Below are 115343 nucleotides of genomic sequence, written 5' to 3'. Positions count from 1 at the left end.
TGGCGGAAATCAAGGATGTAAAAGGTTTCCATACTATTTATCAAGATTTACTTGTTAAACGGGATAAGCTGACAAGAAGAGATATTACGATTGCTTTGTTCGGTGCTTTCAGTGCGGGAAAATCTTCATTTGCGAATGTACTGATGGGGGAACGTGTTTTGCCTGTTTCACCGAATCCGACCACGGCAGCAATCAACAAAATTTGCCCGCCAACGGATGAATTTCCCCATGGGAGTGTAAGGGTCAAATGTAAAAGTGAGTTGGAAATCTTTCATGAATTAACGGTCATCCTGGATGAAACAAACGGAAGGATTCCAAAGTTTTACGAATTGTCGGAGATTATTGATTGGCTACAGCAAAACGATGGAGCCAATCTACATGGCTTAAAAGAAATGCACCAGTCATTTTTAACTGCCGTGATGGAAGGCTACAGTAAATTAAAACAGCAGTTAGGAAGAGTACAGGTCGTATCGCTGACGGAGTTTCCTTCATTTGTCTCAGACGAATCCCTTGCTTGTTATGTAGAATGGATGGAGTTATTCTATGATTGCCCACTAACACGTCAGGGTATCACGTTGGTCGATACACCTGGAGCGGATTCTATCAATTCAAGGCATTCTGATGTTGCGTTTCAATACATTAAACAAGCAGATGCCATCTTGTTTGTGACGTATTATAACCATCCCTTTTCTAAGGCTGATCGAGACTTTTTAATTCAACTCGGCAGAGTGAAGGATGCTTTCAGTCTTGATAAAATGTTTTTTCTCGTGAATGCGGCAGACTTGGCAGCCAATCAACAGGAATTGCAACTTGTAACCAACTATGTTACCGATCAACTGCTCAGTTTGGGGATTAGAAATCCGCGGCTCTTTCCAGTGTCCAGCCACCTCGGCATGAGAGAAAAGGAAGGACAGGAAAAACAATCGGGTAATTCAGGGATAGATGAGTTTGAAACGGCATTTTTTCAATTTCTTAAAGAAGAGATGATGCAGCTGATGATCCATTCGTCGGTACATGATATTCAACGGACGGAAAATCAACTGGCTGCCTATATTAAATCAGCGAATTTAGACCAACAGGAAAAACAACAGAAAAAACAACTTTATCAAAAAAACAGAGATGAAATGAAAAAAGTCGTGGAAACGTTGGACTCTGAGCTTGTGAAAAAAGAAATTGACCAAAAACTGGAAAAACAACTGTATTACGTGCACGAACGAATGTCGATTCAATTCACCGATCGATTCAAAGAATCGTTCAACCCGGCAACGATATCGGGGGATGGCAAAGAGGCAGAGCGTGATTTGCAGCATGCACTGGACACGTTGCTAAAAGATATCGGCTTTGAACTTGCTCAGGAACTTCGGGCGGTTTCACTGCGGATGGAGCTTTTCATGAATCAAAAAGCCGGGGAGTGGAGCATGCAGCTGCAGCGTGCTTGTTCCAATATCCAGTCCGATGTCATTTTTTCAGAAATAACAGAATACCCATTTGAGACACCTGCTTTTTCACAAGCCTTGGAGGAGGTAGACATACAACGGTTTAAGCCTGCAATTGCCATGTACAAATCTGCCAGGCACTTTTTTGAGAAAAACGGGAAAGAAAAGGTGAAGCAGCGTCTCCATGAAGAGCTTGATCCGATGGTGGAGCATTACCTATTGGACAACAAGCAAGAAATCCTCGATTGGTACAGCGAACAATGGAAAAACTGCTTAGCGAAGATAAAAGCAGAATACATGGAGTCGATATCGGAATATTTCGAGGGTTTGCTTTATAGTTTAGCGGATGAGGTAGACGTCGATGAATTGGATACAAAGAAACAAAGAATTGCAGCATTGCTGACTTGAGATGGTTATTCCTTTCCTGCGAAAAGGTTTAAAGTCCGGTAAGAACGTAAATGTACTAAGTAGGAAAGATAATTTCATCAAGGAGGCACAAACCATGGCTGACAAAGATAAAGTAACAAACGACCAAAGCAAAGAACTTTCTGAAAAAAATTACCAAGGAGAAAAATCCAAAGATACCGACGTGGAGAAAGGCTTGGATAAGACACATAAACAAGTGGAAAGTGGTCTTACGGACGGTACGATAGATCGAAATGAAGAAAAGGATAAGCAGGGAAAAACCAAATAAATGTTTAAAAGTGCAGTACTCTTGGTGGAGAGTGCTGCACTTTTCTTATGATAAAATAGAAGAAAATCCTTGTCCACTTCGGTGTAAAGAATCATGTGGGAAAACACTGAAAAAGCATGTTCAGTTAGCTAAATACCTTGAGGTAAAGCATATTGAAGATCAGGCAAGTTTCCAAAGCCCCGAGCAATTTGAGCTGCTTGATGACTATCGGAGCCTGGGACAAGCGGTATCCCTAATTCATAAGCTTGTCGAATAAACCTTTCCGGAGGATAAATGGATTGACAGTATTCTTTATACAAACCCGCTGTATTGATGTCTAATTCCATTCCGTTTTCGGCCATTAGGGAAAGAATTTCTAAGATTTCCTGTTCGAATATTCGAGCGGGCGGAAATGTCTTTTTGAATTTTTCCACGAGGGTGATATGGCCAAGCCGCTTCGGTTTAAAACGCCCCAAGTCACTCGTTATAGCGTGTAGAAGAGTACGATAGTAAGCTTGATAAACGGCATCGACGGAACCAAATAGGGAAACGATGGCTGCAAATTCTTCGGCACTGTAATCCAGACAAACAAATTTGCCTACAGGACTGCGGAGCATGTGTACCGAAAGAATGGCATCGTCAATCAGTGGTCCCCATTTTTCCAATAGCCTACAAGTTTCCTTCTCGAATCCAGCTATATAGTCAACTTCCAATCCAACTTGGATAACTAATTTATCATGATATTTCTTTTTCAGATGCCGCGCTTTTTCTAAATAGGTTTTAACAGACTCTGCCGGCATACTGCTGTCTTTTGAAGGAGCAGGATCGGAAAAATCAGCAGGAAGCGGTGCGTGCTCGGTAAAGGTTAAATGAGTAAGTCCGGACTCTATCGCCTGTTTTACATATGCTTCCATCCTATCTGAGGTGCCATGCGGGCAAAACTGGCTATGGACGTGAAAATCGCCGCTTATGTTCATGTACTACCGCCTCTCATAGTCTTAATTCTAGTTTTATATAAAGATACCAAAGCGATTGAGTATTTTGAAGCTACATGTATGCCGTGTTGACGCTGATAAAGAAGTGTGCTAAATTCATAATAACAAGTTGCTTTACTCAAGTAAAGTGGTAGAGTGGTAAAAAGATAAAGGATTTAAACGGAAAGTGGTGTTAATATGTTTTTGCCAGCAGGAAGCCAGGACGAAGTCGGACAACAAATAAACAAGCGATTTCGGGCATTTGAAATTTTTACTAAAATTACCGAAAAGCGAAATTATCAACCGATTTCAACGCCGGTCGTCGAATATGCTCGAACCTTTACCAATTCATACGCAGGGATGGCCTTACAGCCGATGTTAAAATGGTTTAATCATGAGGGAGAAATCGAGGTGCTTCGGCCCGACTGGACGACAGCCATAGCACGGGCATTAGTGAATCAGCCACCTTCAGAACATAAATGGTGCTACCAAGGGTCTGTATTTCGCAGTGACAAACATGGAATGGAAAGCAGGCAGGCCGGTATTGAAATCGTACATGCGCCATCATTCCTGGGTGAAAGCGAATCCTTGCTTACCGCGGTTGATTATTTAAATGAATTAGAGGTCGAGGACTACTTAATCGAACTGGGGCATTCTGAAATATTCGAAGAACTGACAGCGCCTTTAAAACTCGATCTTTTTCAGTCGGAGAAACTGAGGCAAGCAATGCATGATAAACGGAAAGATGAAGTTTTCCATCTGGCGAACCATGCAGGTTCACAGACAATCGCTGAAGAATTGACAAAACTGGTAGATGCATACGGGACTGCAGAATTGCTGGAAGAATATGAAAAGCACTGGAAAAATAATCAGCGCCTTCTCGAAATCGTCCGGCATTTAAAAAGCCTGGTACAGTTATTGAGTGACTGTGGCATAAATGAAACTTTGGTCGATTTAGGAAGGGTGAAGAATCTTCCTTACTATTGTGGAACGATGTTCAGGGGCTACCTCCGGGAGAATGGCTCCACTTGTTTTTCCGGAGGCAGGTATGACACATTATATGAGCAATTTGACGAACGCCATTCAGCTGTAGGACTTGCATTTGACATAGATATATTATCAGGACAAATCAGTTCTGCGCAGAACCGAGAGAAAGTTTGTCTGTTGGCCTCACCAGAAAGCCACGCATATGCTGAAAGGATCCGTTCAGATTTTCCTGATATGATTGTAGACATTCGTTATGACTTACCGGACAAAGAGTCAACGCATTATGATCGTATAATGGAGGTTATGGAAAAAGCGAATTGTTGGAAGGTGGTGGAACGATGAAGCCTTGTATTGCTTTAACCAAAGGGCGTTTGGAAAAACAGTTTCTTGAATTTTTTCAATCATTGGAATATGATATCTCGCCGTTGTTGAACAAGGGAAGAAAGCTAAGGGTCGAGACGGAAGATTTCCAGTTCGTGTTTGCAAAAGGGGTGGATGTCACAACGTATGTAGAACACGGAATCGCTGACTTGGGAATAGTCGGGGAAGACATCCTTGCTGAATTTCAGCCTAATGTCTATAATTTGCTGCCGCTTCCATTCGGCAAATGCCGGATGGCACTCGCAGCTGAAGCAGGAATCGATTGGCCCGAACGCAAACGCACAATTGCAAGTAAATATCCAAACATTACCAAAGAATTTTTCAGGCGAAAAGGAGAATCGGTTGATGTCGTAAAATTAGAAGGATCAGTTGAGCTCGCTCCGATTCTCGGATTGGCCGATGGGATTGTCGATATCGTGGAAACTGGTACGACTTTAAAAGAAAATGGGCTGGTCATCAAAGAGGAGTTCCATCAGTACAGTGCGCGATGCATCGCAAACCGTTCCTCTCTAATATTAAAAAAGGATCTCCTGGCCCCTGTCGTGGAAGCATTGCAGAAAGGAGTGCCTATCCAATGATCACCATTTATTCGGCAGAAAAATATACCGAGCTGTTCTTGACAAGGAAAATGGACAGTCGGCTGGATAGCGATATTTTACAAACCGCGAAACAAGTGATTGATGATATCCGGACAGACGGTGACGAAGCATTAAAACGTTATGTAAAAAAGTTTGATGGGGAAATACCTGTCGCTTGGCGGGTTGAGGAGAAAGAACGGAAGCAGGCGTGGGAGGCAGTATCTGCTGAGGTTATCGATTCATTAAGAGCATCAGCTGACAACATTAAATCGTTCCACAAAAAACAGCTGCAAAACACACGATTTATGGAGATGACAGAGGATATTATCTCCGGCCAATTATACCGGCCAATTGAACGGGTGGGAATCTATGTTCCAGGCGGTACAGCCAGCTACCCATCAACTGTATTAATGAATACGATACCTGCTGTTCTTGCCGGCGTCAAACAAGTGATCATGGTGACACCAGCAAGAAACGGAGAAAACATCTCTCCGGTATTGTCGGTTGCAGCAGACATTGCCGGGGTCGATTCTATTTACAAAATCGGCGGAATACAGGCTATAGCTGCACTTGCTTATGGAACGGAATCCATTCCAGCAGTAGATAAAATTGTTGGTCCGGGCAATGCGTATGTAGCTGCTGCCAAGTCATTGGTTTTTGGGGATGTAGGCATCGACATGATTGCCGGACCTTCTGAAGTATGCATAATTGCTGATGAAACAGCTGATCCGGCATTTGTAGCAGCAGACATGATAGCCCAGGCAGAGCATGATAAAGCTGCCAGGGCTGTACTGTTCACTACTTCTCAAAGACTAGCCGAAACTACAAGCACACAGATAGAACAGCAATGCACCAGTCTGCCAAGACGGGAAATTGCGGAAGCATCTTTAACAGAAAATGGAGCAATTGTTCTCGTTGATGACTTAGATGAGGCATTTATACTGGCAAACCGGCTTGCCCCTGAGCATTTGGAGATTCAGACAGCTGCACCACTTCAACTGCTGGGAAAAGTCCAAAACGCCGGTTCTGTTTTCCTCGGCAGCTATACGCCGGAAGCATTGGGTGATTACTATGCAGGACCTAACCATGTATTGCCAACAGCTGGTACAGCAAGATTCTCTTCCGGCTTGTCTGTAGACGATTTTATAAAAAAGACCACCTTTCTTTATTATTCGGAAAAGGCTTTGCAGACAGCCTCCACGCATGTGCGCAATATAGCAGAGACTGAAGAGCTTGAAGGGCATTCACGAGCGGTGAAACAAAGAGCAGCAATGGAAGAAGGGGATGAAAAAAATGAGAGCAGCGAGTAAACAGAGAAAAACCACTGAAACGGAGGTCAATGTCGATTGCAATCTTGATGACTCATCAGTTGTGTCAGTCACAACGGGAGTGGGTTTTTTTGATCATATGCTAGAATTGTTTGCTCGTCACGGAAGAATTGGACTCCGAGTAGAAGCAGAAGGTGACTTACATATTGATAGTCATCATACTGTAGAAGACGTGGGCATTGTTTTGGGGCAAACCATACGGTCTGCTCTCGGGAATAAACAAAAAATCAACCGGTATGGCCACGCCTATGTACCAATGGACGAGTCCCTTGGATTTGTGGCGATCGATATTAGCGGAAGGCCGTTTCTCGTTTTTGATGCAGCGTTTACTACTCCGAGCATAGGAAACTTCGATACAGAATTGGTAAGGGAGTTTCTGCAGGCATTTGCCTTTCAAGCAGGCATAACCTTGCATGCAAAGGTCATTCATGGTTCGAATAACCATCATAAGATAGAAGCGATCTTTAAAGCTCTCGGAAGAGCCTTTGCTGAAGCAATTACCATCAACCCGGAAATCGATGGAGTCAATTCAACAAAGGGGATTATCGAATGATCGCAATTATTGATTATGGCATGGGGAATGTAGCAAGCGTGTCGACAGCTTTGTATAAGCTCGGATATGAAGTGACGATCACCGATGACAGGGAAGTATTGCAGGAGGCCACCCACATTGTCCTTCCGGGGGTGGGTTCTTTTCAAGCAGCCATGGAAGAAATAGAGAAAAGAGGGTTAAAGAACCTTTTGCGTGAAATGGCAGAGGAAAAACCTTTTTTAGGTATCTGTCTGGGAATGCAACTTTTATTTGACAAAGGTTTTGAAGGCGGAGAAACAGAAGGACTTTCTATTCTACCGGGGACTATTGAAAAAATGGAAACTAAACATATTCTTCCTCATATTGGATGGAATGCTTTGGAAGCCGAAGGAGAGGGTAATCCATTCTCGCAATACACGGGTAAACACGTTTACTTTGTCCATAGCTTCGCAGTACAAACAAATGAAGCTTATATTGCGGCAACAGCAGAATACGGAATGACTGTACCGGCTATTGTGAAAAAGGGTAAAGTCTATGGTATTCAATTTCATCCAGAAAAAAGCGGTGAAGTTGGCGTCGATATCTTAAAGACATTTCTACAGGAGGCAGCAAGATGAAAATTATCCCAGCAATAGATTTAATCGATGGAAAATGCGTTCGTTTATATCAGGGTGATTTTTCCCGCTCCACCCAGGTGGGTATGGATCCGGAGGCGCAGTTGGCTGCATTCATCCGAGATGGGGCTGATATGATTCATATTGTTGATTTGGACGGTGCGAGGAGCGGCAAAGGCAGCCAGCTGGAGCTTATCACTCGCCTGTGTCGTTTATCAACTGTCCCGATCGAAGTTGGTGGGGGGATCAGGACGATGGATACGGTCGAGCGTTTACTTAAAGCAGGTGCTTCCAGATTGGTTCTCGGAACCTCTGCTCTTGAAGATGATGCTTTTTTGAAAGCTGTCCTGAAAACATACCCTGAACATGTTGTCATTGGGATCGATGCTAAAGATGGTAAAGTCGCAGTAAGAGGATGGGAAACGGTTTTGGAAATTGATTTTATCGATTTTGCCAGAGAAATGGAAGGACTGGGGGTTAAAACAATCGTTTTCACCGATATTTCCAAAGATGGTACGTTGAGTGGTCCTAATTTGCAAGCCTTACAGCAAATTTCCCAAGCGGTGGACTGTAACATTGTCGCTTCCGGAGGAATTAAAGATATGGACGATCTTCGCAAATTGGAAAAAATCGGAATTAAGGAAGCGATTGTCGGCAAAGCGATTTATGATGGACGAGTCTCACTAAAGGGGGCTTTCGATTGATCGTCAAACGAATTATTCCATGTTTGGATGTCAAAGAAGGAAAAGTAGTGAAAGGGACCAACTTTGTGTCGCTTAGGGAAATGGGAGATCCAGTTGAAATGGCTTCTGCTTATTCCCAGGCAGGTGCAGACGAAATTATATTCTTGGATATTTCAGCTACCAATGAAGGTAGGCAGACGATGTTGAATATTGTCAAAAAGACTGCAGAGACGGTATTTGTTCCCTTTACTGTAGGGGGAGGGGTAAAGTCGATCGAAGATGTAACAAGGCTTCTACAAGCTGGCGCGGATAAAGTAGCAATAAACTCAGCAGCTGTTGCGAATCCTGCTTTGATTCGGGAAGCTGCAAGTCGTTTTGGCTCGCAATGTGTGGTAGTAGCCGTGGATGCAAAATATATGGAAAATAGTTGGCATGTCATGACTCACGGTGGCAGCAAGGATAGTGGAATAGACGCTTTGGATTGGGTAAGAGAAGCAGAACTGCAAGGTGCGGGAGAGATATTACTGACTAGTGTCGACACGGATGGAGTAAAGGACGGTTTTGATCTGGAATTGACCAGGATTGTTGTTGAATCTGTCCGCATCCCAGTCATAGCTTCCGGCGGTTGCGGCAAGCCCGAGCACTTCAGCGAAGTGTTCCGGGAAACCGATGTTTCCGCTGCTTTGGCTGCATCCATCTTTCATGAAGGAACTTTTTCGATTGAACAAGTAAAACAAAGCTGTGCGGCACAAGGAGTGGATATACGTGAAGCCGGACTTTTCTAAAGGATTACTGCCTGCAGTCATTGTAGATGATTTGACAGGAGACGTACTGATGGTAGCTTATATGAATGAAACAGCTTATCAAAAAACAATGGAAACGGGGCAAACATGGTTTTATTCCCGTTCCCGCCAGGAATTATGGCATAAAGGGGCTACTTCTGGAAATTATCAATCCGTCCAATCGGTTTTTCTGGATTGCGACGGAGATACCATACTGGTACGGGTGAATCCAAAAGGACCTGCTTGTCATACCGGGAAACGAAGCTGTTTTTTCTATAAAGAGACTGGGGAAGGAAAAAAAGAGGAACAGAAAGAAAACGGGATAGAAGACATTTTCGACCAAGTAATAACCGAAATCCAGAATCGGAAGGCATTCCGTGTTGAAAACTCTTATACAAATTACCTTTTTGATAAGGGCATCGATAAAATTGGTAAAAAAGTGATCGAAGAAGCCGGTGAGGTCGTCATAGCAGCAAAAAATAACAATAAGCAGGAAGTGGTAAACGAAGTAAGTGACTTACTGTACCACAGCCTTGTACTGCTCGCAGAACAGGGTGTTTCTCTTGATGCTGTAAAAGAAGAACTGGACAGAAGAACGAACAAAAAGGGAAACAGTAAAGGAGACCGACCCGAAATTGAAAATTGGTGAGTAACGAAAAGCACGTTGGCCCATAGTGGCCGACGTGCTTTTTGATGAATAATGAAGGCGGCTGGTTAGCCCATTTGGAATAGTGATAGTAAAATAGAACTTAACAAAAAATAAGTAAGAATGAGGGATGAAACAGTGGAGATTAAAAACGGGGAACACACTGTATTTTGTCGTACATATGAATCGGATGATTTTGATCAAATCCAGAACATGAACGAAAGGGAAGGATGGAATAACCTAGTCGTCAATTGGGAAACGACAAAACGGGCATGGGAGCAATCACAAATTGCTTACGTTTTAGAAGACAGAGGAAAAGTGGTCGGATATATCAGAGGTTTAACGGATTCGGCAATCACATTGTATATTTGTGAACTGTTAATTGCAAAGCAGTACCGCGGGTTGGGTCTTGGCAAAAAGTTACTCGCCTATGTCTATCATTTGTATCCGGAGACAAGAATGGAAATGCTGGCAACAAGTGGCTCAAAGGAATTTTATGAAAAGAATGGCTTCCGCCCGTTTTATGGCTTTAGAAAAATGATAAAGGAATAATACGACAAACCACCAAGAAAAAGGAAGGTGACAGCAATGAGGTTAAGCATACTGGATCAATCACCTGTTTCACGGGGAGAATCCCCGGAACAAGCATTACAACATACAATCAAACTTGCCCAGGAAACAGAAAGACTGGGTTTTACCAGATACTGGGTTGCCGAGCACCATAGTACCAGCGGGCTGGCTAGTACTTCACCGGAGGTTTTAATCGGTCAAATCGCTGCACGTACCGAAACAATCAAGGTAGGCTCTGGAGGCGTCCTCTTGCCCCAATACAGCCCGCTTCATGTAGCCGAAAACTTTAAAATGTTAGAAGCCTTTTATCCTGGCAGAATCGACTTGGGACTGGGAAGGTCACCAGGAGGCAATCAGACAACAAGAATGGCACTGACCGATGGACAGAAAAAAAGTCTTAGTTCCTTTCCGCGTCAGGTTGCGGATTTGCAAGGTTTTCTACATAATACGCTGCCTACAGATCATCCGTTTAAAACAGTGAAAGCAGGTCCGCGCATCGATACTGCGCCGGATATGTGGATATTGGGTTTGTCAGAGCGGGGGGCTGAGAATGCCGCCAACCTTGGGGTGGGCTTCACATACGGACATTTTATCAATCCGGAGAATGGAAAGGCTGCCATCGAAGCGTACAGGGAACGCTTTAAGCCATCAACTTTTCAAACCGATCCAAAAGTAAATGTTTGTGTGTTTGTAGTTTGCGCAGATACAGAAAAACAAGCGGAAGCATTAGCGATCAGCCAGGATGCATGGTTGTTGAATGTTGGAAAAGGAAGAGACACAAAGGTTCCTTCTATTGAAGAAGTGAAAAAAAGGTCCTTTTCGAGAGAAGATCAAGAAACAATAGCAAAAAATCGGAAACGTGCGGTTATCGGGAATCAAGAGCAGGTAAAGCGGCAACTAGAGAAACTGGCTGAGGAATGCCAAACCGATGAACTGATGATCATTACCAATATCTATGATTTCCAAGCAAAGCTTCATTCTTATCGACTATTGGCAGAGGCCTTCTCTTTATCTGATTAGGAAAAGGATATCATAATTTTATTATGTAAACTATAGGTTGAAGGTTAATCAAAAAGAAAATATAGATCATCCCTGGAAGGTGAAGATATATCTTAAACTATTTTATGTTTGTGAGAAGGTGAGAGAATGGATGGCTGATAATTTAACGGGTACGATCAGGGGGCGATTTATATTAATAGAGTAAAAGAGAAGGTTCCACCAATAAAATGAAGCGAAACGGTGTCGCCTTCTCATTATCCAGATTGTATGATTGCAGCTTTGTACGAATTTTCTTTGGCCAATCTCTGAAATAAGCACTGGTTACAATAAATAAGCTGCAAGAAGACCTGGATGATTCAAGACCAATGGTTTTCGATGAATTCATCTCTTCCGGATTTAGCCCTGTCTTCCTGATAGTATTTTTTATTTTTTTTATAAAAGTCCTGGTGGTGCGTCTCTGCACGATAAAAGGTACTTGCAGGAAGAATTTCTGTAACGATAGGCTGTTGAAATCGACCACTGTCTATGATGGATTGTTTCGACTGTTCTGCCAATTGCTTTTGTTCTTCATCGTGGTAGAAGATGGCGGCACGGTACTGGCTGCCCCTGTCATGGAATTGCCCTCCATCGTCAGTAGGATCAACCTGTGGCCAGTAGATGTCCAGCAGCTGCTGATAAGAGAATACACTCGGATCATAGCTGATTTGTACCACTTCAAAATGGCCGGTTTCACCTGTTTTTACTTGTTCGTAAGTGGGATCTGCAACATGCCCCCCCATATATCCTGAAACCACTTGATGAATGCCCTCGAATTGGTCGAACGGTTTAACCATGCACCAAAAGCAACCACCTGCAAATGTAGCCAAAGCGGTTTGTTTACTCATGTTCTTCCACCTTCTGTTCTTCTGAATTGTAAAATTAACTATATCATAGAGAAAAGAAATCTATCAATTTAATTGTTTTTTGTCAACCTTTCTATGTAAGGTGGTTTGTGTGTTAAAATATAAATTGGTATGATTTATTTCACTGTAAATAAGGGAGAAAATAATATGGATAAACAACATAATGTTTTATTAGTCGATGGAATGGCGTTGTTATTTAGGGGGTTTTATGCCACTTCCTTCACAGGAAATTTCATGGTTAACAGTAAAGGCATACCGACAAACGGTATTTTTGGTTTTTTAAAATATTTTTTGGATGCTGTCGCTACATTTCAGCCTAGCCATGTCATCTGCTGCTGGGACATGGGAAGTAAAACCTTCCGCAATGAGCTTTATGCACCATATAAAGCTAATCGAGGAGAGCCGCCGGTCGAGCTGATACCTCAATTCGATTTGATAAAAGAAGTAATGGAAGCTTTTGATGTTCCGAATGTCGGTACGAAAGGTTTTGAGGCCGATGATTGCATCGGAACACTCGCGCGACAGTACGGTAATGAACATCAAGTAGTCATTTTGACCGGAGATCAGGATATCCTTCAATTGGTGGATGATCAAGTTTCCGTGGCAATCATGAAAAAGGGACAAGGGAATTACGCAGTATATAGAAAGGATACATTTCATGAAACGAAGGGAATCTCTCCTTATCAAGTAATAGAGATGAAAGCGTTGATGGGAGACACATCAGACAATTATCCGGGTGTGAAAGGGATAGGTGAAAAAACAGCTTTGAAGTTGTTGGTGGAATTTGGTTCTATTGAGGAGATTCTTGCTAATCTGGAGAAACTTTCCAATGGCATCCGAAAAAAAATAGAAGAAAATCTGGATATGCTTCATTTATCCAGAAAGCTGGCAGAAATTCATTGTGAGGTACCAATTGAGTGTGCACTAGAAGATGCTATTTGGAAAGTGAACACGGAAATGATTCAACATAAATTTGCTGAGTTGGAACTCCGAGGTTTCTCTAAAATGCTTAATCAGGTCGGATAAATCAAGGTTTCCACCCGCCTTTTGTTGTGGATAGGAGGAGAAAAAGTGTTAATCGGTAATCATGAGGTACACGGCAAAGTGATCGATCATGCAACCAGGTGTGAACACTACCATTCGGAATTAGATATCATTGCGATCAAATTTGCCTGTTGCCATGCGTATTATCCTTGCTATCGCTGTCATCAGGAAGCAGCCGGACATGCCGCAAAGGTGTGGCCGAAATCCGCTGGAAAGATGAAAGCCATATTATGTGGGAATTGTCACAGGGAACTAACCATTGAAACGTATAAAGGAACAAATACCTGTCCTTACTGTCATGCTGCTTTTAATCCGGATTGCAACTTGCACTATCATTATTATTTTGGATAAAACGGCAACAATTCTGCCATGCTATGGTTGGAGGTGTTCCGGTAATGGCTGGAGAAAAAAAGCGTGACAGAGGACAGACAGCACCTAGTGTAAACCCACAAGGGCTTACAGAAGATACTGCAGATCAAAGGCCGCATTCTGATTTAGAAGCAAAGGCGAAAAAAAGCAATACCAAAAGGTGAAAGCTGTTTGATCCTTTTGCCATTTGGACGCGCTGGTTTTCTTAATAAAGAGGAACAGCGATGGGAACAAAAACATAGTAGACAAAGCAAAAACCGAACGTTAAGGCAAAACTCGTTCGGTTTTTGTAATACTATATCCATTTTGTCAGTTATCTCTTTATATTTTAAGTTGATATTATTGAAATTGTTCCAACACGGAAAAGAAGTCCTGAACAAACTGGTAAAAAACTTTTTCCGAAGGAGCGAGATTTCTGGTTGCCGGCTTAATGATGCCCACAGTCCGTCTTAAATGCGGCGTATCGATTGTTATTTTTTTCGTGAATCTGGGAGTGGACTCGGAAAAAACACTTTCAGGAAGCAGGGTGACGCCGATACCGGCAGATACAAGTCCTTTAATCGCATCCAAATCTTCTCCCTCTGAAGAGATCCTAGGCGTGAATCCAGCCTGTCGGCATCCGTCCATGGCAATTTTGCGCAAAATAAATCCTTCCGGAAACAGGACAAACTCTTCATTTCTCATATCTCTTAAATGCAAGCTTTGTCTTTCAGCTAACCGATGGGATGCCGGTACAAGGGCTGAAATATCTTCAGAAAAAAGAATCCGTCCATCTATTTCCGGGTCGTTCGTCAATACTGGCCCCAAAAAGGCTAAATCCAATTCCCGTTTCTTCACAGCATCAACCAAATAATTATAAGAACCTTGCCTCAATTGGAAAGCGATATTCGGATACTTTTTCTTGAATTCCGAGATGACTGCAGGCAGCAAATGGCTGGCCAAACTCGTCGGAAACCCGATTTTAATCGTTCCCCGCTCCGGGTCCAGGTGTTCATCGATTTGTTTTTTTGCATGATCGATTGCCTTCATCGCTGTTTTGGCATGGGTCAAGAATATTTTTCCTATTTGGGTCAATTTTACATTGCGGCCTTCCCGTTCAAATAAAGCAACTCCCAATTCTGCTTCCAGATTGGCGATCTGACGGCTGATGGCCGACTGTGCCACATGCAGATGCACTGCTGCTTCTGATACGTGTTCCCTCTCTGCAACTTCCATAAAATACCGTAATTGTCGTAATTCCATAGGCTCACCTTCCCCATTCATCTCGAAATGAGATAGTTTTAATCTATATTATATATTGTTTGGATGAATAAGAAAACCTACAATAGAAATAAGACACCTTAATTGGAATAGAGTGAACGGGGGCGTATATTATGACGTTTAATCAGATGCCTGAAGCACAAGGCCTATACAATCCTGAATTTGAACGTGACGCATGTGGTATTGGATTATATGCTCATATCAAGGGATTAGCGACACATGATATAGTGAAAAAAGGATTGCAGATGCTATGCCAGCTTGACCATCGAGGCGGTCAGGGAAGCGACCCGTTGACTGGCGACGGTGCCGGATTGATGGTTCAAGTACCGGATGCTTATTTCCGTAAGGTATGTGCGGATATGCAGTTGCCGGAGTCAGGTAAATACGGAGTAGGCATGGTGTTTTTTTCTAAAGATGAAAACGAACAAAAGCAAGTAGAAGGCTATGTGAACCATATTATTGAGCAGGAAGGGCAGAAACTGCTCGGCTGGCGTGATGTGCCTGTAAATGTCAGAAATATCGGAATAAAGGCGCAAGAGACTTGTCCAGTAATCCGGCAGGTATTCATCGGGGCTTCAGATGATTTGATCGATAACTTGGCATTTGAACGCAAACTGTATGTCATTCGGAAGCAAGCGGAAAACTGGGCGCGTGAACAGGAATATCGCTTCTATTTTGCCAGCTTATCAAGCAGGACTATTGTCTACAAAGGTTTATTAACGCCCGAACAAGTAGATGAGTTTTACTTGGATTTACAAGACGAATCGTTTGTATCGGCATTCTCTTTGGTACATTCACGGTTCAGTACAAATACTTTTCCGACCTGGGAAAGGGCGCATCCTAACAGATATTTGATTCATAACGGTGAAATCAATACGATGCGCGGAAACACGAATTGGATGAAAGCCAGAGAGAAGCAATTCGCATCCGAAGCATTTGGTGAAGATTTACAGAAGGTTCTGCCGATTCTCAATGCGGAGGGAAGTGACTCCGCCGTGTTGGATAATGCTTTGGAGTTTTTTACACTGGCTGGAAGAAAACCTGCCCATGCTGCGATGATGTTGATTCCGGAACCGTGGAAAAACAACCCGCATATTTCGGATGAAAAACGGGCGTTTTATGAATACCACAGTACTTTGATGGAACAATGGGATGGTCCGACTTCGATTACATTTACGGACGGCCGGCAAATCGGTGCGATCCTGGACCGGAACGGTCTTCGGCCAGCACGTTATTATGTCACAAAAGATGACTATATTGTTTATTCTTCGGAAGTTGGCGTCATTGATGTCGAAGAAGAAAATGTATTATATAAAGACCGCCTGAGTCCAGGGAAGATGCTTCTCTTGGACTTGGAAGAAGGAAGAATTATTTCCGACGAAGAGATCAAGTCAGAGATGGCACAAGAAAAACCTTATCAGCAGTGGCTTGAGAATCAGCTTGTAAAAGTATCGAATCAGGTCGAACAAGCAGATGCTAATCCAGTTGCTGATTTATTTACTCGCCAGAAAGCTTTCGGCTATACGTATGAAGATGTCTATAAATATCTCGTACCGGTTGTAAAAGAAGGAAAGGACCCGATAGGATCGATGGGTAGTGATATGCCGCTGGCTGTACTTTCGGACAGACCGCAGTCCTTGTTCAATTACTTCAAGCAATTGTTTGCCCAAGTAACAAATCCGCCAATTGATGCTTATCGGGAACAAATCGTGACGTCGACCATGACATACCTAGGTCCGGAAGGGAATATCCTTCATCCTGATCAAAGCAGCTGTCGGCGAATCCAACTGGAAACGCCAGTGTTGTCCAATTTTCAACTAAAGCAGTTCGCTGAGGATAAATATGAAGGCTTCAAAAGCAGGAAAATCGCTTCTCTGTTTGAAGACAGCTTAGAAGTAGGATTACAAAACCTTTTTAAAAAAGCAGATTTGGCAATAGCTGAAGGAGTCAACCTGCTTATCTTGTCGGATAAGGGAATGACCGAAAAAGAAACAGCCATTCCGGCATTGCTTGCTGTTAGTGCCTTGCATCAATATTTAGTGCGACAAGGGAACAGGACAAAAGTCAGTATATTGATAGAAACAGGGGAAACACGCGAGGTTCATCACTTTGCGGCATTGATTGGCTATGGTGTAGATGCAATCAATCCTTACCTTGTGTTTGAAACATTCAAGCAGGTGATTGCCGAAGGAAATCTGGAGCTAGGCTACCAGGAGACAGTGGAAAAATACATCGCCGGTGTTACGGAAGGCGTAGTGAAAGTGATGTCCAAGATGGGAATATCCACTATTCAAAGCTATCGGGGAGCGCAAATTTTCGAAGCTGTCGGAATTAGCAAAAGTGTAGTCGATGAGCATTTTACCGGAACTGCTTCCCAAATAGATGGTATCGGATTAAAAACGATTGGTTCAGAAGCGAAAAAACGGCATGAGGATGCTTATGCTGAAACGATTGATGAAACCCTGGACTCTGGAAGTGATTTCCAATGGAGGAAAGGCGGAGAACACCATGCCTTCAATCCGAAAACGATCCATACGTTACAGTGGGCTTGCAGACGAGGAGATTATAGTCTTTTCAAAGAATATTCCAAAGCAGCCGATGGAGAAAGGCTCAATTTTTTAAGGAATTTGTTCACCTTTAAATCGGACAACAAGGGGATACCTATAGAAGAAGTTGAATCCGTGGACCAGATTGTCAAACGGTTTAAAACAGGTGCAATGTCTTTCGGCTCTTTAAGTCAAGAGGCACATGAATCTTTGGCAATTGCGATGAACCGTTTGGGAGGAAAAAGCAACAGCGGAGAAGGCGGAGAAGACCCCAGGCGGTTTATCGCGGATGAAAATGGAGACTCTCGCAAAAGTTCGATTAAGCAAATAGCTTCCGGTCGTTTTGGCGTAAAAAGCCATTATTTAGTAAATGCAGAAGAATTGCAAATTAAAATGGCCCAAGGAGCGAAGCCAGGAGAAGGCGGACAGCTTCCGGGCAACAAGGTTTACCCATGGGTTGCCGATGTGCGTGGTTCTACCCCTGGAGTTGGGTTGATTTCACCTCCTCCACACCATGATATCTATTCGATCGAAGACTTGGCACAACTTATTCACGACTTAAAAAATGCTAATCGTAATGCAAGAATCAGTGTCAAATTAGTCGCAAAAGCTGGAGTAGGAACCATTGCTGCAGGTGTAGCCAAGGGGGCGGCAGATGTTATTTCCGTCGTCGGATATGATGGCGGCACCGGCGCCTCTCCTAAAACAAGCATTAAGCACACCGGGCTGCCATGGGAGCTTGGGTTGGCAGAGGCACATCAAACGCTGATGCTCAATGGACTTAGAGATCGAGTAGTATTGGAAACGGATGGAAAATTAATGACTGGAAGAGATGTAGTCATGGCTTCCTTGCTCGGTGCTGAAGAATTTGGATTTGCCACTGCTCCCCTTGTTGTATTGGGCTGTGTCATGATGCGTGCCTGCCATTTGGACACTTGCCCAGTAGGGGTTGCCACCCAAAATCCGGAATTACGGAAAAAATTCATGGGTGATCCAGATCACATCGTAAATTATATGCGCTTTGTTGCACAAGAAGTACGCGAAATCATGGCAGAATTAGGTTTCCGTTCCATCGATGAAATGGTCGGAAGAACAGAAGTTTTAGAAATAAGCGAACGTGCAAACCAACATTGGAAGGCAAAAGATCTTGATTTATCAACGCTGATTCATCCTGTAGAAGGAGTAAGAACAGCACAGACAGCTCAGAACCATAAGTTGGAACAGTCTCTGGACCTGACACAAATACTTCCGGCTGTACAACCGGCATTGCAGCGCCGGGAAAAGGTAGATGTCTCCTTCCCGATTCGCAATACCAACCGTGTAGCAGGGACTATCACTGGTAGTGAAGTATCGAAACGATATGGAGAAGAAGGATTGCCAGAAGATACGATTACGTTGAGATTTACCGGATCTGCTGGTCAAAGTTTTGGCGCTTTTGTTCCTAAAGGAATGTCTCTGCTATTGACTGGTGACGCTAATGACTATGTCGGAAAAGGATTATCTGGAGGGAAAATTGTTGTTTCTGCCCCTGGGGAATCGACTGTCTTTGCCGACAGTAATGTCATTGCGGGCAATGTGGCTTTTTATGGCGCTACTTCCGGCGAAGCCTATATAAACGGTCTCGCGGGTGAACGATTTGCTGTGCGTAACAGCGGTGCTCAAGTAGTAGTCGAGGGGATTGGCGATCATGGCTGCGAATACATGACTGGTGGACGCGTTGTTGTTCTCGGCGAGGTCGGAAAAAACTTTGGAGCAGGTATGTCTGGTGGTATCGCCTATGTTTACACGGATGACAGGGAGCAGTTTGAGTTTTTAACGAATAAAGAAATGATTGAATTTGAACAGCTTGAGCAGGAGAATGAAATTGAAGATGTGAAAGCAATGGTAGAAAATCACTATCACTATACTTCCAGCAGTAAAGCAGCTGCTATACTATCTGACTGGGATCAAGCAGTAAGTAAGTTTATCAAAGTTATTCCAAAGGATTACAAACAAACATTAGAACATATCGATGGACTGAAGGCATCTGGATTTTCGGACGAAGAAGCGAAAATGGAGGCATTCAACGCCAAGAAAGACAAAAAGGTCATCCCTGCACAGAAAACGAAAAAACAGGTAGTTGTACACTAAGAAAGGAGACTAGAATATGGGAAAAACAACAGGTTTTATCGAAATTAAGCGGGAAGAAGCAGCCGAACGTGACCCCAAAAAACGCTTAAACGATTGGAAAGAATATTCTGCTCCTTTCTCGGATGAACTAATGAGCAGACAAGGGGCACGATGCATGGACTGTGGTACTCCTTTCTGCCATATCGGAACTGAAATAAACGGGGCTACCTCTGGTTGCCCTGTCTATAATCTGATTCCTGAATGGAATGATCTAGTTTACCGTGGAAAGTGGAAAGAAGCATTGGAGCGTTTGGAAAAAACGAACAATTTTCCGGAGTTTACTGGAAGGGTTTGTCCGGCACCATGTGAAGGCTCTTGTACGGTGGCTATTTCGGATCCAGCAGTCACCATTAAAAATATTGAACGGGCGATTATCGATAAAGGATTTGAAAATGGGTGGATCACTCCCCGGATTCCAGCGAAGCGAACCGGAAAAACAATCGCTATTGTCGGTTCTGGACCCGCAGGAATGGCAAGCGCGGACCAATTAAACCAGGCAGGTCATACTGTAACTGTTTTCGAGAAGGCCGATAGACCAGGTGGATTGCTAATGTACGGCATTCCAAATATGAAGCTTGAAAAAGAAGTGGTAGAGCGTAGAATAGACTTGTTAAGACAAGAAGGAATTGACTTCATTACCAGTACAGAAGTAGGGAAAGACATCACAGCTGAAGAATTGAATGCTAAATATGATGCTGTCATTATTTGCACAGGCGCCCAGAAACAACGTGATTTACCATTACGAGGAAGAGAGGCTGAGGGAGTTCACTTCGCAATGGATTATTTAACGGCTTCCACAAAAAGCCTGCTCGGAACAGAATTGGAAAAAGGCGAATGGATTGATGCGGAAGGGAAAGATGTCATCGTAATCGGGGGAGGAGACACAGGTGCTGATTGCATTGCTACTGCACTAAGACAAAACTGTAACAGTATTGTGCAATTTGGCAAGCACCCTCAACTTCCTTTGGCAAGAACAGAGGATAACGCCTGGCCGGAGTTTCCAAAGGTATTCAGCGTCGATTATGCACATAAAGAAGCAGAGGCAAAATTCGGCGAAGATCCACGAGAATATTCTATTCAGACAAAGAAATTCGTCAAGGACGATAATGGTAAATTGAAAGAATTGCATACAGTTCAAATGAAGAAAGTCACCGACGAAACCGGTATGTTTGTGTACGAGGAAGTACCAGGAACGGAAAAAGTATGGCCGGCTCAGCTCGTCCTGATTGCAATAGGGTTTGAAGGACCTGAACAACCGGTTCTAAAGCAGTTTGGCGTTGATACGGATAACCGGAAAGTTAAAGCTGTTTATGGCGAATTTTCTACTAATGTGGAAGGTGTATTTGCTGCTGGCGATGCACGAAGAGGGCAAAGTTTGATAGTTTGGGCAATTAATGAAGGTAGGGAAGTGGCAAGGCAGGTTGATCACTATTTAATGGGATCTTCCTCGCTCCCTTCTGCTGCTGCTATGTAGACGGTGAGATGATAGGGTAGAGACCTTGTTTCCTGATAGGAAAACAAGGTCTTTTCTCTCATGGCTGATTTGTTGGAGCCATGTATCTCTTTAAGAAGAAAGCGTTTGAATATAAAAAAGTATTTTTTCTGGTTGTTTTTCCAACCTATTTCGTACTACAATGTTTTTTACAAACAATTTTGAAAAAAAGCTCTTTTTGAATAGGTTGTTGTTTTAGACAGGTGAAGTAATCTGCGATCGAGCTTAAGAATGGGTTTTCGCTATCTTATCTGTTAGCATTTGAGAGCGAACCAGCTGTTCCGGCAATATTAGTACTAATATTGGAAATAACAGTTTGATACAATTCGCAGTTTTTCAATTCGGTGCATTAAACAACAAACCATACAAAAAAGCCATTAACTACATATATGCAGGGAGTCTTGAACATGGAAAAAATTAAAATTACGAAATCAGAAACAAGCAAATCAAAACCAACGACTGATCAATTAGAGTTTGGAAGAGTTTTTACAGACCATATGTTCATCATGGATTACTCCACAGAAAAGGGTTGGCATGATCCGAGAATTATACCCTATCAGCCTTTGACGCTTGATCCAGCTTCTATAATTTTTCACTATGGTCAGACAGTGTTTGAAGGATTGAAAGCCTATTTGACGCCTGATGAAAAGGTTAAACTATTTCGTCCAGAAAAAAACATGAAGCGTTTGAATCGATCAAACGATCGATTGTGCATACCTGCCATTGATGAAACATTGGCACTGGAGGCAATCACAACATTGGTCGGATTGGACAAAGACTGGGTACCTTCTGCCGAGGGAACTTCCTTGTACATCAGACCGTTTGTCATAGCTACGGAACCCTATCTTGGAGTGGCACCTTCACAAAATTATCAATTTATCATTATTCTTTCCCCTGTGGGTGCCTATTATAAAGAAGGAATCAATCCAGTTAAAATTGCAGTAGAAAACAAATTTGTCAGAGCTGTATCCGGTGGAACAGGAGAAGCGAAAACCGCAGGTAACTATGCTTCCAGTTTAAAGGCACAAGAATTGGTAGCGGACAAAGGATATGCGCAAGTACTTTGGCTGGACGGCGTCGAAAAGAAATATGTTGAGGAAGTCGGCAGTATGAATGTTTTCTTTAAGATAGACGGAGAAGTCATCACCCCTGCTTTGAACGGCAGTATCCTTGAAGGCGTCACCAGAAGCTCGGTAATCGATTTATTGAAACATTGGAATTATCCTGTTAGCGAACGACGAATTTCTATGGAGGAAGTCTTTGAGGCTGCCAAAAACGGCAAATTGGAGGAGGCTTTCGGCTCGGGAACTGCCGCTGTTATTTCACCGATAGGCGAATTATCCTGGCATGGGAAAAATATTGAAGTGAACGGAGGAAGAACAGGTAAAGTTGCTAAACAGCTGTATACGACATTAACCGGAATACAAACGGGGAAACAAGCGGATCCATTTAATTGGACGATAAATATCGAGTAACGCTTAAGTCTCAAAGTAATAGTGAGGACAGAAATAAACATTAGGAAGAAGGACAGCAATGAAGTTAAGTATTCTGGACAAGGCGCCGGTTTTTCCCGGATATACAGCACATGAAGCATTACAGGCGTCCGGTGAGCTGGCAAAATTAGCCGACAAATGGGGATACAGTCGTTATTGGATGGCAGAGCATCATGATATGCGGAATATAGCTTGCTCGGCCCCGGAGACCATGCTGGGATTCCTCGGTGCTGTCACGGACAACATCCGGATAGGTAGCGGTGCAGTGTTGCTGCCTCACTATCAGCCATACAAAGTGGCAGAGATCTATAACCTGCTTGCTGTCTTATTTCCAGGGAGAATCGACATTGGTATCGGTCGTGCACCAGGTGGCTCTCCGGAGGCATCCATTGCTCTTTCGGGAAATTTCTTAGAGAACGTCAAAAAAATGCCCGAAAAAGTAACAGAATTACTTCATTTTATAAGAGAAGACTTTCCGGAAAACTCTTTTTTTGCTGATACGAAAGCGACACCACTTCCGGATCATCCTCCGATTCCGTGGACACTTGGTACGAGTGAAAAAAGTGCCGAATTAGCAGCCAAAAACGGCACTGGTTATGTCTTTGGGCAATTTATGAGCGATAAGGATGGAGCTGCGGCTGTAAACCAATACCGGAATCTCTTTGAACCAGGTCCGGAATTCAGTTCTCCATATACCGTTTTAACTGTCAATGCTCTGTGCGCAGCCACTCAAGAAAAGGCGGAGGAAATTGCGTACTCTGTCATGCTTAATAAAGTATTGGCGGAAAAACAACTGGTGAACGATAACGTTGTTTTAAACGAAGAGGACGAACAGAAAGTGCAAAACTTGATAAAAAAAGTTGTGGTGGGAACCCCTGACTTGGTCAAAAACAAATTAGAAGAACTTCAATCTTCTTTTCAGGCAGATGAGGTTATGGTGGTCACTTATACTAATGACTTCCAACAACGAACAGAGTCCTACCGGTTGATGTATGAACACATACTGAAAGAGGATAATCAGCAATTGTAAGCGTGAAAAGCGGGATCTAATGGCAGTAATCAGAACTAAAACCGTACGATGTTTCGAAGGATAAACTTTCGAGATCGTTCGGTTTTTCTTTTTGTATAAAAATAGCATTTAATATCAACGGTTTTATACGGAGTGTGGTGATGTCTATACCATCTGAGCAAGTACAAGCAGTGTCCGTGGAAGGCGAGGTATCTTGCCTGTTGCTTCGGAAGTGTCAGCCCTTTTTCAATATTCCAGATAAAGACGATGTTCCCGAACTTACATAGTATTAAAAAACAGAGAAAATCCATTTTTCCTTCTACTGATTAATTGAGCAGAAAATATTAAAAAATTTTGCTATTTCGTTTCCTTTGATGGCAGTTTTCTGCAAAGTTTGATGAGAATTTTTTTCTTTCTATATGTTTAACAAGTTTAAACAGTGGTAACTAGTATTTAAGGTTACATTTACGAGAGTAACCGGCCACTACATATTTCGGAAGGAGGAACAAGATGGCGGAAAATAATAGCAATACAAAGATGTCACGCCGGAAATTCATTAAAAACTCCGGCTATGTAGCAGGAGGTGCAATCGGAGGCGGTCTTCTGGGAACATTGGTCACGACCAGTGTCACCAACAACGGGAGTCAGACAGCGTCCAATACAACGGATGGAGGTTCGAATAATACGAACTTCAATAAAGCCTTGATGTACTTTGCCAGACAAGAAGATTTCAACATACTTAGTGCAGCGACAGAAAGGATATTCCCGGAAGACGATAATGGACCTGGCGCCATTGAATTGGGAGTTCCTTACTTCATTGACCACCAATTGGCTGGTGCATATGGACATAACGATAAAGAGTATATGCAGGGCCCTTTTTATGAAGGATCCGATTTTCAAGGCTATCAAACGAGACTCAAACGGCATGAAGTGTTTGATGTTGGAATACAAGCAATTGAAAAGCAAAGTCAACAAGACTTCGACGCATCTTTCGTTGACTTGGAAGGAAAACAGCAGGATGAAATTTTGCAAAAATTCCAGGATGGAGATGTGGATCTGAAAGGGGTCACTCCAACCACATTTTTCGAGTTGCTTCGCTCGGCAACCATCGAAGGTGCCTATTCCGATCCATTGTATGGCGGAAATGGAAACATGGCCGCCTGGGAAATGAAACAATTCCCTGGAAGCCAAATGAGCTACCTTGATGAAATCAAGAAGGAGGAATTCATCGAGAAAGAGCCTAAGGCATTAAGAGCACATATTTCATCATAATGAGATAGGGGGATGAACAATGGCAAAAAAATTGGATAAAGTCGAAGTAGTAACAGTCGGTGTAGGCTGGACAGGCGGCATTATCGCCGCAGAACTGGCTAAAGAAGGTGTGAAAGTAGTAGGACTTGAGAGAGGGAAAAAGCGTTCAACGGAAGACTTTCAAATGGTGCATGATGAATACAGATATGCTATCCGTTATGATTTAATGCAGGATTTATCCAAAGAAACACTTACTTTCCGAAACAACCGGGACGAACGGGCACTGCCGATGCGGCAGTTAGGTTCTTTTCTGTTAGGAGAAGGTTTGGGTGGTGCAGGAGTCCACTGGAATGGCCAAACCTGGCGCTTTTTGCCATATGATTTGCAAATTAAGTCGATGACTGATGAAAAATATGGCAACAAATTAGGCGACGATTATACTTTGCAAGACTGGGGAATCACCTATGAAGAATTAGAACCTTATTTCTATCAATTTGAACAAACTGCCGGTATTGGCGGAGAAGATAATCCAATGGGAGCTCCAAGAAGCAATCCTTATCCAAATCCGCCAATGGTTGATACACCAATCACGAAGAAATTTAAAGAAGCAGCAAAAAATCTTGATCTGCATCCTTTTCAAATGCCTTCTGCCAATATGACAGAAAACTATGAGAACCCAGACGGACAGAAAATGTATAAATGTCAGTATTGCGGGTTCTGTGAACGGTTCGGATGTGAGTATGGTGCAAAAGCTTCACCGAACGTAACGGTCATTCCTACCGCGCAAGCCACTGGCAATTTTGAATTGAGAACTAATTCCAATGTCACGGAAATTCTTCACGATGGTAATCGGGCCACAGGGGTACGATACGTTGATGTACAAACAGGAGAAGAATTTGAACAGCCCGCTGACATCGTTGTTCTGACCAGCTATGTGATGAACAATACTCGTCTTTTGTTACAGTCTGAACTTGGACAGCCATACGATCCGGAAACAGGAAATGGTGTAATTGGAAAGAATTATTGCTATCAAATTCTTCCGGGGGCTACTGGTTTCTTTGAAGAAGAGAAGTTTAATACCTACATGGGTGCAGGTGCACTAGGTGCCACTGTCGACGATTATAATGGTGATAATTTTGATCACTCGGATGTAGACTTCATTCACGGTGCGTCTGTGTCGATCACTCAGACAGGTAAACGGCCGATTAACAATAACACGGTACCGAGCGGTACTCCAAACTGGGGACAAGAGTTCAAATCCCAATCTATTAAGTACTACCACCGTACACTATCTGTAGGTGGGCAGGGAGCATCCATTCCACACCGGGATAATTACTTGAGTTTAGATCCGGATTATAAAGATGCTTACGGAAACCCACTGCTTCGGTTGACTTACGACTATACCGAACAGGATCGCAAGCTACATGAATATATATCTGAAAAATGCGCTGAAATACTGAAAGAAATGGGTGCTGACAATGTAGAGCCTCGTTCTATCAGTGATCATTATAATATTGTCCCTTATCAAACAACGCACAATACTGGCGGGGTAATTATGGGCGATGATCCTGAAACATCTGCTGTTAATAATTACTTGCAGATGTGGGACGCGGACAATGTTTTTGTGGTAGGCGCTTCGGCCTTTGCGCATAATGGCGGCTATAACCCTACCGGAACAGTAGGAGCACTTGCATACCGTGCTGCTGAAGGTATCCTCAAATTCAGGGACGAAGATGGTCAGCTCGTACAAGCCAAGAAAAGTAGCCAGTTAGCGTAAGAAGACAAGCTTTAATAAAGCTATCAAAAGGAGAGATAAACAATGGGTTTCACAAACATAGGAATCCCCGGATTAATTATTATTTTGGTTGTTACCTTGATTATTTTTGGACCGAAGAAGCTTCCTGAAATCGGTGCTGCTTTTGGACAGACATTATCAGAATTCAAGAAATCGGCAAGCCATCTGATGAGTGATAATGATGAATCAACTAACAGCAAAAAAACGGTTGATGCCCCTGAGGAAGAAAAAAAAGATTTACCATCTTAACGAATTAAGGGGAGAATGACCATGCAACAAGCGCAGGTTGAAGAACAGACGCTCGTAGAGCATATAACGGATTTACGAAAAGCAATCATCAACTCAGTCGTTTTTTTCGCTGTATGCTTTATTGTTATCCTGCTATCCATCAATCAAGTTATTCCAATTTTAACGGATCAGGAAAAGCTTGTTATGCTTGGACCACTTGATGTGGTCAGATTTTATACAGGAATTGCCGGGAGTCTTAGTCTCGGTTTTTCCGCTCCGTTTATCGGATACCAAATTTGGAAATTTATAAAGCCAGCTCTCACGGAAGAAGAGAGCAAAACAGCGATATCATTTATTCCAGGTATTTTTCTTAGTTTCGTGGCAGGTTTGGCTTTTGGCTTTTTTGTCATTTTTCCTACTGTTTTTGGGTTTTTGATGAATTTAGGAACTCAAAATTTTGATATGATGATTACAGCAAAAGAGTACTTTTCTTTTATGCTGATGACTTCGATTCCATTAGGATTTTTATTTGAAGTTCCGCTGGTATTGATGTTTCTGACTGCTGTTGGCCTGGTAACACCGGACAAGCTTGGGAAAGTACGGAAATACGGTTACCTGCTGATGGCAGTGGTTTCTGCACTGATCACTCCGCCAGATGTTATATCGCAAATAATCGTGTTAGGACCTTTGATTGCCCTTTATGAACTGGGTGTATTGTTGTCCAAAGTAATGTATAAGCGAAAGCTAAAAACAGAAGCAGAAAATGAAGCATCCTGATTATAGCTAAGTTACTTTAACTTATAAATGATATACAAGGAGGAAAAGGCTGACATGACAAAAAATAAAAAATTCTTACTAATGGCTTCTCTATTTGCATTAGCATTGCTGCTGGCAGCCTGCGGTGGCGGCGGTGGCGAAGACAGCTCCGGAGGTTCCGATTCCGGCGGTTCAGAAACAGCCGAATCCGGTGATCCTTCAAACGGTAAGACTGTGTTCGAAAATAACTGCTTATCTTGCCATGGTGAACAAGGTGAAGGAGCTAGCGGTCCGAACTTGCAGGAGTCTGAAGTAGCACAGGACCAAAGTCAAGTGGAAGATAAGGTGCGAAACGGGGGAAACGGTATGCCATCTTTTGAAGGTGACCTTTCCGATTCTGAAATTGCCGATGTGGCAGCATATATTTCACAGGAAGTCGCACAATAAGGAAAACATTGCAGCTTGCAAGGAAATCCAATATTTCCCTGCAAGCTTTTTTTGCATTGATGAGCAAGTGCTTATGCTTTTTGCGTTGGATTATACCAGGCTATGCCTGGTAATTTTTTTTACTCATAATACAGGCACGGACTCCCATAATAGAAGGCAAAGAATAAAAGGAGAGTGTCAAGCCCTGTGGCAACTAAATTACACAAAGGACCAGCTATATTAGCAATCAGTTCCATTCCACTGATTATGACACTTGGCAATTCGATGCTCATTCCCATATTGCCAAAGATGGAATCGGAATTGGATATCAACAGTTTTCAATCAAGTTTGACCATAACGATTTTTTCGATAGCTGCAGCTGTTTCCATTCCGGTCTTAGGATATTTGTCTGACCGTTTCACAAGGAAAAGTATCATTTTACCGGCATTGATGCTATATGGGCTCGGTGGTTTGCTTGCAGGAATGGCGAGCGCCTGGTTCGACAGCGCCTACATGTGGGTGCTCATTGGCAGAGCCTTACAGGGAATCGGCGCAGCTGGGACAGCTCCGATTGCTATGGCTTTGACAGGAGACTTATTCAAGGGGGCCGAACAGAGTAAGGTGTTGGGACTTGTAGAGGCATCTAACGGCTTTGGAAAGGTGCTCTCACCAATTGTCGGTTCCCTACTAGCATTACTTGTATGGTATGGCCCGTTCTTCGGCTTTCCTATATTTTGTCTTATATCGATTTTACTGCTGTTGTTTTTTGTGCGAGAAAAAAAGAAAAAGCAAAAACCGCCGACGCTTGGCAACTATTTAAAGGGGCTTTTTACCGTATTCAAGCATGAGGGACGCTGGTTATTTACCGCCTATTTGGCAGGGGCAACCGGGTTATTTACATTGTTTGGCCTGCTTTTTTATCTTTCTGATGTACTGGAAAGTAATTACAACATCAATGGTGTGCTTAAAGGGTGTGTACTAGCAATCCCACTTTTATTCTTGATGTCTACCTCTTTCACCACCGGTAGTAAAATAGGGAAAAATCACCGGATCATGAAATTGCTGATTGTTTTGGGACTATTGTTGATGACGGCCTCCTTTGCATCACTGGTATTTTTCACAAAACTCATTCCATTTATTGCCGTTCTGGTAGTCAGCAGTATCGGTACCGGTCTTGTTCTGCCGTGTCTAAACAGTCTTATCACAGGATCTGTCGGTAAGGCAAGAAGAGGGTTTGTTACATCTCTTTATGGTTCTGTTCGTTTTCTCGGCGTTGCTGCCGGCCCGCCGGTCTACGGTTGGCTGATGAGTTGGTCGAGAAACGGGATGTTTTTAACGACAGCTGGATTAACCTTACTGGTCGCCCTGTTGTGTCTACTGCTTATTCACGTGAAAAAGAAAAAAAAGGATGAAGACGGAACCGCACATACCTTATTCAAAAAGCTTCAATTAACGACGGAATGATTTAATTAAAGGAGGAGTTTGGTTTGCAACTATATTTTTCACCAGAATTTTTAAAAGAAGAGGCACAAGTCTTGAATATTGTGGATGACAGTGAAAAAGCTGTCGGATATCTGGCGTTTTTAATTGAGAGTGATAAAATGTATGTTTACGGTCAGTTGGAGCATGAAGGGGTTACAGAAGATTTTAAAGACTTGGTGAAACCATATTTACAAGGTCTCAGCAAATTAAAACCAGATTTAGAGGTATATTCGTATTTGACTATCGGTGGAAAAAAAGTCGATTTAGATGAGGAAAAGGACAGTTAGCACAAACTACTGACTGGGTGAATATCATATCCTATCTCGAACTGGGAGGATAGGATACATGGCTTTTATCGGAGAGATCTTCGAACTTCATCATCTTGTGTTCTTAGCTGCGGGTTTGTTGACCGGTATCATTGTTGGAGCATTACCAGGATTGACTCCGACGATGGGTGTCGCACTTACCATCCCCTTCACTTTTACACTAGGACCGACGGAAGGGTTAATTTTATTGGGAGGAATTTACTGCGGAAGTGTTTTTGGGGGCTCAATTCCCGCGATTTTGTTTAATGTTCCCGGAGCACCGGCTTCTGTTGCGACTACTTTTGATGGATATCCCATGGCACAAAAAGGACAAGGACGAAAAGCTCTTGAATTAACTACGATTTCTTCGGTAATCGGCGGATTATTTGGAATGATTTTGCTTGTCTTCTTTGCCCCGATTTTTGCTGATATTTCGTTACAGTTTGGTCCTGCTCAAACCTTTTGGGTTGCTGTATTTGGAATTACTGCAATTGCTGCCATATCAGATGGAACCGTCACCAAAAATTTGATTGGCGGTTGTATTGGAATCGGCCTTGCATTCGTTGGTATCCACACGGTAACCGGTGTTTCTAGATTCACTTTTGGGATAGACAGTTTTGTTGGGGGTTTTCATATTGTTGCAGTGTTAATTGGGTTATTTGCGTTTCCCCAGGCGTTCCGTCTAATAGAGAACCTTTCTTTACCTGACAAACGAGCGATATCACCCTTGCAGATGAAAGGATCAACTATTCGGCAGTCTTTTAAGGACGTATTACTCCGTCCCAAGTCAGTTCTGATCGGAAGTGGATTAGGATCATTTATCGGTATGATTCCAGGAGCGGGAGGAAACATCGCCAGTATCCTTGCTTATAATGAAGTGAAACGATTTTCCAAGAACAAAAGCAGGTTCGGGAAAGGCGAAAAAAAGGGAATCATCGCTTCAGAAAGCGCAAATAATGCCATGGTGGGCGGTTCCTTGATTCCATTGCTTACGTTAGGTATTCCTGGTTCGCCGACAGCAGCCATTTTTCTCGGAGGATTGTTGATCCACGGGATTTGGCCGGGAAGAAATTTGTTTGTCGAGCATGCTGATGTTGCTTATACCTTTTTGTTCAGTATGGTTGCAGCTCAGGTTTTGTTGTTATTTCTTGGTTTGGCATTGATTAAGTATATGACCAGTTTGTCCCTGATTCCTGCTTTTTTAATGGCACCTGTTATTTTGTCCTTTTCTATTATCGGCTCCTATACAACACAGAACAGTGTGTTTGATGTGTATACTGCTGTTGTTATTGGCTGTATGATGTTTTTCCTGCATAAATTTCAATTTTCCGCGGCCCCGATTGCGCTTGGTTTTATTTTAGGCAGCATAGCGGAAGAAGGTCTCCTAACTGGCATTCAAGTAGGCAATGCAGAAGGTGGAGCTTGGCACTATTTCTTTTCAGGGCCTTGGAATCTCGCGCTCGTCCTGTTAATTACCGGGACCATTGTTGCAGCCTTCTATCAAGGAATAAGCAACTACCGTAAAAAGAAAAGATCAGATGGGAAGGCCGGTACTGTACGACAGCTTCCACATCGAATCACCTGGATTTCGGCAGCGGTGATTTGTCTGCTAATGGTCGGCTTGTTGAACAATCTACAGTTTGAGCTTCGGCTTATGCCGCAGATCACGTTGATCATTCTATCATTTCTTGCCTTGCTAGAATCACTCCAAAAGAATAAAACCATGGTTATCGGGGCAACTATCCTACCAAAGAAAATTTTGCCGCTTATGCTGCTTATCTTGTTCATCCTTTTCTCTGTTCAGATAATCGGTTTTTATCTTCAAGTGCTGTTACTTATGTTGCTTATCCCGGGATTTGCAATCAAAAAAGGATGGCAAACCTTTTCCTATAAGCAATTGCTTGCAATTACGGTGTTTTTCACGGGTGTTCTTTACCTCATCTTTTCGTTGATCTTTCAGGTTCCTCTTCCCGCTCTAGGCTGAGTGACAGAGTATCAGTTGACCACATTTATCGATTCCAGCAGTTCTTTATAATTTTTGGATCGCTGTTCTATTTCTTTTTTCACTTGTTGCCGGTCCAAGATCAACGTGTCGGCACCGGCTTTTTCCATTTCCTTTAAAAAGTCTTGATCCTCCAACAGTTTCAGGAATGCCTTTTCCAGTTTCTTGATAATTTCTTCCGGAGTACCTTCTCTTGCGGCGATACCTCGATCCGTACTCATGATTATTTGCGGAAACCCAAGTTCTTTAAAGGTGGGGATGTCAGGAGCGAAGGGGTGCCTTTCCTCAGCAGCGATCGCAAGTGGCCTAACTTCACTTCCCAATCGGTATATATCAGACAGATTCCCTGCGAGTACGTCTGTGTGCCCGCCAAGCAGAGATGAGATCGCCTCGGAAGAACCTTTGAATGGAACATCCTCTACCTCGATTTCAGCTGTATTTTCCAGCAGCAGAATAGCGAGATGTTGACCGACGAACTTTCCTGCATTGCCGATTGTCATGGTACCTGGTGACTGCCTTGCTTCCCTTATTAAATCATCTAGCGTTTTGATCTGGCTATCACTGCGAACGGCAAAGACGGTAGGATCACCGCCCCAGTTAACGATAGGCTCGAAGGTTTCCAGATCATAGGATGTATCTCCTACCATAGGCTGGGTGATGATGTGAGGGAGGTTGTATGCAGAGAGTATATACCCATCGGGCTTAACCGAGGAAAAATAATTCCAGCCAACTTGCCCTCCGCCGCCAGGCTTGTTGACAATCACCATTTCCTGCCCCAGGTATTTTTTTGCATACTTGGCTATAATTCTTGCCTGCGTGTCGGTAGCGGCGCCGGGTGAATAGGCGACAACCAGCTGAATACTCTTGTCTGGGTACTTATCCACACTGCTATTACTATTGCATCCTGTAAGGAAAACGAGACCTATGAAGAAAACAATTAACCAGAAGATATTTTTCATGCAATACGCTCCTTTCAAGAAAGCATATGCATGGCAAAAATAGTTTAAAAATTGTCCTACCAGATAAACACGACCGTTTTTACTTTAGCGAAGCCTTTTATTTTTTATTCACTTCACAGTTGTCAGAAACAGCGACATAGTTTGAATGTGTCTTCCTGACTTCCTGCTTTTGTAGAATTTGAGGGCGCGCTGCGAAAATACCTTACGCTTTTCGCGAGGATCTGGCGAGCTTCCTCGAGCTAATGCTCTGCGGGATCTCACCAGATCCTTTTCTCCCGCTGGAGTCTCTTCCGGGTATTTCCTTTGCTAGAATAGCCTCTGTTTATATTAGAGTGTACGACACATTTTTTCTTGATTGACTTGGTACTACAAGACACGTCTTATCAAAAGACATAGCCAGGAAACAAGCAGAAAATCCAGGAGAGCGAGTAAAGACGGAATCCTCAACTGTTTTTTAGAAGAAAAGTACCTATTTCCTGACAAGCGTTTTTAAGATGTCTTGTTGGGAATCAAAGGAATGGGCTACGCTTACGATAATCTACATGCTTCTTAGCTAGCACACGCTCTTTTTGAATAGGCTGGCACTTCCTTACAGTAACTGTGCAGTCTATATTTTTTGTTTACAAGAAACTTTAGAAAAACCGCTACTTTTTTCTTTTGGCTGCCAATAATACTGGCAGAAAGGAAAGTTTGGTGGTAAATAGGAAATCGACCATTTTTGTGGATACCCATTGACAGATAATTGCCTGTATAACGATTCGCCAGTCGATAATTGACGCGGTCAATAGAAATACAGAACCGTTGAGAATCAGCAAGGGTTTACCTGGAGGGATGTTCCGGTATTTTGCAGTGATCAGGGCAATGACACCCATCCCGCCATTGGAAACCCCTTGCTTTAAAAGAATCCCGATACCGAAGCCGAGGATCAGGGACCCGAACAAAAGATCGAACCATGCGTTCCCACCGTGCAAGAAGACTGGGTTATCAAAAAATTGAACGGCAAGCGAAGTGACAGTGATCGCATACATCGTACCAAGGGCACTTGCATTTCCGAGCCAGTGAATTGCAGCCGCAAGCAATGAGAAATTAACGATCCATAACGCAACACTAAGAGGCAAACCGAACCAATAGTTAAACAATACGGCTATACCTCCAGCTCCTCCTGAGGGAATAAAGTGAGGAAATAAAAACACGGACATGGAATAACCTTGAATAGTCGCCCCCAGTGTGACCAATCCCAGCACTGTAGCTTTATGTGCCATGAGTTATGAAATCCTTTTCGGCTTGAAAGGGCTTAATCAAAAAACTTGTTCGTTCCGTTATAAAAAAAATGCACACTATCATTTCGGGGCTCCTCAATTCTTTTTTAAGGCTTGTCAACCTCATTCTATTTTCTTGTTGCTTTTTTTATGTTAGAAACTGAAGGAAGAAGAATCAGAGAAGATCAGAAGTATAAAAAAACCGAAGAGGTGGGGGTGCAACATAATCCACTTACAAAACAAACCCAGCGTAGAAACCACTTTAGCAACTAAGTTGATTAATAAAAGCAGAAATTCTACGGTCACCAAAAAGAAAACCGAACGAATTCGGATAATTGACTATCGAATCATCGATCGGTTTTTGTTTAGGGCGGTATACTTTTGTCCCTTTCATCAGCTTGGAGCGATATTGAACAAGTTTTATTAAAGATAGGTGGATTGTTTGAGATCACTGTTTTTAGAAAACAATTCCCGATACATACCCGGAATTTCCTTGGCAATCTGGATGGTATGCTGGACGTCGGATTTCGACTCTTGAATATGTTGTTGAATGGAAGACTGTTTTTCTGATAAAACGGAAGATTGCCGCTTCAATTCATCCATATCCTGTTGGACAGGGGCCATCGTTTGACTCATTTTACTCAACTCGGACTGAATCCCTTTTCTAGCCTGGTTTCCAATTACTACTCCTATAATCAAGGCGATCAATACGATAGCCAAGCTGATAAATACAATTACCAAATCAATCATCTCCTTTATTTTTCATCTACCCGGATAGACATCAGATAAACTGATTAAATAGGTGGAAGAATAAACATACTAACCATAAAAAAAGAACTGGGGGCTTAAAGATGACCATTTTCAGGCTTGGCTATGTGGCTATGAGCAAACAGGTGACAAACAGTTCTCCTTCTCAAACAATGACGTTTAAAACCTTCAGTCAACTTCGAGACCGTGAGGCAGCAAAGCGGAAACTCGAACGGATTGCAAAAAGTAACATTCACAACTGCCTGCGACTACTAAAGCATAACAAAGCGCTTGATATTTCCTTTTTTCGATTAAGTTCCCGGCTAATACCCCTAGCGACCCACGAGGAATTGGTTGATTGGGACTATTATCGGGAATTGGAAGAGGACCTTCAACAGCTTGGTGAGTATGCCACTGCAAACGAAATGCGGGTTGATTTTCATCCTGACCACTTTGTGGTTCTGAATTCTCCAAAGGAAGAAATTCTGAAAGTTTCTGTTAAAACATTGAGATACCACCATCGACTGTTAACAGGGATGAAAGTTCCTCCTAAACACAGATGTGTCCTGCATACGGGAGGGGTATATGGCGATAAGGAAAAAGCTCTTGAACGATTTATAGATAACTGGGGCAGAATGAATAAAGAACTACAGCAAATGATCCTGCTCGAGAATGATGATAAGACATTTACTATAAAAGATGTCCTATACCTTTCCGAAAAACTTGGAATTCCGGCTGTCTTTGATCTGCATCATCACTTGGCAAATCATCATGAGGCAGACTGGTTTTCTGATTGGCCAAGAATACTGGAAACATGGAAAACGTCTAGCCTGCCGGTGAAAATTCATTTCTCCAGTCCAAAAAATGAAAAGAATTTTCGCCATCACGCCGATTATGTGGATGCAAACATGGTTTTTAAGTTTGCGCAGCAGGTAAGCGGGACTACTGCCCAAGTAGACTGTATGATTGAAGCAAAACAAAAAGATAATGCCCTTATCCGGCTCGTTCAGGATTTGAAAAAATTTCCTCAAATACAATGGGTGAATCAAAGTACTTTTGTTGTGGAATAAACTTATATATTTTCTTCGGCTTCTGTTTTTTTTATACTTATATAGAAAGAGATAAGACTGAAAGACTAAACGGCAAAGGAGAAGAGAAAAATGGTATATGTGAAAATGAATGTGCAGACTGCTTACCATGGGGAATTACTCCGCGAGGGAAAAACCTATGAAATTGATGAGACAACTGCCGAGCGGTGGCAATCCAGCAACATTGCTAAAATTATTGACCAAAACCAGGAAAACCCGAAAACAAAATAAATGATTGACAATTCTGACAGTTTGCTTGATAATGATAAAAATACTTGAAAAAGCAATGAAAAAGACCAGTAGGTTGATCTTCAGTGGATAGAGAAAAGGAATCACCGGCTGAAAGTTTCTTACACTCGAACCAACCGAACCTATCTTTAGAGCTGTCGAAAGATCCATGACCGTTCTCTGCGTTAAAGAGGAAAGAGGGCACGCAATATGTGCGTGTCAACAAAGGTGGTAACGCGGAAATATACCCATTTCGTCCTTTACATGAAAAAACATGTAGGATGAGATGGGTTTTTACTTTTAATTAGAAGAAATATGTTCAAGCATCCCAATTAGATGCTGGTGCGGAGGGGGGTAAGCTCCTGTCCCTTTACAGAAGGGCTCGTTTCATATGCAAAGGAGGAATGAATACTTGAAAAAGAGAGTCGTTGTTAAGATAGGCAGCAGCTCGCTTGCCGAAACAAGCGGTGGTTTGAGTTTAAAAAAATTGAACAAGCATGTAGCTGCTTTAGCCCGTTTCATCCAAAGCGGACATCAAGTGATTTTGATTTCTTCAGGAGCCGTCGCCGCTGGGTTCCGAGCGCTGGGGTATGAAATGAGACCAGAAACAATCAAGGGGAAGCAGGCTGCCGCAGCAGTTGGTCAAGGAAAACTATTGCATGCTTACGAAGAAGCATTTTATCGATATGAACTGGTAACAGCCCAAATGTTAATGACAAGGGACGTATTTTCTGATATGTACCAATACTCTAACGCCTATCATACCCTCGAAGAATTATTGAAGCGTTCAGCCATACCAATTATTAACGAAAATGATTCAGTTGCAGTAGATGAACTTACCTTTGGGGATAACGATATGCTAGCGGCACTTGTGAGTGGACTGTTGAATGCCGATATGTTCGTACTCTTCACAGATATCGATGGGGTTTATAACGAATATCCGTCCGACAATACTGCTGCAGAAAAAGTTTCTTTTATACCGTATATAACTGAATCGCTACTGGAAAGGGTGAGTCATTCTTCTGGATCCAAATGGGGTACCGGAGGAATCAAGTCCAAGTTGATTGCTGCAAAGTTAGCCCTTGATCTTGGTGTACCTGTTTATATTGGAAAAAATTCAGGAGAGAAAACATTGGAAAAGGTGATAGCTGGAAAAGGAGAAGGGACCTATATAGGGAAAGAAGGATTGGCTAGCTGGAGAAAGTCTAAACAGTGGATTGGATTTCATTCTGTCATTTCAGGACGAATAACAATCGATAAAGGAGCAGAACTGGCGATTGTACATGACAACAAGAGTCTTTTGCCTGCAGGTGTCACTGGTTTATCGGGAAATTTCTCTCCGGGTAATGTAGTTGAAATCCTTAACCAGGATCATCAAATAATTGGAAAAGGGCAAGTTCATTACTCTTTTGTATCGCTCCAAAAAGTAATAGGTATGTCCAGCGTTCAAGCCATGACCAAAACAGGAAATAAACATCCGGAAGTAGTGCACCGAGACAAAATGGTAATAGTAAAGGAGGTTTCTCATGAGTGAGCTATTGCAAAAAGCATCTCTTGCCAAGCAGGCATCGCGGCCGCTCTCTAACTCAACAACGAAACAAAAAAATAATGCTTTGCAAAGCGTAGCAGATCAAATAAGCAAAGACATGGACTTGATTTTGGAAGCGAATCACGAGGATATGGCAGCCGCTCAAAAAAGAAAGTTGAACAAAGCCGTTTTAGACCGGATCATGTTGACAGAAGAACGGCTCCTGCAAATGGCTGATGCGGTAAGAAATCTGATTGATTTACCAGATCCAATTGGGCAGTCCCTTTCAGAGTGGCTAAGACCGAACGGATTGAAAGTTAAGCGCATTTCCGTACCGCTTGGTGTGGTCGGATTGATTTATGAAGCAAGACCGAATGTAACATTAGATGCAGCGTGTCTATGCTTGAAAACTGGAAATGCCATTTTGTTACGCGGTAGCTCCACTGCATCCGCTTCCAACCGGGCAATTGTAAAGTCGATTCATTCTGCTTTAGAGAAGACGGATCTTCCGCCTCAAGCGGTTCAACTAGTAGAGGACCAAAGACGTGAGACTGCCCTAAAAATGTTTCGACTTAACGAATATCTTGACGTATTAATACCTCGCGGAGGACGTAAATTGATCGACACAGTCGTCCAAGAGGCTTCTGTCCCGGTGCTTGAAACTGGTGCAGGTAATTGCCATCTATTCATTGATGCAACTGCAGATACCGAAATGGCTGTTTCCGTTGCCGTAAATGCAAAAACCGATCGTCCTTCTGTCTGTAATGCCATTGAGACGATCGTGGTCCACAGGGATTGGGCAGATGAACAGTTGAACCTGTTAATCCATGCCCTGCAACAAAAAGGAGTGGTAATCATAGGGGATAAGAAGGCGGTAGAACTAAGCACTTCTACCATAGAAGCAGCAACTGATTCAGATTGGTCTGAGGAATATTTGGATAATAGAGTAGCGTTGAAAATCGTTTCAAATACAAGAGAAGCAATTGAACATATCAATAAGTATGGTTCCAAACACAGCGAAGCTATCATTAGCGAATCCATTCCTAATGTTGAAGTTTTTTTTCAATCCATTGATGCTGCAGCTCTCTATCATAACGCATCGACACGGTTTACCGATGGTTTTGAATTCGGTTTTGGCGCAGAGATAGGGATAAGCACCCAAAAACTTCATGCAAGAGGTCCGATGGGCCTTATGGCTTTGACTTCTTATAAACACTTAATTTCTGGAGACGGACAAATAAAATGCTAAAATTAATAAAATAAACTGGAATAAATTAGCGCACCCTGTTGTAATAAATGTTTTACCTTGCTATAATAAACAGCCGAGCAATAATAATTACTAAATAATAATGATTTAAAATATAATTTCAGGGAGAGTCTTGATGTCTAACAATCATCTTGTTTTCGTTTATGGCACCTTGAGGGAAAATGAACCAAACTATAATTTACTGGAAAATGCCATCAGAGTTGCAAGTCAATGTTGGACTGGTGGTGTACTATATGATACTGGCAGCGGTTATCCTGTAATGGGAGTTAGCTCTCTTCACCGAGTGTACGGGGAGGTATATGAAGTAACCACTGATACACTACACCAATTAGACGAATTGGAAGGTTTTCGAGGAAGCACGGAGAAAAACCTTTGTGAAAGAGTATCTCAGACCATCTATAGCGATAGAGGAGCGATGGAAGCATCTGTTTATATCAACGGGGCTTTCCCGCTTGAACAGTTGGAAGAAGTAAAATTTGGAGATTGGAAATGCCATCGTTATTTAGAAGATGACTCGTTCCGTTATTTTGCATATGGCTCATGTATGGATTCGGAACGTTTTACTACTGCAGGTGTAGCAGAACACTTTACTAAAGTGATCGGTTGCGGAAAGGCTAATAACTTTTCGCTTGCCTTTACACGTGCTGCAGAAGATGGTGGCAGGGCAGATATTATCGAATCTGATGGATATGTAGAAGGCAAAGTATATGAATTGAATAAAGAGGCGTTAGAGTATTTGTTTGTCCGCGAGGGAGTTCAAGGCCAACTTTACCGTCCGGCGTTTGTTTCCGTTGATGTGGATGGAAAGGTACTGCAAAATGTATTAACTTTTATCGTAATTGATAAATCGACAGAAATCGCCCCGCCTATCCACTATGCAATTGAAATTCTGAGGGGCGCAAGTGGTGTTGTCAGTGATCAATATTATCATCAGATTGAAGAGGATTTGTTTCGTAAATTCCAGTTGAAAATCGATATACAGAAAGACTTGGAAGTTGCCAATTCCTAGAAATAAGCAGAAGCGAAGAGCTTCTGCTTATTTTATGAAATTTTCATGGAAGAAAAAAACAATATTGAAATTCTGAAAATTTAAATTATAATGAATGAAAAACCCTTTCATAACTTTAAGAATTGAAAAAAGGAGAAGGAGTGATAACAATGACCAAAGAGTTAAGTGAACCGGAATCCACTTTCAGCCTACTAGAACGTGTTCGGAGGAATACTTTGTCCGACTTATTGGTCCGTACTAGCAGTAGGTATCCGGATAAAACGGCTATTCAGTATCAAAATAAACGGTTGACCTATGAACAATTGGACAGCCTGGTCAACCGGACGGCACGTGGATTAAGGGAAGATGGAATAAAAAAAGGAACAATGTTTGCTGTTTTGTCCAACAACAGCCTCGATTTTGTGGTATTGAATTTTTCCTTGGCGAGAATAGGCGCCGTTATGGTTCCACTTAATTACATGCTCAATACAGAGGATGTACAGTATATATTGGAGCACGCCGGTATCGAAGGGTTCGCTGCTTCTGCCCAATACGCCGAACGGATGGATGAAGCCGCTGCACGTAATAAATCAAATGTATCGTGGCGATATTTGATGGATGCCGACATTACCTTGGAAACACGGCCAGATTGGAAGCCCTTAGCAGAATTGCGGGACGGTGAACAAACTTCCTTTGTAGAGGCGGATATTCAAGATGACGACCTTGCCCATGTTCTCTATACGAGCGGCACAGAATCAAAACCGAAAGGGGTTATGTTAACCCACAAAAGTTTGATAGCTGAATATGTAAGCAGCATCATAGAAGGGAAAATGGAAGCTGAAGACATCGCCATCCACGCATTGCCGTTCTATCATAGTGCACAGCTTCATGTTTTTTTGGGGCCTGGCGTCTACGTCGGTTCCACAGGAATCATCCTTCCACAGGCAAGTCCTGAAGCCATTCTGGAAGCGATAGAAACAGAGCGGGCCACTCAACTATTTTGTCCTCCTACGGTGTGGATAGCATTATTAAGGCATCCCGATTTCGAACGAAGAGATCTTTCCTCTTTGAAAAAATGTTATTATGGTGCCGCCATCATGCCAAGGGAAATACTTAAGGAACTCACAGAAAAGCTTCCGCAGGCAAGGTTCTGGAACTTTTATGGGCAAACTGAAGTTGCCCCGCTTGCCGCTGCCCTTCAGCCAGAAGACCAATTACGGAAACTGGGAGCTGCCGGGAAAGCTGTTTTGCATGTCGAGACAAAGATTGTGGATGATAACGATGAAGAGGTGCCAAGAAATCAAATCGGCGAAATTGTCCATCGTACTCCGCACGCTATGAAAGGTTACTTGCATGATCCGGAAAAAACTGCCGAAGCCTTTCGGGGAGGGTGGTTCCATAGCGGCGATCTAGGAGTCATGGACGAGGAAGGTTATATAACGATCATCGATCGAAAGAAAGACATGATTAATACAGGCGGTGTAAATGTTTCCAGCAGAGAGGTGGAAGAAACACTTTATGAATTGGAAGGAGTCTCTGAGGCTGCTGTGATCAGTATTCCAGACTCCTATTGGATAGAAGCAGTCACGGCAATTATTGTTCCGAAAAAGGGTAGCTCGATAACCCGGGAAGAAGTTTTGCAATTCTGTAAAGAGAAGCTTTCCACATATAAGGTACCAAAGTATATCGAGTTTGCCGATACATTACCGAAAAATCCTAGCGGGAAATTATTGAAGCGAACACTTCGGGAAACATACAAAAATATTGGAAGTTGAGAGCTGTATGTGATAATTTTTCATGGAGGGCAGTAAATGGAGAAACAAATTGAAACAAGTATAACAGATGGAATTGGCCATATATGCTTAAATAATCCCAAAAGAAGAAATTGTTTATCACAGGTTTTGATTGAACAATTGATTCAACAGCTATCGGAGTGGGAATCTGACGAAAGGGTGAAGATGATTGTCCTGTCAGGAAAAGGGAAATCCTTCTGTTCCGGTGGGGATATTCATGCCATGCAGGAGCTCGAGAGTCAGGCTGATATATCTGCTTATATGGAGGCCGCTTCCCGTCTGCCTAAAGTAATAATGGAACTGGACAAAATGGTTGTTGCTGCCGTTCATGGTCATGCAGCTGGAGCTGGATTCAGTCTTGCTCTTGCAGCAGATTTTATTGTGGCGGAGGTATCAGCTGTTTTTTCTATAAGTTTCCAGCAGATAGGATTGATACCCGACTTAGGATTGATGAAATTGTTAACGGAGAGAATTTCTGTACCATTGGCCAAGCAATGGATTCTCGAAGGAAAAGCGTGGACCGCACGAGAAGCGGACGATCTTGGAATAATCAATATTTTAACGGAGGATAATGCCAAAGAAGCTGCCCACTACTGGGCTGTTCAATTGGCTTCTGGACCATTGAGTACACATAAATACGTCAAATACATGTTGAATCATGTCTCAGCGGAAATGGGAGATTACCTGTTGAAAGAGTCGGAATTTCAACAGGCTTTGTTGCAGACAAAGGATCATAAAGAAGGTGTGCAAGCATTTCTGGAAAAAAGGAATCCGGTCTTTTCCGGGCAATAAAATTTTACCGGATGGATGAATCAATCATTCTTGCGCGCTTAGCGTTTTATCCAGACTTTTTATCAAAAGACGCTACTAAGCCTTCCATCAATCTTCGTTGTTATAACTAATCCTTGTAGAAAGAGAGAATAGGAGGTCGATAACAATGAGACTAAGCATGAAACCATCAATTGCTTATGGTTTTATCATCATCGGGGCTGCCTTTTGGGGGAGTACAGGGTTGTTTGTCACTTACCTGTATCGTTTTGGTTTTACACCATGGGAAGTTGTGGCAATCCGGCTTGCTATGAGCAGTATCGTATTGTTTGGTTTGATGATTACCATGGCAAAAAAATATTTACGAATAAAATGGAGACATATTCCTTATTTCTTTGTATTGGGTATTATCAGCATAGCATTGTTTAACTGGTGCTATTTTGAAGTGATCGACAGGGCGTCTCTTTCGATCGCTGTTATATTTGTTTATACTTCACCTGTATTTGCAGCTATAATTGCCTTTATATTCTTTAAAGAAGAAATGTCCTGGAAAAAAGGGATAGCAATCTTATTTACAATCTTTGGATGCGCCCTGGTTATCGGTTATTTTCCCGGCGGAAATACGGGCTTAGACTTTTTGACCATTGTGCTTGGATTGGCTGCAGGTTTGTTCTGTTCATTATTCAGTGTCATTGGTAAACTAGTTAGTCGTTATTATCATCCACTTACTGTCACTTTCTATGCGATGCTGTGCGGCAGCCTTTTCATGGTACCGACCAGCAGCATATGGAAAAAAGGACAGCTATTTGCCATTCCGGATGTATGGGGGATTATTGCCGGCATTACCTTGATATCCACAATAGCGGCATACCTGTTATATACGATGGGACTGACCTATGTAGAATCGAGCAAGGCAGCTATTCTGTCTTCTGTAGAATTGGTCGTTTCCGTTCTGATTGGTGTCACCATCTTCAAAGATGCAGTTGATTATTGGCAATGGATCGGTTTTTTATTTGTTTTTTGTTCGCTGTTTTTAACGGTATTTCCCGCCAGGAAATCGAACCACGCCAAGAAAAGAATCGAACCATCTAATTAAGACTAAGAGAAAAAGCAGATACGCTAGTTGTTCTGCTTTTTTTGTTTGTCTAAATTTTACGAAAATATAAAAAATAATGTTTACAATTCTCTTGTTTATGGTAGTATTGTGCTAACAATTTTTTCAGCAGGAAGGATAAGTGGGATATGAGTACAAAGTTAAACACAATTGAAGTAAAAGATATTATTATTGCTCACCAAATGCTAAAAGACGTTGTCGTAAAAACACCTTTGCAAAAGGATTCCATATTATCCGAGCGATATCAATGCAATGTTTATTTAAAACGCGAGGACCTGCAAGTTGTCCGCTCTTTCAAAATTAGAGGCGCCTATAACTTCATGCAAAGCCTTAGCGGAGAAGAACTGAAAAATGGAGTAGTATGTGCCAGCGCCGGCAATCATGCTCAGGGTGTTGCATATTCTTGCAAGGCATTGGGCGTAAAAGGGAGAGTTTTTATGCCCGCTACGACACCGCGTCAAAAAGTTGACAGGGTGGAGTTTTTCGGCGGACCTTTTGTGGAAATTGTATTGACTGGAGATACTTTTGATGATTCTTACAAGGAAGCAGTCGCTTTTTGTGATGAAAATGAAATGGCATTTATTCATCCATTCGACGACTACCGCACCATCACAGGACAGGGGACAATCGGTTTAGAAGTATTGGAAGAAATCGATGAGCCTGTGTCTCATGTGTTTATGGGTGTAGGTGGCGGAGGTCTGATTTCCGGAGTCGGATCTTATATAAAAAGTATTAGCCCTTTCACTCACGTAATCGGGGTGGAACCAGAGGGAGCTCCGGGAATGAAACTTTCCTTAGATAATGACCGGGTATATCCACTGGAAAAAATCGATAAATTTGTCGATGGAGCAAGTGTCAAACAAGTAGGTAAGTTGACGTTTGAAATTGGGAAAGAAGTAATTGACGATATTGTATTGGTACCTGAAGGAAAAATAAGCACAACTTTGGTTGATTTGTACAATGAAAACGCGATTGTTGCTGAGCCTGCCGGCGCTTTGCCTGTTTCAGCCTTGGATTTTTACAAGGATCAAATAAAAGGGAAGAACATCGTTTGCATCATCAGCGGAGGAAACAACGATATCGACCGAATGCAGGAAATCAAAGAGCGTTCCTTGATTTATGAGGGGTTCAAACATTATTTTATTGTTAACTTTCCTCAGCGTGCTGGTGCATTAAGAGAATTTATGGAAGATGTATTAGGGGAAAACGATGATATTACCCGATTTGAGTACACCAAGAAAAACAACCGGGATAAGGGGCCGGTGCTTGTCGGTATAGAGCTCAAGAACAAAACCGATTATGAACCTTTGATCGACAGAATGAACAAGAAGGGTTTTGCCTATATTGAAATAAACAAGGATCAAGATTTGTTCAATCTTTTGATCTGATTATGGGGAGCTCAACGGCTCCTTCTTTTCATCCAATAAATGTTCTAATAAAACTATGTTCTAAATAAACAATAGAGTTATTTTTTATCTCGCCCCAAAAAAGTGCATACACCAAAATAGAACACGATCATTAACTAAGAAATGAAGGAGGATGTTTTGAGATGGAAAGACAACCCAGTGGATTTTTAGTTAAGCAGCGTGCCTTTTTAAAATTATACTTGATTACATTGATAGAAAACAACCATTTATATGGACTGAAACTTCGTGATCTGCTAAAAGAAGAGTTTCGGGGTCTGGGATACAGACCCAACCATCCGGAAATATATAAAGCGCTTCATGATCTAATTGAACAAGGCATTCTTTTCCAGCAAAAAGAGAAGAAGCAGGGAACCATTTATCAAGAGGTTGTCTATTATCAATTCACTGAGCAAGGAAAAGAGAAGGCCGAGGCATATAAAAAGCAATTAAAAATAGAGCTGGAGCGTTGCCTCAAGTTGTTGGAAAAGGCCATAAAAGATAATTTTTAATAGCTTATCCTGAGAAACAAGGACAACCGGATGTGTTCGTTTTTTGAAGGTATCGATATAATGGAGGGAGATTAGCAATGCATTCGATTTCAACAAGTTTTTAATCAACGATGAATCAACTAACATTGGCCGTCAAAAAGACAAGAGTCGTTGGGACTATTTTAACAGAACAGGACTATTGACCAAACGCGGGAGTGCTAGCAGGACAGCCTCTAAATAAAATAGAGTAAAGCCCTTGCGGATCACATGTCGCCAGGAGGGCTTTACTCTTGTTAAAGAGTGTCCAGTCTCTATCCATATCGTTTACATAGAATCCAATTTATGGAGGATGTTAAGAACTTTCTTGCTGTTTTGAAAACCGATCAAATTACCATACTCAAAATCTTTTTGGGCTCTTGCTTCCATTTCTGCGATCCAGTCTCTAGTTCCTCCGCTGTTCCCAGAACTTTGGTACATACTAAATTCCCCGGAAGTTAAACCTGAAACTTTTTGTTTCAAATAATCTGTAGCCTTTTCTTGATCAAAAGTTAATATAGCTACATCTTTTAAGGAGATTTCTCCATTATCATACAAAGCTTTCGAGATGGAGCTGATTTCGTCGAAAGTGGAATTCCGGACATCATATTCTGTTGCGAGTTCTGTCCATATATTTGACGGATTACTTTTTTTAAAACGGAAATCCTGGTTATTGGCCGAAGGATCTCCGCGAGAAGTTGTTTCGGTTATTTCCGTTCTTCTACTAGGTGTAGCATGTGAATACAAAGAATATCCTTGTCTGGGAGATACAGTACCTGCAATCATTTTTCATCGCCTTTCGAAATTATTACTTAATGTTCATTCTATCAAACATCGTATTCCAGGGTGAATTGGTTGAAGTATTTTCGTACGTGAACAAACCATTTTCGTAACCGCTTGCATCCCACCAAATAAACCAACCATCTATAATAGAGTCACCTTCCAAATCTATATTTTCTCTATCTATTTCTGCTAATTGACTCCCATTGAATGCAGCATTTCTTTGGAAACCGTATCCAAGTTCGGCAGTTACAATGTATAATTCTTCTCCTCCATGATCTTGAACGGAAGATAATTGGTTTGAACTAAAGTATTCATACTCTGGATAGTTAGATGATATAGCCGCATATACCTCAAGGGAAGTAAGAGGTGGTGCTGGAGCAGCGATAGTAAAATCAGAACTTCCCAATAGCATCTCTTGTTTCTGATATAGTTCATCTTCTCTGGTATTTGTATCGATAAATTGTGCATTTGGATAATCGTCTTTGAGGTTTTCTAGTACGTGGTGTTTTAACGATTCTTTTTTTGATGATTCTACATTACCCTTTGGCGAAGCTGCGGAAGCTGTTTCAATTCCTATGAACAAAGGGAAAAATAATAAAGCTGTCAAAGTGATGCTTATCATTTTCTTCATCATTCCGCCTCCTTAAAATTTTTTATAAATAGAGACTTAACTGGGCACTCCTATCTTCTATCGGTTTAAATTTAGATTTATTTAGCAATTATTACAAAAAATTGTATATTTCACGTGACGGAGGTATAAAATCGGTCGGGAGGGGTGCAGGAAAGCTTGTTAATCATAAGAAATCCTAGGAAGTAAACAAGCGGACGCAATTGTCCGTGTTGTATCCAAAAGTTGTAATGTTTGGCAGAGATACAAATCAACATACAAAAACGGAAGGGCAGACAAGAAAAGGGGGAAACTCTAAAGGCATTTAAGTCTGGAGTTTTCTTCAAAAACAAAAGAGTAATCGGTCTGATTATCGGGAATCGTAAGAAGCAAATAACTTGGAATCACTCCATTTCTAATAAGGGTGGTGAAACATGAATATTAACTTCGACAACGAGACTATACTGAATGTGGAAAAGATTCATGGTCCGTTATTTGCTGAAATAAGCTCCTTGAACTACGATTCCCGGAGGATTGAAAAAAATGCAGCCTTTTTCTGTATGGAAGGGGAGCAACAGGATGGTCATTTATTTATAGAAGATGCTATCAAAAAAGGTGCTTCTGCCATTATCGGCAGCAATGAAGCAAAACTTGCACGACTAGCTGCCGCCTATCCTGACCGGACCTTCGTAGTAGTGAAAGACACAAGAGAAGCGATGGCCCGTCTTTCGATATTATTTTATCAGCAAGCATATAAAAAGCTTACAACGATCGGTGTTACAGGGACCAACGGAAAAACAACGGTAGTCGCTTATATTTATTCGTTGTTGAACCAAATTGGAAAACCAACGGGTTCCATTGGCACAATTGGCACAATGACTTCTGAAGGTCCTTTTCCTTTCCAGCCAACAACGCCGACAACACCTGAAGCACCGGATCTCCATTATCTTTTTCACCAATTCCTTCAAAGGAAGGAACAGGCTGCTGCAATGGAAGTATCCTCGATAGCGATCGAACAAAAAAGGGTGGAGGGCATTTCCTTCCATATAGGTGTCCATACCAATATATCCAGTGAACATTTGGATTTTCATAAAACCTTCGAAAATTATAAAAAGGCGAAACTCAAATTGTTTAAACAAACAGAAAAAGCTGTGGTAAACCTGGATGACAAGGGAATGGCAGAGGACATCCTCGATTTGCACCACGGGCCTTTACTGACATATAGCATAAATGGTCATCCAGACGCTGATGTTTTTGCTTCGAATATCAGAACAAATAGGAAAGGATCAGCTTTTCTGCTGTCGATCGAAGGAAGAGCTTCTCTAGTCCATACTCCGATCATCGGTCATTACAACATCTCTAATTTACTGGCTGCCGTTTGTACTGCTCTCCACACGGGTGTCATTGGTGAAAAAATCTTGGAGAAATTACCGAAGATCAAAGGTCCCAAGGGTAGATTCCAGCTTGTGGAAACACCCGGTAACAGTACCGTATTGCTGGATTATGCACATACGCCGGAAGCTCTTCGGAAACTATTAACAGAAGTTAAGAAGCTAAACTACCGTAAACTAATTCTAATGGTGACAGGAGTAGGTATCCGGGACAAAAACAAAATGGCGAAAATGGGAGAAGCTGCTGATGGACAGGCAGATGCGTACATTATTTCTGTTGATCATCCCGGGTACAGGAAACCAGAAGAGATTGTTGCAAGCGTGCTATCTGGCTTTTCAGAAACGAACCGGACAAACATTACAGTTACACACTCACGAAAAGAAGGAGTGATTGCAGCTCTAAACCTCGCGGAAAAAGAGGATTTAATCATTTTAACAGGAGGTTGTATCAACGGTTGTCAAATAATTAGAGGAAAAGCCCTCCCACACTCGGATGAAACAATCATCGAGCATTTTTATTCAACACAAGTGAATCAAGCAAAATCTTCACTGAAACCGGAAGCAAAATAACCCTTGTTAGGAGAAATAACAAGGGTTATTTTTAAATCTTATTATGCATTGGCTGCTTGGTCACCGATATAATAATGAAGCTGATGGAACAATATTTGTTTCTCCTCCTCTCCTAAAGGAACCAAAGGCAAACGTACAGAACCTGTATCAATCCCTACGTAACGTAAAGCAGCTTTAACCGGTGCAGGACTTGGAGCCATGAATAACATTTTCATCATTGGGAGCAGGCTTTGATGAAGAGCAGCAGCTTTTTGGTGGTCGCCGTTGAAAAAGCTATCTGCCATCTCTTTCATTTCGTTTCCAAAGATATGGGAGGCGACAGATACAACCCCTTTTCCACCAATCGCTAAAACAGGAAGGGTAAGCCCATCATCACCACTATATAAGTGAAAATTGTCTTTGGTTCCGTTAATGATAGAAGTCATATCATCTAAATTTCCACTAGCTTCCTTGACGGCGACAATATTTTCTACCTCCGAAAGCTTTATAATCGTCTCTGGAGTCATTCCTGCTGCACTTCTTCCAGGAATATTATAGAGCATGATAGGAAGTTTAACCGCCCGGGCGATAGACTGAAAGTGCTGATACATTCCTTCTTGGTTCGGTTTGTTGTAATAAGGAGTCACCAACATAGAAGCATCAACACCGGCAGCTTCGGCCGCTCGAGTAAAATCGATGGAATCACGGGTATTATTTGAGCCTGTTCCCGCAATGACCGGCACCCGCTTATTTACTTTTTGTACAGTGAATCGAAGTAAATTCATTTTTTCCTCTTTTGTTAGTGTCGGCGACTCTCCGGTCGTTCCAGCAACTACCAACCCTTCCGATCCGTTTGTAATTAAATGGTTGATCAGTATCTCCGTTTTCTGGTAATCAATGTCACCGTTCTGATCAAATGGTGTAACCATTGCTGTCAAAATTCGCCCAAAATCCATTTTCCACACCTCTATTCATGATTTTAAAAACAGGGCCTGAAGCCCTTGTGGTGAATAGAGAGTATCCCACTAAAGACAAAGCGGTTTTGAATGATGTATTTATCACACAAAAAAACAGCAACGAGGGCTTCGCTGCTGCATCACTATGACATCTTTCTGATGCGTGAGATAGCCCTCCATATAACTAAAAGTTATATGACAGCTCTGTATTTATTGAATACAGAACCAGTGGTGCGAAACGATGAGTTTCCACCCACTTCGGCAAATTCCCCTTTCGGCTGCCATCAACAGATCTCATCATCCTACGACAGCGTACTATTGGTTTTTGCACCTCTATCCTCACTCCAAAAATAATTTGAAGTAAAGCAAATAAAATTGTATCTAAAATATAGCAAAGTTTTTTCTGGTTTGCAATGCTAAGCAATCATATGAAGGGTCTATTTTGACTAATAACGCGGATAACCGAAATACGGGGGTCTGCCATAATAAGGAGGACGCCCGGCTCCTGGATAGCCATATCCACCAAACCACGGACCACCGGGATAACCATAAGGTCCAGGACGAGGATAACCAATTGCAGGATTTCCGAAAAGTTCACCGCCTAAATAACCTAGTCCGAATCCAACCAATCCTGCTCCAAGTGGTCCAAAGGCAAAATTTCTCTCTAACATTTCATTTTCTTGAACTGAGTAAGGATGAATGTATTGATCATACTGATCGTTATATTGATGAACAGGTGAATGTTGCATATTTTTACTCCTCTCCGCTTTTGTTTGTGAGCAATTCGTCTACTCCTTTACATATTCAGCATATGGTTAAAAGCGGAAAGCGAAATGGATAAACACCTATTTTGATCACAAGATTAAAGATTCATGAAGAACTACTGGAAGTATGTTCGCTTAAAACAGTATTCAGCAAATCTTGATACTTCTCCTTATCTTCGTCAGTTAGCGGCTTAGGTCCTTTGGTCCGTTTACCGCTTCTTCGGGCTTTCGCATTAGCATGACGCATAACCAACATTTCATCAATAGTGGAGGTGCGATATGGAAAGCCTTTATGGTGAAGGACGATACAGCCTTTACCTAAAGCAAGAGATGCTAGTCCGTAATCTTGAGTGATGATGATATCTTTTTTATTTGCCAGTTGCATAATTCGGTAGTCAACGGAATCTGCTCCGGTATCGACATATACGCTTTTCACGCCGCTTTGTTCATCGCGTGGAGAGAAGTGAGAAAAACTTTTCACGAGAGTTACAGGAACAGAAAACTTTTTTGCGGTCTTTATTGTTATTTCTTTCACAGGGCAAGCATCTGCGTCTACTAATATTTTCATACCAGCACCTCTTTACCTTTCAGCGTTTAGTATGTTAGCTCATGATACCAAAAATACCGGGAATTAAAAAGCAGCCGGCGGATAATCGCAGGCTGCCCCAGGATACTATATCAAGTGTTTAATCTTACATAAGATCATAAACGGATTCTTCAAGATAGAGCCAGTGGTAGTATTCGACTTCTTCATCAGTCATTTTCAACACTTCATCTTTGTTCAACGTTGTTAAATCCCATAATTGTTCCATTAGATTCTCTCTCACTAGTTGGCTCATGGTAAATCCCCCTTAGGATTAGGTTGGATAATAAAGCGTTTTCTCCTTTTGATACTTAAATTATATATCTCATATCGAGATAAAAACAATATCAAAATTAGATATATTGATGGGAAGCAATATAGGGTTGATATACTTGAGGACAAATGACGTAATTATATCTAAAAACTGCATCATTTGGCCTTTTTTAATTTTTATTTCATTGGTGCTCGGTTATAATGGATGGTAGCAAAAATTCACCGTATAAGAAAGAGGTTACAATATGAGCGAGTTACTACCTGGATCCATCCAACGGGCAGAAATGCAAAACGCAGTGACAGACGGGTTCTTAGTAAGAATCGGAAAAGAAACCCTATTACTACCGGAAGCAGATACCGAACTGCAAACAGGGCAAGAGATAGAAGTGTTTATTTACCAGGATAAAAAGGGGAGACTTCTGGCAACCAAAAATATTCCCGAGGCCAGGCTTGACTCCTACGGCTGGGCACCAGTAATAGAAGTTGTAGAAAATCTTGGTGTATTTGTCGATATAGGCATTCCGAAAGAAATCCTTGTCTCGAGTGATGATTTGCCTTTATTGAAAAAAGTGTGGCCAGTTAGCGGCGACAATTTGTTTGTCAGTCTTGATATCGATAAAAAGGGACGTCTGCTGGCAAAACCAATTAACGAAGCCGATGTAATGGCTGAATTGGTACCTGCATCTCCAGCCCTTTTAAAAACTCCAGTGACGGGACGAGTGTACCGCTCAACGAAAGCGGGTTCTTTTGTCCTCACTGAAGAAGGATACAGAGGATTTATCCATCCTTATGAAAGAAAAAAAGAACCTCGAATAGGAGAGACGGTTACAGGACGTGTCATCGATGTGAAAGATGATGGGACTATCAATGTCTCTTTGCTGCCCCTGAAACAAGAAGGAATGAAAGATGATGCCGAAAACATTTTAGAATACATGGAGAAAAACGGTGGAACGATGCAATTTAGTGATAAAAGTGATCCCGAAGCAATCAGAGAAACCTTCCACATTAGCAAGTCCGCTTTTAAACGGGCACTTGGAAAACTAATAAAAGAAAATAAAGCTCAACAAAAAGATGGTAAAACGTACATGAAATAGTTATACAGGCACAATTACTAATTGAATTGTGCCTGTTTTTTTATATAACTGTTTGTATTCCATAGTAAAGAGACACCGCCCGGAAAATGTATAAATATGGTATTATTATAAAAAAGGAAGGATAAGGGGATTCAGTTACATGCAGATAAAAGAATTAGAAAAGGAAATTCCATTGCTGCAAATCCGATAGTATCAATTAGGAAAGGATACAGACGGTTGTTCCAACGGAGCGATCCCCCAATTAAGCAATAAACTAGATTAAAAATCCTTGATTACCAAAAAATCAACCGAAATGTTGAAAAACGATAGCCAATTCCTCCATAACCACTTATCATGGAAAAAGATTGACGGAAATTGTCGAAGAAACAAATGGCTTTGTGTTTAAAGGAGGATTATAGTGAAGGACTTTACTCAATATATACAGGAGTCGAAAGCAGCCTGTGAAAGTATATACGGGATGTCTCCAGAAGAAATCCCTTTTTTGAAAGTAGGATTAACAAAAGAGCAGTTACAGCAAAAGCAGAATAAATATGGCAAAGTGTTAACCATCGTAAAAGAATTTATGAAAAAGCTTATAGAATATTTGGACGGGGTGCCAACCCTTATTGTCACAACAGACTCTGAAGGATATGTGTTAGAGATTTTCGGGGATACAGGCATCAAGCAAATGGTCGATTCTTTAGGTATCACCATAGGGGCCCGTTTTGATGAAAAGGATGTAGGAACAAATTCCGTATCACTCGCTTTAAAGCATGGAGAACCAATCGGACTTATTGGAGACGATCACTATCATGATTGTTTAGCCGGGGTTGCCTGTTACTCTGCACCTTTTTCTTATTCAGACAGTAATCAGCTTGCAGGCACTGTCTCGATCATGACCCTGGTTGATTTTGCCAATCAATTCCACTTGGGATTATTATCTTCTGCTGTCGATACCATTGAGGGGGAAATTCGTTTACAAGAGCAAAACCATAAGCTATACCTACTTAATCAGGTGTTGATCAATTCAGCCCCTTTAGGAATTATCATGACAGATGATAGCGGAGGAATACTTGAATACAATCCAGGTGCAGAAGAAATACTTGGAATTCCCAAGAAAGAGGCTATCCCCAAGGGAATAGGCGGAATAAAAGGGCTGAGTGAATATGTAGTGAGAGCACTTCAAAGGCAAGAAAAAATAGAAAATACAGAAACAACATTGATCGATCACAAGAATGGCCATGAAAGAATATGTTTAGTGGATGTTCTTCCTTTATACGACAGCTTCCATCGATTAACTGGCGCATTTGCTCAATTTAGAGACATGACCAATTATCATGAATTGCAAAAGCAAGTCATTCAATCGGAGAAACTTTCAGCTGTAGGAAAACTCGGGGCTGGCTTTGCTCATGAGATCCGAAATCCGTTGTCAAGCATAATAGGCCTGGTGCAGCTCTTAAAGGAGAATAATGAACATAATAAGTATTTACAAATTATCACAGACGAACTCGAAAGAATGAAAACGCTTGTCAATCAGTTTGTTCTGCTGGGCAAGCCAACAAAGCTGCAAAAGACGAATAGTGATATTGTTCAGTTAATCCGTAATACCGTAGAATTGATGAACAGCAATGCCCGACTCAATAAAGTACAAATGGAATTTGTCTCAGAGGAAACTGAATTGTTTGTGCCAATAGATGAGTCACAAGTTAAGCAAGTTTTGATTAATTTTATTAAAAATGCGGTTGAAGCTATGCCGGATGGTGGACTTCTTTTGATTCAGTTGCAGGTTAATAAGAAAGAAAAGGAATTTCGGATCACTATTCAGGACGAGGGAGAAGGGATGACTCAAGCAGAGGTTGAAAGACTGGGTACTCCATTCTTCACAACAAAAGAAAGTGGACTAGGCATGGGAATCCCGATTTGTTTTGATATTGCAAAAGCGCACAATGGTTTCATAAACGTAGAATCAGCCAAAGGCAGGGGTACCAGCATCCATTTGGTTTTCCCGTTGCAAAACGGAATGAGAAGGAAAAACTAGGATGATTAATTAAAGGTTTTTTCTAATTTAAAACTTATGACTAGGTGAACGCAGTATTGAAAAATCAATATCATACACTTGGTGAAACGGATATAGATTAAAACATCACTTACTGAGTGGTGTTTTTGTATTATCTACCAAGGGAAAAAAGGGGAGCTGATTCGAATGTGGTTTTACATGCTCTAGATAAGAGAGTTAATTATACGGTTAGCATTTCCATACTACTTATATCTATTTGATTTACATAGCACGGATACCACTGATTCAGGTTTCTCAATTAATGAGAGTTTAAAAAAAACAGAACAGCCAACCAGCCACTTATAGAATAAAAGAATATAACTAAAGTAAGGTTGCGTACGAATCGGGAAATAAAAATCCCTTCGTACAAGTCAAAGCCTAAAGGAGGTAAGCCATGAGACGATCAAACAATTCTTTATCCAATGATTGTTTTCCTGAGGTTTGTTGTCCAACCGGAGGGTCATTGTGCCGTGCCCAAGGAACAAGAAGGCCAGCTTTCACTAGGATTATAGATTCTGTGGTTGGACCGACTGGACCTACAGGACCAACAGGGCCTACCGGACCGACTGGACCTACTGGTGCAACAGGACCTACCGGACCGACTGGACCTACTGGTGCAACAGGACCTACCGGGCCTACTGGACCTACAGGTGCAACAGGGCCTACCGGGCCTGCTGGTGTGACAGGAGCTCCGGGTGCCGGTGCAATTATACCGTATGCGTCTGGAACGCCGGTTGTTCTAACTACGGTTCTAGGCGGACTGGCAGGAACGACCAGTCTTGTTGGATTTGGTTCTAGTAATACTGGAGTGGAACTCCTAGGTACTGGGCAAATTGATATCACCGGGGCTGGGGGAACTGCCCTCAACTTTGCTTTTTCCGTTCCTCGTGAAGGAACAATAACTTCGATAGACGCCTACTTTAGTACCACAGCATCTGTCGACCTGATAGGTGATATAACCATCAATGCCCAATTGTACCGCTCCCCGGATCCTGCGACAAATATATTCGATCCAATTCCGGAAACATTCGTTACTTTAACACCAGACATTACTGCCCCAATAACGATTGGCGAAATCAGCAGAGGATCCTTGACTGGACTGAGTGTTCCAGTTGCAGAAGGTGACCGTTTATTACTAGTATTTTCTGCGACAGCTTCAGGAATTGAACTGGTGGGTACAGTCGCTGGTTATGCAAGTGCTGGAGTAGCAATTAGTTGATTATCGATAAAACCGACTATCACAGTAGTCGGTTTTGCCATCTCTAAAGGTTTTACAAGTTCAACAGTTGATTTTCTTTTTTGTAGATTGTATGCTAAGTTAATATATATGCAAAAGTTGAAATATTCTTACTATTGTGATGAAACAGGAAAAATTGAGAGTAGTTTACCGCTGTCTCAATCTTAATAAACAACATGGGGGTTAAACGATTAATGGCATTATCAAAAATCAAAGAGGAGAAAACAATCAACAACGAGAGAAAAAGATGGGAAATGCCAGACACTTATGTGATTTTGTTTTTGGTTTTATTAGCCGCTGTACTTGCTACATATCTGGTTCCATCCGGCATTTTTGAAAGGGAAACGGTCGATGGTGTAGAAAGAGTCATTCCTGGCACGTACTCTCAGGTAGATAGTTCCTGGTTGAGTCCAATGGATATTTTCACTTCAATCCAAATGGGAATGGTCCAATCCGCCGATATTATTTTCATGGTTTTGTTCACAGGTGGAGCATTTGAGATAATCGAGCGCTCTGGGGCTTTGCGTGGTGCAATCAATAGCGCAGTGCGTCTTACCCGTGGTAAGGAATTTTGGATGATCGCCATCGTTTCGACACTGTTTGCGGTTGGTGGCGCTGTCGGTGCTGTAGCCAATGCTGTAATAGCTTTTGTAGCAATTGGGGTGATTATCGCCAGAACACTGAGGCTTGATCCGATTATAGCAGTCGCTATCACGTTCGGAGCCAACTTTGCAGGCTTCAATGTAGGGTTTATTAATCCTTATACAGTAGGGATTGCCCAGAACATAGCAGATCTGCCGATGTTTTCAGGGGCTTTGTTCCGTATTATCGTTTTCGTCATCATATTATCATTGACCATCTGGTACACATGGCGGTACGCTAAAAAAATCATGAAAGATCCTTCTAAAAGTATTATAGGGGTCTACCAAGACGACGAAGAAACAGAAAGCCTCACGGAAGCATTCACTCTCCGTCATAAGATTCTTTTAAGTTGTGTTGGATTGGGATTAGGATTCTTTGTTTATGCTTCGATAGAAATGGGATGGACAATCAATCATATGGCGGCATTTTTTGTCCTACTGGGGCTTGTTTCCGGGATTATTGCAGGCATGCATTACAATACAATTGCAATCACCTTTTTACAAGGGACACAAAAACTAGTATATGGAGCATTGGTTGTCGGTTTGGCCAGAGCTGTTATAGTCGTGCTAGAAGATGGACAAGTTCTTGACACGATCGTTCATGCTTTGTCCGTTCCGCTAGAAAACCTTCCTTCTGTATTGGCCGCAATAGGCATGTTTATTTCCAGCGCCTTTCTAAACTTTCTAGTAAACTCGGGAAGTGGTCAAGCGATGATTTCCATGCCGATGCTGGCACCTCTCGCCGACATGGTTGGAGTAACAAGGCAGGTCGCAGTACAGGCTTTTCAGTTCGGAGATGGTCTAACGAACAGTATCTTTCCGACCTCTGGTATCCTGATGGCGAGCCTGGCAGTAGCAGGCGTGCCCTGGACAAAATGGCTGAAGTTCATTTTCCCATTATTTATTGCCTGGGTAGTTATCGCCATCATTATGCTCACAATCGGCGTTATGATCAACTGGGGACCTTTTTGATTTAAAACAACTTAACAAAGGAAACACGCGTGGTAAAACAGGAAATCTGCCACGCGTGTTTTTAGTATGGATATAGAATTTTGTTTTCCTTCTTTTTAAAAACGTTTATAATAGAAAGTGTTACCTAACATCATTAACTGATAAACTTGATCAAGAAGTATTTCTATTGCCGGATAGTAAAGGAAGGTAGTTTATGGAGGAACAAAATATAACAAGAGTCCAGGTTAACGACAAAGAGATCATTTTGATTGGTACTGCACATGTATCTAAACACAGTGCAGAACAAGTAAAAGAAGTAATAGAAGCAGAGCAGCCCGATGCTGTTTGTATCGAACTGGATGAACAAAGGTACCAATCAATTAGCGAAGGAAGCAAATGGACAGATACAAATATATTTCATATCATAAAAGAGAAAAAAGCAACTTTACTGTTAATGAATTTAGCCATATCATCCTTTCAAAAGCGCATGGCCAAGCAATTCGGAATCAATGCCGGGCAGGAAATGATTCAGGGAATTGAATCGGCCAAAGAGGTTGGAGCAGAGCTAGTTTTAGCAGACCGGAATATCCAAACGACCTTCTCGCGGATTTGGCATGGTGTAGGTTTTTGGGGAAAGGCTAAATTGATGATGCAGGTTGTTTACAGTATTTTTAGCAATGAGTCCATTACAGAGGAAGAATTAGAAAAAATGAAGTCGCAGGATATGCTCGACTCCATGCTCAATGACTTTACGGAAAACTTTCCACGCTTGAAAGTCCCATTGATAGATGAGCGAGACCAATATCTTTCCCAAAAAATAAAAGAGGCACCCGGTAAAAAGGTCGTCGCGGTCCTTGGCGCTGCTCATGTGCCCGGGATTACAAAGGAAATACACAAGGATCATGATTTAAATCAGTTAAGGAAACAGCCACCTAAGTCGAAGCTCCCGAAACTAATTGGCTGGATGATTCCCATCTTGATCATCGCCTTAATCGCTTATACTTTCTATGCAAATCCTTCTGCCGGTGCCCAGCAAACCATTAGCTGGGTATTATGGAACGGGTCCTTTTCTGCATTAGGAACAGCCCTGGCGCTTGGCCATCCGCTTGCGATTTTGACTGCATTCGTGGCTGCTCCGATCACTTCACTGAATCCATTGATTGCCGCCGGATGGTTCGCTGGATTCGCGCAGGCACTTATACGAAAGCCGAAAGTAAGCGATTTTGAGACGTTATCGGAAGACGTGCTTCATGTGAAAGGTTTTTGGAACAATAAAGTCACAAGAATATTGTTGATTATCGTTTTAGCCAACATCGGAAGCTCGCTAGGAACCGTCATTGGAGGGGCAGACGTCATTCGCTTGTTCTTCGAAAATATATAGATAAAAAAGCACCCGCTTGTCAGGGTGTTTTTTTATTTCACTGTAATAGGAACGTATGTTTGGTATAATGCAAATAGGCAGCAAAACAGCTATAAAAGGCAAGGGAGTGATAAGTACAAGTATGTTATTTCATCACTGAAAGCGATTTCTATTTTTGAAAATTCATTAGGAGGGAGGAGGCTGACATAATGTCCAAAAATCGAAAATGCTTATTGAGTGTAAAAGATATAATCGCCATGTATAAAGAGGGATACAGCACATCTGAGATAGGAAAAGCAGCCGGTGTCACGCCAAGATATGTCAGGATAATTCTCCATGCAAATGATGTTCCTCTGAGGCCTAGAGGGAGTTGGAAACGGAAATACCAACTGAACCAAGATTATTTCAAGACATGGTCAGCTACGATTTAATGGAGCTGCATGAATTTCAACCAAATAAATCATCCATTTTGGAATTTCCGACAGTCCCAGAACCGTTCATGCACCATTTTATCCGTGGTTATTTTGATGGTGATGGTTACGTAAATCAACAGTTTTTAGCAAACTATGAGGAATCCAAGAACCTGGAACAAGCTTGTAATGCTACAGGGATAGTAAAAGCCACTTTAAATGGATGGTTGAAAAAGGATGTAGATTTCCTGAAAGATATATAATAGATATTGACAGTAGTGATAAATTTCTGAAAGAGGCGGAATCCGTTTATTACACTTACGTTTGTAATAAAAAGGGCTGATCATTAATAATCACCCCTTTTTTTATTTTTCTTGTTTACATAATATATATTATAGGAAGCTAAATGGAAAACAATATCTCAAATCTCAAAACTTGAGTATTCTTGAGATATTGAGATATTGGAAATTTTCGACGTGATAATCTATCGCATTCGCATTGGCTATCAGTAAACGCGCTTATAAATTTTCTTCCTGTGACTCCCTAATTTGCATGGTTCCGATTTGATGCATTTGCAGCGTTTGTTCGTAGAACTGCATCAATTGCTGAGAAGGTTTTTCCCAACTGAACTTTTCGGCTTCAAGCCGGGCGTTCCTTTTCATTTGCTTTAGTTCTTCCGGTTTTTCTAAATGGTTCAGTGTCTGAATCATACTTTCTGTATTTTCATTTTCAAACAATAAACCAGTTCGACCATGATCGATTTGCTCCATCGTCGGACCACTTTCTGCAGCAATTACCGGAAGTCCGGAAGCCATTGATTCCAAGATAACCAGCCCAAGCGTTTCCGTTATGGACGGAAATACAAACGCGTCTGCACTAGCGAACGCTTCAGAAAGTTCTTGTCCATGCATAAAGCCAGTGAACAATGTATTTGTCCCATTAAACTCCTGCTCCAGCTCTTCTTTGGCAGGACCATCCCCTACAATAGCCAAACAAATATCCTCGCGGGACTCTAATAATGGTTTTAATTTATGAATTTCTTTCTCAATCGCCAGCCGTCCGACAAACAGCAGCAGTTTTTTGTCCTTCTGATTATTCGTCAATCTATTCCGCATCGTGTCACTGTAATGATCAGGATGGTATTTTTCAATATCCACCCCTCTCTTCCACACATGAACATTGAAAAATTCTTTTTCCTGCAATTCTTTTTGAATGGTCTCTGAAGTACATAGGTTTAACTCCGCTTTGTTGTGCAGTTTCCTGAAATAACTCCAAAAGATCGGCTTTAATGGCCGATACAATTTATAGTAATCCAAGTATTTCGGAACATGTGTATGGTATGAAGCGATTAGTGGAAAACCTAGCTTTTCCGCATAATGAACTCCAGCAGCTCCCACCAATGCTGGATTGACAACATGTACTAAATCCGGCTGGTGTTTTTCCAGTATTCTTTTTACCTTTTTTTGCGGCAGTGAAAAAGGACGGTAACGGTAAAAAGGCATTGTGGTGGCTTTGACTCCTTCCACCACGGCCCCTTTATACTCGTACACTCCTAAATCAGGCGCTATCACTACTACTTCGTGGTTCAATTTACGTAGGTATTTGATTGCCTCTGTCAGCCTGGTAACCACGCCATCAGTGGATGGTAAAAAGGTTTCTGTAATGATTGCTATTTTCAAGGTGAAGCTCCTTTGTCTATTTCCAAGAAATTGATGGTAGTACGTTTTCTTTTATGACACGGTCTTTGTGATTAAGCGCTGCAGTCAAAATCCCTTTGATAACCTCATCCGTCAGTAGATTCGGCTCTAATCCCAAATCACGCAGCTTAGTATTGACAGCATGGTAATAATGTTGCTCCAATTCTACCCGTGGATTATCAATATGGGAAACTTCTGTTTCCAGCCCCGTCTCTCCTGCTACTTTCTGAACTTTTTCTGCTAAATCCTGGACAGAAAAGTATTCCGTAAACTGGTTGAATACTCTGAATTCACCCTTATCCGCTGGGTTTTCTGCTGCGATTTCCACACATCGAACGGTGTCTTTGATATTTAAAAAGGCACGGGTTTGTCCGCCGGTTCCATAAACGGTTAAGTCATGTCCGGTTGCCGCCTGGATGATAAATCGATTCAAGGCCGTTCCATATACACCGTCGTAATCAAGCCGATTGGCGAGTATGGGATCCATTTCTGTTTCATCCGTATGTAATCCGTAAACTACTCCTTGATTTAAGTCAGTGGCCCGAATACCCCAAATCTTGCAGGCAAACATGATATTATGACTGTCATGTACTTTTGACAAATGGTAGAAAGAACCAGGCTGTTTAGGATAAGGCAGCTTGTCTTTCCTTCCGTTGTGTTCGATTTCCAAGTACCCTTCTTCAATATCAATATTCGGTGTACCGTATTCTCCCATTGTGCCAAGCTTAATCAAGTGGCATTCTGGCGCAAATTCTTTTATTGCATACAAAACATTCAAGTTTCCAATCACGTTGTTTGATTGCGTGTAAACAGCGTGTTCTCTGTCTATCATAGAATAAGGGGCAGAACGTTGTTCCGCGAAATGGACGAAAGCATCAGGTTCCGTTTGTTTAAATACTTCCGCCAGGAAATCATAGTGGTTCAAGTCTCCGACAAACGTTTTTATCTCTTTTCCGGTCAACTCTTTCCACTTTGCCACTCGTTCTTCCAATGTGGCAATTGGAGTGACGGAATTAGAGCGCAATTCGTCGTCTATTTTTCTCCTCACCAAGTTATCAACAATTGATACTTCGTGGCCTTGCTTTGAAAGATATAAGGCAGTCGGCCAACCACAAAAGCCATCTCCTCCAGCTACTATAATTCTCATAGTTCCCCTCCTGTTACAATTTCATTACACAACTATCCATCATTATAAAACATATCAGCACACAAGAGAAATAGAAACCTTTATATCGAGTCTAATTTCTCAAATACTTTGTATAGTTTACATTATATTTACCATTCTAACCAAATTCATACTATTATTGTCAGGTTTTTCATTAAAAGGATAGTGAAGGTTTGAAGGACTCTTTTAACGATTTATTATCGGTTGTCCTTCTGTTTTAACGGCATCTTGGCCGGCCCTTCCAAGACTTCGCCTGTTGCTGAAAATCTCGAGCCATGACAAGGACAATCCCATGTCTTTTCTGCCTGATTCCAGTTGACTTCACACCCCATATGAGTACAGGTAGTGTCTATCATATGAAGGGTCCCATTTTCCTCACGATAAACACCAGTACGTTGTCCCTTAACACGAACAATACCTGCATGAGCTGGCGGGATGTTTTCTATCGTATTTGAGAATCCTTCCACCTTCCCTTTCGTCAGTTCTTTTGCAGAGTCGGCATTAAACTTCGCAAATGCCTTCAAATGCGATGCTGGATGAAAACGACTCGGAGCGAAAATTTCTTGAAAACGGTTCTTATTTCCACTTATTATATCCGAAATAAGTTTAGCTGCGCCTGCTGCAAGCGTCATTCCCCATTTCCGAAAACCAGTAGCGACCAGTATATTCGGTTGCCGATCCGAAAGCGGACCGATATAAGGTAGTTTGTCCAGTGTTGTCAGATCCTGAGAAGACCAACGAAATGGCACTTCTTCAGCAGAAAAATGGTTTCGGGCATAGTCAATCAGTGCTTTATAGTGGGCATCCGTTTCTCCCCCTTTCCCTGTTTTGTGGGATTCTCCGCCTATGAGCCACAACGTTTCCTCCTGATAAGGAACAGCCCGAATTGATCTCATAGGAGTATCCACACTGGCATACATGCCGCCAGGATAAGGCTGTTTTGTCCGAACAGCTGTTACATAGGACCGTTCCGGGTACAGTCTGGTGGAAAATCCACCTCTGGCATCCGTGACAGGAAAATGGGAAGCCTCGACTATCTTTTGACAAAAAACCTGATGGCCTTTTTTTGTCTGGATGACCGGACTCTCGTGGTCCTCGATCCCGATTGCCATCGTATTTTCAAAAATTTGGACCCCGAGTAATTCCATGTCTTCCAAGAGTCTCGTCAGAAACTTCAGCGGATGGAACTGATATTGCCCGTTCATTCTTAATGCCGCTTCTACCGGAATGTCGATCGGTATTTCCTCAATCAAATCATGATCAATCCCAAGCTGCTTATAAGCGTTCTTCTCCTCCATCAGAATGTTGGCACCTTCCACTGAATTAGTAAACAGGTAAGAATCTTCTTCAGAAAAGTCACACGCAATCTGCTTCTGTTCGATTGTCTGCTTGATCCATTCCATTGCTGATACATTAAACTGATAATATGCGGAAGCGGTGGTTGGATTAAATCTTTCTATCAACTCATTATAAATCAATCCATGCTGTGCAGTTACTTTGGCAGTCGTATGTCCTGTCGTTCCGTTCAATAAACTTCCTGACTCCAGCAATGCAACAGCATAACCTTCTTTGGCTAGTAAGTATGCTGTAATAATTCCAGTGATGCCGCCCCCTACTATCCCTATATCCACTTCCAGATCCCTTTCCAGCCTTGAGAAGCAAGGGATTTGGACTGTATCGCGCCAGAATGATTCCGTATAGGGCGGCATGTCAAAGTCCGTTTTATGGCCTTCCATCCAGGTTTCCTCCTCTGTCTCTTGCTAAAACTGCTCCCTTGTGTTTTTCCTTCTGCTCCAAACAATAAACCACCAATTTTATTCATAAGCGCATCATTTCATTTGTTTTTGCTGCTTGTTTCGTAATCGGTATAATGGAAGAAGAAAGATGTTTTATGTGCCACTCTTCAGGCAATGAGAAAACAAATGAAACGTAGAGGTGAGATAAGTGACAAACGCATATATGATCGCTAAAGGAAATGTTCAAGGCGTTGGGTTCCGGGCTACTGCCCAACAGAAGGCTATGGAGATCGGTGTGAAAGGTTGGGTAAGAAATCTGCCAAACGGCGACGTGGAGTTAGAGGCGGAGGGAACGGATAAACAGGTGGACAAATTTATTGAAATAATTCGAGAAGGTCCTCACCGCTTTATTAGCGTAGACCATTTAGATATCGAAAAATCTAAAGAGGAAAAGGGTTACGGCTCTTTTGAAGTCCGTTATTAAACAGCTTCGCTTATGTAGAATATAAAAAAGCCGCTGCGATCTCAGCGGCTTTTTTTAAAAGATAAGAAAGTATAATATTTAGTGCCTATGGAGCATTACTGGCAGCGACATTCTCATCCAACTCCAGCGCCTGCCCCATCGAGGTCTTAAGCCCATCCTCTATGTGGCAAAAAGCGTCACTCCGAGGATGGGCTTAATCTTGCCGGAGGCCCACAGGAGGTGGGTCATGCAGGCGTTGCCACAGGACGTGGCGGATTTAGCCTGTACTCCTTTAAAAAGGCGCTTGCGCTTTTGTTCGTATAAAAATAAACTTCTTCTTTATCACTCATTAATTTTCTTGAAAAAATTTACGGTTCAAGGCGATATATTCATTTTCTTCTTCCGGAACTTCATCTTCCATATAGATGGCTTCAACCGGACATACCGCTTCACATGCACCACAGTCAATGCAAATATCCGGATCAATATAGAACATATCTTTTCCTTCTTCTATACAATCTACTGGACAAACCTCCATGCATTCGCCAGCTTTTTCTGTTTTACAAGGTGATGTAATCACAAATGCCAAGTTTATCTCCTCCTTCTTAAAGTCGACCTGTCTGCTAGAAATAGGTGGTTACAGTACCGCTTAACCGCCTTACTAGGTTATTTATTATACCAAATTATCGTATACTTAACAGTACTGCATGCCAAACATGCTTTTGGCACAACAGGACCAACAAAGCATTCTGTTAGAGTATACTATATCTTTTTTCATTTTTCTACCTTTACCGACAAACATTGCTGATATGGTAATAATATGGAGAAACAAAACGTGAAGAGGGTTGGATAAAGAAGTATGAACCGGGGATTCGTAGTAAATTAAATCATTAGTGCTCGTCTTGAATAAATGTATGGTGCAAAGCGCCAACAGCCCCTGCAACTTGGATAAAGGGGCTGTAATAAGTCGATATCGAACAACTATTAACTCACAACAGGTTCGTCATCTGACCAAATCCGTTCCACTACATATTCTCCACCCGTTTTTTGAATTAAATACATATCCGGATTTGTAAACCCTTTCCACTGGGAGAATCCTATATCCGCCTGATAGCTATTCAATAATAAAGCAAGCAAATTCCCATGCGTAACGATCCCGATGTTCTCGCATGTATCGTCTGCCAAAATCTCATCGATCAATTGACCTGCCCGCAAACTAGCATCGTTCGACGACTCTCCGCCAGGAAGTCTGAAATCTCTATCTGTAAATGATTCCTCTAAAACATCGAGCCAATCATCAATCGGTTCCTCACTGAGCAACCGCTCTTCCAGCCTTTCATCTATTTCTATGGACAGATTGTGCCGTTCCGCGTATGGTTTGATACTTTCAATCGCTCGCAAAAAGGGACTGGATATAATCCGATCCAGCTGGTAGCCATAGTTTTGCAAGAATTCAGCTACAACTTCCGCCTGCCTAACACCCAGCTTCGTTAACGGCGAGTCCTTATGCTGCCCTTCAGCGCTACAATGACGGATCATAAATAGTCTTTTCATCCAAACCATCTCCTCCAAGGGAATTAACTCTATTATCAGACAACTTATCAGTAAAAACAAGTGCTAATAAGGAATTATCGATGTTTTCCTCCTTCACTACTGTTCATTTTCGCCATAGATTATTCATTCTATTCACCTAAAACGAAATGGAAACAACCGAGGAAAAATTGTATGTATTTTTTTGCTCATAAGAAGATTTTCCTGTATTGCTGCATAGGATAGGTAAAAAGAAGGGAGGTGCAAAAAATCGGAATCCGTCTAATTAAAATTTCTGTCGTGTATTTTATGATAGGTATTAGCCTCGGTTACTATATGTCCATTGCTCATCAATACACCCTTACAGGTGTCCATTTCCATATTAACTTACTTGGATGGACTGCCTTGACTTTAGCAGGTCTTATATATTATTTATTTCCAGCGCTGGCCAACAATAAATTAGGTTTTTGGCACTTCTGGCTTCATAACCTTGGACTGCCAGTCATGATGCTTTCCCTTACTGGTATGTTGTTAACTGGTAATTCGGCATGGACCGCAGGTGTCGCAACAGGTGCCACCCTCGTAATCATAGCTGTTTTCCTTTTTGCCATAAATGTCCTCTTACACGTAAATGAACAAAACAGCAGGTTTAGCTAAAAAAACTAACCGTTAGTAAACGGTTAGTTTTTTTATTATACTTCTTCGAAATATTCCTTGTGAAAACCACCAATGCGGTTTGTATTATCGATGATAAAATAAAATTCGTCGGTTTCGTTTTTAACATCATAGACTTTTCCTGGAGTAAGCGTCTTATCTACCACAAATTTTTCAGCATCATTATGAACACATTTAATTTGCTTTATTGTTTCTTTGTTCTCCCAATTCTTATGAATCAATTCATTCACCTGTCTTCCTTTATAGCTTTTTACTAAAAGATTGCTGTTTACACATCAGATATTAATATCACTAACGACATTCCCTTGAACAACGGCTAAATAAATGCTATTTTAACCTTTCTAAAAACTCCAAACGGTTCCCGAATGGATCTTCCAAATAAAAGCGCTTATAGCCGGGAAGCCGATCATCATCCTTCACTTCCACATGATTGCTTCTCAAATAAAATTTCAATTCTTCCAGGTTTTCAACATAAAAAGCAGGATGCGCCTTCCTGGCTGGATCGAACGGTTGTTCCACACCGATATGGAGCTGCTGTGCCCCACACAGAAACCAGATGCCGCCATTTTTCTTCAACGTTTCCGGTTTTTCGATTTCTTCCATTCCTAACAAGTCAGCAAAAAATTCCCTTGCCTTTCGCTCGCTCCCAGCAGGAGCTGCAAGCTGTACATGGTCAATTCCTTGAAAATGGTAGGCCATAGCAATCTCCCCTTGTAATGGCTGGTGGGATGAAGATAAATAAGCATGTCTTCCTTCCCAAATAGTTATTTACTTTCTACCATCACTATACCATGATTTTGCTTGCAATACTTCTCCTTGAGATAATTGGTGCCCCATATTTTCCCAATAAACGGTTACCTGCGCTCCTGCATTTGCTAGCAGTTGTTCCAGCTCCTCTGTTTCCTTGCTGTTTATCAAGGGATCATTGGTACCTGCACCAATAAATACTTTAGTGCCAGTCAAGGAAGGTAGCTCCAATCCTCTTCTTGGAACCATAGGATGGAACAATATAGCACTGTCTAAGGCTTGTGAGTAATGGAACAACAAACTCCCAGCTATATTGGCACCGTTTGAGTAGCCGACAGCCACGATGTTATTCCTGTCAAATTCGTAATGAGAAGCAGCTTCATCGAGAAATGCATGAAGCTCCTCTGTACGTGCGATCAAATCCTCTTCATCAAAAACCCCTTCGCGCAACCGACGGAAAAAACGCGCCATTCCATTCTCTGATACATTTCCCCTTACCCCTAAAACAGAAGCCTCAGGATCAATCATCTCTGCTACTGGCAATAGATCCTTTTCAGTCCCACCTGTTCCGTGCAACAATAACAGTACTGGTGCTTCCGAATTCGATCCTTTTCGAAAAAAATGTTTCATTTGCATTGTAATCCTCCCTCATTCTTTTTCTGTTTATATATCCCCGAACCTAGTTTACATATTAATAATACAGACAACTAATAATATCTCGGAATCAAGATTATTTTAGCACATTTTTTTCTCTCGGCAAATTAGGATAATCAGTATTGAAGTTTTTTAAATAGCCATTTCAGAAAGAATGGCAGTATTAACACAATGGTTAGCAGCCGAATCATTTGCAGAGAGCTGACAATCGATGGGTCTCCGTTTACCGATTGCGCAGTCAACGCCATTTCGATTAAACCTCCTGGCGCAAGGCTCAATACCGCTGTTGCCGTATTCAAGTTGGTAAAGGAACTAAAAAGGTAACCGAACCCGAAGGATGTCGCGATTAATAAGATAGCGAGACATAAAAAATAAAGACAATACCTGCCTGCCGTTTTCAGATCTTTAACTGAAATAGAATTCCCAAGATAAACACCGATTGTCAGCTGTGCAAACAAATATGCACTATTCGGAAGTTGGAAAAGGGCTATTTCGTTAATTTGCAAAGCTGCTGTAATCAACATCGGAACCAAAACAAGTGATGCAGGTACCCACCTTTGCAGCAACACCCCGATAAAAAACGCAGCAATAAACAATATACCTGTCCATGGCGGTCCATCAACAGCCTGCTGTAGCACTGCTCCTTGAGTCAATTGAGTTTGATGAAAAAATAGATGGGTAGCCGAGAACGGAATGATGAACAATACTGCAACTAGTCGAATGGTTTGAAAAATGGTAACCAGTACAGTATTTCCATTGAACGATTCACTTAATGCTAAAACAGTCGATAATCCTCCCGGAATGCTGCCCAGCAAACTTGTTGTTACATCTAATTTTACCCATCTTGTAATCAAATAAGCGCTTCCCAAGCTCAAAGCAATCAAGAGCAAAGTCAGAACAGTATATGGAACCAGATACGGAACGACAGTGGTCAGTGTGGCAGCAGTGAAGGTAGAACCAATCTGAATCCCTAAAATGGAAAAGCTGACCTTCCTTAGTCTTAGTGAAGCGGTTGTTCTTGCATTAGGAACAAGCTTATAGATCAACAAACTTGTGACTGGACCAAGAATCCAGGGCAACGGCAGATGCAGCCAAGTATATAAAAATCCGCCAACGGCTCCAATGAAATATGTGATAAGTAATCGAGTAAGGAAGCCTGCCAAAGCCAACCACCTACTTTCCAGCTTAATCCTCTTATTCGCTGTCTTGGTTCGATGGTTTCCAAAACCAGCCAATCAGGGCGATTGCTATCATTACCACCCAGAAAATCGTTTTCCATAGAGTAGTTTCCGGAAACTCAGCTGGGATGATTGCTAACTGAGGATGGGCCAGGGTGTGTACCGCTAGCTTGACAGCCACCCAGCCGACAATTGTGTAGGCGGCAGTTTCCAAGCCAGGTCTTTTCTTTAACAATTTCACAATATAAGAGGCGGCAATCCTGATTAGTATCAAACCAATCATACCACCTGCAAGGATGACAATAAATTGAGCACCATCCATTCCTCCAATAGCCGGAATGGTTGTCTTCGGCAAAGTTGTCGCCAAGGCAACAGCTGCCAAAATAGAATCAACGGCAAAAGCAATATCCGCTAACTCTACTTTGATAACCGTTGTCCAGAAACCAGACCCTTTAGCAGGTTTGACGACAGACTCTTCTTCCTTTTCCTTCGAAAAGATTTTCCATAGATTATTAATCGAAATAAACAGTAAGTAAATTGCACCTAATGCCTGAACCTGCCAGATATCAATTAAAAAAGAAATGAAAAACAAAGAGCCAAACCGAAAGATAAAGGCTCCGCCCAATCCATAAAGAAGTGCTTTCCTTTGTTTGTCTTCCGGTAAATGTTTGACTATGAGTGCCATAACTAGAGCGTTATCTGCCGCTAACAATCCCTCGAGCCCGATAAGTGCAAGCAAAGTCCATCCATATTCGAGCAAAATACCTGTATCCACTAAGAAGACCTTCTTTCTCTCTATGTAAATATAGCCGCTTCCTCCCATATCGAAAACCTTGTCCAAATAACGATAAAAAGGCACCTTGATAACGGAGGGAAAACTTGATCCGTGCCTGCATGACAAAGGCAGGGGGTTCGTTGCACGCATTCTTCATTACAGAAAATATTCGTCTGGATATGCTATCCTCTCCGCTAGGATCTTATCCTATCTGCACGTGCAAAAAAAGGCCCGGAATCAGGAGGTATCCTTATTCCGGGGCGGAGTGTACTTAGCGGAACAAATAGGATAAATATCCATACCCTTCCTGCTCCATTTTATCTTTAGGAACAAACCGCATTGCTGCTGAATTCATGCAGTAACGCATGCCGCCTTTTTCCTGTGGCCCGTCTTCAAAAACATGACCCAAGTGTGAATCAGCCTGGCTGCTCCTTATCTCCGTTCGAATCATTCCATGGGAGGTATCCGTATTTTCTTTCACTTGATGTTTGTCAATAGGTTTCGTAAAGCTTGGCCACCCGCAGCCCGCATCATATTTGTCTTTTGATGAAAACAAGGGTTCTCCGGAAATCACATCTACGTAAATGCCTTCTTCTTCATGATCAAAGTATTCATTTTGGAACGGAGTTTCCGTACCGTTTTCCTGGGTTACATGATACTGCAATGGTGTCAGTTGACGCCGGAGCTCTTCCTTGTTTTTCTCAGGCCTCCAGGTTTTCTCGATGAAATCTTGGCGGCCTGATCCTTTTTTATACAATTTATAGTGAAAAGACTGCTTTTTATAATAATCCTGGTGCTTCTCTTCCGCTTCGTAGAAAGGTGCAGCAGGTAAAATCTTCGTTACAATCGGATCGGAAAATTTACCGCTTTCCTCCAGCTTTTGTTTAGATTTCTCAGCTGATTGCCTTTGTTCTTCATTGTGATAAAAAATGGCTGTCTGGTAAGATTCTCCCCTGTCGTTAAACTGGCCGCCCGGATCGGTAGGATCAATCTGCTGCCAAAATATTTCCAACAGGCGTTCGTAAGAAAAAATATCCGGGTCAAACGTAATCTGTACAGCTTCTACGTGTCCGGTCGTATCGGAACAGACTTCCTCATATGTTGGATTTTCCGTTGTTCCACCGGTATAACCGGAAACAACTTTTTCAATTCCTGGTCGTTCATCAAACGGTTCGACCATACACCAAAAACAGCCGCCAGCAAAAGTTGCTTTTTCAGGCATTGTATTACCTCCTTTAAACCGAAAAAACGGAAACAATTTCTTTTTCATTCCCGTTTTTTGATCATCTATTTCATTTTCTTATCCCTAAAAATGGTGTCGGGAAGATATAATTGATATACTCTCTATTCTTTCTTTTTTCACAAGAAAAATCAAGCAGTCTGCATTTACTTATATATATAGTTTTGGTATTGATTTACCGGATTGGGTAGTATGGACTTTTCTCATCGTCTTTTTCTTTGGTTTTTCTGCAGCTTCGATTTTATAAAGATTTTCTTGTTCTATTTCTATTTTATCCACTTCTTCTTCCGATGAAACACGCTCAACTGACTCAGATTCTGTAGTTTCTTGGTCAACGTCGCTGCTGTCTTCCTCATTAAAAGCCTTGAGCATATTGATCATCATCGGAATATTTTTCACCATTGGACCGTATTGTTGGATAACCGGCATAGCTGATTGCGCCATCTTTATAGCTTGCTGCACATTACCCAGTGTACTTGTCAATTTGGAACCGCCTCCTGCTGCCGCTGGAAACTGAGAAACAGCTGATGGTTGGGTAAAACGCTGCAGCAAACCGGACAGTCCCCCTCCTCTAGGAGCCGGCACTCCACCGTGGTATGGGGTTGGGAAATTTGACGGGAATCCCCCCGGAGACCTTACTCCTTGAGAAAAAGGGAACGAACCGATGCCTGATGGCCCTTGACTTGGATTGAACATACAAAAACCCCTCTCTTCTAAAATGACTTGGTTTATTGTACGTTCCATGCCTACAAGAAGTGTAGGCATTAATCAAGCATTTCGGGAAGGTAATGCAATATAAAAAAAGAGCTCCTCCAAAGCCGTTGGACTTTAAAGAAAGCTCCTTTTCAAATCATGAATTATTTCCCGGGCAAGCGCAGAATACGACGCTTGTCGTACTTTTCCCCGCATTGATTGTCGCTAATTGACATTATATAAAGAAAGCAGTTGATACGTGCAAACCGTCCGTTCTTCCTTCCAGGAAATTTCGACAATCTTCCCGCTCCCTATCTGGTCGGAATCATGGTGACGTTTGATCTCGATCTCCTGGTTTATGGGAAATAATTTGTACCCTGAAAATTCTATTTCAAACATATTTTGCTGATGCAGTAAACGCTTTTCTCTACCGTGAGTCAGCAGCTTCCATTCAATTGACATAGGCATTGACATTCAACACCCACCTCCCGATATCATTTACCTATCATAGTACGTCATGGTAGTTTGCTTGACAAGAAAAATTTCCTGTACGGAAGGATTTTAACCCAAAAAATCACGTAATGTGAAAGGGAAATTAATATGATAACTACCCAGTATTCGAATATTTTTTTGAAATGTGTCTTCGTATTCGCCTATTCCCGTTCCTTGCTGTAGATGTGTGTCTAAAATGGACGTGATGGTCTGCAAGGCTGTGGTTACTTCGAATATTTCCGCTAACGATAATTCCTGCAAAGAAGGAATATCCATTAACTGAAAGCTTTTCAATTTGGCTATGTAGCCTTCGGAAAAGTACTCGGGTAAGATTCGGTCATAAATTTCCTTCATCAGAGAAAGGGCGTATTCCTGTTGTTCCGAAGTGGAAGCGGTGATCACTTTCATAAAAATCCTCCTGTATATCTAATAGCAAAAATAAGAGCCTTTGCTGCTGTCAGTCAATTGACAGCAGCGCAATAAGGTCATCTTCTTCTACTATATCACGAGCTTATTTCGTTATTTAAGGAGTAATTATTGGCAATCTGGTGATCAAGCAAACTGGAATGCAGCTTTCGATCCTTTTTGGGAAGGTGTGATTTGCAATTTAGCCGGTATTTCTTCTTTCAGCTGAGGAACATGGGAAATAATACCCAGCAGTCGATTGCTTTGCTGCAATCCTTTCAAGCATTCTATCGCTTGTTCCAGGGACAATTCATCAAGTGTGCCAAACCCTTCGTCAATAAATAATGTTTCTAACTGTACTCCTCCGGCGTGTGCCTGGACGACGTCCGCCATCCCCAGAGCCAGACTTAGTGCAGCCTTAAATCCTTCGCCTCCCGATAAAGTTTTAACTGAACGCTGTAAACCGGTATGGTGATCAAGCACTTCCAGATCTAACCCGCTTTGAGCCCCTCGCTTGGCAATTTGATCACTGCGAATTAATTGATAACGATGATCGGTCATTTGGTCTAAACGAATATTTGCCTGTAAAAGGATTTCATCCAAGAATGCCGACAATACATAGCGTTCAAACGATAGACGCAAATGATTTTCTCCCCGAGCCAAATCTGCCAGCTCTCCGATATCGTAATATTGTTTTGCCTTCAATTGTTTTTCTTCCAGCAATTCCAGCATTGACTTTCTTATTTGCTCATAACTCTTGACGGTCAGTTTCAAATTTTGTATGTTCTGGTTGACCACCTCCAGCTTTTCTGAGCATCGGCGAACCGACGCTTCCAGTTCTTCTATATCAGGTTTTTCTTGCCCATCTAATTGTTTGTTAACTGCTTGAAGACGTTTCTCAACAGTATGCTTTTGCTTATTGAATTCCTCGATCTCTTGCTTAAGGTTTAAGCTCTCACTTTCTGTAATCCTGGCATATTGATAGGCTTCTATAGAAGGAAATTGACTATGTTCAATTTTTTCTTCAAAATCCGCTTGCTCTGTTGCTAGCTTTTGCTCTGTTTCCTTTGCAAAAGTACGCTGTTGCTCGATAATAGTATTCAGCTCTTGCAGCTTTTCTTTTCCAGCTTGGTACCTGGATTGGATGTATTCCCATTTTTGCAGCCATTCAGACAAGACTTTTTCCTTGTTAGTCACTTTCTTCTGAATAACGAAAGGATCCTGGTCTTCTTCTGAAAGTTCCTGCTTTGCTGTCTCCACTTGCATGTTGATACGCATCCAGGATTCGGTGATGCTTTCTTTTGATTGCTTGAGTTCTTCCAGCTGTGTTTCCAATTGTTGTGTTTTTTTCGATAATTGTTCTGACTGCCGGCCGGCTTGTTCCATTTGCTCAATCTCTTTATAAAGAAGGTCCATTTTTCTTTTCTCTGCAGTAACGGTGTTTTTCCAGCTTTCCAATAGACGCAGAATAGACTGACCATCTAACGTATCGATACTGTCTTTGAATGCCTGGTAATTTTGATCCACTAACGACCTTTGAGCTTGTCCGTCCGATTTCACTTGAATATAGTACCGCTGCCACTCATCAAAATCTTTTTTGGCTGTTTCAAGCCGTTTTCTTGTCTCTTCCAATTGGCGATCCGATATATCCTCTGTTCTACCGCTGGCAGGATCGGGATGTTGTTCGGAACCACAAACCGGACAAGCGCAGCCTTCTTTCAAATGCTGTGCCAATAATAGTGCATGGTTATTGGCCTGTTGTGCTTCAAGTTCATTCAACTTTGATTGCAGCCGCTCAATGAGTTGTTGTTTTTCATTATATTGCTGGTGCACCTGTTGATATTTTTGACGAAGTTCTTGTAATTTTTCAAATTGATTTAACAATTCCTCCAACTTTTTTGTTTGTTCTTCAGCTTGTTTGACTTTTTGTTCCACATGATAATATTTTTTTGTTGTTTCCTGATGCTGTTGTACCTGCACTTGCAGTTTATCCTGTTGGTGACGGATTTTCTTCATATCATCCGTTAGCCTCTGGATGTTTGTTTCTGCAGCTTGCTTCTTTTGCTCAGCTTGCTTTTGTTCCTGTTTGAGTAGAACAAGCTGCTTAGACTGCTCTAATTGTTTTTTTGTTGTTTCCAGTTGCTCCTGCAGTTGCTCTCGTTCGCGCTCCCGGCCTGATTCTATTTCATATTCAGCTGCAACTGTTTGGAACCATTCCTCTGTCTCTTTCTTTTTCGCTTTCTGGCTGTCCAGTCTTTTGATTTGATTCTCCCATTCGCTTTTGCGTCTTTTTACTTGTTCTTCAAACGGGATGATTTTAGCCGCTGTTTCCGCTAATTCTAGTTTTTTCTGTTTTTCATTTACAGAAGGTTGCCGCTCTGTTAACTTCGCTGAAGTTTCCTGCAATTGATCAAATTCCGCAAACATTTCCGATAGCTGTTTACCTTTGTAAAAAGCTTCTTGCGCGGCATTTAATGCATTCTTTTCTTTTGCTAACTGTTCTTCGTTGAGTCCCAGATCTTCACTCGCCTCGTGTATTTCCTCATTCAATTTTTCTATAATAGTCTCAATGGAATCCGACTCTTCCGTCTCATTCTTTCTCCATTGTATTTTTGCTGCTTCCCGTTCCAAACGGTCCTCAAGCTGTTTGATAGACTCCAAAAGCTGTTTGGACTGTTTCTTCAACTCCTCGGTAATTTGTTCGTAGAAGTGCGTGTGGAAAATTTTTTGTAAAATTTCTTCTCGTTCCTTACTGTTTTCGGAAATAAGCCGCCGAAATTCTCCTTGGGGAATCATGATCATTTTCCGGAATTGCTCATAATCCAAGCCGAGTTGCTCTTCCAGCATTTCGTTGACATCCTTGATTTTAGAAGCTGCCAAAACGGTCTCACCGTCATTTATTTCATATAATTCCGCTCTCGCCGGGTCTTCAGTGAATCCATCTCCCCGCTCTTTTCGTTTCTTTTGCTTCGGAAAACGGTTTACTTGGTACATTCTCCCCTTCAAAGCAAACTGAAAGCTTACTTCAGTCGGCTGATCAATTTCAGCAAAATGACTACGAAGGGAGTCGTGGTCTCGGTCATTACCGCTGGCCCTACCATAAAGTGCATAACAAATAGCATCAAAAATGGTTGTCTTGCCCGCTCCGGTAGGTCCTGTTATTAGAAATATCGATTCATTGCCAATTTCCCGAAAATCGACTATCTGCGTTTCCCGATAAGGACCAAAAGCGGTTATCGATAACTTGATTGCACGCATGTTACTTCCCCCTCTCCTGATCCATCAACAATTGGACAACTTGATTCATCTGTTCCCTGCGCGATTCCGGAATCGCTTCCCCTTTCATCTCCTTATAAAATGTTTCAAATAATTCCGTATGGGACATTTTTTGTTTTTCTCGTATTTTGTTTAAATCGTTCAGCTGCATCTGGGAATTAAGCACTTGACGTTCCAGGCGGAGAATGTTCGGATATCGCTTTCTTAATTTGCCCATCGGATCGACTAGCTGGCCATCATCCAAAAGTCGTATATGCAGGTAATCTTCTTCGGGGAACTCTTTGCTTCCTTCCAATAATTCGTCAAAATATCCCTCCACTACCCGCATATCTCTTCTCGGCGTGAGGGGAAGATACTGTCTATCCACGACGCCATCTTTATCGATTTCCAAAAGGGTAACCGACTTTTTCTGATTTGCTTCAGAGAAAGAATATTTAAGCAGCGAGCCGCTATAGCGGATGTTATCATCTGTAACCCGTTGTGGCTGATGGAGATGACCAAGTGCTACATAAGAAAAATTTTTAAACAACCCGGCATCGATATACGGACTTCCTCCAATCATCGATAACCGTTCTTCCGATTCGGATTCCATACCACCGGCTAAAAACGCATGGCCAATGAAAACATGCCGTTCTTCCATATCATGTCGTTTTTCAATATGGGTAATAACGGCCTCCATCGCTTTCTGATGGCTCTGAATACTGTCATCCTGAAAATAAGCACGAGCATCAGCAGGTTCCATATAGGGAATTAAATGAAAGTGGATTGGTCCGTGTTCATCGTAAAGCGTAACAGGATCTAATCCTCCCTTTAGCTTCGTTTCAATAAACAACTGCTGTGAACGGAATATACTACTGCCGAAATCGAGCCTGTCCGGACTATCATGATTACCTGAAACGGCTAAAACAGGTATTTTTAATTCCGTTACAATGGTCGTCAACACCCTGTTCAGCAATTCGACCGCTTCTTTCGGCGGTACCGATCGATCATATAAATCTCCAGCAATAATAACCACGTCCGGTTTTTCTGCTCGGATCATTTCTATCATTCTATCAAGCATATAAGCTTGATCCTCTGTCATATGCACACTATTAACGATTTTACCTAAGTGCCAGTCAGCAGTATGTAAAATTTTCACGTAAATCCCTCCATAGTTGTCATTTTAGCATGTTCTTGTCTGCCGGGCATGTGAAATAACTTCTTTAGCTGACGAAAAAAAGCCCTGCAAGCAGGGCTTTTTGGTATGCAATTAACCTTCATTCATCAAGTAATCTTCCCATAGCCGGTCGAAGACCTGGGTTGCTTCCGTAAAAGGAATATTCCACTCTAAGTAACGACTGACTTCATCATAGGAAGTAGATTGTTTCGGGAAATCGTGAGCCTCGAACATCCAGTCGGCCAGACGACGTTCGTCTGTCTTTGGACCGGAGCCACGGTACCGCATCATATAGTGATAAAAGGAACGCAATCCTCTCACCTCCATTTCCATCGATCGGGATTAGTCATCGCTGTCCATAAATGCTTCATGCTTTCTTTGCTTTTTGCGAAAAGTAAAAGCTGAAAGGAAAATGCTTATCTCATACAATACGATTAGTGGCACCGCGACGACAATTTGCAAAACAAAATCCGGCGGCGAAATCATCGTTCCGATAATAATCAAGATTAAATAAGCGTATTTTCTCGTTTTTCGCATAAAATCCGGTGTCAATATTCCTAGACTGGTCAAAAACATCGTAATGATCGGGATCTCGAATAAAATCGCAAAAGGAAGAGTGACCCGGAGTAAAAAGCGAAAATATTTATCCACCGTGAAAATCTCATTGAACATCCCATCGTTTAGCGACAACAGAAACGGCAATATCAGATCAATAAATACATAATATCCGAAGGCAAGCCCGCCGATAAACAATAAAAAGGTTGCCGGAATATAAGATAAGGATACTTTTCTCTCTTTAGGTGTAAGTCCTGGCCGCACAAACAGCCATGCCTGCAAGCAGAAAAACGGAATTGTGCCTACGACTGCCACCACAGAAGCCATGGTAAAGTATATCCAGATAATTTCTCCTGGACTGATTACATTCAAGGTGAAATCAAGATCATTGACAAAAAAACCGTAAATATCACGGACAAACACAAAACCGACAATAAAAAAAACAATAAAAACAACCGCTGTCCAAATCAATCGTTTGCGCAATTCCGTTAAATGTTCTGTCATATTCATTTCTTTTTCATAATCAGCTGATCCGGACAAAAAACAGCCCCCTTTCTCAAAAAGAAGATGCAAGGACCTTGTCCCTACACCTTCATCGCACACAATCCGGCGATTCTACGCCCCATCACTTTCTATATTCAGAAAAAACGAGAAGCAGTCATACGTCAACAGGTACTATTACTTTTGTTTCTCTTCCACTTTTTTCGAGTCCTCATCCGAGATGATATCCCTTGTAGCTTTTTTGAATTCTCTCAAAGAGCTTCCCACCGCTTTGCCGATTTCCGGAAGCTTGGATGGCCCGAACACAATTAGCGAAATAACCAATATGAGGATCAGTCCTGGAAAACCTATATTACTAAACATATGGAATCACTCCACTTCTTATTTTCTCTCGACGTCGTCAGAAGACTCTTTTTTGGTATATTCATCGAACGGTTCTGTTAAATCTTTCGTAGAATTTTTAAATTCTTTTAACGTCTGCCCGGTTGCTTTGCCTATTTCAGGCAACTTTTTTGGTCCGAAAATGATCAACACGATGATCAATATCAGAATTAAACCCGGTATTCCAATGCTTGTCAACATTTATCATCACCTACTCATTGTGAAATTAACCTGTTTGTACATCTTCCATCAAACCAAAAGGGTATGCTTTTCACGTACATCTTACCACTTTTTTTACCGCCTGTCCTCCACCGTCACTAATTTTACGAAATTTCAAAGGACCAGTGTATGAAAGAAGACTAACTATTCCGTCCTACCCGGTCGTATTGCAGGAAATAATAATCATATGGATTGCGATCATTTTTTTCCCCTTGAATTTTTTTCGTCAACTTCCAATCCTTTTCGTTATATGCAGGGAAAAACGTGTCTCCAGGAAATGTTTCATCAATGTAAGTCATGTACATCCGGTCTGCATATGGCAATACTTGACGAAAAATTTCTCCGCCGCCGATAACAAATAGTTCAGTATCCGGATCCTTTTCATTCCATTTGACAATTTCCTCAACAGAATGAAGAATCGGGCAGTCACCCGCCTGAAAGCTTTCGTCGTTTGTGACAATCACATTTTCACGATTCGGAAGGGGGCCGTTCATGGATGCAAACGTCTTTCTTCCCATAATAATCGTGTTGCCAGTAGTCATTTGTTTGAAAAACTTCAAGTCATTCGGAAGCCTCCAAGGCAAATCGCTTTGATACCCTATCACTCTATTCCGATCCATCGCGTAAAGCAGTGAAATCATCGCATTATCCCTCCACTTTAAACCGCCACCGGTGCCTTTATCGGCGGATGTGATTCATAGTCCTTGATGTGTAAATCTTCCAATTCAATCGTGAAAATAGAATCGGCCTCCGAATTGATTTCCAATTCTGGAAACCGGTAAGGAGTTCGTTCCAGTTGCGTGTTTACTTGCTCAAGATGATTGCTATAGATATGAGCATCTCCAAGTGTATGAATAAATTCCCCTGCTTCAAGGCCGCATTCAAACGCAACCAGGTGTGTCAGGAGAGCGTAACTGGCAATGTTGAACGGTACGCCTAAGAAGATATCACCGCTTCGCTGATAAAGCTGACACGAGAGTTTCCCATCCGCAACATAAAACTGAAACATGGTGTGGCATGGCGGCAGTGCCATATTCCCTGGTACATCCTCTGGATTCCAAGCGGTAACGATATGCCGTCTGGAATCCGGGTTTGTTTTAATCGCTTCTATCACTTCGGCTAGCTGGTCAATGGTTTCTCCTCTTGATGTAGCCCAGGCACGCCATTGACGCCCGTAAACCGACCCTAAATCGCCATATTTTGCTGCAAAAACATCATCTGTTAAAATTCTCTGTTTAAAGGTATCCATCTGTTGTTGGTAAATGGAACGGAACTGCTCGTCCTGTTGACTTCGATGGCCAAAATCCTTCATATCAGGACCTTGGTAGTCGTCACTTTCCACCCACGTTTTAAAGGCCCATTCATTCCAAATGTTGTTGTTATGCTTCAACAGATAACGAATATTTGTATCTCCTTTGATGAACCACAACAATTCACTGGCGATGAGACGGAACGGAACACGCTTTGTTGTAAGTAAAGGAAAACCTTCCTTCAAGTCGAAACGCATTTGATGACCAAACACCGATAGGGTTCCGGTATTGGTCCTATCCTGTTTTTTGTTTCCTTTCTCTAAAACGGTTTTGCATAAATCTAGATAAGCTTGTTCTCCACTAGTCATCTAAAATCAAATTCCTTTCGTCAATTGAAATAATATTGAGGGACCGAAGATAAATCCAGTTGCTTTAACTTGGTAAAAAACCGATATGTCTGCGGCGCTTTTTCTGAAATTATCTGCTTCGATCTTTTTCCTGCATAATAAAAAGCAAACACTTCGGCAAAGTATTCAGAAGGATATGTAAGAAAATAATCATCCCTTGGAAACAAGTGTGCTGCTTCTTCCTTCCAGTTTTCATCCATTTCCTCCGCCAAAGCAGGCATGGTTTCTAGTAACCGATAAATGGTGTGCCCGGTTTCATGCAACTCTAAGTTGAATGCCCCATGGCCGTTTCCCGGCTGGCTGGCACCTATTTTTGCGGATACGAGCCATCCACCCCCGGATCCGGGTACTTCTTCCCACGTTGCATCCTGTTCCCATCCCCTCGGTTGTTTCCATTTCAAGTGGTATAACAACGGTTCATCTGTCAATCGGCCTTCAAACAATCGAACTTTCACCTGTTGTGAAGCCAAAAGCTGCAACAGGTTACGGTCAATATGATTGAGCCTGGTCACCATTCCTGCGACAGCAGCAGGGTTGTCCGGATTTTCTGGAACAACGACGATTTCATCCAACAAATCATAGTTGTCCAGTTGTTGTAAAAGTTGAACATAATCACTGCCACTTGCCTTGTTAAGCGTTATGCCGTGAAATGGTTTGGTAATGTCGATAAATGGAAAAAATAAAAAGATAAAAATAACTATTGCCGGTTTTATCAATCGGTTAACATGTTTCATTTTCTGTAATCAGGACAATCGTACTTCGTCAAAAATGCTTTCATCATAAGTGGTATCTCTATCTTAACATATTACAATTGTATTTCGGTTACGAAATACAATCATATTCCCGTTCATTCTACATACATCTTGTTAAGAGCACAAATCGGAAAGGGGTTTTGGCATGCTTACTGAAGCGAGTGTTCAACATGTTGTCAAGCATTCAATGTCTTATGGTTTTGTGCTGACCCAGCCATTTGCTTTTTATGTAGACGCATATCCTGTTTTAGAAAATCAAATGATCAAAGAATCCAATACGCTCTATTACGGCCAGCATAATCAATCCGTGAAAATTTTGCAGCATAAATTGGCCAATCTGTCTTTTTTTTCTCAACCCATCGATGGAGATTTCGGTATATATACAGAATATGCCCTGAAAAAATTTCAAAAAGAACATGATTTGATGGTCTCTGGAAGAGCAGACAAACAGACCGTAGAGAAATTGATTGTAGAAGAAAGAAATGAACAATTGACTCCTTTAAGGGAAATAGACGCAGCCCTTTATCCTGGCGAAACAGGAAAGGATATCGAAAAGATACAAAATGCCCTCCAGTACTTCGGGTACTATGAAATGGAAGTCGATGGTATTTTCGGACCGGTGACAGCCCAAGCGTTGCTTGCTTTCCAAAGAGATAACGGGGTTACGCCTGAAGAAAGAGTCGATGATGCTACCATCGAAGCATTCTTCGCCAAAAAGAATGAATCAGTTGAAGCAAAGGAAGATTTACCGGAACACGCGAAGCCAGAGCCAGAACAAACAGCCCATTCTACAACAGAGAAAACGGAAAAAGTAGAAGAACCAGAAAAAACAATACCTAAGCCGGCAAAAAAGGCAGCAGCAGCTGTCGAACCCGCAGCAGTCATTCAGACCGCGAAACAATTGATTGGCTCCCCGTACACTTGGGGCGGTACATCGCCGGACGGGTTCGATTGCAGCGGTTTAATTCAATACATTTATCAAACCCATGGAATAAAGCTTCCACGGACGGTCAATGAATTATGGAATGCAAGTAAACCGGTCGAATCTCCTTCGATAGGCGACTTTGTTTTTTTTGAGACCTATAAACAAGGACCATCACACATGGGGATCTACGTCGGCGACGGAAAATTTCTTCATGCCGGTGAATCACGAGGTGTCGAAATAAGTGACATGGAAAACCCATACTGGAATCCTCGCTATCTCGGCGCAAAACGTGTAAGCATACAGCCTTGATTATCTGTTTTTTATAAGGTCAGAAGGGATAAGTTCCGATGTTGTTGTCCAGCTACTGCGCCTACCCCTTGAAGTCTTAAGCCATTTCTCCGTGTGGCAAGTACACCACTCCGAGACATTGCTTAAGCTTGTCGGGGGTGGGCGAGTTTTCTTTATTAGCAGTGCAAGACTCCATGCCTTTCTTATGTACCTTTTCTAGAATGGTTCGGCTCTCGACTCTCCTTTGCGTTCCCATTCCAAATGAAATTGACGCAGAAAGTCTTTCATGAATTCATGCCGCTCCTTTGCAATCATTGCTGCGGAATCAGTATTCATTAAGTCCTTCAATAATAATAATTTTTCATAAAAATGCTGAATGGTCGTCTGGTCATTTCCTTCCTCGTGGATCAATCGGCCGTGTGCTCCACCAAAAGCGAAAGCACGGGCTATTCCAACTGCGCCGATTGCGTCAAGTCGGTCTGCATCCTGGACAATCTGTCCCTCCAACGTTTTTGGCTGTTTGTGGCCATTACGATAAGAAACATCAGCGATAGCTTCATCAATCGCAATACGCTCTTCTTCCCTGATTCCAATCTTCTTCAAAAATTGAATAAGTTCCAGCTTGGAGGCTGCCGGATCATCGACTAATTTGTCATCCGTTATATCATGAAGCCAGCCAGCCGCTTCCGAAACTCGTTTATCAGCATTCTCCCGATCGGCAAGCTGGCATGCCATGGAGGCGACTCTTTTCATATGTGAGAAATCATGACCGGTCCCTTCCTTACAGAATTTTTGATAGACAAATGCTTCAATTTGTCGCAATTGTACTGGGTTCATATGGAAACGCCCCTTTTCAAAAATTAAAAAAATCAAGCTGACGAGGATTTAAATGTTCGTACTTGATACCCAATAATTCAATCATTTGTCTTGCATTATCGGCTGCATCTCCTCCCGAGTTGTTATTAAAGAGGACTGTGATGTGCTTTGTTTTTTTGGAAAGATTTTCAATGTGGTTTTTCCACTCAATCAGCTCCTGCTCATTATAACGATACAAGAATCGGACAGCACGCCAATCGCTTCTTCCATTACGATTCCAACCATGCACATTCCTGCCGTGGAAACGGATCAGTGTTTTTTCAGGATGAGTTGGCTCCAAAACGGTCGGAACCGATCCTTCTCCTGCTTGCGGTTCATCGCATATCGTATGTATCCATCCTTCCTCCTGCATGAAGTCTAAAGTGTTTGCGCGGTACTTATCATTAAACCAGGACCGATTTCTGAATTCGAGTGCAAGTGGCAAATCGGGCAGCAATTCTTTTATTTTACGGAGTTTGGCAATATGTTCTTTGCTAACATCAAACCATGGCGGAAACTGGAACAGCACAGCATTCAGTTTGCCTGCTTCCACAACGGGCTCAATCGATTCCCGATAAGACTGAAACATTTCCTTTGCTTCCTGAACAGTCAATGATTGGCGGTCATGACCGGTCATGCGCTGAAACGCCTTTATTACAAAAGAAAAGCATTCTGGTGTCTCCTTCACCCACTTTTGATAGTTACGCCGGGGCTGAATCGCATAAAAAGCAGTATCTACTTCCACAACCGGGAAATGGGAACCGTATATAGAAAGCTTGTCGCGCGGATTTATTTTATCCGGATAAAGAGATTCATGGTCCCCCCAACCAGTCACTCCTATGTTGATCGTCATTTCTTCTCCCTCCGCTACCATGATTATATTCATGGTAGTATACATTCGAGTTATTATCTACTGACAACCATCCAGAATAGCATTCCTCGAGCAAAGCAAAGTGTTGATAAATTGTACCTTGACAAACCGGGTTCTTCATGGTTGATTTCCTTGACTAGTCTGAAAAAATGCGCTATATTTGATTCAAGCAAATAAGGTGAGAGAGCTTTCCTGACTGATGTTGCTTCCTTTAAACAAAGAGCACCATTCAAGAGAGACGGTTTTCCATCTTTTTTGTAAAATTTCCACGTGTTACGTGCAGGTTTTTAGGAGGATTATTTACATGCAAAATGGTGTAGTAAAATGGTTTAATGCAGAAAAAGGGTATGGTTTTATCCAGCTAGAGGATGGAAATGACGTATTTGTCCATTACTCTGCTATCCAAGAAGAAGGATTCAAGACATTAGAAGAAGGCCAAGAAGTAACTTTCGAAGTTGTCGAAGGTGAACGCGGACCACAAGCTGCTAATGTAACAAAACAATAAATGAAAATAATTCCAACGGTGATTCTGATAATCACCGTTTTTTTACTGCCAATAAACGGCTATTGCCTAACTCTTTACCAGAACTTCAGGCGCTGATTGCATAATCGTCTGCTTGCCTATATAATATATCCTTGTTGCTTTTATGCACGCGGTTCGCAATCTCCCGCGTTATCAAAACTAAGGAGGATGAGTAATGCAAAACGAAATATTATGGATCTTATTTGCGCTGATAAATTTTGTCATGTTGCTTGTTGTATATCGTATTTTCGGCAAACCAGGCCTATTTGTCTGGATCGGAATGTCTACCGTGGTGGCCAACATCCAAGTAGTGAAAACAATCGAACTATTCGGCTTAACTGCCACACTTGGTAATATTATCTATGGGACGGCATTTTTGGCTACCGACATACTAAATGAAAAATATGGGAAACAAGAGGCGAAGAAAGCCGTATGGCTGGGATTTTCCACATTGATCGCCATGACCCTCATGATGCAGGTGGCATTGCTGTTTAAGCCAGGTGTGGATGACATCGCACAAGAGGCAATGGAAACCCTGTTTGGCCTTGCCCCGAAAATTGCCGCCGGCAGTTTAGCGGCCTATATCATCAGTCAATACTTCGATGTATGGATTTACGCACAACTGAAGCGAATTTTCCCTGACTCAAAGTACCTTTGGCTTCGCAATAACGGCAGCACCATGGTCAGTCAGCTTCTGGACAGTGCAGTCTTTTGCGGCATTGCTTTTTTTGGTGAATATCCACCGGGAGTTTGGATGGAAATTTTCTTCACTACCTATATTATCAAGTTTCTTGTAGCTGCTATCGATACACCGTTCTTATATTGGGCAAAACGCATGCATAATGAACGTAGAACAGGGGAAGCAGAATAGCTCTAGTCTTCTCACAAGTCAAGCTTTGGATACCGTCTTTATACGTGCACCGCATGAGAATAAATTGTTGGAAAAAGCTGATAACAACAAAGAGGCGCAAATCCAGAAGGGCACTGTGCTTCTTTGTTAAAAAGGAGGAAATGAATTGATTGAAGTATATACCGATGGGGCTGCAAGCGGGGATCCAGGTTTGAGCGGAGCGGGCATTTTTATTAAAGACGGTAAGAAAACATATGATTATAAATTTCCTCTTGGTTCTATGTCTAACCATCAAGCAGAGTTTGAAGCTGTCATCAAGGGATTGCAAGTGTGCAGGGAAAGCTTTCAAGATGAGATTCTTTCCTTTCGTTCAGATTCCAAGCTAGTCGTCGACGTAATCGAAAAAGATTTCACGAAAAATCAAACTTTCCTGCCATATTTACAAGAAATAAGACAGCAGATAGAAGCTTTCCCTCACTTTTTTATAAAATGGATTCCCGAAAAGCAAAATAAACAGGCAGATCAACTGGCAAGACAAGCTATTCGACTTAATTAAAGCCCAACCGGTTATTTGCTTTTTGAAATACTTTTAAGCAAATTAACTTATCGCGGTGAAACGGAAAGTATGAATTCATGTTCTCATGGTAAGAGTATTTCCGTTCCATAGTGATCGCTTTAAACGGAAGCATTGCAAAAAAGGCCTGATTAACGGAGCCATTCCCCCGTCAAATCAGGCCTTGTTTCTTGAGGTTTGCTTGGTACAGAAAGCCCTTTATCCCGGAGCAGCCGGTCTGCCTGGTTAGTTGTTTTAACACGTTCCCCAGCCAAAAGCTCCAGAACGCTTATAAAAAAGCTGCCATCAAAGTGGAGTTGGAATTGCAAGGTAACTTTCAACGCTTTAATTGTCATCCAATCGGGGGCATTGGTGGTGTTCTTCCCCAAATAAATAAAATGAATATCTTCGTCCGACAATTTAAAACCTTGCGTCCATAAGTCTTCAATAAAGTATCCCAGCGGATGTCTTTTTTCTAACTCCTTTGCCATTATCATCACTCCTGCAAACTTTGCTCCCTGAAAAAATCACTCATCCAGTGTAACACGTTTCGTTGAATCCATTATACAGAACATCTGTTCTCTTGTCTATTATTACTGACCCTTTTCCAACTCGCCCAACGCTCTTTCCTCTTCCGGAATCCGTACCCGCAACAATAAGAGATGCAAGAACGGAAACATAATTGCCGTAATATATGTATGAAACATCAGCGGTATCACGATCAATTCCAATAATACAACCAGATAATTGGGATGCTTAATAAAGCGGTAAGGACCTTTTCTTACAAGGTTTGCACCAGGAAGAATGATAATTTTTGTGTTCCAGAACCTTCCCAGTGAGGCAATACACCATATTCGCAGCAACTGTGTGATGACGAACAGGATAAATAGATATATGTTCAACTCCAGCTGATACAGACCTTTCCATTGTGCTTCCGCCCATAAACTAACAAAAAATAAACTGTGGGTCAGGACAAACCATTTATAATGTTCTGCACCTGATTCAATTGCCCCCTGCTCTTTCATCCAGCTTTCGTTGCTACGGGCGATGCCTAACTCGATCAAACGCTGTAAAATCAAAAACACAAACAAGAGGCCCATCCACCAATTCATGAAGACCACACCAATTCCAACAATTCGGAGCTGAATCCCGGTCCCAATGCGGACATTAAACTTCTCTGACCAGGGTCAATGGCTTCCTGCATCCACTTTTGTAAAATATATAACACTGTTGCTGAAGACATATTACCATGCCGTTTTAAGACATCATAAGAATGAAACAGTTTCTTATCACTTATTTGGAGCACTTCCTCTATCGATTGAAGTACCTTTTTTCCGCCAGGATGTGCAACATAGAATGCATAATCGCTCTCATTGGTGTTTTGTGCTTCTAAAAACGAAAGAATATGTTGCTTCCAGAATGTTTCGACTAACTGAGGAATGCTTTTGGAAAATATTACTTCAAAGCCATGGTCAGCAATTTCCCATCCCATTACATCCAATGATGCTTTTTTTGTCCTCGAGTCGACATTGGTTATTCGAGGGGCGGCCGTTTTTCGATATGTCTGATAAGGGGAATCTTCACCGATTAAAAGGGCGGCAGCAATTCCATCGCCGAATAAGGCAGTGCCAATGAAATTACTCTTGCGATCGTCGTCTTTTTGAAATGTCAGGCTGCATAGTTCTACACTTACCACAAGTGAAACACGAGCAGGATTTGCGGTAAGCCACTCGTGGGCATGTGCCAGGCCGCTGGCGCCCCCCGCACAGCCAAGCCCCCATAACGGAACACGCCGGACATCTTCGCGAAATTCTCGTTCGTTCAGAATGAAGGCATCTAAAGATGGAGTTGCAATGCCGGTACTGGAGACGAAAACGATGGAATCGATTGCTTGATAAGGAATCGACCTATCTAAAAAGTCACCGTTATTTAAACAAGCATCGATTGCAGAAACACTATGTCTAAGTGCTTCTTTTTGATAGATACGGTTTCGCTCTACAAAGGAGTGCTGCTCAGAAAACCACGTTTTCGGAACGACGAACTGGCGTTGTTCCACTGCCGCATTTTCAAACACAGGAAGCAGCCGGTTTAATTCTCTTTCCGGACGTGGAAAAATATGTTCTACCAGTGTTTTGATTTCATCTTGTTCCATGGTGAACTCTGGCAGGCTTGTTCCGATTGATCCGATAACTGACATGTAAGCACCTCTTCTATTATCTTTATTTACCATCCTTACCTATGTACCCTCATTTGAAACAGAATTAACAAGCATATGCTAGATGGGAAGTTAAACAGTGTTAGAATCCGTATATAGTCATACCTCCGTCAACAAATAACGTCTGCCCGGTTATATAATTGCTTGCATCTGAAGCCAGAAACACTGCCGCACCAGCCAGTTCTTCCAGTTTCCCAATCCGGTTCAAAGGTGTTCTGTCCAAAATATCGGAAACATATTGTTCATCCTTCAGCAACTCTTCGGTCAAGGCTGTCGGAAAATACCATGGCCCAATGGCATTGACGAGTATGTTGTCTCCGCCCCATTCCATCGCTAGGTTTTTCGTCATTTGAATGATTGCACTTTTCGTCATCGCATAGACTACACCTGTCCGCAAAGCCACGTGCCCGCCGACCGAGGACATATTGATTATTTTACCTCCGCCTTGTTTTTTCATTCGTTTGGCTGCAGCCTGGGCAAGAAAAAAAGAACTTTTCATATTTATATCGATGATTTGGTCCATTTCTTCAGAGGTGACTTCTATTGCTTGGCTGCGAATGTTAATGCCAGCATTGTTAACCCAGATATCGACATTACGGTCTGCAATACTATCATCGAGTTGCCGGATAATACTTGAATAATTTTTCACATCTTCGCAGATTGTCACAACATTGCTTCCTAATTCCTCTGCTTCTTTCTGAACCCCATAAAGCGGCTCCTTGTTCCGGGCTATAAGTACCAGGTCAGCGCCTGATTCTGCAAAGGAAAGAGCAAACTGCCCTGCCTATCCCTTTGCTTGCCCCTGTAATGACAGCTAATTTTTTATCCAGCCGAAATGATGGTAAATACACCTTACGTCCTCCTTTTTTCTCGCTCACATATCTAAATTTTTAGACTATTAAAACATTTCTTCAAATTATTTACTTTTTGTCGATTCAGTACTAAACTACTATTTGGCTACAAAGAATTCAAACAATTTTAACAGGGGGTTATCAAATGAAAAAGTTTTTACTATCACTAGGTCTTATTTCCGCATTAACCATCGCAGGCTGCTCCCAATCTGACAATGAGGATGAGACTGCTGATGACAATGCAGCTGAACAGCAGGATGACGATACACAATCCGATGAGTCGTCTGATAATTCAGCCCTAAAGAAAGAGTTACTTAGCGCACAGATGGACTTCACAAATACAATCAGTCCATATCAGCAAAAAATCAATGCGTATCAGGCTAACTTAGCAGATGAGGAAGTTACTGACGAAGACACCGAAGCATCTGCTGAAGAAGCTTTGACAGCAGCCAAAGAAGCACAGACTGAACTAGAAAATTATCAATTTGAAGCAGACGTACCCGATGACGTAAAAGAAAGCTATGAGCAGGCCATCACAACGCTTGGTGACTACTACAGCGAAATGGAAACTGCTATTGATGCATCTGCTCTTGAGCCTGATTTGTCTTCTGCACAGGAAAAATGGGATGAATTCCAGGAACAAATCACATCGATTTATGAAGGACAGGATATGTACGCTCCTGATATGGCAGACGCTTTAAGCTAAGGTATCGACTTAAAATGCTGCAGCACCATCACATGTCTATATCTAACCTAAAAGGCTTGGAATGACTCCAAGCCTTTTTGTTATCTTCATTTTGTTAAATAGACTCCGCAATTCCCTGATGAATCGAATAGGATTACGACCATTTTTCCACCCGTCAAAAACAACCTGTTCAGATAAAGCCTTTCTTCAGAATTGATAAATACTTGCATACTTGCTTTGCAAATGTTCCACAAGATATTCCGGATTTAATCCTTCTTCCGTAACATCTCGCAAAATCTCTAACGGCTTTTTCAATTTACCGTATTGATGGATGTTCTCCCCCAACCAGTTCTTAACAGATGCAAAGTCCCCGGACCTGATAGCAGACTCCACATCCATCGTCTCTTTAAGCTTTTGGTGGAATTGAGCGGCGTACATATATCCAAGGGCATAAGAAGGAAAATAACCGAAATCCCCTGCTGCCCAGTGGATATCTTGCAGCACTCCTTCCCTATCAGAACTTGGCCTGATTCCCAAGTAATCCTCCATTTTTTGATTCCAAAGCCCAGGAAGATCTTTTACTTCTATTTCGTCATTAATTAAAGCTTTTTCGAGCTCATAACGAACCATAATGTGAAGGCAATAAGTCAACTCATCTGCTTCAATTCGGATAAGGGAAGGCTTCACCTCATTGACTGCCCTATAAAAGTCGGAGAAAGAAATAGTGCTAAAGTCATCAGGAGCTATATCTTGGAATAATGAAAAATGGTTCTCCCAGAACGCTTCACTCCTAGCCACAAAATTTTCCCAGAATAGCGACTGAGACTCATGGATCCCCATTGAAGTTCCATCAGCAAGCGGCGTTTGAGCCAAGGCTTGATCAATATTCTGCTCATACAGGGCGTGACCGCCTTCATGGATAGTACCAAAGACCGCCATCCGAAAATCATTTTCATCGTATCTTGTCGTTACACGTACGTCCTTCGGATTGATGGCAATCGCGAACGGATGAACTGTTTCATCAAGACGACCTGCAGAAAAGTCATATCCCATCCGCTTCAGAATTTCCAGAGTGAACTTTTCCTGGTCCTGTTTAGGAAAATGTTTCTGCAGGATGGCGGAATTTGGCTTTCGGTCGGATGCCGTTATTCTTTTTAACAATCCGGTCAACGACCTTCTTAAGTCAGGAAAAACCTTGTCAAGCAGTTCGGTTGTCACACCTGGTTCATAAACATGCAGCAAGGCATCATAGCGGTTTTTTTCATACCCCCAGTATTCAGCGAACTTCTTATTATACTCGACCAGCTTCTCTAAGTATGGCTGGAGCAGTTTGAAGTCCCCTTTTTCCCGGGCTTCCTGCCATAATGATTCCGATTTGGATTGCAGCATCGTGAACTCCTTGAATTCAACTTCTGGAATCTTTCGGTTACGGTCGTACGCTTCTTCACATTCTTCCAGAGATCGTTGGATAATTTGACTGGAAGCCTTCCCTTTTAATGAATCAATGAAATGCTTCATCTTTTCAGAGGTAGCAATCTGGTACACTTTCTGTGAAAGAAAACCAATGACTTCCGAACGTTGATCGACCCCTTTAGGAGGAATTTTGGTGCGTAAATCCCATTGGATTAGCGCTAAAGCTTCTTGATAGGCTTTTTGTTCTTTCAATAATTCTAAAAAATCCGCTTCTAATTGTTTGTTATCCGTCAAACCGATCTCCCCCTATTTACCTCCAAAGAATTGGTAATAGTCTGTTTTGATATAACCATTGAACAATTTTCTTTTCTTTGTTGCCTTTTTTCCATATAACGTTTCAAAGCGTTCGTTGGAAGTAAGAATATAAACACTCCATCCGGGAAGTTGTTGCATCACTTTGCCAAACTCCCGATACATTTTTTCTACTTCCGCCTTGTCACCGATCCGTTCTCCGTATGGAGGATTTCCCACAAGATAGCCCGTTGCCTGCTGTGGATGAAAATCCTTCGCCTGCATCTGTTTCCATGCAACGAGATCGCCGAGTCCCGCTTCCATGGCATTGTCCTTTGCCACTTCGATCATCCGGTGATCAATGTCAGAACCGGTAATATCCAGCGGTTGGTCGTAGTCAGCTAAATCTTCCGCCTCCTCATGTGCTCTTTCCCAAAGGTCACTGCCGACAAGCTCCCAGGATTCTGAAGCAAATTCACGATTAAAGCCCGGAGCGATGTTCTGTCCAATAAGGGCTGCTTCAATCGGTATGGTACCAGAGCCACAAAACGGATCGACGAATGGTTGATCTGCTCTCCAGTTGGTAAGCTTCACTAAAGCAGCTGCCAAGGTTTCTTTTAGTGGTGCTTCACCTTGACCAATCCGATAACCGCGTTTATGCAATCCGGTTCCCGATGCATCGATTGACAATGTGACCTGATCCTTATGCAAGGCGACTTCAATTCGATAAAATCCTCCTGACTCTTCCAGCCAGGAAGCAACTCCATATTTCTGCTTCAAACGTTCTGCAACCGACTTTTTCACTATTGCCTGGCAATCGGACACACTATAAAGTGTGGACTTCACCGATTTTCCGATGACCGGAAATTCCCCATCCTCGGGTATGTATCGCTCCCAAGGAAGAGCTTTGGTCTGCTCGAATAAGGAATCAAATGTTTTGGCCTCAAACTGGCCAACCAACACCTTAATTCTGTCAGCCGTCCGCAGCCAGAGGTTGCACCTCGGGATAGCAGCTGCGTCCGCTGTAAAAAGCACTCTGCCATTTTCAACAGTTGTATCCTGATATCCTAACGCGCGTACTTCCTGTGCGACTATGCTTTCTAATCCCATTGCTGCTGTAGCGATTAATGTAACTTGCTGCTTCATAAATGAATTCCTTTCCTGTACCTATTTAATAATTATGTAAACAAAAAGCCCTCTCTAACGCTGGATGCTGTTAGAAAGGGCTGCCTATTTCCTGATTAAAGCAACGACCAATGAATGTTTTATAAGCCATGTTCTGTACTATTGTACTGCAAACGGTGGTCAACCTCGTACGCAAGTAGTAATCATCTATCTCCAGGCGAATGCCCGGCTCTCGTTCGGTTCGTTTCCCTACTAAAGAATGCCCCTACCAATATTTGGGTTGCTCACTCGCGGGGTTTACCTCGTTCCACTCAAGCGGTTTCCCGCCTGACTACGTCACTGTGGCACTTTCAAGGTTGCAATACCATATCCCTAATGACTTAGGTATCTTCCCTGCCGTTAATCCAAAAAGGATTACCTTGACTTATGAATTCGTCAAGCACGAACACTACAAGCATCTCAGCTTGTGTGAGCATGGACTTTCCTCTACACACCTTCGATGTGCAGCGATTACTCAAACATCCACTCATTGCTTATCCATTGTATTATCATCTTCGTTTCTAGTCAATGCGACAATGCTTAGTATAACATATTCCCTAATGGATCGCATTGGTAATGATAGCCAAGAAATCAGGAGTCAGCATCTGCAAATTTCTTTCCGAAAACAGCTTTTTCTAAATTGGAGACCCTTTTCAAGATGTCATAATTAACCTGATGGTTACTTGGTGCAGTTGCTGTGCGGGTTCTTGTTTGATCGGACTGTCTTTTCAACCGGTCGTTTTCCTGGCGTAGCCGCTCTATTTCCTGTTGATAGGCTTCATAGTCCTGGATGATCACGTCTAGGAATTCATCCACTTCTTCCTGGTTATACCCGCGCATTGCAGTCTTAAAGTTTTTTTCCAATATATCTTTCCCTGTCAATTGAATACGATCTAAGCTCATCCATATCACCTCATATCTCGTACAACTTATCTCTTATTTTTTCAAAACATTGACCGAATGTCAATTTTTACTGTCAGAAGTACTACAAAATAAAGAATCCTTCAGATGGCAGGGATCAGGACCAGAAGTCAGGGTCCTCCATTTGTATTTCCTGCACGATGTCATCTAAATCCATCGGTGTAATCGTGTAAATCGGGTAATCCTTATGTTCACTTGCTTTCTTAGCCTCCTCATGGAAAAAACGACTGCTTCCGGGATACTCTTCATCAAGCAAAATCAGACAACCATCACTCTTATCGACCATCCATTTATTTTTTGCTTTGAATTGATAAGGACCTTTATAATCGCTTTGATAAATCGGCTGGTGAAAATCGGCCAACAGGAGGAGCTCTTGATAAGTTTGCTGCATGTGCTCCGGCCAACGACTCTCCTGATTGGTAAAGGGCGGGAATATACCAAGCTTTACATCATATGTTTCTTTTAAATCGATAATGACTTCCCCAGTCCATAATTCAATTCCCATTTGACCGGAAATAAGTACCCATTCCAACCCTTCTTCGATGAATCCGATAATCTTTTTTTGAATCGCCGCTTTAACAAACCTGATCTTTGGATCATCCTGCTTAAAAATATTCATTTCCATCGGTTTATAGCCGGTGACGGCTAGTACATCCATATGTTGTCCTCCTTTTGATTATGTGTAAAGAGGGATCGAAAAAAACAAAGAGCCGGCTGAATTTCGCCAACCAGCTCTTTCGAATTCTATTAGCACCACTTATTCGGTTTCTTCCAACCTTTCATGCCAAACGGTTGCTGATAACCCGGTCCCATCCCTGGACCACCCGGGCTCATAGCACCTGCTACCTGATTGCCAGGTCCTCCCGGAGGTGTTGCAGCACCTGCTACCTGGTTAGGCGGCATGTTAAAAGAACCACCGTATTGATCAACGCTATCTACGGTATTACCTACAGACGTGGAATGAGGATAAATATGCTGATTTTTTACCAAGTGATGGTTCATAATCGTGGTATGGGACGGGTGAATATGCTCGACCGTTTCTTCTGTACAATGGTGTACGACATTTTCCTGTGTCGGATAAACAATCTGTTTCGGACAGCCGCAATGCGGGCCGTGGTGATGTCTCATTTTTTTAGTCTCCTTTCTTTATGTTAGGTTCACTAATAATCTATGATAGGAGGCTAAGACATGTCTGAGACAGAAACCTAAATATTGAGATAAATGTCATTCCGGCAAACGAACCAATTGATTTCTCCTTATTTAATGCTTACAAAAAACTCATTACATCTTCTTCGTCCTTATATTGCGTTGTTCATATAAACTACGCAGTAACTTCCTTTGAAGTCCTTGGGCCTTTTTATAGTAGTGGTGTAGTCCAGCGCTACGGAAATACCTTACGCTTTCCGCGGGCGGCTGGTGAGCTTCCTCGAGCTAACGCTCTGCGGGATCTCACCGAGGCCTTTGCTCCCGCAGGAGTCTACAGGTATTTCCTCCGCTGAGAACAGCTACCTGTTTATAAACGAGTGTACTAGCCATTTTTCTCTTGAATCACTTGGTACTGCATGCATGTAGCTAGGATAACAAGCAGAGTCCAAGATAAGGACAAAAGACGGAACCCATCTGTTTTTTATGAAGGAGAAGTACGATTCCTGGCAAGCCTTTTTAAGATGTCTTGTTGGATTCGATGGAAAAGATTTCTACGCTTACGATAATCAGCACGCTGCTTGGCGCAGGGAGCATACGAAGACTCCTGCGGGAAAAGCGCGAGCTGAAGATCCACTTGGGAAAGCGGTTTTCTTTACCAAGTTAGCTGAAGCCGTGCCCGCGGAAAGCGAAGTATGCTGCCGAAGCGGTGGTTAACACGCTTTTTGAATGGGCAATGGACTACCCAATACAGTTACTGCGCAGTTTCTTTTATTTGTGCAATAAAAATAAGGTTTAAAGAACAGGATCAACAAAAACGAAAAACCCTGTTCGGCAACAGGGTCGATCCACACTTATTCATCTTCAACAGGGAGGTCAGCGGATTCAAACGAAAACGGCAGCAACTCTTCCATTGACATCGTTTTTCGATCATCTTCCAAGTTACCTATATGTATCGGCATCTTCTTGTCAAAAAACTCACTCATAACCTGACGACAAGAGCCACACGGTGACACGGGACGGCCCGTATCAGCCACAACTGCCATTTCGGCAAAATCAGTAACACCGTCTGAAATGGCTTTGAAAATGGCCACCCTTTCAGCACAAAGGCTTACCGGATAGGCGGCATTTTCAATATTACAGCCTTGATAAACCTTACCGGACTTCGTCAATAACGCAGCCCCCACAGGGAATTTAGAATATGGCGTATATGCTCTCTCTCTAATTTCTTTCGCCTTCTCAAATAGTTGATTTTGGTCCATTCATTTTTGCACCCTTTCTTCTAGCGGGAAAATAATTATAAAAGAAAAAACTCGTTCTGTAAAGGTTTGCATGTCGTTAGTTTCCGCTATTCGGGGCTGGTTTCGATTCTGTTAATATCGGCCAGGAGTTGATCCAATACATAAAGAATCGATTGGTACATTTCCATGTAACGCGTTTTCGGTGTATCTATATAATAACTATTCAATAAGAGAATTTGCAGATTGTCGCTTGTAGAAGCAATTTGTTGTGGGTGAACCGTTGCTTCTTTATTTTTTACGAATTGTAGAGCCTTTTCTTCCCATTCCTTTACCATATCGAAGAATGGAGTTGTTTCTTCTTTTACGAACAGAAAAAATTGCTTATCTCTTCTATTTTCTGGTTTTTCGCTTTCTTCAAATCGCTGTTTTAAAGGAATGAGTTCCTGTTTCAGTTGATTAGTCAATGCTGTTAACTCCATTACATATCGCCCGCCTTTCTTTCCTTACTGTATCATTATTTACGGGCAAATTGCATTTTTTTAAACATATATCGCCAAAAAGATGGTTTGGGGTCAACATACCGAGTCTGCTTCTGTTCTTCCTTTTTGCTTTTCAACTGTTTTATTTCCTTTCGCAGTTTTATTACCTCTTCTTGCAGTTCTTCAATTTCCTGACGATGGGAGAGCGCCAGGGTAAGCACTACTTCATCTGCCTTTGTAGCAAGTTTTTGATCGATCAGCCGTACTCTGTCAGATAGTTCTACATATGCTTTTTCAAACACCTGTTTTGACACTCCGTTTTTTGCGGTAACAGCCTTCCCGGCAAAGTCCATTTGTCATCTCTCCTCTTATAGCTTGTTATCACATTGATTCTGCAAGGAACCTGCAGTCCCCTGCCGTGCCGACAAAACTAGAAGCAAGCAGACAAATTAACCGGGAAACCTGTATGTTTTGCGTCAGGTTGACAACAATAGAAATAAGGAGGGTTTTTGTTATGACCGATAAGTCTAAAGACCAGTTGAAAAAAGATCGTAAAAATGAAAAAAAGCAGCAAGCTGAGTACAAAAACAAAAAGCTGGATGGTCCCGACCGTCCATCTGTATAACAACATGACAAATCCGGGCCAAGTAAATCGGTCCGGATTTGTCATGTCCATATCGCTTGCTTGACCTGCCAAATTCGGGAAAGCATTCTTCTCTTTCGATAAAAATGCTCGAAAGTGCTGTCGTTCTCTGTTACTTCAACTGGAATCAGCCACTCTGACTTTATACCCCCATTTACACTCCAGTCCTCACGAATAGTATCTTGGTGCTTGATTGGCTTGATAATCGTTCGTAAATCAGGTGCCCGGAATGTAGGCTGATTGATCTCCAGGAAATCTTCATATTCGCTTCTCGAACCTGTAGGCTCAACGGTATTGGCGAAATCAAGAATGTTAGAGAAGTTGCTGGGGTCGAAAAGTTTTGCAGCCAACGTTTTTCCCAGTAGGATCCGCTTGCTTAAATTAGAAAAATCATACACATAGGAACCGATAACAGAGCCTTTATGTTTTGGAAATAAAACCGCGCTCAGCAGAAAAAAGTCTTCCGCCAAGTATGGAAGTCGCATAAAAACTTTTTTTCGGAAATAAGGATGTTCGATAACAGGGCGCTGAACAATATTTTGTTCATTGATGATTTGGGCTTGCATTAATCGATAGCCGTTTTCACTCTCCCAAAAATGATTCCATTCACGACGCATATATAATGATACATTAAACTGTTGCAAAAGATGGAATAACGGAGCGCCTTGTTCTTTAGAAAATTGGTAGATAAGCAACTGGGGGTAGGCATCAGAAAAAATCAGCCAATTTGCCCGTTCATAAGTGGAAAACAATCTTTTTCTTGTTCTTTCGGGCAGCAAACCGGCCATAACAGGCGTATATAAATCGGTAATATTCCAACCTGCGTTACGTGACACCATACTCGCTAACAAAGACCAAGTTATTTCGGGGTGCCGATTGTAATAAGCGAGATAAGCCTTCGTTCTTGCTACATTGTCTACGTTGGCGCGTCGGCTCGCCGAATCAACGTAGCGGACGAGTTCCTGTTGTTCCTTCCACATTTTCACCGCCTCCAGGTATAGCTTGTGCAAATACTGGAAAAATACCGGATTTTTGTCACTGTTTTTTTGATTTTTAGTTCTCATAGGCCATGAATTTCTGGTATGATACTCTCATGTATGGGAGGAATAAACATGAATTACCCAAACGGAAAGAAGCAATCTTTTCGTACATCAGGAAAAAATTCGCAAGAACCCGCCTTTGGCAACAGAGGGATGACACTCGAAGAAGACATCAATGACACGAATGAACATTACCTTGTGATGAACAAAGCAGTCATTCATAAAAAACCGACACCGGTTCAAATCGTCAAAGTGGATTACCCGAAACGTAGCGCAGCAACTATCAAGGAAGCCTATTTCAAGCAAGCATCGACAACGGACTATAATGGAATATATAAAGGAAAATATATTGATTTTGAAGCAAAAGAGACAAAAAACAAAACGTCCTTTCCCCTTTCCAACCTGCATGACCATCAGGTGAAACATATGAAGCAGGTGAATGAACATGGAGGGATAAGTTTTTTGATTGTCCGTTTCTCTTTGTTAAATGAAACTTTTTTACTCCCATCCATGAAACTTTTCTCTTACTGGGAAAGTCAATATAATGGAGGGAGAAAATCCATACCCTATTCAGACATTAAAGAAGCTGGTCACCTTATCCCATTTAAGTTTCAGGCAAAAGTGGATTATTTGGATGTTTTAGATCAGCTTTATTTTTAGATCGGAGGAAGATACGTGATGGCAAATACAAGCCAATCTCGTTCTGCAAGACGCAAGCAATTAAAGCAGCAGAAAAAGCAAAAGAAATCACTTTTCAAAAAGATTGTTAAGACACTTCTAATCGTAGTATTGTTAATTGGCATTGGTATTGGTGGTTTGTTCACCTATTATATAGCAACAGCTCCAAAGCTTGATGCAGAGAGTCTGGCCGTGCCGGCCTCGACCAAACTGCTGGATGTCAATGGCGAAGAATTCGCCAATCTCGGAGAGGAAAAAAGGACAAAGATTGATTATGAGGACCTTCCGCCACTATTGGTTGATGCCGTTACAGCAACGGAAGACTCCCGATTTTTTGACCATATAGGGATAGACTTCCGCAGAATCGGCGGGGCCATACTGGCAAATATCACCGGCGGATTCGGAGCGGAAGGTGCAAGTACAATTGACCAACAGGTGATTAAGGGGGCTTTTCTGACTCCGGAAAAAACGTTGAAACGAAAAGTACAGGAACAATGGCTTGCACTACGCCTGGATGCCAAGTACTCAAAAGAAGAGATTCTGGAAATGTATTTAAATAGAATTTATTACGGAAATGTATATGGGGTTGCCGAAGCAGCAGACTTTTACTTTGGCAAGGAAGATTTAAGCGATCTAACCCTGCCGGAAGCTGCTATTCTTGCCGGTCTGCCTCAGCGTCCATCTGCATATGATCCGACTAGAAATCCAGAATTGACCCAGGAGCGAATGAACACGGTTTTAAGTCTGATGGTTCAACACGGAAAAATATCGCAGGAAGAAGCGGATCAAGCAAGTGAAGTCTCTGTGGAGTCCTTACTTGTGGAAAGCCAGCAGGAATCGACTCCTTACCAGGCCTTTATTCAGCAGGTACAGGATGAAGTCAGTGAAAAATTGGATGCAGATATCTATAATGACGGTTTGGAAATCCAGACAACATTGGATCCAAACGCTCAGAAACATGTAGAATATTTGCTTAGCGAGGACGAAAGCAATCCTATCAATTATCCAAATGATGAGTTCCGGGCGGGACTGACTGTCCTGGATACAACTTCCGGTGCAATCCGTGCAATCGGTGGCGGAAGAAACCTGGATAATACGCAGGGCGGCTGGAACTATGCTATTGACAATGAAAGGCGGCAGGCTGGTTCTACGTTTAAACCGATTATTGATTACGGTCCAGCCATCGAATACGAACAGTGGTCCACTTATCATCAAATCAATGATGATGGACGGTATCACATTGCGGGCACCGATTCTTATATTGATAACTGGAACGGACAGCATAATGGCTGGATGTCGGCCCGTTCAGCCTTAGCCCAATCACTGAACGTCCCGGCAGTTAAAACTTTCGAGGAAATCGGCGCAAGCCGGGCCCAGGAATTTGCTGAAGGACTCGGCATCAAGTTTCATGAGGACTCTATCGCCTTAACCGACGCCATCGGCGGTTCTTCTACCGGGGTCACCACCCTGCAGATGGCTGGTGCTTACAGTGCTTTTGGCAATAAGGGAATTTATAATGAGCCATACGCGGTTACTAAAGTAACTTATAGCGATGGTCGTACTGTCGACCTGAAGCCTGAACCAAAATCAGCCATGCATGAATATACAGCTTATATGGTCACAGACATGTTGAAATCGGTGGTCAATGATCCTTCCGGAACAGGAAAAGCTGCTAAAGTTCCTGGCTTGCCGATGGCCGGAAAAACGGGAACCACGAACCTGGAAGGAAAAGAAGGAAGCCCTGACTCCTGGTTCAGTGGTTATACAACCAATTATACAATCGCTGTTTGGACAGGATACGATGATCAGAAGCAAACCCTAAATGGGCATTCTGAAACTGTAATTGCACAAGACTTGTTCCGGGAAACAATGTCCTATTTGTCAGATGGGATAGAAACAGCAGATTTTACAAAACCTGACTCCGTCGTGGAAGTACAGGTAGAGAAAGGTTCCAATCCTGCAAAGCTGCCAAGTGAGTACACGCCGCAATCGAATATTGTGACCGAACTGTTTGTGAAGGGTAACGAACCAAGCAAAACCTCGCAGAAGTTTGATCGGATTGACGCGGTCAGTGGACTGAAGGCAAGCTTTAACGAAGAAAGTCAATCCATTGATGTTTCCTGGGATTACGATCAGGGTAATGACCGTCCTGTCACCTTCAACGTAAAAGCAGGTACGGATGGCGGCTCCTTGAAAGACTTGGCCGATACAAAAGATACTAGTCTGGAAATTAGCAACGTCGATCTTGGAACCACTTATACCATTCAAGTGACAGCTGTAAGCGACCAGGACTCTGGAAATACAAGTGAGCCGGCAACGGTCACTGTTCAGGTAGCCGACGATGAAGCTGATGAAGAAGAACAGCAGGATGAAGAAGAAAACCAAGAAGAAAATCCTGAAGATAACGAAAATCCTGGAGACGGAAATGGCAACGGAAACGGTAATGGTAATGACAACAATCAGGGTGATAACGGAAATGGCAATGGCAATGGTAATGGTAACGAAGGCGGAAATGGCGAAGGTAACGGTAACGGAGCCGGAGATGACAACGGCAATGGTGAAGATAATGGCAACGATACTGGAGAAACAGATAACGGGGATGGAACTCCAGAAGATGAGCCGGTAGATGGTGATGAACCTACCGGAGACGCGGGTGACTCTGAAGCAAATGCTTCTTCTTCCGAAAGTGCATCCAGTTATTTGTTACACGCCATTCGAGAAGAAGAGATTGCCTGAAAGTTAAAAATTAAATAGCCATTAGTCTGGTTCTTACAGGCTTACAGAATAAAAATCACCAGCGTGATAAAAACGCTGGTGATTTTTTCTTTTGCCTTCATCATTTAATTTAAGAGTAGCTATATTTCGTTAGCACACTGTTTTACTACTTTTTGTTTGTACAACAAAGGAGCTGTCCATGTGTTATCAATCATACATGAGACAGCTCCGCTTTAATCAACTTCAATACCAAGGTTCTTTGCTTTCATCCGCTTTTGCCCTTCCCTGCAAATATCAAGCAGCGGACATTCCGGACAGTTTGGACTTTTCGCCTTGCAATGGTACCTGCCGAAAAAAATCATCCGATGGTGGGTTTGACTCCATTCTTGTTTCGGCACCTTCCGCATCAACGTTTTTTCTACTTCCAACACCGAATCTTTCCAACGGCATATCCCAAGTCGTTTTGATACCCTTTCGACATGGGTATCAACAGCAATAGCCGGTTCATCGAATGCAACGGAAGCGACCACATTTGCCGTTTTCCTACCTACTCCCGCTAACTTGACAAGCTCTTCCTGGGTTGAAGGGACTTCTCCTTCATAGTCATCAATCAACATTTGACAAAGCTTACGGATGTTTTTTGCCTTATTCCGATATAAACCGATTGACCGTATGTCATCTTGCAACTCTTCCAGTGATACCGCTAGATAATCTTCAGGTGTTTTGTATTTTTTAAATAAATCCCTAGTCACTTTATTGACTAATGCATCCGTGCATTGAGCCGATAAGACGACTGCAATCACCAATTCAAAAGGATTATCATGGACAAGCTCACACTCTGCATCGGGAAACATTTCTTCCCATGCATCCAGACAATGTCTCACCTGCGCCTTATTCAACATTCCTATCCCCCTACTCCTCTAACCAATTATAATACAACGATACATCCCGCTTCGATTGCTGCTGTTCCTGCTGATTATTTTGGTTTATATGGAATTGCCTGCTCTGATTCCTCGCCTGTTCAACCGATTTAATCCCTTTCTTTTTCCACTCACGTAAAATCCGGTCAATATAGCGGAAATTCAATTTCCCCATCAATACAGCTTCCCTTAAAGCAGCCTTGATCAGAGCCGGCGTTTGTCGTTCTTCATCAAGCCAAATGTTGACCGTTTCAATTTCAAAGGGTGACAGTGGCCGACCGAATTCCTGTTCAAAAAGAATAAAAATATTGGCCTGCTGCTGATCTGCCTCTCGATTTGCTTGTGAAGCAGGATAATCTGCTTTATATATTGTGACCCATAAAGGTTCCAGAGAATAACATTCAGTTAAGACCTGCTTTTCATCCTCCTCCTGCTCAATCAACAGAATATTCTTCTGAATCAACTGACGGAGTATTTTTGTACAGTCTTCCGGTGAGATACTCGTAAACTGAGCGATTTCTTCCGGTGTAGGAAAAGTGTTCCCTTCCATTTGAAAACGATGGATATGTAGAATAACCATTACTTCCGTTTCCGATAGTTTCAATTGATGGTACCTTTTTAATAACAGCGACGGTATCACCATCTGATCTTTCACAATTTGTTGATAATTGAAATCACTTGTCACAAAAACTCACCTCTAACATATTATAGCACGAATGACGGATAGGGAAATTTCCAATTATAAACATAACAATCCCTTGTCGCGAAGGCGGCAAGGGATCTTTTGAGTAAATACAAGACTAACAGCCAGCAAAGCTCACGGATACAGACGATTGAGCAGGCGCGGGAATGGGATGGTCTCTCTTACATGCTCCACGCCGGCAAACCAAGCTACTGTCCGTTCCAAGCCTAGTCCAAACCCGGAATGGGGGACGCTGCCGTATTTTCTTAGTTCGAGATACCATTGGTATGCGTCTCCGGTCAAATTATGCTCCTGATAGCGCTGCTCCATTAATGCCAAGTCATCGATTCTTTGCGAACCGCCAATCACTTCTCCATATCCCTCAGGAGCAATCAAGTCTGCACAAAGAACTACATCAGGCCGATTAGGATCAGGCTTCATATAAAATGCTTTGATTTCGGCCGGATAATGCGTGATAAAAACTGGTTTATCGAAGCTTTCAGCGATGGCCGTCTCATGCGGTGCACCGAAGTCTTCTCCCCACTCAATGTCATCAAAGCCTTTTTCTTTCAAGAGATCAATTGCTTCGTCGTATGTGATACGTGGAAAAGGAGCCTGAATTTTTGCCAGTTTATCCGTATCTCTTTCCAATATATCAAGTTCAAGCTTACAATTTTCCAATACACTTTGTGCAATAAAGCTAACATACTGTTCCTGGATTTCCAGACTTTCTTCATGCTCTACAAAGGCCATTTCCGGTTCAATCATCCAGAATTCAATCAAATGGCGTCGAGTTTTTGATTTTTCCGCTCGGAAAGTCGGACCAAAAGAAAAAACTTTGCCAAAAGCCATTGCAGCGGCTTCCATATACAATTGTCCACTTTGAGACAAATAGGCCTCTTCGTCAAAATACTTCGTATGGAACAATTCTGTTGTACCTTCAGCAGAAGATCCAGTCAAAATCGGTGGATCGATTTTGACATAATCATGATCATTGAAAAACTGATAGGTAGACCGAATAATTTCATTGCGGATTTTCATTACGGCGTGCTGCTTCTTAGAACGCAGCCATAAATGGCGATGATCCATCAAAAACTCCGTGCCGTGTTCTTTCGGAGTGATTGGAAAATCCGTTGATTCATGGATTACTTCCAAACCCTTTACTTGTAACTCATAGCCAAACGGAGAGCGAGTGTCCTCAGCCACTGTACCAGTTACATATAAGGAGGTTTCCTGGGTGATGTTTTTAGCAGCCTGAAAAACCGCTTCCTCCACCTCCGCTTTTACGACTACTCCTTGAATAAATCCAGTACCGTCACGGAGCTGCAAAAATGCAATTTTGCCACTGGAACGTTTGTTGGCCAACCAGGCCCCGATGGTTACTTCTTCTCCTACATGTTTAGCTACTTGTGAAATTGTCGTCTTCAAAATATAATACCTCCGCACACATTATTGATGATTTTGTACAAAACGTTTTATTCTATTGGCTGCTTCTTCCAACTGTGGTAAGGAAATAGCATACGATAAACGAATATTTTCTGGAGCACCAAAGCCCGAACCGGGAACTAGTGCTACCTTTTCTTCTTCCAGTAATGCCGCAACCCAGTCATCTACATTGGAAAAACCATTCGCTTTTACGGCCTCACGAACATTTGGAAACAAGTAGAAAGCGCCTTTCGGTTTGACACAGGAAATCCCCGGAATATCCGTGATTAACTGATAAAGATTTTCCAACCGTTCTTGGAATGCTTGCCGCATTTCCTCAACCTTATCCTGCGAACCGCTGTAAGCTTCCAACGCAGCATATTGAGCGATAGAATTCGGATTCGAGGTCGAGTGGGATGCCAACCCGGTCATCGCTTTGATGATCGTGCTGTCTCCTGCTGCATAGCCAATTCTCCAACCTGTCATGGAGTGGGATTTGGATACACCGTTTATGACGATTGTTTGTTTTTTCAGCGGTTCAGATAGTTGTGCGATTGATACATGTTGTTGGTCTGTATAAATCAATTTTTCATAAATTTCATCCGACACAATCAACAGGTCATGTTTGAGGCAAATGTCTCCGATTGCTATAAGTTCCTCTTCAGAATACATTACACCTGTCGGATTACTTGGCGAATTCAGAATAACTGCCTTCGTTTTATCCGTAATTGCCTGTTCCAACTGTTCAGGAGTTATTTTAAATTGATTGGCTTCTTTAGACTCTACAACCACCGGCATCCCTTGTGCCAGTTTAACCTGCTCTGGATAACTGACCCAATAAGGAGCTGGAATGATCACTTCATCTCCAGGATTTAGGAGAACTTGAAAAAGAGTATAAAGACCATGTTTCGCCCCATTTGTTACAATGATCTCTTCCGGCGAGTACTCCAGCTGTTGATCCTGCTCGAGTTTGTTTATAATTGCTTCTTTTAAAGCCGGAAGTCCTCCAGATGGGGTGTATTTCGTATGTCCGTCCCGCATGGCCTTTTCAGCTGCATCCAAAATGTTTTGAGGCGTGTTGAAGTCCGGCTCCCCAGCACCAAGCCCAATTACATCGTGACCCTGATTTTTCAATTCTTTCGCTTTGGCAGTAATTGCCAGAGTCGAAGAAGGAGTCAATGTTTTTACTCTATTTGCTAAATCCATCATGTAAATCACCTTTCCGAATAATGGTCAGGATCGATTAAACCGGAAATGGTCTCCGGAACTGCCATCTGTCAAGGAATAATAATGTAATACATATCGATCCCTGTCATCTATGTATTTTAGTTCCAATAGTGGCTGGTCATTTTCAATAGCTAAATTCGTTTCCAACAATTCGCAATTCGAGCAATCATTATTCCATGATTGGAGAATGGATTGTTCCGATACTAAATCTTCTGTACGGAAAATAACTATTTTTCCATCCTTCTGTTCAGCAGGTACATAGGCAATTGCCTCCGAGCCATCGTCGGTAGTTCCTGTTACAACATGATACAGAATATTACCGTGATAACGGGAAACATTTTCTGCTTTTTCAAGAGCTGTTTCGGCTACTGCACGATCTGCCGAAGTTTGAAAACCTGCTTCCTTATCCTGCTGGATACTGTTATATAAATAAATGCTGTATCCTAAAGCACCAATAAAGACCAAAATAAAAATAACAACTGCCCATTTTACCCAACTAGGTACGGTAAATGGTAAAGATAGCTTTTCCATCATCTTCATCATCCAGTGCTAAACCAAACATTAAATCATCTTCCTTTAACGTTCTGTTCAAATTATCGACTATTTTATATAAATCATCCGAATGCGTTATTTTCACAGTCGACAGCGTCTCAATTTTCTTATCCATAGTTGTCACACCTCCACGATCCCCCTAAAATGACGGGAACTGTGTATAAGATTTTACGGTAATCGTGCACTTTCTCATCATAACTCATTTTTGTTCATTCTTGAAGCAGTTTGACACAAAATGACGAAGAAGTTGGTCAGCGTACCTCACATTTCAAAGATGTCAACGAGCCAACCTGCATCCATAGGCAGAATTGTCTCTGCTATCAATATTTGTAACACATAGCAAAGCCGATTTTACCCACAATATAATTAGAGTTGAAAAACAAATTCCTTCTTAAATGAAACTTTTGCTGTTTGATGATTTGGATTTTTTCAACCAATTTCCCTAACCCATACACCAATCGTGCGCTGCTTGCAGTGCACATTTTTTTATGTAAAAGTGAAATCATTTCCACTATATATGTGTAAGTCGCTACACCATATCTTTGCAAAGTTGTTTAGCTGCCGATCAGCAGTCTATTTCTATGCGGCAGACGAAGGAAATTCTCTGCCGCATAGAGGATTCAGGATAAGACTTCGTAATCCGTTTCGTTTAAGCGGATTATGGTAGTCCCGACTTGATCAAGCTGATATACATCAATCCACGATTCATTGAGACGTTCCATCAATCCTTCATTTGGCTTTTTATCTTTACTGGTGAAAATGATGCCGATGTGTGGATCGATTTTATCTAATAAAAAACCGCTTGGTGACTTACCTCGGGCATAGTCACCAATTTTGATGATTTGAGGGTCAATTTTATGCTGCAACAACTCATCCTCATCTTCTATGGAGCTGTTGCTTAAATATAGCATGGAAGTTTTCCCATAAACAATATCGAGAGTCATTTCCCCGGTTTCGTCAGCTTTTAGAACGTTCAGTGAACCACCCATCGGTAAATCGATGAGTTTGTTTGTATCCCATTTCACACGATTAGCTGCTTCCACTTCTCTCCCGCATGTTTTACTCATCTTACCAGCATAAGCAATTGAACTTGGATGAAAGCGGTCAATCAGTTCAGCGGCATTTCCGCAGTAATCGGACATCTGTTTTGTCAGAATTATTGTATTGATTTCCTTTACTTCCAATTCTTTGAGCTGTTCAAACAAAGCACTCGTGCTTGTCGGAGCACCTGTATTGATCAATATCGCTCCGTTGTACCCTCTAATTAATGTGGCTTCTCCATCCGGAAGATGGAAAAAAGCGTAATATATTTCACCATCCTTCAGGTCAATCATCGCGTCACTTTGTATCGAAGGTACCAAAAAGACAAAGATTAACCATAAGCAAAATGCACAAGAGAACTTTTTCACTTTAACCATCACCTATCCTAAATCAAACTAGGTATAGGATATGTAGAAAAGCGATTCATATCATAACCACGCTTCAGCTTTTTCAATTATTTTCGCAGTGGTCTCATAGGATATTGGTACTTCTGGAATAGAATCAGTGAAATATTTTCCATACCTCGCTTTGACAATCCGCTCATCACAAACCATGACAATCCCGCGGTCTGTACTTGACCTGATGAGTCGGCCAAATCCTTGCTTAAAACGGATCACAGCGTTGGGAAGAGCCAATTCCATAAACGGATTCTTTCCCATCTCTTTGAGCTGTGCCGATTTAGCTTGATAAACAGGATGGTCTGGAGGTTGGAAAGGTAACCGTACAATAACGAGGGAAGACAGGTCGCTTCCCGGTATATCTACTCCTTCCCAGAATGAACTGGTTCCTAACAAGATGGACCGCTCGAAAGCCTGGAAGTTCTTTTTTAATCGTGCTCGGCTACCGCTTGATATTCCTTGAGCGATAAGGATAAAGTCTTTTTCCTCTGTAAGCTCCTTCAATATTTGATGTGCTTTCCGGAGCATATCATAGGAAGTGAACAAGACAAGCATTCTTCCTTCCGTGACTTCAGCCAAAGAATAAACAGCTTCGCAGACGGCTAATATATATGCTTCTGGGTTGCCGTATTTCATCTCAGGAAAATCATTCGGTATCATGAGTTGAACTTGTTGATCGTATTGGTACGGTGATTGGATTTTTTTCTCTATGGTCGTTTCGTAAGGCATGCCCAATCTCTCACGGATGTAATCGAAGGATTTGTTCATACTCAATGTTGCACTGGTCAGCACAATACTGTCTTTTTTGGCAAACAAATCTTCAAACAACGCACTTGCCACTTCTACTGGTTCGCTATATAGATATACAGCATTTTTTGCTCCGTGTGCTTCAATTTCTGCCCACCTTACTTGATTAGGGTCTGCAGAAAAGAAAAAATGTTCGAGTTCGTCAATGACAATTTGCAACAAATCGATAAAGCTCTGCACCTCATCCATCAAGTCGGTTACCAGGGAATTGGATCCCCTTCCACCCTGCCCGTTTTTCAACTGCGACAAAATGTGTATGAGATCTCTTATTAGAAAGCTTAACCTGCTTGCCATTTCCTGAATTGTATTCCACGACTGCATGTTTTCTTTCTCTTTTTCAAATCGATACTGTATTCTTCCGATATCATTTAATGCAGTGTTTCGACGGTTTTGTTCCAAAACGAAATGAAAAACATAGCGAAATAAATCATCTGCTTCCGCTTTGGACTGCTGCCATAGAGTATCCCAGTTTTCGGACAATGCGGGTTCAGCTTCTGTTTCTGTAAGAGCCCGGTAAAACCAGTCACCTGCCTCCACGGTACCGATCCGATTAAATAAATGCTGGATGCCCACATAGTCCAATTTTAAACCAAAATGTTTTGCCGCGGTTGCTTCCAGATGATGTGCTTCATCGATGATTGCCATTTTATAAGATGGCAACAATTGAAAATCACTGTTCAAATCGGTACAAAACAAAGAATGGTTGGTGATAACCAAATTAGCATGCTGCGCCTTATTCCTCACCCGTTGGTAAAAGGATCGGCTGAACCACGGCGATCGCGGATCGAGGTACCCTTCTGAATCTGTTGATATACTTCGAAAAAACTTTTTTCCGCTTGATGGCAACTGGACCTCATCGATATCACCCGTATTTGTTTCCGTAAGCCATACAAGCAGGATTGCCTTCGTCAAAGTAATATCATAATTATCTTGCTGCTCCGAGAAGATTTCTTTTTCAAATTTACTCAAACTTAAGTAATGCTGCTTTCCTTTAATCAATGCAGCCTGGAAAGGGAACTCCACCATTGCCTGGAGGAGTGGTATTTCTTTTTCAAGCAGCTGGGACTGTAGTTGTGTTAGATGCGTACTTATAACGACTCTCTGTCCTTTGGCCAGTGATTGATAAATTGCCGGAAGCAAATATGCCAACGACTTGCCTGTGCCCGTCTCTGCTTCTATCAACGCATGCTGTTTGCTTTCAAAAGCATCGAATACCGTTTCCGACATTTCCCGCTGGCCTTGTCTTTTTTCATACCTGGCCATAAAATCTGACAGTTTTCCGTCTTTTTCATATATAAGATCAAGGAAGCTTGCATACGCTGGCAAAGGCTGTTCCTCGGAAGCTTCCCGGCTGGGAATATGCTTGAGCGCAAGACCACGGAAAATCTCTAAATCCTCTCTCTCTTGTTCAGAAAAAGCTGCTCGGTCCATATACGCTTGTAAAATTTCAAACAAATCACTCTTCAGCCGGCTTTCTAAGGATTGCAACTGTGTCAACGTTTCAAGCGGCAGCACCTCCAACCTGGCAAATAAAAACATTAGCAATTTTGCCGTGACAGCAGCATCTGATAATGCACGATGTGGGTCATCATGTCTTAATGATAAATATTCAGAAAGCTGCCCTAATTTAAAACCAGGAGCCTGCGGGAGTAAAATCCTGGAAAGCTCGACAGTATCCAGCACTGGCTGCTGTAAAGCCTTTCTGCCCGTGTCCTGTATTTCATAATTAAGAAATCCGAGATCAAATGGTACATTATGCGCTACCACATATGCATCTGTAAAACAAGCAATCACTTCATCGACTATTTCAGTAAACACGGGAGCATCGTGTACGTCTTCGTCTCGAATCCCGGTCAAATTGGAAATAAAAGGAGGTATCGTCTTTCCGGGATTGACCAGGCTGGAAAATTCTTTAACGACCGACCCGTTTTCGATTACTACAATTCCGATTTCAATTATTTTATCCCCTTTAGACGGCGTATGACCAGTTGTTTCCAAATCAACTACTGCAAATGTCTGCATTCTCTCACCTCCATAACTATCAGCTTGCTATGTACGATTAAAAGCAAAAGCTCCCATGTAAAAGGAGTACAGGCTATATTCGCCACGTCCTGTGGCAACGCCTGCATGACCCAGTCGTGTGGGCCTCCGACAAACTTAAGAACAGACTCGCAGTGGCGCATTTTGCCATGCAGAGCGTGGTTTAAGAACTCGAGGGGGCATGCGCTGTAGCTGGATTAATAAATATGGAAGCGACAGCACCACCCGGCAGCTTTTGGCTTCTGATAAAGAAAACCCTTATCAAACACCACGTTGATAAGAGTTTCAAACAAGGGATGACCCTTATGGTATTCATTTCATCTTCTGTTGTTTAGATGACTGTCAACGGCGGTTCTTCTTCTATAAGCTCTACTATTTGGTTATGTTCATTCATCAAAGCAATTTTTGGCGAGAAGTCCGCTAACTCTTTTTCATCAACCATTGCATAAGATACAATGATTACGATATCGTTTTTTTGGACCAAACGTGCGGCTGCGCCATTGAGACAAATCACGCCACTGCCCGGGTCCCCGGCAATAACATAGGTTTCCAGTCGTTCACCATTATTGTTGTTAACAATTTGCACTTTCTCGTTTGGCAAGATGCCCACCCGTTTTAGAATATCTGAATCTATGGTAACACTGCCAACATAATCCAAGTTGGCCTCTGTAACCCGAGCACGATGAATTTTCGCCTTCATCATGGTACGAAACATAGTCTTTCCTCCTATAACCCTTCAGAAATAAACCCACTCTGGTCAAAAACTAAATTGTCAATCAACCTTGCCTTTTCAAAGTGGACAGCTGCTGCAAGAATCACCTGCCGACAAATAACTGTCGTTGTGTTTAATTCCGGATATGTTAATAATTCTACATAATCTATTTTACCATGAGTACGTTTATTTATGAAATCCTCGACTTCCTTTACAATCGTACTGGGATTTTTCTCCCCGTCAACGATTAATTGCTTACCATGTAGCAAAGCTTGGTATATTTCCTTTGCTTCCTTGCGCTCTTGATTGGAAAGATAGACGTTACGGCTGCTTTTGGCCAGACCGTCTTCTTCCCTCACTGTCGCTACCGGTACAATTTCAAGTGGGAAATTAAAGTCTTTCACCAAAGCATCGACCACTGCAACTTGCTGTGCATCTTTCATACCAAAATATACACGATGCGGCTGGGCAAGATGAAAAAGTTTTGTAAGAACTGCCACAACCCCATCAAAGTGGCCTTCACGGGATTTACCACATAATACATCCACTCTGCGGACCACCCGCATTGTAATAGCCTGTTCATCTGGATACATGTCTTCCGTCTCCGGCAAAAACAGGATATCAACCTGTTTATCTTTAGCAATTTGCACGTCACGTTCTTCATCTCGGGGATACGTGTCAAAGTCTTCACCAGGTCCAAATTGCAAAGGATTAACAAAAATGCTGACGATTAAAATATCGTTTTCGTTTCTGGCTTTCTCCATCAGGGCTTGATGGCCTTCATGTAGAAATCCCATCGTTGGGACGAAACCAATACGCTTACCTGTTTGTCTTAATTGCTCTGCTGTTTGCTGAAGCTGCTTAACTGACTTAATAATCTCCATCCTACTCTTCTTCCTCCTGCTGCATAACAGGCAAAAAATCACGGTTCATGGTGAAGGAGTGATCATCGCTTGGAAACCTGAATGACTTCACCTCTTCAATGTACTGTTTTAATGAACCTGTTACATCTTCATTGCCGTCCAAATAGGACTTTACGAATTTTGGCAAACGGTCCACACCATACTGAAGCACATCATGGTAGACAAGCACTTGGCCATCACAAGCTTGTCCGGCTCCAATTCCGATAGTAGGGATGGACAAAGATGCAGTAATGACTTCCGAAAGTTCTTTCGGAATACATTCGAGAACAAGGGCAGCTGCTCCACTTTTTTCAACAGCTTTAGCTTCATCCAATATTTTTTGAGCAGTATCTCGATCTTTTCCTTGAACCCGGTATCCCCCCAACACATTCACCGACTGTGGAGTCAATCCCAAGTGGGCAATGACAGGGATTCCGGCTGCGGTCATTCTTTCGATCAGTCGGATTGTTTCCGGTGAAGCTCCTTCCACCTTCAATGCGTGGGCATTGGTCTCTTGAAAGATACGTTTAGCATTATTTAAAGAGTCTTCCAATGAGACATGATAGGACATAAAGGGCATATCCACGACTAAAAAGGTATCATCAGCTCCTCGGGCAACTGCTTTTCCATGGTGTATCATATCATCGATGGTTACCTGAACAGTAGAAGGATAACCAAGCACAACCATTCCCAAAGAATCTCCGACAAGGAGCATGTCAATACCCGCTTGCTCTGCTAGCTTCGCGGACGGATAATCATAAGCAGTGAGCATCGCTATTTTCTCGCCTTTTTCTTTCATGCTTCGCAGATGAGAAACAGTTAACATTATGTTTTCCCCCTTTTCACCAATGGATTTCTGCAGAATACAGATTCTCTTCACAACCATCAAGTTTGCGAACTCTTAATGCACCATCCTCAGCAATGCCTATGATCTCAGCTTGATACTTCTGCTTACTCGCAGATACGTGCACCTGTTCCCCGATTTTATAGCCGTAATGTTCCCATTTCTCTTTTATCGCTGCAAAACCGTTACCCAGATAATTTTCATAATAGGTTTCAAATGTAGCTAATATTTGCTGCACAAGGGGTGCTAACTCCCACTCAATTCCAGTCTCCAGCTTTAATGATGTTGCAGTTTGCTGGATGTCTTCGGGAAGGTCCGATAATGACTGGTTGACATTGATGCCTACCCCCAAGACTATGTATTGAATTTCATCCTGCTCTGCCTGCATTTCCGTTAAAATCCCGGCAGCTTTGCGATTTTGAAAGAAAATGTCGTTCGGCCACTTTATTGCAGGTCTGATATTTGTCAGAGACTCGATGGCTTCAGCTAGAGCTACTGCTGTCAGTAACGTAATCTGTGGTGCCTTGTGCGGAACAACTGGAGGACGTAAAATCATGCTCATCCATATTCCTTCTGTTTTTGCAGAGTGCCATCTTCGGCCCATTCTTCCTTTCCCTGCTGTTTGCTCATCTGCAAGAATGACTGTTCCTTCTTCAAGTCCTTTCTGGGCAAGTTGATGACCGATTATTTGGGTAGATTCTACAACGGGGTAATGAAATAGTTGCTTCCCTGCCCACTTTGTCCTCAATCCCCATTTCACTGTACTCGCACTTAACTTAACAGGCTGACCACTGATACGATACCCTTTTCTAGGAACGGCCTGTACTTGATATCCCTCTTTCTCCAGCTCTTTCATATGTTTCCATACCGCCGTTCGGGAAATACTCAGCTTTTCAGAAAGTTCCTGTCCAGAAATAAACGTTTGATTGTTTCTCTTCAGTAATTCAATCAGTTGATTGCGGGTGGTATTCATGTTTCACCCACTCCTTCAAAACATTTTTTTGATTGGGCAGTTCACCGATTACCACTAATTTTTCTATGGAGGTAAGGGCTTGATTGATCCAAGGGCCCTTTTTTCGTTCCGGGAACCATTCGATGAGATCTGCTCCTGTTACAGACAGGTCTCTCTTCTGTCTAATTGGGAGCGCTTTGTTCAGACTAAGGATATAATCACGGCTTACAGGTGAAAAATATGTAGTGTACAACCGGATAAAACTGTCCAAAAGATGGCTGGGCAACTGATAAACGAGCCAGGCGTCGATTTGTTTTTCACTACTGTAAGAAATGGCTTCGTATAATTGCTCTGTTTCTTTTTTTGTTCGATTAGATAGTTTCCATGCTTTAGCCCATTCCGATATTGTTACTTGCTGCTCCCAGTAAACCAGCATGCAAATAAGCTCTGACAGCTGGCAAAATGGAACCTTTACTTGACTTAGAGATTTCTGCAAACGCCGGTTTCCTTTAAAAACAGGCAGACAATCAACCAGGTTTGACCTCCGCAATAACCCAATTCCTTTGCTGACAAATGGACCGGCAAATAATTTTTCCAATTCGCCTGTTATACGCTCGATCGATATTTCCTTAATCATTTCAGCTCCATCGGCTAAAGCAGAAAATGTCTCTGATTCAAGTTGAAAATCAAGCTGACTGGCGAAACGAAGCGCACGCAACATTCGAAGTGGGTCTTCTGAAAAACGTTCGGAAGGGGTTCCGACAGTACGAATCATTTTTTCCTTTATGGAACTCTTTCCGAGATATGGATCAATCACTTCCCCATATTTATCCATAGCGATGGCATTCATCGTGAAATCCCGGCGCGCGAGGTCCTTTTCCAGGTCATTTACGAATTCTACTTCATCTGGGTGACGAAAATCGGAATACCCTTCTTCTACGCGAAAAGTTGTCACTTCAAATGACTCCCCTTCATGGCGAACGATCACGGTCCCATGTTCTATACCGACCGGGATAACTTTCGGAAAAATATCCTGTACCTGTTCTGGTTTCGCAGAAGTAGTAATATCAATGTCGCCGATCGGTCGACCAATCAAAAAGTCACGAACTGCTCCGCCGACAAAGTAGGCAGAATGACCATGCTGCTCTAATTTTTCTAATATGTTCTTTCCATTAGAGAATGCCGGAAACTCCATTATTGACCACCTGTCATGACAGTATCGTAAACTTTTTGATATGCTGCCAATATTTTTTCAGCTCGAAATCGGCTATGAGCCGACTGCACTGCATTTCTTGAAAATGTCTGCCACAACTCTTTCTCAGTAAGCAGCCGGACAGCATTTTCCGCTACATCCTTCACATCCCCTAACTCGGTAATAAAACCGGTTTGTCCATGCTCTATGACTTCCGGGATCCCGCCGATATTTGTACCGATACAAGGAACACCGCAGGCCATTGCTTCCAGTAGCACCAGTCCGAAACTCTCCTTTTCCGATAAAAGCAGTTTTAAATCGGCTATTGAAAATAAATCACTGA

Annotated in this window: 116 protein-coding genes, 1 other RNA gene, 1 pseudogene, 1 riboswitch and 1 other annotated feature (2 of these 120 running past the window's edge); of the genes and pseudogenes, 53 read left to right on the top strand and 65 right to left on the bottom strand. The window is 42.1% G+C overall.

Annotated elements, in window-relative coordinates:
* Positions 1 to 1844: the 3' portion of a dynamin family protein gene (locus tag BLR82_RS01530; protein ID WP_074597255.1), read on the top strand. 1795 nt of this gene lie to the left of the window's left edge; 1844 of the gene's 3639 nt are visible here — the last part of the coding sequence; its start codon lies beyond the left edge, outside the window; it ends in the stop codon at positions 1842 to 1844.
* Positions 1845 to 1938: 94 nt separating this feature from the next.
* Positions 1939 to 2130 carry a DUF4025 domain-containing protein gene (locus BLR82_RS01525; RefSeq protein ID WP_074597254.1) on the top strand — a complete coding sequence of 64 codons (192 nt, stop codon included), beginning with the start codon at positions 1939 to 1941 and terminating at the stop codon, positions 2128 to 2130.
* A 128-nt stretch (positions 2131 to 2258) separates the two neighbouring features.
* Here the strand turns inward: BLR82_RS01525 and hisJ are convergent, their stop codons facing one another.
* On the bottom strand, positions 2259 to 3086 hold the full coding sequence (hisJ, locus tag BLR82_RS01520; RefSeq protein WP_074597253.1) for a histidinol-phosphatase HisJ: 828 nt from the start codon (positions 3084 to 3086) through the stop codon (positions 2259 to 2261).
* 195 nt (positions 3087 to 3281) lie between these two features.
* On the opposite strand from hisJ, the gene BLR82_RS01515 reads away from it, so the two are divergent.
* From BLR82_RS01515 to BLR82_RS01470, 10 genes are all read left to right on the top strand, one after another.
* Positions 3282 to 4412 (top strand): ATP phosphoribosyltransferase regulatory subunit, encoded by a 1131-nt coding sequence (locus BLR82_RS01515; protein ID WP_074597252.1) that lies wholly within the window; start codon positions 3282 to 3284, stop codon positions 4410 to 4412.
* Positions 4409 to 5029 carry an ATP phosphoribosyltransferase gene (gene hisG, locus BLR82_RS01510; RefSeq protein WP_074597251.1) on the top strand — a complete coding sequence of 207 codons (621 nt, stop codon included), beginning with the start codon at positions 4409 to 4411 and terminating at the stop codon, positions 5027 to 5029. The genes BLR82_RS01515 and hisG overlap by 4 nt, the downstream gene beginning before the upstream one ends.
* A complete protein-coding gene (gene hisD, locus BLR82_RS01505; RefSeq protein ID WP_074597250.1) occupies positions 5026 to 6339 on the top strand; it encodes a histidinol dehydrogenase in 1314 nt (437 codons plus the stop codon). Before hisG ends, hisD begins: the two co-directional genes overlap by 4 nt.
* Complete coding sequence (gene hisB, locus BLR82_RS01500) at positions 6323 to 6910, top strand: imidazoleglycerol-phosphate dehydratase HisB (RefSeq protein WP_074597249.1); 588 nt, start codon at positions 6323 to 6325, stop codon at positions 6908 to 6910. The genes hisD and hisB overlap by 17 nt, the downstream gene beginning before the upstream one ends.
* Positions 6907 to 7506, top strand: coding sequence for an imidazole glycerol phosphate synthase subunit HisH (gene hisH / locus BLR82_RS01495; protein WP_074597248.1), 600 nt, complete (start codon positions 6907 to 6909; stop codon positions 7504 to 7506). The genes hisB and hisH overlap by 4 nt, the downstream gene beginning before the upstream one ends.
* On the top strand, positions 7503 to 8207 hold the full coding sequence (hisA, locus tag BLR82_RS01490) for a 1-(5-phosphoribosyl)-5-[(5-phosphoribosylamino)methylideneamino]imidazole-4-carboxamide isomerase (protein WP_074597247.1): 705 nt from the start codon (positions 7503 to 7505) through the stop codon (positions 8205 to 8207). Before hisH ends, hisA begins: the two co-directional genes overlap by 4 nt.
* Positions 8204 to 8971, top strand: coding sequence for an imidazole glycerol phosphate synthase subunit HisF (hisF, locus tag BLR82_RS01485; RefSeq protein WP_074597246.1), 768 nt, complete (start codon positions 8204 to 8206; stop codon positions 8969 to 8971). Before hisA ends, hisF begins: the two co-directional genes overlap by 4 nt.
* Positions 8952 to 9617 carry a bifunctional phosphoribosyl-AMP cyclohydrolase/phosphoribosyl-ATP diphosphatase HisIE gene (hisIE, locus tag BLR82_RS01480; protein WP_074597245.1) on the top strand — a complete coding sequence of 222 codons (666 nt, stop codon included), beginning with the start codon at positions 8952 to 8954 and terminating at the stop codon, positions 9615 to 9617. The genes hisF and hisIE overlap by 20 nt, the downstream gene beginning before the upstream one ends.
* Before the next feature lie 135 nt (positions 9618 to 9752).
* Positions 9753 to 10166, top strand: coding sequence for a GNAT family N-acetyltransferase (locus tag BLR82_RS01475; protein WP_245693623.1), 414 nt, complete (start codon positions 9753 to 9755; stop codon positions 10164 to 10166).
* 36 nt (positions 10167 to 10202) lie between these two features.
* Complete coding sequence (locus tag BLR82_RS01470; RefSeq protein WP_074597243.1) at positions 10203 to 11204, top strand: LLM class flavin-dependent oxidoreductase; 1002 nt, start codon at positions 10203 to 10205, stop codon at positions 11202 to 11204.
* Positions 11205 to 11539: 335 nt separating this feature from the next.
* On the opposite strand, the gene msrA is transcribed toward BLR82_RS01470, so the two are convergent.
* Positions 11540 to 12067, bottom strand: a complete 528-nt coding sequence (gene msrA / locus BLR82_RS01465) for a peptide-methionine (S)-S-oxide reductase MsrA (RefSeq protein ID WP_074597242.1) — start codon at positions 12065 to 12067, stop codon at positions 11540 to 11542.
* A gap of 165 nt (positions 12068 to 12232) precedes the next feature.
* Here msrA and BLR82_RS01460 point away from each other — a divergent pair, with 165 nt between their 5' ends.
* Genes BLR82_RS01460 through sspL form a run of 3 tightly spaced genes read left to right on the top strand, consistent with a single transcriptional unit; the run spans position 12233 to position 13662 of the window.
* Positions 12233 to 13111: a 5'-3' exonuclease gene (locus BLR82_RS01460; RefSeq protein WP_074597241.1), complete on the top strand. Its 879-nt coding sequence runs from the start codon at positions 12233 to 12235 to the stop codon at positions 13109 to 13111.
* Between the two features lie 45 nt (positions 13112 to 13156).
* Positions 13157 to 13480: a CHY zinc finger protein gene (locus BLR82_RS01455; protein ID WP_074597240.1), complete on the top strand. Its 324-nt coding sequence runs from the start codon at positions 13157 to 13159 to the stop codon at positions 13478 to 13480.
* A gap of 44 nt (positions 13481 to 13524) precedes the next feature.
* The gene (gene sspL, locus BLR82_RS01450) at positions 13525 to 13662 is read left to right on the top strand and encodes a small, acid-soluble spore protein L (protein WP_074597239.1); all 138 of its coding nucleotides are present in this window, start codon (positions 13525 to 13527) and stop codon (positions 13660 to 13662) included.
* Positions 13663 to 13837: 175 nt separating this feature from the next.
* On the opposite strand, the gene gltC is transcribed toward sspL, so the two are convergent.
* Positions 13838 to 14740 carry a glutamate biosynthesis transcriptional regulator GltC gene (gene gltC / locus BLR82_RS01445; protein ID WP_074597238.1) on the bottom strand — a complete coding sequence of 301 codons (903 nt, stop codon included), beginning with the start codon at positions 14738 to 14740 and terminating at the stop codon, positions 13838 to 13840.
* Between the two features lie 131 nt (positions 14741 to 14871).
* Between gltC and gltB the strand changes: the two genes are divergently transcribed.
* The 12 genes from gltB to BLR82_RS01385 all read left to right on the top strand — a co-directional run bounded on the left by gltB (position 14872) and on the right by BLR82_RS01385 (position 31694).
* Complete coding sequence (gene gltB, locus BLR82_RS01440; RefSeq protein WP_074597237.1) at positions 14872 to 19434, top strand: glutamate synthase large subunit; 4563 nt, start codon at positions 14872 to 14874, stop codon at positions 19432 to 19434.
* 16 nt (positions 19435 to 19450) lie between these two features.
* Positions 19451 to 20947, top strand: coding sequence for a glutamate synthase small subunit (gltD, locus tag BLR82_RS01435; RefSeq protein ID WP_074597236.1), 1497 nt, complete (start codon positions 19451 to 19453; stop codon positions 20945 to 20947).
* A gap of 425 nt (positions 20948 to 21372) precedes the next feature.
* On the top strand, positions 21373 to 22440 hold the full coding sequence (locus BLR82_RS01430) for a branched-chain amino acid aminotransferase (protein ID WP_074597235.1): 1068 nt from the start codon (positions 21373 to 21375) through the stop codon (positions 22438 to 22440).
* A 58-nt stretch (positions 22441 to 22498) separates the two neighbouring features.
* Positions 22499 to 23488: an LLM class flavin-dependent oxidoreductase gene (locus tag BLR82_RS01425; protein ID WP_074597234.1), complete on the top strand. Its 990-nt coding sequence runs from the start codon at positions 22499 to 22501 to the stop codon at positions 23486 to 23488.
* A gap of 489 nt (positions 23489 to 23977) precedes the next feature.
* A complete protein-coding gene (locus BLR82_RS01420; RefSeq protein ID WP_074597233.1) occupies positions 23978 to 24739 on the top strand; it encodes a gluconate 2-dehydrogenase subunit 3 family protein in 762 nt (253 codons plus the stop codon).
* Positions 24740 to 24758: 19 nt separating this feature from the next.
* Positions 24759 to 26495, top strand: a complete 1737-nt coding sequence (locus BLR82_RS01415) for a GMC family oxidoreductase (RefSeq protein WP_074597232.1) — start codon at positions 24759 to 24761, stop codon at positions 26493 to 26495.
* Between the two features lie 42 nt (positions 26496 to 26537).
* On the top strand, positions 26538 to 26762 hold the full coding sequence (gene tatA, locus BLR82_RS01410; protein ID WP_026570216.1) for a twin-arginine translocase TatA/TatE family subunit: 225 nt from the start codon (positions 26538 to 26540) through the stop codon (positions 26760 to 26762).
* A 21-nt stretch (positions 26763 to 26783) separates the two neighbouring features.
* Positions 26784 to 27518 (top strand): twin-arginine translocase subunit TatC, encoded by a 735-nt coding sequence (tatC, locus tag BLR82_RS01405; RefSeq protein WP_245693622.1) that lies wholly within the window; start codon positions 26784 to 26786, stop codon positions 27516 to 27518.
* A gap of 54 nt (positions 27519 to 27572) precedes the next feature.
* Positions 27573 to 27944, top strand: coding sequence for a c-type cytochrome (locus BLR82_RS01400; RefSeq protein ID WP_074597230.1), 372 nt, complete (start codon positions 27573 to 27575; stop codon positions 27942 to 27944).
* Positions 27945 to 28190: 246 nt separating this feature from the next.
* Positions 28191 to 29387 (top strand): MFS transporter, encoded by a 1197-nt coding sequence (locus BLR82_RS01395; RefSeq protein ID WP_139186901.1) that lies wholly within the window; start codon positions 28191 to 28193, stop codon positions 29385 to 29387.
* Positions 29388 to 29410: 23 nt separating this feature from the next.
* On the top strand, positions 29411 to 29692 hold the full coding sequence (locus BLR82_RS01390; RefSeq protein ID WP_074597228.1) for a hypothetical protein: 282 nt from the start codon (positions 29411 to 29413) through the stop codon (positions 29690 to 29692).
* Between the two features lie 58 nt (positions 29693 to 29750).
* Positions 29751 to 31694: a tripartite tricarboxylate transporter permease gene (locus BLR82_RS01385; RefSeq protein WP_074597227.1), complete on the top strand. Its 1944-nt coding sequence runs from the start codon at positions 29751 to 29753 to the stop codon at positions 31692 to 31694.
* Positions 31695 to 31705: 11 nt separating this feature from the next.
* Here BLR82_RS01385 and BLR82_RS01380 read toward each other — a convergent pair whose 3' ends face one another.
* The 3 genes from BLR82_RS01380 to BLR82_RS01370 form a co-directional block, all read right to left on the bottom strand.
* Positions 31706 to 32671 carry a tripartite tricarboxylate transporter substrate binding protein gene (locus BLR82_RS01380; RefSeq protein ID WP_083334670.1) on the bottom strand — a complete coding sequence of 322 codons (966 nt, stop codon included), beginning with the start codon at positions 32669 to 32671 and terminating at the stop codon, positions 31706 to 31708.
* A 644-nt stretch (positions 32672 to 33315) separates the two neighbouring features.
* Positions 33316 to 33933, bottom strand: a complete 618-nt coding sequence (locus tag BLR82_RS01375) for a YitT family protein (protein ID WP_074597226.1) — start codon at positions 33931 to 33933, stop codon at positions 33316 to 33318.
* A gap of 420 nt (positions 33934 to 34353) precedes the next feature.
* A complete protein-coding gene (locus BLR82_RS01370) occupies positions 34354 to 34671 on the bottom strand; it encodes a DUF948 domain-containing protein (protein ID WP_074597225.1) in 318 nt (105 codons plus the stop codon).
* A gap of 110 nt (positions 34672 to 34781) precedes the next feature.
* Between BLR82_RS01370 and uvsE the strand changes: the two genes are divergently transcribed.
* The 10 genes from uvsE (at position 34782) to BLR82_RS01325 (ending at position 45366) form a co-directional block, all read left to right on the top strand.
* Positions 34782 to 35747 (top strand): UV DNA damage repair endonuclease UvsE, encoded by a 966-nt coding sequence (gene uvsE / locus BLR82_RS01365; protein WP_074597224.1) that lies wholly within the window; start codon positions 34782 to 34784, stop codon positions 35745 to 35747.
* A gap of 90 nt (positions 35748 to 35837) precedes the next feature.
* Positions 35838 to 35996 (top strand): hypothetical protein, encoded by a 159-nt coding sequence (locus BLR82_RS20910; protein WP_175486735.1) that lies wholly within the window; start codon positions 35838 to 35840, stop codon positions 35994 to 35996.
* Between the two features lie 46 nt (positions 35997 to 36042).
* Positions 36043 to 36257: a binding site (T-box leader), on the top strand.
* A 148-nt stretch (positions 36258 to 36405) separates the two neighbouring features.
* Positions 36406 to 37527, top strand: a complete 1122-nt coding sequence (gene proB, locus BLR82_RS01360) for a glutamate 5-kinase (RefSeq protein WP_245693621.1) — start codon at positions 36406 to 36408, stop codon at positions 37525 to 37527.
* A complete protein-coding gene (locus BLR82_RS01355; protein WP_074597222.1) occupies positions 37520 to 38770 on the top strand; it encodes a glutamate-5-semialdehyde dehydrogenase in 1251 nt (416 codons plus the stop codon). Before proB ends, BLR82_RS01355 begins: the two co-directional genes overlap by 8 nt.
* Before the next feature lie 133 nt (positions 38771 to 38903).
* The gene (locus BLR82_RS01350; protein WP_074597221.1) at positions 38904 to 39797 is read left to right on the top strand and encodes a gamma-glutamylcyclotransferase family protein; all 894 of its coding nucleotides are present in this window, start codon (positions 38904 to 38906) and stop codon (positions 39795 to 39797) included.
* A 149-nt stretch (positions 39798 to 39946) separates the two neighbouring features.
* On the top strand, positions 39947 to 41551 hold the full coding sequence (locus BLR82_RS01345) for a fatty acyl-CoA synthetase (RefSeq protein ID WP_074597220.1): 1605 nt from the start codon (positions 39947 to 39949) through the stop codon (positions 41549 to 41551).
* Positions 41552 to 41587: 36 nt separating this feature from the next.
* Positions 41588 to 42361: an enoyl-CoA hydratase/isomerase family protein gene (locus BLR82_RS01340; RefSeq protein ID WP_074597219.1), complete on the top strand. Its 774-nt coding sequence runs from the start codon at positions 41588 to 41590 to the stop codon at positions 42359 to 42361.
* A 145-nt stretch (positions 42362 to 42506) separates the two neighbouring features.
* Positions 42507 to 43433, top strand: a complete 927-nt coding sequence (locus tag BLR82_RS01335; RefSeq protein WP_083334669.1) for a DMT family transporter — start codon at positions 42507 to 42509, stop codon at positions 43431 to 43433.
* A 146-nt stretch (positions 43434 to 43579) separates the two neighbouring features.
* Positions 43580 to 44839, top strand: a complete 1260-nt coding sequence (ilvA, locus tag BLR82_RS01330; RefSeq protein WP_074597218.1) for a threonine ammonia-lyase IlvA — start codon at positions 43580 to 43582, stop codon at positions 44837 to 44839.
* A gap of 161 nt (positions 44840 to 45000) precedes the next feature.
* Positions 45001 to 45366 carry a replication termination protein gene (locus tag BLR82_RS01325; RefSeq protein WP_074597217.1) on the top strand — a complete coding sequence of 122 codons (366 nt, stop codon included), beginning with the start codon at positions 45001 to 45003 and terminating at the stop codon, positions 45364 to 45366.
* 303 nt (positions 45367 to 45669) lie between these two features.
* Here the strand turns inward: BLR82_RS01325 and BLR82_RS01320 are convergent, their stop codons facing one another.
* Together BLR82_RS01320 and BLR82_RS21225 are read right to left on the bottom strand one after the other, a co-directional pair.
* The gene (locus tag BLR82_RS01320) at positions 45670 to 46167 is read right to left on the bottom strand and encodes a hypothetical protein (protein ID WP_074597216.1); all 498 of its coding nucleotides are present in this window, start codon (positions 46165 to 46167) and stop codon (positions 45670 to 45672) included.
* Between the two features lie 22 nt (positions 46168 to 46189).
* On the bottom strand, positions 46190 to 46795 hold the full coding sequence (locus BLR82_RS21225) for a DUF4879 domain-containing protein (protein ID WP_245693620.1): 606 nt from the start codon (positions 46793 to 46795) through the stop codon (positions 46190 to 46192).
* A gap of 410 nt (positions 46796 to 47205) precedes the next feature.
* Here BLR82_RS21225 and BLR82_RS01305 point away from each other — a divergent pair, with 410 nt between their 5' ends.
* On the top strand, positions 47206 to 48732 hold the full coding sequence (locus BLR82_RS01305; protein ID WP_074597213.1) for a UDP-N-acetylmuramoyl-L-alanyl-D-glutamate--2,6-diaminopimelate ligase: 1527 nt from the start codon (positions 47206 to 47208) through the stop codon (positions 48730 to 48732).
* Between the two features lie 41 nt (positions 48733 to 48773).
* Here the strand turns inward: BLR82_RS01305 and dapA are convergent, their stop codons facing one another.
* The 4 genes from dapA to BLR82_RS20685 form a co-directional block, all read right to left on the bottom strand.
* Complete coding sequence (gene dapA / locus BLR82_RS01300) at positions 48774 to 49667, bottom strand: 4-hydroxy-tetrahydrodipicolinate synthase (protein WP_074597212.1); 894 nt, start codon at positions 49665 to 49667, stop codon at positions 48774 to 48776.
* 161 nt (positions 49668 to 49828) lie between these two features.
* Positions 49829 to 50011: riboswitch (Lysine riboswitch) on the bottom strand.
* Positions 50012 to 50113: 102 nt separating this feature from the next.
* Entirely contained in the window at positions 50114 to 50416 is a 303-nt protein-coding gene (locus BLR82_RS01295) for a hypothetical protein (protein WP_074597211.1), read from the bottom strand.
* A 121-nt stretch (positions 50417 to 50537) separates the two neighbouring features.
* Positions 50538 to 50999: a YaiI/YqxD family protein gene (locus BLR82_RS01290; RefSeq protein WP_074597210.1), complete on the bottom strand. Its 462-nt coding sequence runs from the start codon at positions 50997 to 50999 to the stop codon at positions 50538 to 50540.
* Between the two features lie 124 nt (positions 51000 to 51123).
* Entirely contained in the window at positions 51124 to 51270 is a 147-nt protein-coding gene (locus BLR82_RS20685; RefSeq protein ID WP_139186869.1) for a BH0509 family protein, read from the bottom strand.
* A 262-nt stretch (positions 51271 to 51532) separates the two neighbouring features.
* Here BLR82_RS20685 and BLR82_RS01285 point away from each other — a divergent pair, with 262 nt between their 5' ends.
* From BLR82_RS01285 to BLR82_RS20525, 6 genes are all read left to right on the top strand, one after another.
* The gene (locus BLR82_RS01285; RefSeq protein ID WP_074597209.1) at positions 51533 to 52381 is read left to right on the top strand and encodes a CvfB family protein; all 849 of its coding nucleotides are present in this window, start codon (positions 51533 to 51535) and stop codon (positions 52379 to 52381) included.
* 397 nt (positions 52382 to 52778) lie between these two features.
* Entirely contained in the window at positions 52779 to 54398 is a 1620-nt protein-coding gene (locus tag BLR82_RS01280) for an ATP-binding protein (protein WP_083334668.1), read from the top strand.
* Between the two features lie 412 nt (positions 54399 to 54810).
* A complete protein-coding gene (locus tag BLR82_RS01275; RefSeq protein ID WP_083334667.1) occupies positions 54811 to 55635 on the top strand; it encodes an exosporium glycoprotein BclB-related protein in 825 nt (274 codons plus the stop codon).
* A 212-nt stretch (positions 55636 to 55847) separates the two neighbouring features.
* A complete protein-coding gene (locus BLR82_RS01270) occupies positions 55848 to 57266 on the top strand; it encodes a YfcC family protein (RefSeq protein ID WP_245693619.1) in 1419 nt (472 codons plus the stop codon).
* A 193-nt stretch (positions 57267 to 57459) separates the two neighbouring features.
* On the top strand, positions 57460 to 58626 hold the full coding sequence (locus BLR82_RS01265) for a TraB/GumN family protein (RefSeq protein ID WP_074597208.1): 1167 nt from the start codon (positions 57460 to 57462) through the stop codon (positions 58624 to 58626).
* A 349-nt stretch (positions 58627 to 58975) separates the two neighbouring features.
* On the top strand, positions 58976 to 59278 hold the full coding sequence (locus BLR82_RS20525) for an LAGLIDADG family homing endonuclease (RefSeq protein WP_245693618.1): 303 nt from the start codon (positions 58976 to 58978) through the stop codon (positions 59276 to 59278).
* A 255-nt stretch (positions 59279 to 59533) separates the two neighbouring features.
* Here the strand turns inward: BLR82_RS20525 and BLR82_RS01250 are convergent, their stop codons facing one another.
* From BLR82_RS01250 to BLR82_RS01240, 3 genes are all read right to left on the bottom strand, one after another.
* On the bottom strand, positions 59534 to 60694 hold the full coding sequence (locus BLR82_RS01250; RefSeq protein WP_074597205.1) for a glycosyltransferase family 4 protein: 1161 nt from the start codon (positions 60692 to 60694) through the stop codon (positions 59534 to 59536).
* Between the two features lie 16 nt (positions 60695 to 60710).
* Positions 60711 to 61859 carry an NAD-dependent epimerase/dehydratase family protein gene (locus BLR82_RS01245; RefSeq protein WP_074597204.1) on the bottom strand — a complete coding sequence of 383 codons (1149 nt, stop codon included), beginning with the start codon at positions 61857 to 61859 and terminating at the stop codon, positions 60711 to 60713.
* Between the two features lie 215 nt (positions 61860 to 62074).
* Positions 62075 to 63613, bottom strand: coding sequence for an FAD-dependent oxidoreductase (locus BLR82_RS01240; RefSeq protein WP_074597203.1), 1539 nt, complete (start codon positions 63611 to 63613; stop codon positions 62075 to 62077).
* A gap of 208 nt (positions 63614 to 63821) precedes the next feature.
* Here BLR82_RS01240 and BLR82_RS01235 point away from each other — a divergent pair, with 208 nt between their 5' ends.
* On the top strand, positions 63822 to 64097 hold the full coding sequence (locus BLR82_RS01235) for an acylphosphatase (protein ID WP_245693617.1): 276 nt from the start codon (positions 63822 to 63824) through the stop codon (positions 64095 to 64097).
* A gap of 328 nt (positions 64098 to 64425) precedes the next feature.
* Here BLR82_RS01235 and BLR82_RS01230 read toward each other — a convergent pair whose 3' ends face one another.
* Positions 64426 to 64665, bottom strand: a complete 240-nt coding sequence (locus BLR82_RS01230; protein ID WP_026570189.1) for a ferredoxin family protein — start codon at positions 64663 to 64665, stop codon at positions 64426 to 64428.
* 395 nt (positions 64666 to 65060) lie between these two features.
* Complete coding sequence (locus BLR82_RS01225; RefSeq protein WP_074597202.1) at positions 65061 to 65630, bottom strand: histidine phosphatase family protein; 570 nt, start codon at positions 65628 to 65630, stop codon at positions 65061 to 65063.
* Between the two features lie 246 nt (positions 65631 to 65876).
* Between BLR82_RS01225 and BLR82_RS21220 the strand changes: the two genes are divergently transcribed.
* A complete protein-coding gene (locus BLR82_RS21220; RefSeq protein WP_074598217.1) occupies positions 65877 to 66263 on the top strand; it encodes a cytochrome-c oxidase in 387 nt (128 codons plus the stop codon).
* 35 nt (positions 66264 to 66298) lie between these two features.
* Here BLR82_RS21220 and BLR82_RS01215 read toward each other — a convergent pair whose 3' ends face one another.
* From BLR82_RS01215 to BLR82_RS01130, 18 genes are all read right to left on the bottom strand, one after another.
* On the bottom strand, positions 66299 to 66502 hold the full coding sequence (locus BLR82_RS01215) for a DUF6501 family protein (protein ID WP_074598216.1): 204 nt from the start codon (positions 66500 to 66502) through the stop codon (positions 66299 to 66301).
* Positions 66503 to 66608: 106 nt separating this feature from the next.
* Positions 66609 to 66980 (bottom strand): VOC family protein, encoded by a 372-nt coding sequence (locus tag BLR82_RS01210; RefSeq protein ID WP_074597201.1) that lies wholly within the window; start codon positions 66978 to 66980, stop codon positions 66609 to 66611.
* Between the two features lie 69 nt (positions 66981 to 67049).
* Positions 67050 to 67658 carry an alpha/beta hydrolase gene (locus BLR82_RS01205; protein ID WP_074598215.1) on the bottom strand — a complete coding sequence of 203 codons (609 nt, stop codon included), beginning with the start codon at positions 67656 to 67658 and terminating at the stop codon, positions 67050 to 67052.
* 140 nt (positions 67659 to 67798) lie between these two features.
* Positions 67799 to 68845 (bottom strand): AbrB family transcriptional regulator, encoded by a 1047-nt coding sequence (locus tag BLR82_RS01200; protein ID WP_074597200.1) that lies wholly within the window; start codon positions 68843 to 68845, stop codon positions 67799 to 67801.
* Positions 68846 to 68876: 31 nt separating this feature from the next.
* Positions 68877 to 69635, bottom strand: a complete 759-nt coding sequence (locus BLR82_RS01195; RefSeq protein WP_074597199.1) for a TerC family protein — start codon at positions 69633 to 69635, stop codon at positions 68877 to 68879.
* A gap of 271 nt (positions 69636 to 69906) precedes the next feature.
* Positions 69907 to 70857 carry a peptide-methionine (R)-S-oxide reductase MsrB gene (gene msrB / locus BLR82_RS01190; protein ID WP_074597198.1) on the bottom strand — a complete coding sequence of 317 codons (951 nt, stop codon included), beginning with the start codon at positions 70855 to 70857 and terminating at the stop codon, positions 69907 to 69909.
* 168 nt (positions 70858 to 71025) lie between these two features.
* Positions 71026 to 71571, bottom strand: a complete 546-nt coding sequence (gene vrrA, locus BLR82_RS01185) for a VrrA/YqfQ family protein (protein ID WP_074597197.1) — start codon at positions 71569 to 71571, stop codon at positions 71026 to 71028.
* A gap of 222 nt (positions 71572 to 71793) precedes the next feature.
* Positions 71794 to 72042 (bottom strand): DUF2584 family protein, encoded by a 249-nt coding sequence (locus BLR82_RS01180; protein WP_074597196.1) that lies wholly within the window; start codon positions 72040 to 72042, stop codon positions 71794 to 71796.
* An 87-nt stretch (positions 72043 to 72129) separates the two neighbouring features.
* On the bottom strand, positions 72130 to 72468 hold the full coding sequence (locus BLR82_RS01175) for a DUF5365 family protein (RefSeq protein WP_074597195.1): 339 nt from the start codon (positions 72466 to 72468) through the stop codon (positions 72130 to 72132).
* Between the two features lie 144 nt (positions 72469 to 72612).
* A complete protein-coding gene (locus tag BLR82_RS01170) occupies positions 72613 to 75723 on the bottom strand; it encodes an AAA family ATPase (RefSeq protein WP_074597194.1) in 3111 nt (1036 codons plus the stop codon).
* Between the two features lies 1 nt (position 75724).
* A complete protein-coding gene (locus BLR82_RS01165) occupies positions 75725 to 76879 on the bottom strand; it encodes an exonuclease SbcCD subunit D (RefSeq protein WP_074597193.1) in 1155 nt (384 codons plus the stop codon).
* A gap of 111 nt (positions 76880 to 76990) precedes the next feature.
* Positions 76991 to 77209 carry a YozE family protein gene (locus tag BLR82_RS01160; protein ID WP_074597192.1) on the bottom strand — a complete coding sequence of 73 codons (219 nt, stop codon included), beginning with the start codon at positions 77207 to 77209 and terminating at the stop codon, positions 76991 to 76993.
* A gap of 30 nt (positions 77210 to 77239) precedes the next feature.
* The gene (gene tatC, locus BLR82_RS01155) at positions 77240 to 77962 is read right to left on the bottom strand and encodes a twin-arginine translocase subunit TatC (RefSeq protein WP_074598214.1); all 723 of its coding nucleotides are present in this window, start codon (positions 77960 to 77962) and stop codon (positions 77240 to 77242) included.
* Between the two features lie 168 nt (positions 77963 to 78130).
* Positions 78131 to 78316, bottom strand: a complete 186-nt coding sequence (locus tag BLR82_RS01150; protein ID WP_074597191.1) for a twin-arginine translocase TatA/TatE family subunit — start codon at positions 78314 to 78316, stop codon at positions 78131 to 78133.
* 18 nt (positions 78317 to 78334) lie between these two features.
* The gene (tatA, locus tag BLR82_RS01145; RefSeq protein WP_074597190.1) at positions 78335 to 78535 is read right to left on the bottom strand and encodes a twin-arginine translocase TatA/TatE family subunit; all 201 of its coding nucleotides are present in this window, start codon (positions 78533 to 78535) and stop codon (positions 78335 to 78337) included.
* Positions 78536 to 78693: 158 nt separating this feature from the next.
* Complete coding sequence (locus BLR82_RS01140; protein WP_074597189.1) at positions 78694 to 79194, bottom strand: dihydrofolate reductase; 501 nt, start codon at positions 79192 to 79194, stop codon at positions 78694 to 78696.
* Between the two features lie 17 nt (positions 79195 to 79211).
* The gene (locus tag BLR82_RS01135; RefSeq protein WP_074597188.1) at positions 79212 to 80171 is read right to left on the bottom strand and encodes a thymidylate synthase; all 960 of its coding nucleotides are present in this window, start codon (positions 80169 to 80171) and stop codon (positions 79212 to 79214) included.
* 20 nt (positions 80172 to 80191) lie between these two features.
* Positions 80192 to 80944 (bottom strand): anthrax toxin lethal factor-related metalloendopeptidase, encoded by a 753-nt coding sequence (locus BLR82_RS01130; RefSeq protein ID WP_074597187.1) that lies wholly within the window; start codon positions 80942 to 80944, stop codon positions 80192 to 80194.
* A gap of 163 nt (positions 80945 to 81107) precedes the next feature.
* Between BLR82_RS01130 and BLR82_RS01125 the strand changes: the two genes are divergently transcribed.
* Complete coding sequence (locus BLR82_RS01125; RefSeq protein ID WP_074597186.1) at positions 81108 to 82196, top strand: C40 family peptidase; 1089 nt, start codon at positions 81108 to 81110, stop codon at positions 82194 to 82196.
* 195 nt (positions 82197 to 82391) lie between these two features.
* Here BLR82_RS01125 and BLR82_RS01120 read toward each other — a convergent pair whose 3' ends face one another.
* Entirely contained in the window at positions 82392 to 83012 is a 621-nt protein-coding gene (locus tag BLR82_RS01120; RefSeq protein ID WP_074597185.1) for an HD domain-containing protein, read from the bottom strand.
* Positions 83013 to 83028: 16 nt separating this feature from the next.
* On the bottom strand, positions 83029 to 83883 hold the full coding sequence (locus tag BLR82_RS01115; RefSeq protein WP_139186868.1) for a DUF72 domain-containing protein: 855 nt from the start codon (positions 83881 to 83883) through the stop codon (positions 83029 to 83031).
* 322 nt (positions 83884 to 84205) lie between these two features.
* Here BLR82_RS01115 and BLR82_RS01110 point away from each other — a divergent pair, with 322 nt between their 5' ends.
* From BLR82_RS01110 to BLR82_RS01100, 3 genes are all read left to right on the top strand, one after another.
* On the top strand, positions 84206 to 84406 hold the full coding sequence (locus BLR82_RS01110; protein ID WP_026570171.1) for a cold-shock protein: 201 nt from the start codon (positions 84206 to 84208) through the stop codon (positions 84404 to 84406).
* 193 nt (positions 84407 to 84599) lie between these two features.
* On the top strand, positions 84600 to 85295 hold the full coding sequence (locus BLR82_RS01105; protein ID WP_074597184.1) for a queuosine precursor transporter: 696 nt from the start codon (positions 84600 to 84602) through the stop codon (positions 85293 to 85295).
* A 145-nt stretch (positions 85296 to 85440) separates the two neighbouring features.
* A complete protein-coding gene (locus BLR82_RS01100; protein WP_074597183.1) occupies positions 85441 to 85830 on the top strand; it encodes a ribonuclease HI family protein in 390 nt (129 codons plus the stop codon).
* Between the two features lie 149 nt (positions 85831 to 85979).
* Here BLR82_RS01100 and BLR82_RS01095 read toward each other — a convergent pair whose 3' ends face one another.
* From BLR82_RS01095 to BLR82_RS01080, 4 genes and pseudogenes are all read right to left on the bottom strand, one after another.
* Positions 85980 to 86318 (bottom strand): DUF6123 family protein, encoded by a 339-nt coding sequence (locus BLR82_RS01095; RefSeq protein WP_074597182.1) that lies wholly within the window; start codon positions 86316 to 86318, stop codon positions 85980 to 85982.
* A gap of 102 nt (positions 86319 to 86420) precedes the next feature.
* On the bottom strand, positions 86421 to 86939 hold the full coding sequence (locus BLR82_RS01090) for an isoprenylcysteine carboxyl methyltransferase family protein (protein WP_074597181.1): 519 nt from the start codon (positions 86937 to 86939) through the stop codon (positions 86421 to 86423).
* The gene (locus BLR82_RS01085) at positions 86936 to 88024 is read right to left on the bottom strand and encodes a type III polyketide synthase (protein WP_074597180.1); all 1089 of its coding nucleotides are present in this window, start codon (positions 88022 to 88024) and stop codon (positions 86936 to 86938) included. The genes BLR82_RS01090 and BLR82_RS01085 overlap by 4 nt, the downstream gene beginning before the upstream one ends.
* 100 nt (positions 88025 to 88124) lie before the next feature.
* Positions 88125 to 88893: pseudogene (locus BLR82_RS01080) on the bottom strand (SDR family NAD(P)-dependent oxidoreductase).
* A gap of 145 nt (positions 88894 to 89038) precedes the next feature.
* Between BLR82_RS01080 and BLR82_RS01075 the strand changes: the two are divergent.
* Positions 89039 to 89599, top strand: coding sequence for a hypothetical protein (locus BLR82_RS01075; RefSeq protein WP_074597179.1), 561 nt, complete (start codon positions 89039 to 89041; stop codon positions 89597 to 89599).
* A gap of 186 nt (positions 89600 to 89785) precedes the next feature.
* Here the strand turns inward: BLR82_RS01075 and BLR82_RS01070 are convergent, their stop codons facing one another.
* From BLR82_RS01070 to BLR82_RS01020, 10 genes are all read right to left on the bottom strand, one after another.
* Positions 89786 to 91285 carry a carboxypeptidase M32 gene (locus BLR82_RS01070; protein WP_074597178.1) on the bottom strand — a complete coding sequence of 500 codons (1500 nt, stop codon included), beginning with the start codon at positions 91283 to 91285 and terminating at the stop codon, positions 89786 to 89788.
* 12 nt (positions 91286 to 91297) lie between these two features.
* On the bottom strand, positions 91298 to 92428 hold the full coding sequence (locus BLR82_RS01065; protein WP_074597177.1) for a THUMP domain-containing class I SAM-dependent RNA methyltransferase: 1131 nt from the start codon (positions 92426 to 92428) through the stop codon (positions 91298 to 91300).
* A 117-nt stretch (positions 92429 to 92545) separates the two neighbouring features.
* Positions 92546 to 92929, bottom strand: an RNA gene (gene rnpB, locus BLR82_RS01060) — RNase P RNA component class B.
* A 108-nt stretch (positions 92930 to 93037) separates the two neighbouring features.
* Entirely contained in the window at positions 93038 to 93349 is a 312-nt protein-coding gene (gene gpsB / locus BLR82_RS01055; protein WP_074597176.1) for a cell division regulator GpsB, read from the bottom strand.
* A 115-nt stretch (positions 93350 to 93464) separates the two neighbouring features.
* On the bottom strand, positions 93465 to 94025 hold the full coding sequence (locus BLR82_RS01050) for an SLOG family protein (protein ID WP_074597175.1): 561 nt from the start codon (positions 94023 to 94025) through the stop codon (positions 93465 to 93467).
* A gap of 89 nt (positions 94026 to 94114) precedes the next feature.
* A complete protein-coding gene (locus tag BLR82_RS01045; protein ID WP_074597174.1) occupies positions 94115 to 94495 on the bottom strand; it encodes a spore coat protein in 381 nt (126 codons plus the stop codon).
* A gap of 869 nt (positions 94496 to 95364) precedes the next feature.
* The gene (locus BLR82_RS01035; RefSeq protein ID WP_074597172.1) at positions 95365 to 95772 is read right to left on the bottom strand and encodes a cytidine deaminase; all 408 of its coding nucleotides are present in this window, start codon (positions 95770 to 95772) and stop codon (positions 95365 to 95367) included.
* 86 nt (positions 95773 to 95858) lie between these two features.
* Positions 95859 to 96230: a DUF1798 family protein gene (locus tag BLR82_RS01030; protein WP_074597171.1), complete on the bottom strand. Its 372-nt coding sequence runs from the start codon at positions 96228 to 96230 to the stop codon at positions 95859 to 95861.
* A gap of 35 nt (positions 96231 to 96265) precedes the next feature.
* Positions 96266 to 96583, bottom strand: coding sequence for a hypothetical protein (locus BLR82_RS01025; protein ID WP_074597170.1), 318 nt, complete (start codon positions 96581 to 96583; stop codon positions 96266 to 96268).
* A 313-nt stretch (positions 96584 to 96896) separates the two neighbouring features.
* On the bottom strand, positions 96897 to 97853 hold the full coding sequence (locus BLR82_RS01020) for a DUF2515 family protein (protein WP_074597169.1): 957 nt from the start codon (positions 97851 to 97853) through the stop codon (positions 96897 to 96899).
* A gap of 132 nt (positions 97854 to 97985) precedes the next feature.
* Between BLR82_RS01020 and recU the strand changes: the two genes are divergently transcribed.
* The gene (recU, locus tag BLR82_RS01015; RefSeq protein WP_074597168.1) at positions 97986 to 98573 is read left to right on the top strand and encodes a Holliday junction resolvase RecU; all 588 of its coding nucleotides are present in this window, start codon (positions 97986 to 97988) and stop codon (positions 98571 to 98573) included.
* Positions 98574 to 98591: 18 nt separating this feature from the next.
* Positions 98592 to 101327 carry a penicillin-binding protein 1A gene (locus tag BLR82_RS01010; RefSeq protein WP_074597167.1) on the top strand — a complete coding sequence of 912 codons (2736 nt, stop codon included), beginning with the start codon at positions 98592 to 98594 and terminating at the stop codon, positions 101325 to 101327.
* 212 nt (positions 101328 to 101539) lie between these two features.
* On the opposite strand, the gene nth is transcribed toward BLR82_RS01010, so the two are convergent.
* From nth to bshA, 14 genes are all read right to left on the bottom strand, one after another.
* Complete coding sequence (gene nth / locus BLR82_RS01005; protein WP_074597166.1) at positions 101540 to 102208, bottom strand: endonuclease III; 669 nt, start codon at positions 102206 to 102208, stop codon at positions 101540 to 101542.
* Positions 102209 to 102218: 10 nt separating this feature from the next.
* Entirely contained in the window at positions 102219 to 102911 is a 693-nt protein-coding gene (locus tag BLR82_RS01000; RefSeq protein WP_245693616.1) for a DnaD domain-containing protein, read from the bottom strand.
* 132 nt (positions 102912 to 103043) lie between these two features.
* Positions 103044 to 104336 (bottom strand): asparagine--tRNA ligase, encoded by a 1293-nt coding sequence (gene asnS / locus BLR82_RS00995; RefSeq protein ID WP_074597165.1) that lies wholly within the window; start codon positions 104334 to 104336, stop codon positions 103044 to 103046.
* A gap of 21 nt (positions 104337 to 104357) precedes the next feature.
* Positions 104358 to 105539, bottom strand: coding sequence for a pyridoxal phosphate-dependent aminotransferase (locus tag BLR82_RS00990; protein WP_074597164.1), 1182 nt, complete (start codon positions 105537 to 105539; stop codon positions 104358 to 104360).
* Positions 105540 to 105566: 27 nt separating this feature from the next.
* Positions 105567 to 106094: a cell wall elongation regulator TseB-like domain-containing protein gene (locus BLR82_RS00985; protein WP_139186867.1), complete on the bottom strand. Its 528-nt coding sequence runs from the start codon at positions 106092 to 106094 to the stop codon at positions 105567 to 105569.
* A complete protein-coding gene (locus tag BLR82_RS00980) occupies positions 106057 to 106227 on the bottom strand; it encodes a YpmA family protein (protein WP_074597162.1) in 171 nt (56 codons plus the stop codon). The genes BLR82_RS00985 and BLR82_RS00980 overlap by 38 nt, the downstream gene beginning before the upstream one ends.
* Before the next feature lie 505 nt (positions 106228 to 106732).
* The gene (locus tag BLR82_RS00975; protein WP_074597161.1) at positions 106733 to 107521 is read right to left on the bottom strand and encodes an MBL fold metallo-hydrolase; all 789 of its coding nucleotides are present in this window, start codon (positions 107519 to 107521) and stop codon (positions 106733 to 106735) included.
* A 60-nt stretch (positions 107522 to 107581) separates the two neighbouring features.
* Entirely contained in the window at positions 107582 to 110380 is a 2799-nt protein-coding gene (gene dinG, locus BLR82_RS00970; RefSeq protein ID WP_074597160.1) for an ATP-dependent DNA helicase DinG, read from the bottom strand.
* A gap of 349 nt (positions 110381 to 110729) precedes the next feature.
* Positions 110730 to 111113 (bottom strand): aspartate 1-decarboxylase, encoded by a 384-nt coding sequence (gene panD / locus BLR82_RS00965; RefSeq protein WP_074597159.1) that lies wholly within the window; start codon positions 111111 to 111113, stop codon positions 110730 to 110732.
* Positions 111114 to 111124: 11 nt separating this feature from the next.
* The gene (gene panC / locus BLR82_RS00960; protein WP_074597158.1) at positions 111125 to 111994 is read right to left on the bottom strand and encodes a pantoate--beta-alanine ligase; all 870 of its coding nucleotides are present in this window, start codon (positions 111992 to 111994) and stop codon (positions 111125 to 111127) included.
* Position 111995: 1 nt separating this feature from the next.
* Complete coding sequence (gene panB, locus BLR82_RS00955; protein ID WP_074597157.1) at positions 111996 to 112838, bottom strand: 3-methyl-2-oxobutanoate hydroxymethyltransferase; 843 nt, start codon at positions 112836 to 112838, stop codon at positions 111996 to 111998.
* A gap of 16 nt (positions 112839 to 112854) precedes the next feature.
* Positions 112855 to 113829: a biotin--[acetyl-CoA-carboxylase] ligase gene (locus BLR82_RS00950; RefSeq protein WP_074597156.1), complete on the bottom strand. Its 975-nt coding sequence runs from the start codon at positions 113827 to 113829 to the stop codon at positions 112855 to 112857.
* Positions 113801 to 115003 carry a CCA tRNA nucleotidyltransferase gene (locus BLR82_RS00945; RefSeq protein WP_074597155.1) on the bottom strand — a complete coding sequence of 401 codons (1203 nt, stop codon included), beginning with the start codon at positions 115001 to 115003 and terminating at the stop codon, positions 113801 to 113803. The genes BLR82_RS00950 and BLR82_RS00945 overlap by 29 nt, the downstream gene beginning before the upstream one ends.
* Positions 115003 to 115343 carry the final stretch of an N-acetyl-alpha-D-glucosaminyl L-malate synthase BshA gene (gene bshA, locus BLR82_RS00940; RefSeq protein WP_074597154.1) on the bottom strand. It continues 790 nt past the right edge of the window, so only the last 341 of its 1131 coding nucleotides appear in the window; the start codon falls outside the window, past its right edge; it ends in the stop codon at positions 115003 to 115005. Before bshA ends, BLR82_RS00945 begins: the two co-directional genes overlap by 1 nt.

It is taken from the genome of Sediminibacillus halophilus (assembly GCF_900103695.1).
GTDB classification, from domain to species: Bacteria; Bacillota; Bacilli; order Bacillales; family Amphibacillaceae; genus Sediminibacillus; species Sediminibacillus halophilus.
Note: the sequence above shows the minus strand (reverse complement) of the source record. Positions and strands in the feature narration are given on the sequence as shown.

Bases quoted from the DNA above. Each gene is read 5' to 3' on its own strand.
- tatC (WP_245693622.1), top strand. From the start codon at position 26,784: ATGCAACAAGCGCAGGTTGAAGAACAGACGCTCGTAGAGCATATAACG.
- BLR82_RS00980 (WP_074597162.1), bottom strand. From the start codon at position 106,227: ATGGATAAGAAAATTGAGACGCTGTCGACTGTGAAAATAACGCATTCG.
- BLR82_RS01120 (WP_074597185.1), bottom strand. From the start codon at position 83,012: ATGAACCCAGTACAATTGCGACAAATTGAAGCATTTGTCTATCAAAAA.
- BLR82_RS01425 (WP_074597234.1), top strand. From the start codon at position 22,499: ATGAAGTTAAGTATTCTGGACAAGGCGCCGGTTTTTCCCGGATATACA.
- BLR82_RS01065 (WP_074597177.1), bottom strand. From the start codon at position 92,428: ATGAAGCAGCAAGTTACATTAATCGCTACAGCAGCAATGGGATTAGAA.
- BLR82_RS20910 (WP_175486735.1), top strand. From the start codon at position 35,838: ATGGTATATGTGAAAATGAATGTGCAGACTGCTTACCATGGGGAATTA.
- BLR82_RS00985 (WP_139186867.1), bottom strand. From the start codon at position 106,094: ATGATGGAAAAGCTATCTTTACCATTTACCGTACCTAGTTGGGTAAAA.
- BLR82_RS01150 (WP_074597191.1), bottom strand. From the start codon at position 78,316: ATGTTTAGTAATATAGGTTTTCCAGGACTGATCCTCATATTGGTTATT.
- BLR82_RS01265 (WP_074597208.1), top strand. From the start codon at position 57,460: ATGGAGGAACAAAATATAACAAGAGTCCAGGTTAACGACAAAGAGATC.
- BLR82_RS01125 (WP_074597186.1), top strand. From the start codon at position 81,108: ATGCTTACTGAAGCGAGTGTTCAACATGTTGTCAAGCATTCAATGTCT.
- BLR82_RS01115 (WP_139186868.1), bottom strand. From the start codon at position 83,883: ATGACGATCAACATAGGAGTGACTGGTTGGGGGGACCATGAATCTCTT.
- BLR82_RS01305 (WP_074597213.1), top strand. From the start codon at position 47,206: ATGAATATTAACTTCGACAACGAGACTATACTGAATGTGGAAAAGATT.
- BLR82_RS20685 (WP_139186869.1), bottom strand. From the start codon at position 51,270: ATGAGCCAACTAGTGAGAGAGAATCTAATGGAACAATTATGGGATTTA.
- hisH (WP_074597248.1), top strand. From the start codon at position 6,907: ATGATCGCAATTATTGATTATGGCATGGGGAATGTAGCAAGCGTGTCG.
- BLR82_RS01170 (WP_074597194.1), bottom strand. From the start codon at position 75,723: ATGCGTGCAATCAAGTTATCGATAACCGCTTTTGGTCCTTATCGGGAA.
- msrA (WP_074597242.1), bottom strand. From the start codon at position 12,067: ATGAGTAAACAAACCGCTTTGGCTACATTTGCAGGTGGTTGCTTTTGG.
- BLR82_RS01180 (WP_074597196.1), bottom strand. From the start codon at position 72,042: ATGTCAATGCCTATGTCAATTGAATGGAAGCTGCTGACTCACGGTAGA.
- BLR82_RS01335 (WP_083334669.1), top strand. From the start codon at position 42,507: ATGAGACTAAGCATGAAACCATCAATTGCTTATGGTTTTATCATCATC.
- BLR82_RS01020 (WP_074597169.1), bottom strand. From the start codon at position 97,853: ATGTGGAAGGAACAACAGGAACTCGTCCGCTACGTTGATTCGGCGAGC.
- tatC (WP_074598214.1), bottom strand. From the start codon at position 77,962: ATGAATATGACAGAACATTTAACGGAATTGCGCAAACGATTGATTTGG.
- BLR82_RS01275 (WP_083334667.1), top strand. From the start codon at position 54,811: ATGAGACGATCAAACAATTCTTTATCCAATGATTGTTTTCCTGAGGTT.
- BLR82_RS01525 (WP_074597254.1), top strand. From the start codon at position 1,939: ATGGCTGACAAAGATAAAGTAACAAACGACCAAAGCAAAGAACTTTCT.
- tatA (WP_026570216.1), top strand. From the start codon at position 26,538: ATGGGTTTCACAAACATAGGAATCCCCGGATTAATTATTATTTTGGTT.
- BLR82_RS01430 (WP_074597235.1), top strand. From the start codon at position 21,373: ATGGAAAAAATTAAAATTACGAAATCAGAAACAAGCAAATCAAAACCA.
- vrrA (WP_074597197.1), bottom strand. From the start codon at position 71,571: ATGTTCAATCCAAGTCAAGGGCCATCAGGCATCGGTTCGTTCCCTTTT.
- recU (WP_074597168.1), top strand. From the start codon at position 97,986: ATGAATTACCCAAACGGAAAGAAGCAATCTTTTCGTACATCAGGAAAA.
- BLR82_RS01470 (WP_074597243.1), top strand. From the start codon at position 10,203: ATGAGGTTAAGCATACTGGATCAATCACCTGTTTCACGGGGAGAATCC.
- BLR82_RS01515 (WP_074597252.1), top strand. From the start codon at position 3,282: ATGTTTTTGCCAGCAGGAAGCCAGGACGAAGTCGGACAACAAATAAAC.
- BLR82_RS01375 (WP_074597226.1), bottom strand. From the start codon at position 33,933: ATGGCACATAAAGCTACAGTGCTGGGATTGGTCACACTGGGGGCGACT.
- BLR82_RS01035 (WP_074597172.1), bottom strand. From the start codon at position 95,772: ATGGACCAAAATCAACTATTTGAGAAGGCGAAAGAAATTAGAGAGAGA.
- hisA (WP_074597247.1), top strand. From the start codon at position 7,503: ATGAAAATTATCCCAGCAATAGATTTAATCGATGGAAAATGCGTTCGT.
- BLR82_RS00990 (WP_074597164.1), bottom strand. From the start codon at position 105,539: ATGGATTTAGCAAATAGAGTAAAAACATTGACTCCTTCTTCGACTCTG.
- BLR82_RS01245 (WP_074597204.1), bottom strand. From the start codon at position 61,859: ATGAGAATTATAGTAGCTGGAGGAGATGGCTTTTGTGGTTGGCCGACT.
- BLR82_RS01095 (WP_074597182.1), bottom strand. From the start codon at position 86,318: ATGGCAAAGGAGTTAGAAAAAAGACATCCGCTGGGATACTTTATTGAA.
- BLR82_RS01110 (WP_026570171.1), top strand. From the start codon at position 84,206: ATGCAAAATGGTGTAGTAAAATGGTTTAATGCAGAAAAAGGGTATGGT.
- nth (WP_074597166.1), bottom strand. From the start codon at position 102,208: ATGTTGAATAAGGCGCAGGTGAGACATTGTCTGGATGCATGGGAAGAA.
- BLR82_RS00950 (WP_074597156.1), bottom strand. From the start codon at position 113,829: ATGAATACCACCCGCAATCAACTGATTGAATTACTGAAGAGAAACAAT.
- BLR82_RS01075 (WP_074597179.1), top strand. From the start codon at position 89,039: ATGAAAAAGTTTTTACTATCACTAGGTCTTATTTCCGCATTAACCATC.
- BLR82_RS01225 (WP_074597202.1), bottom strand. From the start codon at position 65,630: ATGAAAAGACTATTTATGATCCGTCATTGTAGCGCTGAAGGGCAGCAT.
- uvsE (WP_074597224.1), top strand. From the start codon at position 34,782: ATGACCATTTTCAGGCTTGGCTATGTGGCTATGAGCAAACAGGTGACA.
- BLR82_RS01050 (WP_074597175.1), bottom strand. From the start codon at position 94,025: ATGGATGTACTAGCCGTCACCGGCTATAAACCGATGGAAATGAATATT.
- hisG (WP_074597251.1), top strand. From the start codon at position 4,409: ATGAAGCCTTGTATTGCTTTAACCAAAGGGCGTTTGGAAAAACAGTTT.
- BLR82_RS00945 (WP_074597155.1), bottom strand. From the start codon at position 115,003: ATGGAGTTTCCGGCATTCTCTAATGGAAAGAACATATTAGAAAAATTA.
- BLR82_RS01420 (WP_074597233.1), top strand. From the start codon at position 23,978: ATGGCGGAAAATAATAGCAATACAAAGATGTCACGCCGGAAATTCATT.
- ilvA (WP_074597218.1), top strand. From the start codon at position 43,580: ATGAGTACAAAGTTAAACACAATTGAAGTAAAAGATATTATTATTGCT.
- panC (WP_074597158.1), bottom strand. From the start codon at position 111,994: ATGGAGATTATTAAGTCAGTTAAGCAGCTTCAGCAAACAGCAGAGCAA.
- BLR82_RS01030 (WP_074597171.1), bottom strand. From the start codon at position 96,230: ATGGAGTTAACAGCATTGACTAATCAACTGAAACAGGAACTCATTCCT.
- BLR82_RS01340 (WP_074597219.1), top strand. From the start codon at position 41,588: ATGGAGAAACAAATTGAAACAAGTATAACAGATGGAATTGGCCATATA.
- gltC (WP_074597238.1), bottom strand. From the start codon at position 14,740: ATGGAATTACGACAATTACGGTATTTTATGGAAGTTGCAGAGAGGGAA.
- BLR82_RS01385 (WP_074597227.1), top strand. From the start codon at position 29,751: ATGGCTTTTATCGGAGAGATCTTCGAACTTCATCATCTTGTGTTCTTA.
- BLR82_RS01010 (WP_074597167.1), top strand. From the start codon at position 98,592: ATGGCAAATACAAGCCAATCTCGTTCTGCAAGACGCAAGCAATTAAAG.
- hisD (WP_074597250.1), top strand. From the start codon at position 5,026: ATGATCACCATTTATTCGGCAGAAAAATATACCGAGCTGTTCTTGACA.
- BLR82_RS01395 (WP_139186901.1), top strand. From the start codon at position 28,191: ATGACACTTGGCAATTCGATGCTCATTCCCATATTGCCAAAGATGGAA.
- BLR82_RS01240 (WP_074597203.1), bottom strand. From the start codon at position 63,613: ATGGAAGGCCATAAAACGGACTTTGACATGCCGCCCTATACGGAATCA.
- BLR82_RS01380 (WP_083334670.1), bottom strand. From the start codon at position 32,671: ATGAAAAATATCTTCTGGTTAATTGTTTTCTTCATAGGTCTCGTTTTC.
- sspL (WP_074597239.1), top strand. From the start codon at position 13,525: ATGGCTGGAGAAAAAAAGCGTGACAGAGGACAGACAGCACCTAGTGTA.
- panD (WP_074597159.1), bottom strand. From the start codon at position 111,113: ATGTTTCGTACCATGATGAAGGCGAAAATTCATCGTGCTCGGGTTACA.
- BLR82_RS21225 (WP_245693620.1), bottom strand. From the start codon at position 46,795: ATGAAGAAAATGATAAGCATCACTTTGACAGCTTTATTATTTTTCCCT.
- BLR82_RS01325 (WP_074597217.1), top strand. From the start codon at position 45,001: ATGGAAAGACAACCCAGTGGATTTTTAGTTAAGCAGCGTGCCTTTTTA.
- panB (WP_074597157.1), bottom strand. From the start codon at position 112,838: ATGTTAACTGTTTCTCATCTGCGAAGCATGAAAGAAAAAGGCGAGAAA.
- tatA (WP_074597190.1), bottom strand. From the start codon at position 78,535: ATGTTGACAAGCATTGGAATACCGGGTTTAATTCTGATATTGATCATC.
- BLR82_RS01270 (WP_245693619.1), top strand. From the start codon at position 55,848: ATGGCATTATCAAAAATCAAAGAGGAGAAAACAATCAACAACGAGAGA.
- BLR82_RS01355 (WP_074597222.1), top strand. From the start codon at position 37,520: ATGAGTGAGCTATTGCAAAAAGCATCTCTTGCCAAGCAGGCATCGCGG.
- BLR82_RS01345 (WP_074597220.1), top strand. From the start codon at position 39,947: ATGACCAAAGAGTTAAGTGAACCGGAATCCACTTTCAGCCTACTAGAA.
- dapA (WP_074597212.1), bottom strand. From the start codon at position 49,667: ATGGATTTTGGGCGAATTTTGACAGCAATGGTTACACCATTTGATCAG.
- BLR82_RS01210 (WP_074597201.1), bottom strand. From the start codon at position 66,980: ATGGCCTACCATTTTCAAGGAATTGACCATGTACAGCTTGCAGCTCCT.
- gltB (WP_074597237.1), top strand. From the start codon at position 14,872: ATGACGTTTAATCAGATGCCTGAAGCACAAGGCCTATACAATCCTGAA.
- BLR82_RS01460 (WP_074597241.1), top strand. From the start codon at position 12,233: ATGGATAAACAACATAATGTTTTATTAGTCGATGGAATGGCGTTGTTA.
- BLR82_RS01140 (WP_074597189.1), bottom strand. From the start codon at position 79,194: ATGATTTCACTGCTTTACGCGATGGATCGGAATAGAGTGATAGGGTAT.
- BLR82_RS01295 (WP_074597211.1), bottom strand. From the start codon at position 50,416: ATGCAACATTCACCTGTTCATCAATATAACGATCAGTATGATCAATAC.
- BLR82_RS01350 (WP_074597221.1), top strand. From the start codon at position 38,904: ATGTCTAACAATCATCTTGTTTTCGTTTATGGCACCTTGAGGGAAAAT.
- BLR82_RS01320 (WP_074597216.1), bottom strand. From the start codon at position 46,167: ATGATTGCAGGTACTGTATCTCCCAGACAAGGATATTCTTTGTATTCA.
- BLR82_RS01285 (WP_074597209.1), top strand. From the start codon at position 51,533: ATGAGCGAGTTACTACCTGGATCCATCCAACGGGCAGAAATGCAAAAC.
- BLR82_RS01400 (WP_074597230.1), top strand. From the start codon at position 27,573: ATGACAAAAAATAAAAAATTCTTACTAATGGCTTCTCTATTTGCATTA.
- BLR82_RS01025 (WP_074597170.1), bottom strand. From the start codon at position 96,583: ATGGACTTTGCCGGGAAGGCTGTTACCGCAAAAAACGGAGTGTCAAAA.
- BLR82_RS01130 (WP_074597187.1), bottom strand. From the start codon at position 80,944: ATGAAACATGTTAACCGATTGATAAAACCGGCAATAGTTATTTTTATC.
- BLR82_RS01090 (WP_074597181.1), bottom strand. From the start codon at position 86,939: ATGAATTGGTGGATGGGCCTCTTGTTTGTGTTTTTGATTTTACAGCGT.
- msrB (WP_074597198.1), bottom strand. From the start codon at position 70,857: ATGCCTGAAAAAGCAACTTTTGCTGGCGGCTGTTTTTGGTGTATGGTC.
- BLR82_RS01045 (WP_074597174.1), bottom strand. From the start codon at position 94,495: ATGAGACATCACCACGGCCCGCATTGCGGCTGTCCGAAACAGATTGTT.
- BLR82_RS01290 (WP_074597210.1), bottom strand. From the start codon at position 50,999: ATGAAAATATTAGTAGACGCAGATGCTTGCCCTGTGAAAGAAATAACA.
- BLR82_RS01205 (WP_074598215.1), bottom strand. From the start codon at position 67,658: ATGAAACATTTTTTTCGAAAAGGATCGAATTCGGAAGCACCAGTACTG.
- BLR82_RS01135 (WP_074597188.1), bottom strand. From the start codon at position 80,171: ATGACTAGTGGAGAACAAGCTTATCTAGATTTATGCAAAACCGTTTTA.
- hisB (WP_074597249.1), top strand. From the start codon at position 6,323: ATGAGAGCAGCGAGTAAACAGAGAAAAACCACTGAAACGGAGGTCAAT.
- BLR82_RS01085 (WP_074597180.1), bottom strand. From the start codon at position 88,024: ATGTCAGTTATCGGATCAATCGGAACAAGCCTGCCAGAGTTCACCATG.
- BLR82_RS01415 (WP_074597232.1), top strand. From the start codon at position 24,759: ATGGCAAAAAAATTGGATAAAGTCGAAGTAGTAACAGTCGGTGTAGGC.
- BLR82_RS01175 (WP_074597195.1), bottom strand. From the start codon at position 72,468: ATGAAAGTGATCACCGCTTCCACTTCGGAACAACAGGAATACGCCCTT.
- dinG (WP_074597160.1), bottom strand. From the start codon at position 110,380: ATGCAGACATTTGCAGTAGTTGATTTGGAAACAACTGGTCATACGCCG.
- BLR82_RS01105 (WP_074597184.1), top strand. From the start codon at position 84,600: ATGCAAAACGAAATATTATGGATCTTATTTGCGCTGATAAATTTTGTC.
- gltD (WP_074597236.1), top strand. From the start codon at position 19,451: ATGGGAAAAACAACAGGTTTTATCGAAATTAAGCGGGAAGAAGCAGCC.
- hisJ (WP_074597253.1), bottom strand. From the start codon at position 3,086: ATGAACATAAGCGGCGATTTTCACGTCCATAGCCAGTTTTGCCCGCAT.
- gpsB (WP_074597176.1), bottom strand. From the start codon at position 93,349: ATGAGCTTAGATCGTATTCAATTGACAGGGAAAGATATATTGGAAAAA.